General features: G+C 64.9%; 105 protein-coding genes and 8 pseudogenes (1 of these 113 running past the window's edge). 59 read left to right on the plus strand and 54 right to left on the minus strand.

Translation table 11 applies throughout. The features are described 5' to 3' along the window. Positions 1-76: 76 nt before the first annotated feature. The 3 genes from ACSQ89_RS39150 to ACSQ89_RS39160 all read left to right on the plus strand — a co-directional run bounded on the left by ACSQ89_RS39150 (position 77) and on the right by ACSQ89_RS39160 (position 2,524). Positions 77-739 carry a TraX family protein gene (locus tag ACSQ89_RS39150; RefSeq protein ID WP_436297522.1) on the plus strand — a complete coding sequence of 221 codons (663 nt, stop codon included), beginning with the start codon at positions 77-79 and terminating at the stop codon, positions 737-739. A gap of 121 nt (positions 740-860) precedes the next feature. Beyond that, the gene (locus ACSQ89_RS39155; protein ID WP_436297523.1) at positions 861-1,340 is read left to right on the plus strand and encodes a hypothetical protein; all 480 of its coding nucleotides are present in this window, start codon (positions 861-863) and stop codon (positions 1,338-1,340) included. A gap of 41 nt (positions 1,341-1,381) precedes the next feature. Then, a complete protein-coding gene (locus ACSQ89_RS39160) occupies positions 1,382-2,524 on the plus strand; it encodes a zeta toxin family protein (protein ID WP_436297524.1) in 1,143 nt (380 codons plus the stop codon). Between the two features lie 98 nt (positions 2,525-2,622). Here ACSQ89_RS39160 and ACSQ89_RS39165 read toward each other — a convergent pair. The 3 genes and pseudogenes from ACSQ89_RS39165 to ACSQ89_RS39175 form a co-directional block, all read right to left on the minus strand. Then, positions 2,623-2,823, minus strand: a pseudogene (locus ACSQ89_RS39165) (IS5/IS1182 family transposase); the annotation flags it as partial. A gap of 131 nt (positions 2,824-2,954) precedes the next feature. Continuing rightward, a complete protein-coding gene (locus ACSQ89_RS39170) occupies positions 2,955-3,923 on the minus strand; it encodes a PLP-dependent aminotransferase family protein (protein WP_436297525.1) in 969 nt (322 codons plus the stop codon). A gap of 392 nt (positions 3,924-4,315) precedes the next feature. Beyond that, positions 4,316-4,480: pseudogene (locus ACSQ89_RS39175) on the minus strand (GntR family transcriptional regulator); the annotation flags it as partial. Positions 4,481-4,596: 116 nt separating this feature from the next. On the opposite strand from ACSQ89_RS39175, the gene ACSQ89_RS39180 reads away from it, so the two are divergent. The 5 genes and pseudogenes from ACSQ89_RS39180 (at position 4,597) to ACSQ89_RS39200 (ending at position 7,756) form a co-directional block, all read left to right on the plus strand. After that, complete coding sequence (locus tag ACSQ89_RS39180) at positions 4,597-5,232, plus strand: FMN-binding negative transcriptional regulator (RefSeq protein ID WP_436297526.1); 636 nt, start codon at positions 4,597-4,599, stop codon at positions 5,230-5,232. Then, positions 5,229-5,849 carry a glutathione S-transferase family protein gene (locus ACSQ89_RS39185; RefSeq protein ID WP_436297527.1) on the plus strand — a complete coding sequence of 207 codons (621 nt, stop codon included), beginning with the start codon at positions 5,229-5,231 and terminating at the stop codon, positions 5,847-5,849. The genes ACSQ89_RS39180 and ACSQ89_RS39185 overlap by 4 nt, the downstream gene beginning before the upstream one ends. Before the next feature lie 16 nt (positions 5,850-5,865). Continuing rightward, entirely contained in the window at positions 5,866-6,249 is a 384-nt protein-coding gene (locus tag ACSQ89_RS39190) for an antibiotic biosynthesis monooxygenase family protein (RefSeq protein WP_436297528.1), read from the plus strand. A 24-nt stretch (positions 6,250-6,273) separates the two neighbouring features. Next, positions 6,274-6,585, plus strand: a pseudogene (gene sugE / locus ACSQ89_RS39195) (quaternary ammonium compound efflux SMR transporter SugE); the annotation flags it as partial. A 49-nt stretch (positions 6,586-6,634) separates the two neighbouring features. Beyond that, positions 6,635-7,756, plus strand: a complete 1,122-nt coding sequence (locus ACSQ89_RS39200) for a trans-sulfuration enzyme family protein (RefSeq protein ID WP_436297529.1) — start codon at positions 6,635-6,637, stop codon at positions 7,754-7,756. Between the two features lie 236 nt (positions 7,757-7,992). Here the strand turns inward: ACSQ89_RS39200 and ACSQ89_RS39205 are convergent, their stop codons facing one another. The 6 genes from ACSQ89_RS39205 to ACSQ89_RS39230 form a co-directional block, all read right to left on the minus strand. Next, entirely contained in the window at positions 7,993-8,970 is a 978-nt protein-coding gene (locus ACSQ89_RS39205; protein ID WP_436297530.1) for a Bug family tripartite tricarboxylate transporter substrate binding protein, read from the minus strand. Between the two features lie 105 nt (positions 8,971-9,075). Continuing rightward, on the minus strand, positions 9,076-10,359 hold the full coding sequence (gene eno / locus ACSQ89_RS39210) for a phosphopyruvate hydratase (RefSeq protein ID WP_436297531.1): 1,284 nt from the start codon (positions 10,357-10,359) through the stop codon (positions 9,076-9,078). Positions 10,360-10,371: 12 nt separating this feature from the next. After that, complete coding sequence (pyk, locus tag ACSQ89_RS39215; protein WP_436297532.1) at positions 10,372-11,787, minus strand: pyruvate kinase; 1,416 nt, start codon at positions 11,785-11,787, stop codon at positions 10,372-10,374. 1 nt (position 11,788) lies between these two features. Then, positions 11,789-13,093, minus strand: coding sequence for a glycerate kinase type-2 family protein (locus tag ACSQ89_RS39220; RefSeq protein ID WP_436297533.1), 1,305 nt, complete (start codon positions 13,091-13,093; stop codon positions 11,789-11,791). 17 nt (positions 13,094-13,110) lie between these two features. Further along, the gene (locus tag ACSQ89_RS39225; RefSeq protein ID WP_436297534.1) at positions 13,111-14,466 is read right to left on the minus strand and encodes a dicarboxylate/amino acid:cation symporter; all 1,356 of its coding nucleotides are present in this window, start codon (positions 14,464-14,466) and stop codon (positions 13,111-13,113) included. A 142-nt stretch (positions 14,467-14,608) separates the two neighbouring features. Then, positions 14,609-15,697 (minus strand): tartrate dehydrogenase, encoded by a 1,089-nt coding sequence (locus ACSQ89_RS39230; protein ID WP_436297535.1) that lies wholly within the window; start codon positions 15,695-15,697, stop codon positions 14,609-14,611. Between the two features lie 117 nt (positions 15,698-15,814). Between ACSQ89_RS39230 and ACSQ89_RS39235 the strand changes: the two genes are divergently transcribed. Then, on the plus strand, positions 15,815-16,744 hold the full coding sequence (locus ACSQ89_RS39235) for a LysR substrate-binding domain-containing protein (RefSeq protein ID WP_436297536.1): 930 nt from the start codon (positions 15,815-15,817) through the stop codon (positions 16,742-16,744). A 288-nt stretch (positions 16,745-17,032) separates the two neighbouring features. On the opposite strand, the gene ACSQ89_RS39240 is transcribed toward ACSQ89_RS39235, so the two are convergent. From ACSQ89_RS39240 to ACSQ89_RS39260, 5 genes are all read right to left on the minus strand, one after another. After that, positions 17,033-18,076, minus strand: coding sequence for a relaxase/mobilization nuclease domain-containing protein (locus ACSQ89_RS39240; RefSeq protein ID WP_436297537.1), 1,044 nt, complete (start codon positions 18,074-18,076; stop codon positions 17,033-17,035). 55 nt (positions 18,077-18,131) lie between these two features. Next, positions 18,132-18,710 carry a hypothetical protein gene (locus ACSQ89_RS39245; RefSeq protein WP_436297538.1) on the minus strand — a complete coding sequence of 193 codons (579 nt, stop codon included), beginning with the start codon at positions 18,708-18,710 and terminating at the stop codon, positions 18,132-18,134. 458 nt (positions 18,711-19,168) lie between these two features. Further along, positions 19,169-19,426 carry a hypothetical protein gene (locus tag ACSQ89_RS39250; protein WP_436297539.1) on the minus strand — a complete coding sequence of 86 codons (258 nt, stop codon included), beginning with the start codon at positions 19,424-19,426 and terminating at the stop codon, positions 19,169-19,171. After that, a complete protein-coding gene (locus ACSQ89_RS39255) occupies positions 19,401-19,676 on the minus strand; it encodes a hypothetical protein (RefSeq protein ID WP_436297540.1) in 276 nt (91 codons plus the stop codon). The genes ACSQ89_RS39250 and ACSQ89_RS39255 overlap by 26 nt, the downstream gene beginning before the upstream one ends. 93 nt (positions 19,677-19,769) lie before the next feature. Next, positions 19,770-21,500 carry a ParB/RepB/Spo0J family partition protein gene (locus ACSQ89_RS39260; RefSeq protein WP_436297541.1) on the minus strand — a complete coding sequence of 577 codons (1,731 nt, stop codon included), beginning with the start codon at positions 21,498-21,500 and terminating at the stop codon, positions 19,770-19,772. A 135-nt stretch (positions 21,501-21,635) separates the two neighbouring features. Between ACSQ89_RS39260 and ACSQ89_RS39265 the strand changes: the two genes are divergently transcribed. The 5 genes from ACSQ89_RS39265 to ACSQ89_RS39285 all read left to right on the plus strand — a co-directional run bounded on the left by ACSQ89_RS39265 (position 21,636) and on the right by ACSQ89_RS39285 (position 25,651). Next, entirely contained in the window at positions 21,636-21,854 is a 219-nt protein-coding gene (locus ACSQ89_RS39265; RefSeq protein ID WP_436297542.1) for a hypothetical protein, read from the plus strand. A gap of 625 nt (positions 21,855-22,479) precedes the next feature. Next, the gene (locus tag ACSQ89_RS39270; protein ID WP_436297543.1) at positions 22,480-22,779 is read left to right on the plus strand and encodes a hypothetical protein; all 300 of its coding nucleotides are present in this window, start codon (positions 22,480-22,482) and stop codon (positions 22,777-22,779) included. An 85-nt stretch (positions 22,780-22,864) separates the two neighbouring features. Next, positions 22,865-23,227, plus strand: a complete 363-nt coding sequence (locus ACSQ89_RS39275; RefSeq protein ID WP_436297544.1) for a hypothetical protein — start codon at positions 22,865-22,867, stop codon at positions 23,225-23,227. Between the two features lie 378 nt (positions 23,228-23,605). Further along, positions 23,606-24,550 (plus strand): helix-turn-helix domain-containing protein, encoded by a 945-nt coding sequence (locus ACSQ89_RS39280; protein ID WP_436297545.1) that lies wholly within the window; start codon positions 23,606-23,608, stop codon positions 24,548-24,550. A 219-nt stretch (positions 24,551-24,769) separates the two neighbouring features. Then, positions 24,770-25,651, plus strand: coding sequence for an alpha/beta fold hydrolase (locus tag ACSQ89_RS39285; protein WP_436297845.1), 882 nt, complete (start codon positions 24,770-24,772; stop codon positions 25,649-25,651). Positions 25,652-25,739: 88 nt separating this feature from the next. Here the strand turns inward: ACSQ89_RS39285 and ACSQ89_RS39290 are convergent, their stop codons facing one another. After that, positions 25,740-26,339: a hypothetical protein gene (locus ACSQ89_RS39290; protein ID WP_436297546.1), complete on the minus strand. Its 600-nt coding sequence runs from the start codon at positions 26,337-26,339 to the stop codon at positions 25,740-25,742. A 259-nt stretch (positions 26,340-26,598) separates the two neighbouring features. Between ACSQ89_RS39290 and ACSQ89_RS39295 the strand changes: the two genes are divergently transcribed. The 3 genes and pseudogenes from ACSQ89_RS39295 (at position 26,599) to ACSQ89_RS39305 (ending at position 30,637) form a co-directional block, all read left to right on the plus strand. Continuing rightward, on the plus strand, positions 26,599-28,971 hold the full coding sequence (locus tag ACSQ89_RS39295) for a DNA polymerase II (protein WP_436297547.1): 2,373 nt from the start codon (positions 26,599-26,601) through the stop codon (positions 28,969-28,971). An 89-nt stretch (positions 28,972-29,060) separates the two neighbouring features. Beyond that, a pseudogene (locus ACSQ89_RS39300) lies at positions 29,061-29,225 on the plus strand (IS110 family transposase); the annotation flags it as partial. Between the two features lie 1,061 nt (positions 29,226-30,286). Next, the gene (locus ACSQ89_RS39305) at positions 30,287-30,637 is read left to right on the plus strand and encodes a hypothetical protein (RefSeq protein WP_436297548.1); all 351 of its coding nucleotides are present in this window, start codon (positions 30,287-30,289) and stop codon (positions 30,635-30,637) included. A 157-nt stretch (positions 30,638-30,794) separates the two neighbouring features. On the opposite strand, the gene ACSQ89_RS39310 is transcribed toward ACSQ89_RS39305, so the two are convergent. Together ACSQ89_RS39310 and ACSQ89_RS39315 are read right to left on the minus strand one after the other, a co-directional pair. Beyond that, positions 30,795-31,103: a DUF2917 domain-containing protein gene (locus ACSQ89_RS39310; RefSeq protein ID WP_436297549.1), complete on the minus strand. Its 309-nt coding sequence runs from the start codon at positions 31,101-31,103 to the stop codon at positions 30,795-30,797. Positions 31,104-31,233: 130 nt separating this feature from the next. Beyond that, positions 31,234-32,328, minus strand: a complete 1,095-nt coding sequence (locus ACSQ89_RS39315; protein WP_436297550.1) for an alpha/beta fold hydrolase — start codon at positions 32,326-32,328, stop codon at positions 31,234-31,236. Positions 32,329-32,647: 319 nt separating this feature from the next. Between ACSQ89_RS39315 and ACSQ89_RS39320 the strand changes: the two genes are divergently transcribed. Further along, complete coding sequence (locus tag ACSQ89_RS39320; RefSeq protein ID WP_436297551.1) at positions 32,648-32,977, plus strand: hypothetical protein; 330 nt, start codon at positions 32,648-32,650, stop codon at positions 32,975-32,977. Between the two features lie 89 nt (positions 32,978-33,066). Here the strand turns inward: ACSQ89_RS39320 and ACSQ89_RS39325 are convergent, their stop codons facing one another. Beyond that, on the minus strand, positions 33,067-34,050 hold the full coding sequence (locus ACSQ89_RS39325) for a lysophospholipase (RefSeq protein ID WP_436297552.1): 984 nt from the start codon (positions 34,048-34,050) through the stop codon (positions 33,067-33,069). Positions 34,051-34,623: 573 nt separating this feature from the next. Between ACSQ89_RS39325 and ACSQ89_RS39330 the strand changes: the two genes are divergently transcribed. Together ACSQ89_RS39330 and ACSQ89_RS39335 are read left to right on the plus strand one after the other, a co-directional pair. After that, positions 34,624-34,824 carry a hypothetical protein gene (locus ACSQ89_RS39330; RefSeq protein ID WP_436297553.1) on the plus strand — a complete coding sequence of 67 codons (201 nt, stop codon included), beginning with the start codon at positions 34,624-34,626 and terminating at the stop codon, positions 34,822-34,824. 117 nt (positions 34,825-34,941) lie between these two features. Further along, on the plus strand, positions 34,942-35,196 hold the full coding sequence (locus tag ACSQ89_RS39335) for a hypothetical protein (protein WP_436297554.1): 255 nt from the start codon (positions 34,942-34,944) through the stop codon (positions 35,194-35,196). A 278-nt stretch (positions 35,197-35,474) separates the two neighbouring features. On the opposite strand, the gene ACSQ89_RS39340 is transcribed toward ACSQ89_RS39335, so the two are convergent. Together ACSQ89_RS39340 and ACSQ89_RS39345 are read right to left on the minus strand one after the other, a co-directional pair. Next, complete coding sequence (locus ACSQ89_RS39340) at positions 35,475-35,810, minus strand: hypothetical protein (protein WP_436297555.1); 336 nt, start codon at positions 35,808-35,810, stop codon at positions 35,475-35,477. Between the two features lie 294 nt (positions 35,811-36,104). Beyond that, the gene (locus ACSQ89_RS39345) at positions 36,105-37,298 is read right to left on the minus strand and encodes a GlxA family transcriptional regulator (protein WP_436297556.1); all 1,194 of its coding nucleotides are present in this window, start codon (positions 37,296-37,298) and stop codon (positions 36,105-36,107) included. On the opposite strand from ACSQ89_RS39345, the gene ACSQ89_RS39350 reads away from it, so the two are divergent. The 3 genes from ACSQ89_RS39350 to ACSQ89_RS39360 are packed head-to-tail and all read left to right on the plus strand — an operon-like array spanning position 37,255 to position 39,983. Continuing rightward, positions 37,255-38,232, plus strand: a complete 978-nt coding sequence (locus tag ACSQ89_RS39350; RefSeq protein ID WP_436297557.1) for a Bug family tripartite tricarboxylate transporter substrate binding protein — start codon at positions 37,255-37,257, stop codon at positions 38,230-38,232. The two genes, ACSQ89_RS39345 and ACSQ89_RS39350, sit on opposite strands and share 44 nt — an antisense overlap. A gap of 15 nt (positions 38,233-38,247) precedes the next feature. Further along, positions 38,248-39,072 (plus strand): alpha/beta fold hydrolase, encoded by an 825-nt coding sequence (locus ACSQ89_RS39355; RefSeq protein WP_436297558.1) that lies wholly within the window; start codon positions 38,248-38,250, stop codon positions 39,070-39,072. Then, entirely contained in the window at positions 39,069-39,983 is a 915-nt protein-coding gene (locus tag ACSQ89_RS39360; RefSeq protein WP_436297559.1) for an aminotransferase class IV, read from the plus strand. The genes ACSQ89_RS39355 and ACSQ89_RS39360 overlap by 4 nt, the downstream gene beginning before the upstream one ends. Positions 39,984-40,408: 425 nt before the next feature. Here ACSQ89_RS39360 and ACSQ89_RS39365 read toward each other — a convergent pair whose 3' ends face one another. Beyond that, positions 40,409-40,765 (minus strand): DUF2958 domain-containing protein, encoded by a 357-nt coding sequence (locus tag ACSQ89_RS39365; protein ID WP_436297560.1) that lies wholly within the window; start codon positions 40,763-40,765, stop codon positions 40,409-40,411. A 399-nt stretch (positions 40,766-41,164) separates the two neighbouring features. After that, positions 41,165-41,317: a hypothetical protein gene (locus ACSQ89_RS39370; protein WP_436297561.1), complete on the minus strand. Its 153-nt coding sequence runs from the start codon at positions 41,315-41,317 to the stop codon at positions 41,165-41,167. Between the two features lie 40 nt (positions 41,318-41,357). Between ACSQ89_RS39370 and ACSQ89_RS39375 the strand changes: the two genes are divergently transcribed. Next, positions 41,358-41,507 (plus strand): DUF1016 N-terminal domain-containing protein, encoded by a 150-nt coding sequence (locus ACSQ89_RS39375; protein ID WP_436297562.1) that lies wholly within the window; start codon positions 41,358-41,360, stop codon positions 41,505-41,507. 9 nt (positions 41,508-41,516) lie between these two features. After that, positions 41,517-41,657 carry a hypothetical protein gene (locus ACSQ89_RS39380; RefSeq protein ID WP_436297563.1) on the plus strand — a complete coding sequence of 47 codons (141 nt, stop codon included), beginning with the start codon at positions 41,517-41,519 and terminating at the stop codon, positions 41,655-41,657. A gap of 71 nt (positions 41,658-41,728) precedes the next feature. On the opposite strand, the gene ACSQ89_RS39385 is transcribed toward ACSQ89_RS39380, so the two are convergent. From ACSQ89_RS39385 to ACSQ89_RS39395, 3 genes are all read right to left on the minus strand, one after another. Then, positions 41,729-42,190 carry a hypothetical protein gene (locus ACSQ89_RS39385; RefSeq protein ID WP_436297564.1) on the minus strand — a complete coding sequence of 154 codons (462 nt, stop codon included), beginning with the start codon at positions 42,188-42,190 and terminating at the stop codon, positions 41,729-41,731. 1,044 nt (positions 42,191-43,234) lie between these two features. Next, positions 43,235-44,092, minus strand: coding sequence for an H-NS family nucleoid-associated regulatory protein (locus ACSQ89_RS39390; RefSeq protein WP_436297565.1), 858 nt, complete (start codon positions 44,090-44,092; stop codon positions 43,235-43,237). A gap of 128 nt (positions 44,093-44,220) precedes the next feature. After that, on the minus strand, positions 44,221-45,174 hold the full coding sequence (locus ACSQ89_RS39395) for an ArdC family protein (protein WP_436297846.1): 954 nt from the start codon (positions 45,172-45,174) through the stop codon (positions 44,221-44,223). A gap of 473 nt (positions 45,175-45,647) precedes the next feature. Between ACSQ89_RS39395 and ACSQ89_RS39400 the strand changes: the two genes are divergently transcribed. Next, the gene (locus ACSQ89_RS39400; RefSeq protein ID WP_436297566.1) at positions 45,648-46,808 is read left to right on the plus strand and encodes a hypothetical protein; all 1,161 of its coding nucleotides are present in this window, start codon (positions 45,648-45,650) and stop codon (positions 46,806-46,808) included. 209 nt (positions 46,809-47,017) lie between these two features. After that, positions 47,018-47,902, plus strand: coding sequence for a hypothetical protein (locus ACSQ89_RS39405; protein WP_436297567.1), 885 nt, complete (start codon positions 47,018-47,020; stop codon positions 47,900-47,902). A gap of 150 nt (positions 47,903-48,052) precedes the next feature. Here the strand turns inward: ACSQ89_RS39405 and ACSQ89_RS39410 are convergent. The 3 genes and pseudogenes from ACSQ89_RS39410 to ACSQ89_RS39420 all read right to left on the minus strand — a co-directional run. Further along, positions 48,053-48,204, minus strand: a pseudogene (locus tag ACSQ89_RS39410) (PDDEXK nuclease domain-containing protein); the annotation flags it as partial. 3 nt (positions 48,205-48,207) lie between these two features. Then, the gene (locus ACSQ89_RS39415) at positions 48,208-49,665 is read right to left on the minus strand and encodes an ATP-binding protein (protein ID WP_436297568.1); all 1,458 of its coding nucleotides are present in this window, start codon (positions 49,663-49,665) and stop codon (positions 48,208-48,210) included. A gap of 269 nt (positions 49,666-49,934) precedes the next feature. After that, positions 49,935-51,311 carry a replication initiation protein gene (locus tag ACSQ89_RS39420; RefSeq protein ID WP_436297569.1) on the minus strand — a complete coding sequence of 459 codons (1,377 nt, stop codon included), beginning with the start codon at positions 51,309-51,311 and terminating at the stop codon, positions 49,935-49,937. 492 nt (positions 51,312-51,803) lie between these two features. Here ACSQ89_RS39420 and ACSQ89_RS39425 point away from each other — a divergent pair, with 492 nt between their 5' ends. From ACSQ89_RS39425 to ACSQ89_RS39460, 8 genes are all read left to right on the plus strand, one after another. Further along, a complete protein-coding gene (locus tag ACSQ89_RS39425) occupies positions 51,804-53,045 on the plus strand; it encodes an AAA family ATPase (RefSeq protein WP_436297570.1) in 1,242 nt (413 codons plus the stop codon). 216 nt (positions 53,046-53,261) lie between these two features. Continuing rightward, on the plus strand, positions 53,262-54,365 hold the full coding sequence (locus ACSQ89_RS39430) for a ParB/RepB/Spo0J family partition protein (RefSeq protein ID WP_436297571.1): 1,104 nt from the start codon (positions 53,262-53,264) through the stop codon (positions 54,363-54,365). A 278-nt stretch (positions 54,366-54,643) separates the two neighbouring features. Further along, the gene (locus ACSQ89_RS39435; protein WP_436297572.1) at positions 54,644-54,931 is read left to right on the plus strand and encodes a FitA-like ribbon-helix-helix domain-containing protein; all 288 of its coding nucleotides are present in this window, start codon (positions 54,644-54,646) and stop codon (positions 54,929-54,931) included. Next, positions 54,928-55,341: a type II toxin-antitoxin system VapC family toxin gene (locus ACSQ89_RS39440; protein ID WP_436297573.1), complete on the plus strand. Its 414-nt coding sequence runs from the start codon at positions 54,928-54,930 to the stop codon at positions 55,339-55,341. Before ACSQ89_RS39435 ends, ACSQ89_RS39440 begins: the two co-directional genes overlap by 4 nt. A 331-nt stretch (positions 55,342-55,672) precedes the next feature. Then, positions 55,673-55,939 carry a hypothetical protein gene (locus ACSQ89_RS39445; RefSeq protein WP_436297574.1) on the plus strand — a complete coding sequence of 89 codons (267 nt, stop codon included), beginning with the start codon at positions 55,673-55,675 and terminating at the stop codon, positions 55,937-55,939. After that, the gene (locus tag ACSQ89_RS39450) at positions 55,876-57,873 is read left to right on the plus strand and encodes a phage integrase family protein (RefSeq protein WP_436297575.1); all 1,998 of its coding nucleotides are present in this window, start codon (positions 55,876-55,878) and stop codon (positions 57,871-57,873) included. Before ACSQ89_RS39445 ends, ACSQ89_RS39450 begins: the two co-directional genes overlap by 64 nt. Before the next feature lie 165 nt (positions 57,874-58,038). Continuing rightward, complete coding sequence (locus ACSQ89_RS39455; RefSeq protein WP_436297576.1) at positions 58,039-59,151, plus strand: PDDEXK nuclease domain-containing protein; 1,113 nt, start codon at positions 58,039-58,041, stop codon at positions 59,149-59,151. Positions 59,152-59,262: 111 nt separating this feature from the next. After that, positions 59,263-60,234 (plus strand): hypothetical protein, encoded by a 972-nt coding sequence (locus tag ACSQ89_RS39460; protein WP_436297577.1) that lies wholly within the window; start codon positions 59,263-59,265, stop codon positions 60,232-60,234. Between the two features lie 127 nt (positions 60,235-60,361). Here ACSQ89_RS39460 and ACSQ89_RS39465 read toward each other — a convergent pair whose 3' ends face one another. Further along, the gene (locus ACSQ89_RS39465) at positions 60,362-61,264 is read right to left on the minus strand and encodes a LysR family transcriptional regulator (protein ID WP_436297578.1); all 903 of its coding nucleotides are present in this window, start codon (positions 61,262-61,264) and stop codon (positions 60,362-60,364) included. A 118-nt stretch (positions 61,265-61,382) separates the two neighbouring features. On the opposite strand from ACSQ89_RS39465, the gene ACSQ89_RS39470 reads away from it, so the two are divergent. The 12 genes and pseudogenes from ACSQ89_RS39470 to ACSQ89_RS39525 all read left to right on the plus strand — a co-directional run. Beyond that, complete coding sequence (locus ACSQ89_RS39470) at positions 61,383-62,270, plus strand: cysteine hydrolase family protein (RefSeq protein WP_436297579.1); 888 nt, start codon at positions 61,383-61,385, stop codon at positions 62,268-62,270. A 2-nt stretch (positions 62,271-62,272) separates the two neighbouring features. Beyond that, entirely contained in the window at positions 62,273-63,307 is a 1,035-nt protein-coding gene (locus ACSQ89_RS39475) for an ABC transporter substrate-binding protein (RefSeq protein WP_436297580.1), read from the plus strand. A 22-nt stretch (positions 63,308-63,329) separates the two neighbouring features. Next, entirely contained in the window at positions 63,330-64,121 is a 792-nt protein-coding gene (locus ACSQ89_RS39480; protein ID WP_436297581.1) for an SDR family NAD(P)-dependent oxidoreductase, read from the plus strand. Between the two features lie 17 nt (positions 64,122-64,138). Then, positions 64,139-65,599 (plus strand): dihydroorotase, encoded by a 1,461-nt coding sequence (locus ACSQ89_RS39485; RefSeq protein ID WP_436297582.1) that lies wholly within the window; start codon positions 64,139-64,141, stop codon positions 65,597-65,599. Then, complete coding sequence (locus tag ACSQ89_RS39490; RefSeq protein ID WP_436297583.1) at positions 65,596-66,711, plus strand: ring-opening amidohydrolase; 1,116 nt, start codon at positions 65,596-65,598, stop codon at positions 66,709-66,711. The genes ACSQ89_RS39485 and ACSQ89_RS39490 overlap by 4 nt, the downstream gene beginning before the upstream one ends. 8 nt (positions 66,712-66,719) lie before the next feature. Then, positions 66,720-67,601 carry an ABC transporter ATP-binding protein gene (locus tag ACSQ89_RS39495; RefSeq protein WP_436297584.1) on the plus strand — a complete coding sequence of 294 codons (882 nt, stop codon included), beginning with the start codon at positions 66,720-66,722 and terminating at the stop codon, positions 67,599-67,601. Continuing rightward, positions 67,598-68,380 carry an ABC transporter permease gene (locus ACSQ89_RS39500; protein ID WP_436297585.1) on the plus strand — a complete coding sequence of 261 codons (783 nt, stop codon included), beginning with the start codon at positions 67,598-67,600 and terminating at the stop codon, positions 68,378-68,380. The genes ACSQ89_RS39495 and ACSQ89_RS39500 overlap by 4 nt, the downstream gene beginning before the upstream one ends. Before the next feature lie 89 nt (positions 68,381-68,469). After that, a pseudogene (locus tag ACSQ89_RS39505) lies at positions 68,470-68,957 on the plus strand (dienelactone hydrolase family protein); the annotation flags it as partial. Between the two features lie 145 nt (positions 68,958-69,102). Then, positions 69,103-70,155, plus strand: a complete 1,053-nt coding sequence (locus ACSQ89_RS39510; RefSeq protein WP_436297586.1) for an ABC transporter substrate-binding protein — start codon at positions 69,103-69,105, stop codon at positions 70,153-70,155. Then, positions 70,152-71,660, plus strand: a complete 1,509-nt coding sequence (locus ACSQ89_RS39515) for an amidohydrolase family protein (RefSeq protein WP_436297587.1) — start codon at positions 70,152-70,154, stop codon at positions 71,658-71,660. The genes ACSQ89_RS39510 and ACSQ89_RS39515 overlap by 4 nt, the downstream gene beginning before the upstream one ends. 20 nt (positions 71,661-71,680) lie before the next feature. Next, entirely contained in the window at positions 71,681-72,091 is a 411-nt protein-coding gene (locus ACSQ89_RS39520; RefSeq protein WP_436297588.1) for a DUF3830 family protein, read from the plus strand. 89 nt (positions 72,092-72,180) lie between these two features. Further along, positions 72,181-72,422, plus strand: a pseudogene (locus ACSQ89_RS39525) (DDE-type integrase/transposase/recombinase); the annotation flags it as partial. A 36-nt stretch (positions 72,423-72,458) separates the two neighbouring features. On the opposite strand, the gene ACSQ89_RS39530 reads toward ACSQ89_RS39525, so the two are convergent. The 20 genes from ACSQ89_RS39530 to ACSQ89_RS39625 all read right to left on the minus strand — a co-directional run bounded on the left by ACSQ89_RS39530 (position 72,459) and on the right by ACSQ89_RS39625 (position 93,003). Next, positions 72,459-73,253: a hydroxyacylglutathione hydrolase gene (locus ACSQ89_RS39530; RefSeq protein WP_436297589.1), complete on the minus strand. Its 795-nt coding sequence runs from the start codon at positions 73,251-73,253 to the stop codon at positions 72,459-72,461. A gap of 224 nt (positions 73,254-73,477) precedes the next feature. Next, positions 73,478-74,134: an adenylate kinase gene (gene adk, locus ACSQ89_RS39535; protein WP_436297590.1), complete on the minus strand. Its 657-nt coding sequence runs from the start codon at positions 74,132-74,134 to the stop codon at positions 73,478-73,480. After that, positions 74,131-74,676, minus strand: a complete 546-nt coding sequence (ppa, locus tag ACSQ89_RS39540; protein WP_436297591.1) for an inorganic diphosphatase — start codon at positions 74,674-74,676, stop codon at positions 74,131-74,133. Before ppa ends, adk begins: the two co-directional genes overlap by 4 nt. 104 nt (positions 74,677-74,780) lie before the next feature. Further along, entirely contained in the window at positions 74,781-76,703 is a 1,923-nt protein-coding gene (gene acs / locus ACSQ89_RS39545; protein ID WP_436297847.1) for an acetate--CoA ligase, read from the minus strand. 97 nt (positions 76,704-76,800) lie between these two features. After that, positions 76,801-77,709 carry an ACP S-malonyltransferase gene (locus tag ACSQ89_RS39550; protein ID WP_436297592.1) on the minus strand — a complete coding sequence of 303 codons (909 nt, stop codon included), beginning with the start codon at positions 77,707-77,709 and terminating at the stop codon, positions 76,801-76,803. Further along, the gene (mdcB, locus tag ACSQ89_RS39555) at positions 77,706-78,569 is read right to left on the minus strand and encodes a triphosphoribosyl-dephospho-CoA synthase MdcB (protein WP_436297593.1); all 864 of its coding nucleotides are present in this window, start codon (positions 78,567-78,569) and stop codon (positions 77,706-77,708) included. Before mdcB ends, ACSQ89_RS39550 begins: the two co-directional genes overlap by 4 nt. Further along, positions 78,566-79,249, minus strand: a complete 684-nt coding sequence (gene mdcG, locus ACSQ89_RS39560; protein WP_436297594.1) for a malonate decarboxylase holo-[acyl-carrier-protein] synthase — start codon at positions 79,247-79,249, stop codon at positions 78,566-78,568. Before mdcG ends, mdcB begins: the two co-directional genes overlap by 4 nt. Positions 79,250-79,263: 14 nt before the next feature. Then, positions 79,264-79,965: a biotin-independent malonate decarboxylase subunit gamma gene (gene mdcE, locus ACSQ89_RS39565; protein ID WP_436297595.1), complete on the minus strand. Its 702-nt coding sequence runs from the start codon at positions 79,963-79,965 to the stop codon at positions 79,264-79,266. A gap of 14 nt (positions 79,966-79,979) precedes the next feature. Next, positions 79,980-80,867 (minus strand): biotin-independent malonate decarboxylase subunit beta, encoded by an 888-nt coding sequence (locus ACSQ89_RS39570; RefSeq protein WP_436297596.1) that lies wholly within the window; start codon positions 80,865-80,867, stop codon positions 79,980-79,982. Further along, the gene (gene mdcC, locus ACSQ89_RS39575) at positions 80,864-81,196 is read right to left on the minus strand and encodes a malonate decarboxylase acyl carrier protein (RefSeq protein ID WP_436296923.1); all 333 of its coding nucleotides are present in this window, start codon (positions 81,194-81,196) and stop codon (positions 80,864-80,866) included. Before mdcC ends, ACSQ89_RS39570 begins: the two co-directional genes overlap by 4 nt. A gap of 14 nt (positions 81,197-81,210) precedes the next feature. Continuing rightward, a complete protein-coding gene (gene mdcA, locus ACSQ89_RS39580) occupies positions 81,211-82,893 on the minus strand; it encodes a malonate decarboxylase subunit alpha (protein WP_436297597.1) in 1,683 nt (560 codons plus the stop codon). A 53-nt stretch (positions 82,894-82,946) separates the two neighbouring features. Further along, positions 82,947-84,320, minus strand: coding sequence for an SLC13 family permease (locus ACSQ89_RS39585; protein WP_436297598.1), 1,374 nt, complete (start codon positions 84,318-84,320; stop codon positions 82,947-82,949). Between the two features lie 160 nt (positions 84,321-84,480). Then, positions 84,481-85,395, minus strand: a complete 915-nt coding sequence (locus tag ACSQ89_RS39590; RefSeq protein WP_436297599.1) for a LysR family transcriptional regulator — start codon at positions 85,393-85,395, stop codon at positions 84,481-84,483. An 827-nt stretch (positions 85,396-86,222) separates the two neighbouring features. Next, positions 86,223-87,158: a transporter substrate-binding domain-containing protein gene (locus ACSQ89_RS39595; protein ID WP_436297600.1), complete on the minus strand. Its 936-nt coding sequence runs from the start codon at positions 87,156-87,158 to the stop codon at positions 86,223-86,225. A gap of 37 nt (positions 87,159-87,195) precedes the next feature. Beyond that, complete coding sequence (locus ACSQ89_RS39600; RefSeq protein ID WP_436297601.1) at positions 87,196-88,185, minus strand: molybdopterin-dependent oxidoreductase; 990 nt, start codon at positions 88,183-88,185, stop codon at positions 87,196-87,198. Between the two features lie 762 nt (positions 88,186-88,947). Next, positions 88,948-89,700 carry an amino acid ABC transporter ATP-binding protein gene (locus ACSQ89_RS39605; protein ID WP_436297602.1) on the minus strand — a complete coding sequence of 251 codons (753 nt, stop codon included), beginning with the start codon at positions 89,698-89,700 and terminating at the stop codon, positions 88,948-88,950. Positions 89,701-89,707: 7 nt separating this feature from the next. Next, positions 89,708-90,442, minus strand: a complete 735-nt coding sequence (locus ACSQ89_RS39610; RefSeq protein ID WP_436297603.1) for an amino acid ABC transporter permease — start codon at positions 90,440-90,442, stop codon at positions 89,708-89,710. Positions 90,443-90,450: 8 nt separating this feature from the next. Then, the gene (locus ACSQ89_RS39615; RefSeq protein WP_436297604.1) at positions 90,451-91,260 is read right to left on the minus strand and encodes an ABC transporter substrate-binding protein; all 810 of its coding nucleotides are present in this window, start codon (positions 91,258-91,260) and stop codon (positions 90,451-90,453) included. Positions 91,261-91,273: 13 nt separating this feature from the next. Then, positions 91,274-91,981: a cyclase family protein gene (locus ACSQ89_RS39620; protein ID WP_436297605.1), complete on the minus strand. Its 708-nt coding sequence runs from the start codon at positions 91,979-91,981 to the stop codon at positions 91,274-91,276. 122 nt (positions 91,982-92,103) lie between these two features. Continuing rightward, positions 92,104-93,003: a LysR family transcriptional regulator gene (locus tag ACSQ89_RS39625; RefSeq protein ID WP_436297606.1), complete on the minus strand. Its 900-nt coding sequence runs from the start codon at positions 93,001-93,003 to the stop codon at positions 92,104-92,106. A 107-nt stretch (positions 93,004-93,110) separates the two neighbouring features. On the opposite strand from ACSQ89_RS39625, the gene ACSQ89_RS39630 reads away from it, so the two are divergent. After that, positions 93,111-94,430, plus strand: a complete 1,320-nt coding sequence (locus ACSQ89_RS39630) for an amidase (protein ID WP_436297607.1) — start codon at positions 93,111-93,113, stop codon at positions 94,428-94,430. A 111-nt stretch (positions 94,431-94,541) separates the two neighbouring features. Next, complete coding sequence (locus tag ACSQ89_RS39635) at positions 94,542-95,669, plus strand: RidA family protein (protein WP_436297608.1); 1,128 nt, start codon at positions 94,542-94,544, stop codon at positions 95,667-95,669. A gap of 78 nt (positions 95,670-95,747) precedes the next feature. Here ACSQ89_RS39635 and ACSQ89_RS39640 read toward each other — a convergent pair whose 3' ends face one another. Then, the gene (locus ACSQ89_RS39640; RefSeq protein WP_436297609.1) at positions 95,748-97,025 is read right to left on the minus strand and encodes a hypothetical protein; all 1,278 of its coding nucleotides are present in this window, start codon (positions 97,023-97,025) and stop codon (positions 95,748-95,750) included. A 1,253-nt stretch (positions 97,026-98,278) separates the two neighbouring features. Here ACSQ89_RS39640 and ACSQ89_RS39645 point away from each other — a divergent pair. The 5 genes from ACSQ89_RS39645 to ACSQ89_RS39665 are packed head-to-tail and all read left to right on the plus strand — an operon-like array spanning position 98,279 to position 102,904. Continuing rightward, on the plus strand, positions 98,279-99,472 hold the full coding sequence (locus tag ACSQ89_RS39645) for an ABC transporter substrate-binding protein (RefSeq protein WP_436297610.1): 1,194 nt from the start codon (positions 98,279-98,281) through the stop codon (positions 99,470-99,472). Positions 99,473-99,496: 24 nt separating this feature from the next. After that, complete coding sequence (locus ACSQ89_RS39650) at positions 99,497-100,378, plus strand: branched-chain amino acid ABC transporter permease (protein ID WP_436297611.1); 882 nt, start codon at positions 99,497-99,499, stop codon at positions 100,376-100,378. Between the two features lie 22 nt (positions 100,379-100,400). Next, entirely contained in the window at positions 100,401-101,405 is a 1,005-nt protein-coding gene (locus tag ACSQ89_RS39655; protein ID WP_436297612.1) for a branched-chain amino acid ABC transporter permease, read from the plus strand. Next, a complete protein-coding gene (locus ACSQ89_RS39660) occupies positions 101,402-102,172 on the plus strand; it encodes an ABC transporter ATP-binding protein (RefSeq protein ID WP_436297613.1) in 771 nt (256 codons plus the stop codon). The genes ACSQ89_RS39655 and ACSQ89_RS39660 overlap by 4 nt, the downstream gene beginning before the upstream one ends. Positions 102,173-102,202: 30 nt before the next feature. Then, positions 102,203-102,904: an ABC transporter ATP-binding protein gene (locus ACSQ89_RS39665; protein ID WP_436297614.1), complete on the plus strand. Its 702-nt coding sequence runs from the start codon at positions 102,203-102,205 to the stop codon at positions 102,902-102,904. 19 nt (positions 102,905-102,923) lie between these two features. On the opposite strand, the gene ACSQ89_RS39670 is transcribed toward ACSQ89_RS39665, so the two are convergent. Continuing rightward, positions 102,924-104,150: an IS110 family transposase gene (locus ACSQ89_RS39670; protein ID WP_436297615.1), complete on the minus strand. Its 1,227-nt coding sequence runs from the start codon at positions 104,148-104,150 to the stop codon at positions 102,924-102,926. Positions 104,151-104,427: 277 nt separating this feature from the next. Here ACSQ89_RS39670 and ACSQ89_RS39675 point away from each other — a divergent pair, with 277 nt between their 5' ends. After that, the gene (locus ACSQ89_RS39675) at positions 104,428-105,516 is read left to right on the plus strand and encodes a phenylacetaldoxime dehydratase family protein (protein ID WP_436297616.1); all 1,089 of its coding nucleotides are present in this window, start codon (positions 104,428-104,430) and stop codon (positions 105,514-105,516) included. Positions 105,517-105,694: 178 nt separating this feature from the next. Here the strand turns inward: ACSQ89_RS39675 and ACSQ89_RS39680 are convergent, their stop codons facing one another. The 3 genes and pseudogenes from ACSQ89_RS39680 to ACSQ89_RS39690 form a co-directional block, all read right to left on the minus strand. Next, the gene (locus ACSQ89_RS39680; RefSeq protein WP_436297617.1) at positions 105,695-106,636 is read right to left on the minus strand and encodes a LysR family transcriptional regulator; all 942 of its coding nucleotides are present in this window, start codon (positions 106,634-106,636) and stop codon (positions 105,695-105,697) included. A gap of 283 nt (positions 106,637-106,919) precedes the next feature. Next, positions 106,920-107,558, minus strand: a pseudogene (locus tag ACSQ89_RS39685) (ABC transporter ATP-binding protein); the annotation flags it as partial. Between the two features lie 57 nt (positions 107,559-107,615). Further along, positions 107,616-107,840: a hypothetical protein gene (locus ACSQ89_RS39690; RefSeq protein ID WP_436297618.1), complete on the minus strand. Its 225-nt coding sequence runs from the start codon at positions 107,838-107,840 to the stop codon at positions 107,616-107,618. 117 nt (positions 107,841-107,957) lie between these two features. Here ACSQ89_RS39690 and ACSQ89_RS39695 point away from each other — a divergent pair, with 117 nt between their 5' ends. From ACSQ89_RS39695 to ACSQ89_RS39710, 4 genes are all read left to right on the plus strand, one after another. Beyond that, positions 107,958-108,923 carry a LysR family transcriptional regulator gene (locus tag ACSQ89_RS39695; RefSeq protein WP_436297619.1) on the plus strand — a complete coding sequence of 322 codons (966 nt, stop codon included), beginning with the start codon at positions 107,958-107,960 and terminating at the stop codon, positions 108,921-108,923. Positions 108,924-109,036: 113 nt separating this feature from the next. Continuing rightward, on the plus strand, positions 109,037-110,047 hold the full coding sequence (locus ACSQ89_RS39700; protein WP_436297620.1) for an ornithine cyclodeaminase family protein: 1,011 nt from the start codon (positions 109,037-109,039) through the stop codon (positions 110,045-110,047). Between the two features lie 17 nt (positions 110,048-110,064). After that, a complete protein-coding gene (locus ACSQ89_RS39705) occupies positions 110,065-111,084 on the plus strand; it encodes a dihydrodipicolinate synthase family protein (RefSeq protein ID WP_436297621.1) in 1,020 nt (339 codons plus the stop codon). A gap of 13 nt (positions 111,085-111,097) precedes the next feature. Further along, on the plus strand, positions 111,098-112,009 hold the 5' portion of the coding sequence (locus ACSQ89_RS39710) for an NAD-dependent succinate-semialdehyde dehydrogenase (protein WP_436297622.1). The gene runs 558 nt beyond the window's last position; the window shows 912 of its 1,470 coding nt (coding positions 1-912); it begins with the start codon at positions 111,098-111,100; its stop codon lies beyond the right edge, outside the window.

Here is a 112,009-nt window from a genome sequence, read left to right on the forward strand (position 1 = left end):
CATGAAAGGTCCACGCGCCCCCACTGCCAAGGCTCCAAGGCTGCAGCCGCCCGCGCGCGGGAAACCCCAGGCGTCGATGAATGCCTGGTCGATCTCGAACGGCTCGCTGGAAGCGCTCAAATGGGTCGGCCTGGTGCTCATGACGGGCGACCACGTCAACAAGTACCTGCTGCATGAGGCGAGTCCGGCCCTCTACGCGCTGGGACGCATGGTGGTGCCGCTCTTCGGCTTCGTGCTCATGGCCAACCTGGCGCGGCCCGGGGCGCTCAAGGCCGGCGTCCACCTGCGCGTCATGCAGCGTCTGGCAATCTTTGCACTGCTGGCCACACCGGCCTTCGTCCAGCTGGTGGGCTGGTGGCCGTTGAACATCCTGGCCACGCTCTTGCTGGCGACGCTGATCGTCTGGCTGCTGGAGCGGGGCGGGAGGATCCACCGCTGCGCGGCGCTGATCGCCTTCGTCTTCGGTGGCGCGATGGTGGAGTTCTGGTGGCCGGCGCTGCTCTGCTGCCTGGGCGCCTGGGCATTCCTGCGCAGCCCCAGCGCGCTTCGGCTGCTGCTATGGGCCTCGGCGACAGCGTCACTCGCCGTCATCAACGGCAACTTCGCCGCCTTGGCCGCCCTGCCCTTGATCTGGGGCGCGAGTCAGGTCGACATTCCAATGGCGCGCAAGCGCTGGGTCTTCTACGCCTTCTATCCAGCGCACCTCACGCTGATCGCACTCGTGCAGCAGCTGATGTGAACGCCCCGGATGGTGGGCGCGACGAGCCGGTGGCGGGCTGAGCTCCGTAGCGGCCCCGGCTTCAAGCTAGGGAATCGATCTCGCGGGTGCGGCATGGGGGGCTGCTATAACTCGCGGTCGAATGGACAGCCTGAACCTTCACCTCCGCATCGACCGTGCCATCGCGGAAAAAGCCATGAAGATGGCCCACGCACGCGGCTTGGAGCTGCCGGACGCGATCCGCATGATGCTCGCCAAGGCGGTGCGCATCGGGGACTTTTCCATCGACGAGGAGTGGCCGCAGGTCCACCAGGTGGCGGAGTCCACCCGGCCCTACTTCACCTACGACGAGCGGCAATGGAACTCGATGAAGACCGTGCTGGACGCCGAACTCGCGCTGGCACTGGTGGACCAGTACATCGCCGCGCACACGCTGCTGATCGAGGACCTGGCGGCAGCCGCCGATCCCGACGCCGGGGAGATCGCGCGCCTGAAGCAGGAGCGTGAGGATGCGCGCAAGATCCTTGCGGTCCTGGATCCCAGCGATGCGAATGCGATCCGTGACATCCTTTCCCGCTTCGGTGGCCCCAGCGATGCTGACTCGCCAGAGGCTCAGGCATGACGCGGGCGCCCTCCCCTGCTCCGGCGTCGGGGCCCTGCGCCGTGTCCGAACGAGAGCTTCGCCGGCTGTACGAGCGTTGCGTCGCGCCCAACCTGCTCGCCGGCGCTCAAACTGCCGATCGGCCGGTCGCCATGATCGTCGCCGGGCAGCCCGGCGCAGGCGTTAGCTACGCCGCGGTGCAACTCAGAAAACAATTGATCGAGACCGTGGCGACCTCCGTCCATGTCTCCATGAACCGGCTGCGCGCCTACCACCCCGCCTGGGCGGCCGGAGGCGACATCCCGCCGATGGCTGCTGCCCGCATCGCCAGCGACTGCAAGACCTGGTTCGACAACCTCGTCGAGGAGGTTCAGAAGAAGCGCTTGAACCTCGTCGCCGAAATCGAGACCGTGGACGTCAAGGCGGTACCGAAGCTTGCTTCCGAACTCCGGCACAACGGCTATATCGTCCAGGCCGTCTTTGTGGCGGCGTCCCGTGAAGAGAGCCGCTTGGCCATGGTGGCAGGGTACGAGATGCGCCGCCGGGCTGGCTTGGCGGTCGAACAACCGTCCGTGCAGAACCACGAACTGGCATTCGGGAACGTCAGGGCCTTGATGGGCGCGATGGAGCACCGTCTTGCGGTGGACGGCCTGCGCGTGATTGGCCACGACGGTGCGCAGATCTACGAGAGCCGGGTCATCGGCGGCGACATCAACCGCGCGCCCCGCGCGCAGGAGACGCTGGATGTGCTGCTGGACAAGCCTCGATCACCCAGGGAACTGGTCCAGTTCGCGATGCGCTGGGAGACGCTGGTCCAGCGCCTGGCCAACGACCCGGGGGTGCCGCGCGATGTGGCCAGCCAGACGCTGACCTGGCGCAACGAGGCCGTGGCGCGCTGCGAGCGCGATCCGGCCGCTGCCCAGATGCTGCAGTGGGCACGCGAGGCAGGCGCCTTCCGGGCGATGAACCGCTTCGAATTCGAAAAGGAGTTCCCGCACCACGCCCGCGCCGTCGCTTCCCTGGGCCTGGCGGTCATCGAGGCCGAGAAGTACGGCGGCGAGGAAGCCAAACGGCTGCTTTTTCACGCGCGCGAGAACATCGCGCAGCGCATCGAGCGCGGCGACATGGCGCGGATCGCGGCGCGCGAGAAGGCGCAGGAGCAGAAATCGAGGGAGCTGCTGCCGAAGGAACCGCCCACGCGCTGAAATTTGCGGAGCCCGCGTCAGGAGTAAGGCTGGTTACGCCAGGCCCGTCGACGAGAAACACAAGGTACTTCCTGCAACTGAACATGCCGTAATGTGGACCGCAGCAGGACCGAGGGGTGGTAGGAAGGCCGGCCGGTTGCTGCCGGATCGACGCCTTCGAAGCCCAGTGCCTAGAGGTCCAACTCCTCGACGAACGCATCGACGACCCGCACCGGGTTGTCTTCGCCGATATAGTCGTCAAGGCACTCTCGCAGCAGAGTGACCTGATGACGGTCCTCGCCTTCGATGAATCGCTTCATGTGGCTGCCCTTCAGTAGCGTTGCCACAATCTAGGCGAGCACCTTCACCTATTCAACCAGTTTTCACACGGCCTCGGCCAGGAGGAGACAGCCGAGCGAGCAGCGGAAAGCAGACCTTGCAGCCTCGGTCGTCATGACCAGAACGGGTCGCGCAGCTTGAGTGTCGTCCGTTGTTGGAGGCCAGAGACCGCTGCTGCGAGGCGGCTGACCCCTTCTTCGATTGCAGCAAGTTCCAGCAGCGCATAGCCCATGACCAGCCCAGCCGACCTGTGCGGCTGTCTCGTGCGAGCACCCGGGTGAAAGAGCGGGCCGAGGGGATAGACGCGCACGCCACGTTCGCGCGCTGCCTGGATCAATGCTGGCTCTGCCTTCGCTGGTAAGCCAGGAAACCAGGCCACCAGATGCAAGCCACTGGCAGTGCCTTCGACCTTGACGTTCTCGCCGATGTGTCTCATCAGCGCATCGACGAGTGCATGCTGGCGCGCCTGCTGGAGCCGGCGCATGCGTCGGACATGGCGGTCGTAGCTGCCGTCTTCCAGCAGCCGGGCCAGTGCTCTCTGAACCCCCGTCGCCGCATGCCTGTCGGCCACCCGCTTCGCCGCCGTGAACGTGTCCACCAAGCCAAGTGGCAGCACCATGTAGCCCAGCCGAAGCTGAGGCGACAACGTCTTCGAAAACGTGCCAACGTGAATCACGCAGCCGCGGCTGTCCAGCGACTGCAGCGTGGCTTCTGGCCGGACGGAGTAGCGGTACTCGCTGTCGTAGTCGTCCTCGATGATCCACGCGTGTCGTTCGGCAGCCCAGGCCAGAAGCGCGCGCCGTCGCGCGATCGGCAGGAACGACCCCAGCGGGAACTGGTGGGTGGGCGTCACATAGGCCAGTTGAGCCGGTCCCAGCTTGTCGAGTCGATCGGTCCGCAGGCCGTGCTCGTCCACATCCACGCACAGCAGCTTCGCCCCGCAGGCCTCGAACGCGTTGTGCGCCATCCGGTAGCCGGGGTTCTCGACGACCACACCGTCACCCGGGTCGACCAGCAGGCGCGCGCAGAGATCCAGTGCCTGCTGCGAGCGTTCACGATCATGATCTGCTCCACCGCGCACGACAGGCCTCGCGTCTGGCTCAGATGGCCCTGGAGCGCTCGGCGCAATTCGAGGTTGCCGCGGGGGTCTTCGTACTCCAGGCGCTTGATGCGCTGTCGCTCCACGGCGCGCAGCGCCTTCATCCAGGTCAGCGTCGGGAAGTCGCCGCCGGCCAGCGGTCCGTACACGAAATCGATCTCGGAAGCGGCCGTCGGTCCCGCATCGCCGATTCCCAGGGCCGCGATGCGGCGGCCAACGGCGGAGAGCCGGCCCGCTTGTTGGCCAGCGGCTCCGCGGTCCATGCGTGGATGACGGCCGCGGCCGATGGCGGACGGAGTCGCAGCCCCTGCGGACACCCGGCTGGCTGCGCCGGGACGGGTCTCGATGAAGCCGTCGGCGGCCAACTGCTCGTAGACCAGCGACACGGTGCCTCTGGACAGGCCGCGTTCAGCGGCGAACGAGCGCGTCGAAGGCAACGGGGCGCCAGCGGCATAAGTGCCGTCTGCGATTCGGGTGCGGATCTCCTCGTACAGAGCCCGGCTCAGCCCGCGCCGGCCCTCTTCGTCGATCGACTTCATACCGAACTGGTCCAGTGAGATTGGCAGGAACTGGCTATTTTCTCAAAGCCGGCCAGGATGCACAGTGTTGTCCTGAGCCACGCCCATCAGCCCATCGCATTCCTCTCAGGCGCAACATGTACCTACCGCAGCAGTTTGCCGAGCCACGAGTCGAAGAACTCCACCGCATCGTCCGGGACAACTCGCTGGGCATGCTGGTCCGAAACACCGGTGCAGGCCTGGAAGCCGACCACCTGCCGTTCCTGCTCGACGCCGATCGCGGCGCCAGCGGAACATTGATCGCTCACGTTGCGCGTTCGAACCAGGTCTGGCGCTACATCAAGGACGGCGACGAGGTGCTCGTCGTCTTCCGAGGGGTGCAAGGCTACATCTCGCCGAACTGGTATCCCGGCAAGCACGAGACACACCGCCGAGTGCCCACCTGGAACTACGAGGTGGTCCACGCGCACGGAACGATCCATGTGCGCGACGACGAAAAGTTCGTCCGCGGCATCGTGGCCCGCCTGACGCGCGAGCATGAAGCCGACCAACCCGTGCCGTGGAAGATGGGCGACGCACCGGCCGACTACTTGTCCGAGCAGCTCAGGCACATCGTCGGCATCGAGATCCACCTGACTCGCCTGGACTGCAAACGCAAGCTCAACCAGCACCACGAGCGGCGTGACCGGGAGGGCGCCATCCAAGGCCTCGAATCGCGCGGAAACAACGGTCTGGCGCAAGCCATGCGCGACACGGCGAAGCCCTCGCCATGACGACGTACAGGCTCCACTGCTTCAAGGAATCGGGGAACTCGTACAAGGTCGCCCTGGCGCTGGCCATTGCCGGCGTCACTTGGGAGAAGGTGGCGGTCGACTACTTCGACGGCCAGACGCGGCAACCCGGCTGGCGGTCCGAGACCAACGAGATGGGTGAGGTCCCGGTCCTGGAGATCGACGGCCGCAGGATGACCCAGTCCGGCGTCATCCTCCTGCACATTGCCGAGCAGTTCGACGGCCTACATGTCGAGGCGAGCGAGCGCAACGAGGTTCTTCGCTGGTTGCTGTTCGACAACCACAAGTTCACCGCCAACCTGGCCAGCTACCGCTGGCTGCGCACCTTCGCCAAGCCTGCGCCGCACGAGGCCGTGCTCGCCTACATGCGGCAGTGCACCGTGGCGGCACTCGACATCGTCGACCGCCACTTGGCGGACAGCACCTTTATCGTCGGCAACCGGCTGACGGTTGCCGACCTCTCGATGGTCGGCTACGTTTACTACCCAGCGGACGAACTGGGCTTCGATTTGCGTGCCGAGTACCCTCGCGTCGGCGCGTGGATGGACCGGGTGGCCCAGACGACCGGCTGGCGCGGGCCCTACGAACTGCTGGCCTGACTCAGGAGCCGACACCATGTACAGCGCGACGTTCACGTTCGCCAAGGGCGAGTACGACGACGAATTCCATCAGCGAGACCAGGCCATCGCAGAGATCGCCAAGTCGATTCCGGGCTACCTGGGCGAAGAGGCCTGGGAGAACACGGCCTCGGGGCTGATCTCGACGGTGTATTACTGGGAAACGCTGGAAGCGCTGCACCAGCTCATCGAGCATCCCAAGCACCAGGCCGCGAAGCAGCTGCAAGGCAGGTGGTTGCAGGGCTACCACGTCACCGTCGCGCAGGTGCTGAGGAGCTATGGCGATGGCGGCATTTCGCATCCTCTGGCCGGGGCACGGCCCGGACACCAGGGTGCCCAGTCGAGCGGCCCGCTGCGCTCGAATCCAGCCAGCGAAGGCTGACCACAGAAGGAACGGGATATCCGCATGGCATGGGTGTTGTTGATCATCGCCGGCCTCCTAGAGGTCGGCTGGGCCATCGGTTTGAAGTACACGGAGGGGTTCACACGGTTGTGGCCCAGTGTCTGCACGATCGCAGCCATGGTCCTCAGCGTCGTGCTGCTCGGGATCGCAATGAAGTCGCTGCCAGTCGGGACGTCCTATGCGGTCTGAGTTGGCGTCGGCGCGGTCGGCACGGCGATCCTGGGCATGGTGCTGTTCGGCGAGCCCGCCAGCGCGGGGTGTCTGGCGAGCCTGGGTCTCATCGTCGCGGGCATCGTCGGGCTCAAGCTGGCCAGCACCTGCGCCGCCAGGTCTCCATGCAGTTGCACATCACGAACACACGAACATGAATCAGCATCCCAAAGACCTGAAGCTCGAATCCTGGCTGGTCACCGCGGGTCGTTCCTCTGAGCTGGGCGCACCTCTGAATGTGCCGCTCGTTCCCGCGTCGAACTTCATCATCGGGCGAGGGCGCGAATACTCGCGCGACGATGGCACGCCGACGTGGGAAGCGCTGGAGGAGGTCGTCGGCGGCCTGGAATCTGGCAGGGCCGTCGCGTTTGCGTCCGGCATGGCGGCAATTGCCGCCGTGTTCGATCAGCTCCCGGCTGGCTCGACCGTGGTTCTGCCCGACGACTGCTATCAAGGCGTTGCCGGCCTGGCCTCCGCCGGGGCGGAGCGGGGACGGTGGACTGTACGGCGCGTGGCGCTGCACGACACGGCCGGCTGGATCGATGCGTGCAAGACGGCCGACCTGGTGTGGCTTGAATCACCGTCGAATCCGCTGCTTGGCGTGGCCGACCTGGAGGCGATCTGCGCCGCGCCGCGCAAGGCCGGTGCCGTCGTGGCTGTAGACAACACCTTCGCAACGCCCTTGAACCAGCGACCGCTGGAGTTTGGCGCGACGGTGTCACTGCAGTCAGCGACCAAGTTCATCGGGGGCCACTCCGATCTGCTCGCTGGCGTGGCGACAACGAAGGATGAAGCGTTCTGGCACGCACTCAAGAAGTCGCGCGAGCTGACCGGGGCGACACCGGGCACGCTGGAGTGCTTCCTGGCAGTTCGAGGTGCCAGGACCATGGCTTTGCGGCTGCAGCGCGCCCAAGCGTCAGCCATGGCGCTGGCAGACCGGTTGCAGGCGCACCCCGCGGTCGAACTGGCGCGCTATCCGGGCCTGGCCTCGCACCCGACGCACGCCACGGCCAAGCGTGTGCTCAAAGGCTACGGCACGATCATCTCTTTCGATGTGCGTGGTGGCGCCGAGGCCGCCGACGCGGTCTGTCGCAACGTCGGGCTCATTCGACATGCCACCAGTCTGGGCGCGGTCGAATCGACAATGGAGCGCCGCGCGGCGATCGCCGGTCAAGACCACCTGCCGCCGTCGCTGCTGCGGCTGAGTGTCGGGATCGAGGATGTCGAGGACCTGTGGAAGGACCTCGACGCGGCGCTCCGCAGCGCTCGCGCTTGAGAAACCTCGCCGGTGGCGCCGACTCGCCGTCGAAGGTCTGCTTCCTGCGTCGGCGTCTGTCTGCAACGGTCTAGGGTTGTCCAAAACCTGCCCTCAAGCCGTTGTCGTGCCGCCGCCTGTGCGCCCGAAGGGCAGGTGTCGGACAACCCTTCACCTCAGCGGCTCTTTCTTCGACGGGTCAACTGTGCCTTTCTGTCTGGCCTCAACCGGACACTTCCAGATGGACCGGCTTCATCTCACTCGATCGCGACCTTGGCATCCTTGACGAGCTTGGAGTACTTGGTCGTGTCGTCCTTGATCTGAGTTGCCATCTGAGCGGGCGTGTCGCCCACAGACTCGGCGCCGATCTCTTCCATGCGCTTCTTGAACTCGGGCGACCGGATGATCTTCACCATCTCGGCGTTGAGCTTCGCGACTACTTCCTTGGGCGTCGCGGCCGGTGCCAGGATGCCGAACCAGGTGCCCTGATTGAAGTCTTTGATGCCGGCTTCTGCCAGCGTTGGCACGTCGGGCAATGTGCTCGACCGCTTGGCGGTGGTCACCGCCAATGCACGCAGCTTGCCGGCCTTGATGTGCTGCACCAGAGGCGTCAGCGTGTCGAACGACATGTCGACCTGGCCACCGAGCAGGTCGGTGGTCAGCGGCGCACTGCCCTTGTAGGGCACGTGGAGCAGTTCCACGCCTGCGATACTTGAGAATTGCGTGCCGATCAGGTGCTGCACCGTGCCGTTGCCGTTCGAGCCATACGACAGCTTGCCGGGCGAAGCCTTTGCCAGCGCAACCAGGCTCTTGACGTCGGTGGCCTGAGACTTGGCATTGACCACCAGCACGTTGGGCACCAGAGCCACCGTGATGATGGGCGCGAAGCTCTTCTCGAAGTCATAGGGCAGCTTCTTGTAGACGCTGGTGGCGATCGTGTGGTGCACCGCGCCCATGAGCAACGTATAGCCGTCCGGCTTGGCCTTGGACACGTAGTCCGCACCGACAGTCGCGCCGGCACCCGGTTTGCTCTCGACAACCACCGGCTGGCCGAGGCTTTGTGACAGCGGCGTGGTGATGGCGCGCGCCAGTGCATCGGAACTGCCGCCGGGTGGAAACGGCACGATCAGGGTGATGGGCTTCACGGGCCAGGCCTGCGCAGCGGCGAGTGATGCGGCGAAGCCGAAGGCGATCGCCGTCAAGGCGGTGCGGGGGCGGAATGTCGAAGTCTTCATGATTGTCTCCTTATGGGTGTGATGCGACTGTAGGCAGCCGCGGGGTGTTCAATGCAGGCCGGAAGTGAATCCGGCGTTAACTTGAATTCAACGATGCAAGCGAGGTCAGGGAAGGCAATGGATGGCCGCACGACCGGCGAACACGGCATCGCGGCCCAGCTCTGCCTCGATAAGGAGCAGCCGGTTGTACTTGGCCATCCGATCCGAGCGGCACAGCGAGCCGGTCTTGATCTGCGTTGCGGCGGTGCACACGCTCAGGTCGGCGATGGTGGTGTCTTCCGTTTCGCCCGAGCGGTGCGAGACCACCGAGGAATATCCGGCCTTGTCGGCCATGGCGATGGCGGCGAGCGTCTCGGTCAGCGTGCCGATCTGGTTCGGCTTGATCAGGATCGAGTTGGCCGCGCCGCGCGCGATGCCTTGCTGCAGGATCTCGGTGTTGGTGACGAACAGGTCGTCCCCGACCAGTTGCACGCGGCGGCCCAGCTTCGCCGTCAGCAGCTCCCAACCGTCCCAATCGTCTTCTGCCATGCCGTCTTCGATGGTCACGATGGGATAGGCATCGACCCAGCGCGCCAGGTAATCGACGAAGCGGGCCGAGTCGAAGCGCCTGGACTCCGACGCCAGTTCGTACTGCCCACCCTTGTGGAACTCGGAACTCGCAACGTCCAGGCCCAGGGCGATGTCCGCTCCGGCCTTGAACCCTGCCTGTTCGATCGCAGCCAGGATGATCTCGATGGCCGCCTCGTTCGACGGCAGGTCGGGCGCGAAGCCGCCTTCGTCCCCCACCGCAGTCGACATGCCGCGGCTCCTGAGCAGGCTCTTCAGCGAGTGGAAGACCTCGACGCCCCAGCGCATCGCTTCGGAGAAGCTGGGCGCGCCCACCGGCACGATCATGAATTCCTGCATGTCGACGTTGTTGTCTGCGTGGGCGCCACCGTTGATGATGTTCATCATCGGCAGTGGGAGCACCGGCTTGCGGGCGCCGCCGATGTGGCGATAGAGCGCCGCGCCGCTGGATGCCGCCGCGGCCTTGGCCGCTGCGAGCGACACCGCGAGGATCGCGTTCGCGCCCAGTCGCGACTTGGTCGAGGTTCCGTCGAGATCGATCATCAGGCGGTCGAGCGCGGCCTGGTCTTCGGCGGCGCGGCCGACCAGCGCCTTGCTCAGCTCGCCGTTGACGTGGCCGACTGCCTTGATGACGCCCTTGCCGAAGTAGCGCTTCGGGTCGCCGTCGCGCAGCTCGATGGCTTCCCGGGCGCCCGTGGAAGCGCCCGAGGGTGACGCAGCGAAGCCCTTGGCGCCGTCCGAGAGCGCCACCTCCGCTGCCACGGTGGGATTGCCACGGGAGTCCAGGATCTCGAAGCCGCGGATGTGTTGGATCGATGGCATGTCTGCTCCCGTTCAGATCTGCGCGATGCGCAGAAGGTTGGTGGTGCCGGAGGTGCCGAAGGGCATGCCGGCCGAGATCACGATGGTTTGCCCGGCGGCGCCGAAGCCTTCCTTCTGCGCGGTCCGGCAGGCGAGTTCGCTCATCTCGGGCACGTCCACCACTTCATGGCAAAGCACGGCGTGGACGCCCCACGCGAGCGCCAGGCGGCGCGCCGTGGCGAGCCGGGGCGTCATGCCGATGATGGGCGCGCGCGGCCGCTCGCGCGCCATGCGCAGCGCCGAGTAGCCCGAGCTGGTGTAGGCGACGGTGGCCGCTGCGTTGAGCAGGCCCGTGATGTCGCGCATCGCGGAGCCGATGGCATCGGCCGTGCGCGCCAGCGGTTCGGCGCGCGAGGAATCGATCGCGGTGCGGTAGTTGGGATCGCTCTCGGTGTGCGCGATGATGCTGCTCATCATCTTCACCGCCTCGACCGGATAGCGCCCGCTGGCCGATTCCGCCGACAGCATGACCGCGTCGGCGCCTTCGTAGATCGCCGTCGCCACGTCCGAGGCCTCGGCCCGCGTGGGCACCGGTGCAGCCACCATCGACTCGAGCATCTGGGTGGCGACGATCACCGGTTTGCCGGCCCGCCGGCAGGCGCGGATGATCCGCTTCTGGATCGAGGGCACCTGCTCAGCGGGCATCTCGACGCCGAGGTCGCCGCGGGCGACCATCACCGCATCCGTCTCGGCCACGATGGCATCGAGCGACGCGATGGCTGCCGGCTTCTCGAGCTTGGCCACGATCCCGGCGCGCCCGCCGATGATGGCGCGCGCTTCGGTAATGTCTTCGGCACGCTGCACGAACGACAGCGCGACCCAGTCGATGCCGAGCGTGAGCCCGTAGTCCAGGTCGGCCCGGTCCTTGGCGGTCATGGCGGAAAGCGGCAGCACCACGCCGGGGACGTTCACGCCCTTGCGGTCCGACAGCTTGCCGCCGTTGATCACGCGCGTTTCGGCGAAATCGCGGCCGAACTTCTGTACCCGCAGCCGCAGACGGCCGTCGTCCAGCAGCAGGTCGGTGCCCGTTTCGAGCGCCGCGAAGATCTCGGGGTGCGGCAGTGCGACGCGCGCCGCGCTGCCGGGCGTCTTCGTGTCCAGGTCGAGCCGGAAGGCCTTGCCTTCGACCAGGTCGACGGGACCATCGGGGAAGGTGCCGATGCGCAGCTTGGGCCCTTGCAGGTCGAGCAGCACGCCGATGGGCCGTCCGCTCTCGCGCTCGACTTCGCGGATCAGGTCGAGGCGTCGCTTGTGATCTTCGTGCGTCCCGTGGCTGAAGTTGAGCCGGAACACATCGGCGCCGGCGTCGAACAGCGCCTGGATGGTCTGCCGCTCGTCGCTTGCCGGGCCGAGGGTCGCGACGATCTTCGCGTGCTTTTCTCTTCGCATCTCAGTTTCTCCTGGGGGCACGCTCGGTGCTGCCGGGACCGGCAGCGATCACGATCGCGCGAAAGTCGTTCACGTTGGTCAGCGTCGGACCGGTCAGCACCGAGTCGCCGAGCGCCTCGAAGAAGCCGTGGCCGTCGTTGTCGTCGAGGCGCTCGCGCGGCCTCAGGCCCTGCGCGCGTGCGCGGGCCAGCGTGTCGGGCGCGAGCAGCGCGCCGGCGATCTCTTCCTGGCCGTCGACCCCGTCGGTATCGCCGGCGAGCGCGTGGATGCCGGGCTCGCCGTTCAACGCAATGCCCAGGGCCAGCAGGAACTCGACGTTGCGCCCGCCGCGGCCGCCTCCGCGCAGGGTGACCGTCGTCTCGCCGCCGGACAGCAGCACGCACGGCGCCGCCACCGGCTGGCCGTGCCGTGCCACCTGCAGCGCGATGCCGGCCAGCGTCCGCGCCACCTCGCGCGCCTCGCCTTCGATCGCATCGCCGAGGATGCAGGCCTCGAGACCCGCGTCGCGGGCGACAGCCGCCGCGGCCTCCAGCGCCATCTGCGGGGTCGCGATGAAGCGGTTTTCGATGGAAGGCAGGCGCGGATCGTCCGCCTTCAGCGTTTCGCCCTCGCCGGTTTCGAGCAGCGCAAGGGCCCGTGACGGCACATCGATCTCGTATCGACGAAGGATTTCCAGTGCGTTAGCGCAGCGCGTGCGGTCGGGCACGGTCGGCCCGGAGGCGATGTCGATGGGATCGTCGCCCGGCACGTCGGACAGCAGCAGATTGACCACGTGTGCCGGATGGCATGCCGCGGCCAGTCGTCCGCCCTTGATGGCCGACAGATGGCGCCGCACGCAGTTCATCTCGCCGATGCTGGCTCCGCTGGCGAGCAAGGCCCGGTTGAGCGTCTGCTTGTCTTCCAGCGTGAGGCCCGGCAACGCCAGCGGCAGCAGCGAGGAGCCGCCGCCGGAGATCAGGCACAGCACCAGGTCGTCGCTGGTGAGACCCCGGACTGTCTCCAGCATGCGAGCTGCGGCGAGCTCGCCGGCCGCATCGGGCACCGGATGCGCAGCTTCGACGATCTCGATGCGCTCACAGGGCACGGCGTAGCCGTAGCGCGTCACGACCAGGCCGCTCAGCGGCCCGTGCCAGTGCACTTCCACGGCTCGGGCCATCGCGGCCGAGGCCTTGCCGGCGCCGATCACCACCAGCCGGCCCTTGGGCGGCGCCGGCAGGTGGCGCGGCACGCACAGCGCGGGCTGGGCAGCGGCGATTGCGGCGTCGAACATGACGCGCAGCATGTTGCGGATGTCTGCGGGATTCATTGCAGCAGCCATCCGATTCAGGCCGCGATCCGCGTGCCGCCGAGCTCGACGCGGATCGGCTTGACGTTGCTTGCCTCGTCGTCGTCGCCTTCGTACAGCTCGTCCAGGTTCTCGGGATCGCTCTTGCCGTCGAGCACCTGCGTCAGTCGATCGCGGTCCACCGCGCCAACCCAGCGGGCGATCGCAATGGTGCCGACCGCGTTGCCGATGGTGTTGGTGATGGCCCGCGCTTCCGACATGAAGCGGTCGACGCCGAGCAGCAGCACCATGCCGGCGACCGGGATCTTGCCCATCGAGGCGAGCGTGGCGGCGAGCGTGATGAAGCCGGAGCCCGTGACCCCTGCGGAGCCCTTGGAGGTCAGCAGCAGCACGCCCAGCACCACCAGCTGATCGGTCATCGTCAAGGGCGTGTTGGTGGCCTGGGCGATGAAGATCGCGGCCATCGTGTAGTAGATGCACTGGCCATCCGGGTTGAAGGTCAGTCCGGCCGGAACGACCAGCCCGACCACCGGCTTCGAGACGCCGGCATGCTCCAGCTTGCGCATCAGCTGCGGCACCACGGATTCGGATGAGCTCGTGCCCAGCACCGTGAAGAGTTCGTCCTTGATGTACTTGAGGAACTTCCACAGGCTGAAGCCCGACATCCGCGCGATGATGCCGAGCACGATCGCGACGAACAGGAAGCAGGTGATGTACATCGTGCCCATCAGCTTGCCCAGCGAGACGACCGAGCCCAGGCCGTACTTGCCGACGGTGAATGCCATCGCGCCGAAGGCCGCCAGCGGCGCCAGCCGCATGATCATTCCGACCACCGAGAACACGCCGTGCGTGAACGAGTCGAGGAAGTCCACCACCGGTTTGGCGCGCGGGCCGATGTGGGACAGCGCGACGCCGAACATGGTGGCGAAGACCAGGATCTGCAGGATGTCGTTGCGGGCCAGCGCATCGACGACGCTCGTCGGCACCAGGTGCATGAGGAAGTCGATGAAGCCTTCGGGCTTGGCACTCGCGGCGGTGTAGCCGGCGATCGCCTTGGTATCGAGCTGCGTGGGGTCGATGTTCATGCCGTTGCCGGGGCCGACGACATTGACCACCACCAGCCCGAGCGCCAGCGCGAAGGTCGACAGGATCTCGAAATAGATCAGGGCCCGGACGCCGACGCGACCGAGCTCCTTCATGTTCTCCATCCGGGCGATGCCGAGCACCACGGTGGCGAAGATGATCGGTGCGAACACCATCTTGATCAGCTTGATGAAGATGTCGCCCAGCGGTTTGAAGTCGCTGCCGATGTGGGGGACGAAGAAGCCGAGGGCTGCGCCGGCGAATACGCCGATGAGCACCTGGACGTACAGCTTTCCGAAGAAGCGGCGCATGGTTTGTCTCCTGGTGGATGTGTGGGCACGGTTCGCCCCTGCGGCGCTTGGCGGCCGCTTCGGGTTCGGAGGCGGCGCGTGCCGCGCGGCCCCTTGGTTCAGGAAGGAAATCCCGGCCGCCGTCGGCCGGGGTGAGGGGCCGTCAGGCCGCCTTGCGCTGCGTGCTGCCGGCCACCTGGTCGCACACGGCCTGGGTGACCTGAGCGGTCGTCGCCGTGCCGCCCAGGTCGCGCGTGTGCAGCGACTTGTCGGCAGTGACCTTCTCGATGGCCTGCATGACGCGCTTCGCGGCATCGGTCTCGCCGAGGTGCTCCAGCAGCATCACGACCGACCAGAATGTGCCGACCGGGTTGGCGAGGCCCTTGCCCATGATGTCGAAGGCCGAACCGTGGATCGGCTCGAACATCGACGGATAGCGGTGCTCCGGATCGATGTTGCCGGTCGGCGCGATGCCCAGGCTGCCGGCCAGCGCCGCGGCGAGGTCGCTCAGGATGTCGGCGTGCAGATTGGTCGCGACGATGGTGTCGAGCGATGCCGGGTTGTTGATCATCCGGGCCGTCGATGCATCGACGAGTTCCTTGTCCCACTTGACGTCCGGGAACTCCTTGGAGATCTGCAGCGCGATCTCGTCCCACATCACCATCGCGTGGCGCTGGGCGTTGCTCTTGGTAATGACGGTCAGCAGCTTGCGGGGCCGCGACTGCGCCAGCTTGAAGGCGAAGCGCATGATGCGCTCGACGCCGGCGCGGGTCATCATCGACACGTCGGTGGCGGCTTCGATCGGATGGCCCTGGTGCACGCGGCCGCCGACGCCGGAATATTCGCCTTCGGAGTTCTCGCGCACGATGACCCAGTTGAGATCGTCCGGGCCGCAGCGCTTGAGCGGGCCGTCGATGCCGGGAAGGATGCGCGTCGGGCGCACGTTGGCGTACTGGTCGAAGCCCTGGCAGATCTTCAGGCGCAGGCCCCAGAGCGTGATGTGGTCGGGGATGTGCGGGTCGCCGGCCGAGCCGAACAGGATCGCATCCTTGTCGCGAATGGCGTTCAGGCCGTCGTCCGGCATCATCACGCCGTGCTCGCGGAAGTAGTCGCCGCCCCAGTCGAAGTTCTCGAACTCGAACTTGAAGCTGCTGCCGGCCGAGGCCAGGGCTTCCAGCACTTGCTGGCCGGCGGGCACGACTTCCTTGCCGATGCCGTCGCCGGGAATGGTTGCGATCTTGTACGTCTTCATGGGTTTGTCTCCGAGGGGTGGTGTTGAAGGGGTATGCGTACTGTAGGAATTCGACACCCCCTCGGCGCGGCGCTAAAGTGAATCCATTGTTAACTTGAGTTCAACAGTGGAGCGACCATGACCTCTGCAATCCTGCCGGCGGACCTGGGCTTCTTTTCCACCCTCGCCAGTGCCGGAAGTCTCAGCGCCGCAGCGCGGGAACTCGGTGTCACCACGCCCGCGGTGAGCAAGCACCTCGCGCTGATGGAGTCACGCGTCGGGGTGTCGCTGGTGAACCGCTCGACGCGCCGCATGAGCCTGACGCCCGAAGGCGAGGTCTACCTCGAGCACGCGCGCCGGATCCTTGGCGACATCGACGGCATGGAGGAGCTTCTTGGAGTTTCCAAAGCGACGCCGAAAGGCCTGTTGCGGGTGAACGCCACGCTGGGCTTCGGGCGCAGCCACGTAGCGCCGCTGATTTCGAGGTTCGTTCGCAAGTACCGGGAAGTCGAGGTGCAACTGCAGTTGTCGGTCAACCCTCCGGCACCGACCGAAGACCTCTTCGACGTCTGCGTGCGCTTTGGCGCACCGCCGGACAGTCGCGTCATCGCAAGGCGCATCGCGGCCAACCGCCGCCTGCTGTGCGCGGCGCCAGCCTACCTGGCCAAGCATGGCATCCCGAAGGTCCCGAACGACCTGACGAAGCACAACTGCATCGGCATCCGGCAGGGCGAGGAAGCCTACGGCGTCTGGCGGCTGGCGAGCGGGAGAGGCCGCAGCGCAAACACCGAAGCAGTCAAGACGCGCGGAAACCTGGCGACCAACGATGGCGAGATCGCGGTCAACTGGGCGCTCGACGGCCATGGCATCCTGATGCGGGCCGAGTGGGACATCGAACGCTATCTCCGCAACGGCCGGCTGGTGCCGGTCCTGCCGCAGTACTTCACGCCCGATGCGGACATCTACGCGGTGTACCCACAGCGGCACCAGCTGGCCGCCCGGGTCCGGGCCTTCGTGGATTTCCTGGCGCTTTCGTTCACGCAGCAGGCGGCGGCTGCGAAAACGTAGTGCAGCCCGTGTTGAACAATCCTTTGGCCCGGATTTGCAGGGTCGGAATTAACCCCCCCGACACGATGTCGGCTTCCGGGGGCTAAGCGGGCCTGACGATCGGGCGATGGCTGCCTGGACCGCGGAGGTTCTTGGGACTACGACCATTCCCGGTGCATCATGGCGGCACCGTAGGCCCGCAAAGATAGACCGGTCGTTCGCGAAGAAATTTGCCAAGGTCTGCAGTCGGTAGGCGCCGACATCCGACTGGCCGAAGCCGAACGGCAGCAGCCAGTCTTGAAGAGACCTTCACCGCGTCTGCTGCCTTGGCGGCTCTTGAGAAGAGTGCTCCAGCGCTCGGCTTCTGGCCTGCTCTCTCCAGCGCTCAGCCATTCGCTGCGCATCAGTCTGCACTGCGGGCATGCGTACAAGGAAGCGATCAACCTGTGCGGCAAGATCACCTTCGCCCTGTTTTCGAAGTATGTCCGCCGTTGCGCGCCAGTCCGCCACTGCTTCCTGCCGGGTACCCTCCATCGCCTTCTGGCCGGCATCCAGTGCTCTCGATCCCGACCTGAGGGCCTGGAGCACGCTGTCCAGCTTGCCGCGCATGAAGGTCGAGGTCTTCGGCGGCTGACGCTTGGCCCGCTCGCCGGTCGACAACTCGCCGAACGTGCGAAGTGTGCGGAGCCGATGATGAATCGCGTCTCGATACGGCTTGCGGATCTGCCCTCGCACCCGCCGAGGCGTCGCATTGGCCGCCACGCCCTGTTCGCGCATCACCGCCGCGAACTGTTCTCGCCATTGCCGCAGCGTGGCCTTGCGGATGTAGAGACGCTTGCCGGGCTCGAACTCGTGCTCGCACTTGACCACCAAGTGCACGTGCGGATGCGCCTGGTCGGTGTGCAACACCATCGCATAGCGGTACTGCAGCGCGAAGTTCTCGCGCGCGAACACACGCGCCGCGGCCGCCACCTTCTCCGGCGGCGTGCCAGCCGGCATCGATAGGACGAGGTTGTGGACGAGCTTCGCACGGGTGTCCTTCTGGCCCTCGACCGGCCTCGGCTTGTACTGGCTTTTGCAAAGGTCCAGCTGCCAGTCGGCCACGATCTCCTTGGCCGCGCCTCGGCCCTGCAGCGTCAGCCCCTCGTCGGTTTCCATCGGCAGCTTGCCGTGCCGGCCGATGTAGCGCAGGTGCGCGTCGACCCCACCGACATCCCGCCCGCCACCGGAGACCTTCACCATCACCTCGGGCGCGCGACCCACCGTGCGCTGGATCTGCGCGATCTGCGCGGCTCCGAAGCGCAGTGTGCCGCTCGGTCCTCGCCGACCGTAGCTCACGATGTCCAGCGCCATGTCGCGCACCCCGCCGGCCGGCGAGCGACTGCTGCGCCCCAACCTCACCGTCTGCTTAGGCATCGCCCAGCTCGCTGCGAGTTTCCCAGCTGATCAGGTTCCGGCGCACGACGGCGGCCGTGGCCTCGCGTGCCGCGTCGATCTCCCGCCGGGCCAGCGCGATCGCATCGCGCAGTTCCGACGCCGCCGGCTCCGCCAAGGTGTTGGGCATGCCGAACACTCGAAGCTGCCGCCCGAGCGCAGCCAGTTGCGCGCCGTTTGCCTTGATCAGGTCCAGCTCGTTCGGCGGCAGCACCGCCGAGCCGCGGACATGGTTGTGAATCAGCAGGGCTAGGTAGCTGCCAATCTTCATCCCGCGGGCGCCGGCCCGCTGTGCCGCCAACGTTCGATCGCCGTTGCGAAGCCGCAGCGTGATGCGTTCCTCCGCAACACCCTCGACAGTCGAATCACGCGCGATCCGTTGCTCGCTCGATCCGCGCGGCACAGAGCTGTTGTCCTTAAGCACTTCGTCGACCAGCTTCGCGAGCAGACCCGACTCGCTGAGCTGGTGGCGCGCGGCCAGCGCGGCAAACCGCGCCCTCGTATCGGACGACACCCGGGTCCCAATCACGCTCGATCGAGAAGTCTTGGTCATCGCAACGCCATGGCTGTTAACAATGTCTGACGGCAGTCTATCCTGCCCTCAACACCGCACAAGGCCTTGGGTGTCGGCATGCCGACACCTTTCGATCCGCACAGCACCGACAGTCCAAACTTGACGCGCTTCTCTGATCGCCGAGCTCGCGCTGGGCTGGCTCAAAGAGACAGAGGTCCACCATCACCGATGACAGGTCTCCGACGACTTCATGGCCTGCCCTCGAGGCCTCATATCGGACAGGGTGTCGGCATGCCGACACCTTTGATCCACACGACACCGAGAGACCAAGCTCCATGCGCTCCTCTTCCCAGCGCGAGCTCGACGACCAGGCTGACGATGAAAGCACCCGCCTGGCTCAAAGAGAGAGGCCCGTCATCCCCGATGACGGACCTCGAACGCCTTCATTGACTGCCCTGGATGCCAACATCGGGCAGGGTGTCGGCATGCCGACACTTTCAGTCTTGCCATCGTTGCGCCAGCCGTCGCGCCTGCTGCACGGCGTACTCCGCATCGCGCAGGAACTCGGCGATCAGGCTGAGCGTCGGATCGTCGCCATGGCGCTCCTGCGTGTGCTCCACGCCGAGCACGGCCAGTTGCAGCACCTCGTCGCACTCGCAGGTGCGGCGGTACAGGCACCGGCCCTCGAACCGGGACAGCGGCCCGGGCCGGTCGGCGGATGACGCGGCGTTAGCGCCGTCGGCTGTGCGGTTCATGGCGATCAGTCCTGGCGGTCTTGCCATCGGATGGCGAGGACTCTGCCTCATCGGCTTTCCCCAGCGGGACCGGCGTCAGGTCGCGCGTGCTGCCAATGCCCTCCAGGACGGGCTGGAACCGGGCAGCAAAGACGCCGTGGATCGGGGCGGCGGCACGCTCTGGCGCTGCAGGCCGGGCGGCGAGGGTGAGGATGGCCAGCAGCGCTGCCATACCGCAGGTGACGACCAGGACGGGGATTCGTGCGTTCATGTGTGCCTCCATGGGATCGAAATCGTCGAAGGGTGGGCTGATAGGAAAGAGAGTCGGCGCGCCGCGCGAGACGTCGCTGGCGCGCCGTCCCTGCTATGCGTCGTCTTCGCGTGTGCGCGGCTGCGCGCTCAGGGACCGCAGCGGTACGGGCAGCCAGCGCGCGCCTTCCAGCTTGCTGGCGCAGTGCGCCACCGCATCGGGCTTCTTCATCCCGGCCACGGCCCGGGTGGCATCGCTGCCGGTGGCTTCCTTCACGGCCTCCAGTGCCTTGGCCTTGCTCACGTGGCGCAGGTAGTTCGCGACGGTCGGCACCCACCAGTCGGCCATGTCCACGCCCAAGGCTTCGGCGAGGGTATCGCTGTGGTTGCAGGAGCGCGGGCGGCCAGCCACGGCGTTGACGCTGCGCGCCGTGCAGTAGGAGAGCAATTCGAGCAGCGTCTCTTGGGGTTGGGCCAACAACCATCGGAACAATGCATCAGGATTTCCCGGCAGGCGGTCACCCCACTCGGTCTCTGCGCCGCCAAGCACCGTCGCTGCAGGACTCTCCGAATACTCGCTCGCCTCCTGCGCCAATGTGCTGTCGCCCGTCACGCGAACCGACACCTTCACGATGTCGTCGCCCGACCCGTAGAGACCGAACACCGTCTCTGCCATCCGGTGCACCAGCGTCACCAGCGCGATGTCGGGGTTCTGCACCAGCGCGGCCTGGATCGCCGCCGTCCGGTGCGAGGTGAGATCGCGCATGAGCTTCTCGCTGAACTCCGGACGTGAGGTCGAAGACAGGTCGCGAGGTGCCGATTCATCCTCCCCGCCCTCCCCTGCGCCTGCCCCGGCGGCCGCCGCCTTGCGGTCGCTCGGACGAAGGAGGCCACGGTCGATCACGACATCGCCACGGCTGTCGAGCCGGATCAGTGCCCCCGCGATCGCGAGCCGTTCGGCTGGCCATTGCCAGAGTCCCTCGCTGGCGGCTTCGAGCTTTTGCTCGGCCGTGTCGAGCGCTTCGCACAATTGCTGCTCGACGAGCTCGAAGTCCTCGGCGTCGGGATCGCCCTTCTCCTGATGCCGGTCGTAGGCTTGCGCGTGGGCGCGTTGCTCGGCCGTGAGTTGCTCGATCAGCGCAGCCTCTTCGGCGGTTGGTTCCCGCCGCTCCTTGTCCGCGCGGCCATAGCCGCGCCACGACGTCGTGTCGGCGTCGAGCGAGCATTCCACCCATGACCAGCCCTCCTCCTTGATCCCCGCGGCGACACCGCGCAGCTTGTCGATGGCAAGCGTCTGCAGCAGTGGCGGGTTGTCCAGGTAGATGCCGCTGAGGTCATCCAGGGAAGCGAACAGGTCGCGGCGCACCGTGCCGCCCTCGGCTTCGTAGGCGTCGAGCCCGACGAAACGCGCCAGCCGGCTGTCCGCGCTGCAGGCCTCGGCCGTCACGGCGTTGCGGATGCGCCAGGCGCTGCGGTCGTAGGGGCTCAGGCCCTCCCACACCGCCTCCTGCGTCGCGTGGCTCTCAAGCAGCGCCAGGGCGTGCAGTTGATCGGGCTCGATCTCGCCGGCGCGGTACATGTCGAGGAAGCGCGGTGACAGGCGCGCGAGCTTGAGGCGTCGCTCCACGGTCAATGGGGAGACACCGAAGCGTCCCGCCACCTGCGCTACGGTGAGCCCTTCCCCTTCGATCAGCCGCTTGAAGGCTTCCATCTGGTCGGCCGGATGCATGGCCTCGCGGCCCGAGTTCTCGGCCAGCGAAACCTGCAGCGCTTGCGCCTGCTCGTACAGCTTGCACTCGACCGGCTGCGAGCCCGACCAGCGCCCGCTTTGCGCGAGCACCTGCATGGCACGCAGACGTCGGCCGCCCGCCACACCACGGCAAACCGGCCATCGGGCACGGCGACCACACTGAGGCGCTGCAGCAGCCCCTGCGCCTCGATCAACGCGGCGAGTTCGACGAGCCCTTCCTCGTGGTGCACCTTGCGCACATTCGCTTCGCTGATGAAAAGCCGGTCCAGCGGCACCAGCACATCGCGCCCTGCGGGTTCCACAGCCACAGGCGTCTCGATCTTCCCGGCCGCTGCCTTGTTCCCCGTCTTCTGGGCACGCGATGCAGCAGCCTTCCTCGGCTTGGCAATGACAGTCATTTCGCTTTCCTTTGCAGTTGAAGTTGAAGTTGAGGAGATGCCGGGTTCCTAGATTCAGAGCCCTTCGATGAAGGGTTCCGGTACGCATCGGCCTCCTACCCGGAGCTGGCCGCCGTTTTCCTGAGTTCTTCGCCCGGTGAACGACAGCGACCGCGATGACGGGGGAGCAAGGGGGAAGCATTCGTAACGCGCCAGCGTTATGAACACCCCCTTGCAGGCGAAGCCGGTCCCCCGGCAGCGCGGGCGCAGAGTCACCGGACAAGGCGAAGGACTCAGGCAAACGGCAGCACTGCAGGAGGTCGACGCGCACCGGAACCGCCGCGCGGCGAGCGCCTCTACCTGCCGCAGGCAGGTCTGATCAATGGATGTTCAAGGGGCGCAGCACCTGCGCCAGGGATGCGCAAGGCTGGCCACCAGGCCAGTCCCCGCGAGGGGATGAGCGCGCATGCGCGAACCTGGAGCAGCCCGACAGCGGCGCAGCCGCTGGGGCGCCCGCCTCGAGCACCGCAGTGCGCATCGCCGCGGCCCTTGCGTTCCACCGACCGGCCCTCACTTTTTCAGCATCAGGCCGACCAGCGCACAGTTGAGCCGGCCGGCCGACCACGCGAATCAGAAATCACCGACGGCGCCGTTTTTCCGATAGGGCAAAGCTGGAACGGCACTTGCTGGAGACCGCCATGCTCACCACGGACCAGAAAGAGACCATCCTTCGCCGGGCCGGCGTCGCCGTTCCAGCCTTTCCAGCCTTTCCCTCCCGCCGCCCTTCCGATCAGCAGCACCAGTCAGACGCCGAGCCGATCCTCAAGGGCCGCATGCTGGCAGACGGCCGACAGAAAGCAGTCGAGCAGTGGGCCCGGACCATCGACGCCCTCTTCGTCGAGTATTCGGCCGCCCGCGCCGCCAGGAGCCTGCGCGACGCCGAGGAAGCTCGGCAGTTGGGCGCGCTGCGCCACGCGGCGGGCGGCTCGACCGCGTGACTGAGCCGTCGAGCGACAAACCCGCCATGGCGGAGCCACACCCGGTCAACGCCCCGCTCACGCCCGACGGGCGCTACTCATCATCGTGCGCGGGCGCCTGTGGCGCGCCGTCAATCCTGGTCTGACTCGCGAGGAGCGCCAGCACCTGATCGACCGGTTGATGGACGCCCGCCGCGCGGTGGCAGCAGCCCGGCGCAGCGGCGAAGCCGCGGCGCTGCGCCAGGCCCGAGACCCGGCGAACGCCGCCAAGCTCGCCCTGGGCGAGCGTGGCCCGGTCTGGTGGACCGACGGCGCGCCAGACCTCAACCGCCGTCTGGTGTGCAACACCCCGTACGCCAAAGCGTCGACCGAATTGCCGGTTCAACCGGCTCGCATGTCCCACCCAGTGGACCGCCTCATGCCAACCCATCGAAATCAGTTCGACGTAGGCACCCGTCGCGCCTCGTGATTCACGTGGATGCCTGGCGCTTTGGTCCGAGCCGAACGCGGGATCCGTTGTCGGTTTTCAACTTACTTGGAATTTTTTGCAGCTTGGTTGGAACTCGCGGCCAAGCCGGGAGGCGGCGGCCGGCCGGGGCGGCAGCGCCGCCTGGCAGGCGATCTCGTGCGCCCCTGGGGGCGCCTTGGCCCGCCAGTGCGACGAGGGATCGGCCGGGGGCGGCGCCAAACCCGCTGAGGCCCAGCCACAGTGGGAAGGGCGGACCGGGCAGGGCAGAATGCGGCCGACAGCCGGAAACGGCCCAACTGCAGACCTTCGCCATGAGCCTACATTTGCGCATTGGAATTGCCTTGCTTGCAGCCGGACGGAGCCGCTAGAGGAGCGCACATGCCAATGATCTGGGACACCTGCGACGTTTCCGCCCGTGACAGATTCGCATACTGGCGCGACTGCGTGACCCAAGCGTACTTGCCGCTGGAGCCCGAGGCTCCTTCACGGGCAGCGTTTCATGGACGCATCGTGCGAAACGGTGGCGAACGCCTCAAGGTTTCCCGCGTCGTCAGCGCAGGAAGTCTCGTCTTCCGTACCGCGCCGGGCATTGCAAAGCGGCAGAACGGAAGCTTCTTCGCCAATCTGATCTTGTCAGGGGAAGCCGGCGTGAAGCAAGGCGGTCGAAGCGGACGGGCTCGCGCTGGCGAAGTGATGGTCGTCGACACGAATCAACCTTTCGAGCTGAGTTTCGAAATGGGTGTCGACGTCATTTGCATTGCTTTCGACGGCACCACCTTGCGCCGGCTCGAGGAGCGTGCCAAGGAATCTGCTTCGCTCGTCATCGGACCGGCGGGCGCGGGCGCACTCGTGGCCGGCTATATCTCCGGCTTGGCCGCAGATCTCGACCAGGTGCATCTGATTGCCGAACTGGCGGCCGATCAGTTTCCCGCATTGATGACGCGAGCTTGCCTGCCTGCCGTTTCGTGCACGTCAAGTCTGGCGACGCTGGCCGCGCGGATCAACCAGTTGATCGATGCCGAGATTGACAATCCGGACCTGGGCGCAAAGCGGATTGCTTCTGTCGTCGGCGTTTCGCGCACCATGGTTTACGAAGCGATGGCCGAACTTGGCCAGACACTCGCGGGAAGCATCCGGGAGTGCCGCCTGCGCGGGTGCATGGCCGACCTTGCGGCCTCCGATCCGAAGCGCACCTCGATTTCCGAGATTTCGGCCCGCTGGGGATTTCGCGATGCAGCTGCCTTCTCGCGTACCTTCAAACGGATCAACGGCTTGACGCCTGCCGAGTTTCGACGGCGGTACGCGGCGATTTTGACGTCGTAGCCGGCCCCCGCGCGTAGCCGAACACGCGCGAACGAATTGCCAAGTCCGGCGGACATCCGGCCAACGACTTGTGCAGCGTTTCGGCGCAACCTGACGCGGTTTCCACTGCAAAGGCGCGCGATGTCGTTCAACCCCAACATGCAACGCAGGCGATGGCGCTTGTCGTCCATCTTTCGAAGCAGCCGTGCCGTGCAAGGGCTGCTGGGCGCGTTGACCTTGATGCTGCTGTTCCTGTCGAACCAGGTTCAAGCCCAGGTGAAGCCCTTTCCTTCGAACTTTCGGACGGAACGCATTGCCACCGAGGGCGCCGTGCTGAACGTCCGGGTCGGTGGTACCGGGCCCGCAGTCCTTCTGATCCACGGTTTCGGCGATACCGGAGACATGTGGGCGCCACTGGCTGCAGTCCTCTCCAGGAATCACACGGTGGTCGTGCCCGATCTGAGGGGCATGGGCCTCTCCTCCATACCTATCGAAGGCTATGATAAGAGAACCCAGGCGGCCGACATGCGCAGCGTGCTCGAACGGCTCAAGATCGATCGGTCCGATGTGGTCGGGCACGACATAGGGACCATGGTCGCCTATGCGTACGCCGCTCGATATCCGGACAGGACCACCAGCCTCGTCGTGATGGATGCGCCTGTCCCCGGCATTCCGCCGTGGGATCAGATGGTCCGCTCGCCGCAGCTCTGGCACTTTTCGTTCGGCGGGCCTGACGCGTTGCGGCTGGTGAAGGGTCGCGAGCGGATCTACCTCGACCGCTTCTGGAACGAGTTCGCAGGCGATCCTTCGAAGGTCGACGAGGCGACACGACGGCACTACGCCAGGATCTACGCGCGCCCCGGTGCGATGCGCGCTGCGTTCGCTCAGTTCCTGGCGATCCCCAAGGATGCGGAAGACAACCTCCAGTCCATGGCCACCAAGCTTTCGATGCCGGTGCTGGCCATCGGCGGGGCGAAGTCCTTCGGGGCGATGGAGGCCGTCGTCATGCGCAACGCCGCGCTGAACGTCACCGAACTGGTGGTGCCGGATGCCGGGCACTGGCTGATGGAGGAGCAACCCGAGGCCACGGTGCGCGCCGTCAAGGACTTCCTCGACAACTGACGCTCCAACGTCAGCAATGGGCCGACGTGAACTTCAGCTGCGGGCCCGTTCGGGTCGCCGGCGCGAACACCGCCCAGTGAGACCGTTGCTACCTAGCCAGGGCCACCAGCTTCTCTTTGGCACTCTGCAGGAAGCCTCCGCGCTCAACGCCACGCCTCGCGTTGGTTTCACCTTCTGCAATGATTTCGAACGCAGTGGGAGCAGCCAGTTTCCGGCCAAGGTCGTCGCGCATGGCGAGGGCGGCGTGACGCTTGCTAGAAATGACGTGGACCTGGAGGTGCCGGCCAATAGCTGCCGAGACCTTCTGGCAAGCCGCTGACATTGCCACTTCATCAGGGACCTGCTGGCCGTGCACCACAAGCAGTTCAATCGTGGCCTCCTTGCCTTCTCCGAGGATGTAGGCACGCAGAACAGAATCCTTGAACTTTGAACGCAGCATCGTACGGAGGGGTTCCGCGGCAGCGAACGACTTGAGAGCGATAGACCGAAGCTCGTTGTAGAAAACGAACGACATGTTCGCCTCGACCGTCCCAGGTTCGTCGACCTCCGACTTGTGCCTGGTCAGGATGCCGCTCTTGATGAGATGCTCCTGTGTCCGCTCAACATCGTCTGCATCCAACTTGGCCTTCTTGGCGAGCTCTGAGACGGAAAACTTATCGGTCGGTGCTGCGAAAACGACCTTCAGCAACTTCTGGACTTCTGGAGCGAGGAGGAAATCTGCGGCACTCATTATGGCTGGGGACAACTGCTACTACGTCATGACCACTGTCCCTTGCCGCATGCGAACACAGGGAGGTCGAGTTTAGTTTTAACATGAAGCGCGTCACGAGCGGCTTACGGCCACAACGCGCCGCTCGCCTGCCTGCCTGCGGAATGCGGCCCCAACTGGGCGAAAATCGGTCATGCGCAAGCCCGCCTTTCTTTGCCACCCGATTCTTTAAGCTCTCGTGCTCCCCACCGAACTCAAGGGCTTCATCCTCACTCGCCGCTGGCGTGATGTCACGGCCGGCACCGAAATCGAGTACTGGCTGGCAACAGATGCGGGGCCGATGAAGGTAGTCCTGACCTCCCAGACCTCCGTCGCATTCGTCGAAACACAGCACAGGGCGTCGGTTGAAGCGCACCTCGCCGCCATGCCAGGGATGCAACTGCGTGAGCTCGAGCTGAAGACATTCCATCAGGAACCTGTTGTCGGTGTCTATGCGAAGCACTTCCGCCAACTAGGTCAACTGGCACGTACCCTCCGGACACAGAGCATTCCCCTGCTCGAAGCCGACGTGCGCCCGCACGACCGCTACCTGATGGAGCGATTCATCACGGCTGGCGTGCTGGTGGAGGGAGGGAGGGCAGACCGCTCCACCATCGTCGACTGCAAGCTCAAGCCTGCGCCCCATTTCCGGCCGGTGCTGAAAGTGGTGTCGCTGGACATCGAGACGAGTCAAGACGAGGAGCTCTATTCCATTGCGCTGGACGGTAAGGAAGACCGTGTTGTCTTCATGCTGGGCGAGCCGCCACCTGAGCCGGGGGAGCCCATGAATTTCTCGCTCATCTATTGCCCAACCCGCAAGGCCATGCTTGAGAGGCTCAATGACTGGTTCGAGAGGAACGACCCGGACGTCATCATCGGGTGGAGCGTCATTCAGTTCGACCTGCGAGTCCTTCAGAAGGCAGCCGACGCGTGTGGGGCGAAGTTCCTTCTCGGGCGAGAGCGTCGGCCCATCGATTGGCGGACCCATCCGGGAAAGCAGGGCTATCTGTTCGCGGCCATGCCTGGCCGGGTGGTCATCGACGGCATCGACGCACTCAAAGCCGCGTCGTGGAGCTTTCCTTCCTTCAGCCTTGAGGCCGTTTCACAAGAACTGCTGGGCGAGGGCAAGGCCATCGGCGATGAGTACGACAAGATGGCCGAGATTGAGCGGCGATACCAGGAGGACAAGACCGCGCTCGCGCTCTACAACATTCGAGACTGCGAGCTGGTTCTGCGCATCTTCGACAAGGCGAAGCTGCTGCAATTCGTGATGGAACGTGCCCACACCACGGGCCTGCAGGCGGACCACTTCGGTGGCTCCATTGCCGCGTTCAGCCACCACTATCTGCCGCGGATGCATCGCCTGGGCTACGTGGCGCCAAACGTGGGCGAGATTCCGAGCAAGGCCTTTCCTGGTGGGTACGTGATGGACTCGAAGCCAGGGTTCTACGATTCCGTCGTGGTCCTGGACTACAAGAGCCTCTACCCCTCGATTATTCGAACGTTCCTGGTCGACCCTGTGGGCTTTGTGGAAGGCTCGAACGCCAGCGACCCGGCAATGGTCATCAAGGGCCCGCGAGGGACCTCGTTCTCGCGCGAGAAGCATTGCCTGCCAGAAATCGTGACCACCCTCTGGCGGGCTCGGGACGAGGCCAAGCTGGCCAAGAACGAGTCGCTGTCGCAAGCCTTGAAGCTGCTCATGAACTCCTTCGCCGGAGTGCTGGGTGCGGCCGACTGCCGCTTCTTCAATCCCCAGGTCGTCTCCGCCGTAACGTTACGTGGGCACGAGTTGATGAAGCTCACGCGCGAATTCGTGGAGAACCGGGGTTACGAGGCCATCTATGGTGACACCGACTCCATCTTCATTTGGCTCAGGCGCACCCACACAATCGAGCAAGCGCACGCCATCGCGGCGAACCTGGTGAGAGATATCAACGACTGGTGGACGCGCACCCTCCGCGAGGAGCACGGGCTGGAGAACTTCCTCGAAATCGAGTTCGACACCCACTACAAGAAGTTCTTTATGCCCACCATTCGTGGCTCGGACGTGGGCAGCAAGAAGCGCTACGCAGGCCTGAGCGTGGACGCTACGGGCAAGGAGGAGATGGTCTACCGCGGCTTGGAGATGGCCCGCAGCGACTGGACCCCGTTGGCGCGCCAGTTTCAGGAGGGTCTGCTTTCGCGCATCTTCCACGGCGACCCTTACAAGAAGTTCGTGACCGACTATGCGCAGTCGATGCTGACTGGCCGGAAGGATGACCTTCTCATCTACAGGAAGCGCTTGCGTCATCACCTCGATGCCTACTTGGTCAACGTGCCGCCGCAGGTCCGCGCAGCTCGCATCGCCGACGAGCACAACGGTCGGGTCAAGCGACCTAAGCAGTATCAGAAAGGTGGTTGGATTCGATACGTCATGACTCAAAATGGGCCGGAGCCGCTGGAGACGCGCCATTCCCGCATCGACTACGAACACTACCTGACCAAGCAGCTGCAGCCGATTGCCGACGCCATCCTCCAGCCGATGGGGGAGAATTTCATGGCCCTGGCAACCTCACAGCAAGGTCTTTTCTGAACGTCTCCCCAGGTCTTGAAACTTCCGGCGGGAGGACAAGTCTCAGTGGCCAATCGTGGGCCGGTATGCTGAGATGGCACACGGCCAAAAGCGCCTTGACCCAGTGGTTCAACCGGCGCTTCGCTGGTGGGGGCAAGCGCATGCGCAGAGTGGGCATCGCGGCCTTGGCGAGGAGACTGGCGATCGCGCTGTGGCGCTATCTGCAGAACGGCGAGATTCCGGCCGGGGCGACTCTCAAGCCAGCCATCGCTTGAGGCACTGCCAGCCCTCACATTGAAGCACGGCTTGCCAAGGAACGAATCATCATGATCAAAGGTCGACGCGCCCGAACCGGCTGCGGGTCACTGCACAGAAGTGACCGACCCAAAAGAAGGGGCGCGTCGGTAACCGGGGTTGCCAGTGCGCTCGCGCGCATGCAGCATGAGGTGCAGGGCTTGCACGCCCTGCACGGATAGAAGTTCGTCCGAGCACTGGCTCGAACGCTCGCCATACCCCGGCCTCGGATCAGGATGCATCACCCATGCCACGCCACTGCCTCACCCGCTCAGCAACACGCAGGTGCCGCCATGAACGACCGCCCATCGATTCGTTGATCAAAAAGGCTTGACAGACGAGTCCTCATAGAAGCAGCCGGTCGGCCTTGCCGCAGAATTCGCTCGATAGCGGACGATCGCGGTGCGCGACGAGTTGGTTCGGGTCGAGGAGGCCCATCCTGAAGCGCGTGCACACCAACCGAAAAGGCATCAACAATCGCCTACCAGCCCCTCGAATCTAGCTTCTCAACTTTGAACCGTATGGAACCACAACGCGCATCGGTCTACAGGTTCCCGACTCGGTTCGTCGTCTGTCCCCTGCGCAAAACCAGCAGCGGAATGGAGGTGGCGTCGGAGCCCTATCGGGCGTTGCCTTCCGTGGCTCCGTCACCTGAGCTTGAACAAGCTGTGTGGCATGCGCTCAGCGAGTCGACCAAACGCATTCCGCATCCAAGCGATTGGAAGGAGCACGCAGCGCCAAGGCTGGCCGTCGCCGGAGTCAAAACCGAAACTGCGTTTCAGAAGACGGCCGCGTTGGTCACTGTGGATTTTGATGGAGAGGTTCTCCGTCTCACACCGCATCGAAACGGCGGGGCGACTGGCGATGAAAGAGGCTTTCATCCGCTGGACCATGACGCACTGCACGTCGGTCGAACAGATAGCCGGCTCATGGCCGATGCGGTTCTTCGAGCATTTGAGCGTTGCAGTTCGGGGGACAGCTCGGTACGTCTTTAGTCGGCCAAGACCGGACCTTCCCATCGACCTCCCAATCGAACATCGCGATGCCCGATTTGCTGACCGAATCCGAGCGCCCATCATGGTTCAAGTACCCGCGTCATTTCATGCGGGCGGTCGAGCTGGGCGTCCTCGACCTAGACCCTTGGCAACTGCTGGAGGGCAAGTGGCTGCGCGTCCGCCTAGACGGTTTGGCCAAACGCTACCCGGACAGGCAGCTGGTTCCCTTTTTCCGTGACATGGGCAGCGACGATGTAGCCTGCTGGGAGGCTGGCAAGGGCGAGCGAGTGGTCATCGTCCACGACTTTGCCGGGCCGGGCTGGGAGGACTCTGGTGAGTTCCCTGACTTCATCACCTGGTTCAAGGATGCTGCAGGCCGAGCACTGGATTTCGAGTGACCCTGCGGAGGGCAGAATTCGGGCCACTAACGGACATTCGAGATCTGCTGCAAGCAAGTCTGTCGCTGAGCTTGCGACATGGGATGCTCCTCAATATCGAGCATCCGCCGTGTTGGGCCGGACTGGGCCGTGCGCTCGAAATCGACGCGCCGTCGCCTCATCCCCCGCGCGCCAAGCGCACCTGCGCCTCATCCAGTGCATGCACGAGCATGCGCGCAACGCGGTCGGGTCGGTACGTCTCGCCGGCCACGAGGATCACGTCGCGGGGATCGCCGTCCTGCGTGATCCACACGATGCCGACGAGGCATTCGACCCGGAAGGGTCGCGGATCGTCGATAGTCCAGGTGGCGTGTCGCGCGAGCGCCCGGGTAGTCGGCGGCTGTGCGGACGCGACGCGCCCGGACGCCCGCGATGGGCGATGCATGGTGCGATCGAAGAAAAACCAGGCGTCGAGGGCGATGCTCATGTCGGCTGCTCCATCCGTTGAAGACGCCGCCAGTCTCACCGACGCGCGCTCGTCGCGAAAGACGGTCCACTACGGGCCCGGGATCGCAGGCCCCCCCGTAGAACTACGGTAGGGTCCTTGCAGACCCGGCTCATTCCAGCATGCCGCGTTGCAGGGCCTGCCGCACGGCTTCAGCGCGCGAGCGGCATCCAAGCGACTGCATTGCGTGCGCGGCATGCATCTCGACCGTGCGCGGACTCAGGCCGAGCGCCTTGGCGACCTGCTTGTCGGTGTGGCCATGGCTGACCAGACGCAGCACCTCGATCTGGCGCGCCGTCAGCGTCGCGGTCGGCGCGGTGCGCAGCGGCGAGCCCGGGTGTACGCCCTCCGTTCCGCCCCAGCCGAAGAACGCGCTGAGTTCGGCCGCGACCGCAGGCCAGTTGGCGTCGGTTTCGAGCGGTAGATGATGATCACTTTCGAAGGGAACGAAGCGCGCCTGCGGCGCCACGGCGGCGAGTCGGCTGCCCTGCTCGAAAGGCACGACGAGATCGTTGCGTGCGTGCATCACCAACACCGGACAGCGAAGGTCGTGCGCGGGCTGTTCGACGTCGGCGTCGAAGCTCATGCGCGTGTAGGCCGTCGCGGCTGCGCGGGCGATGCGATCGATGACCGAGGCGTCCACCAGGTCCATCTGCTGCGCTGTGGCATGGGGATAGATGCGCGAGGTCATAGCGCGAAGGAAAGCCGTGCTGTAGGGCACCCGTTCGCCGAAGACGACCTCGATCGCGTCGAGCACGGCCTGTGTTTCCTTGAGGTGCGCGGCATCTTCATTGCGCCGCAGACGGCCGTGGAGGTAGCCGCCGTAGACGAACAGCCGGCTGACGCGCTCCGGGTGACGTGCCGCATAGGCGATCGCCAGCGGCGCACCGTGCGTCAGTGCACACAGTGACACCGGTGCAGAGGGCTGCGCAGCGACCACAGCTTCGAGGTCCTCGATGCAGGCATCGAAGCTCAATCGCTCGGGTTCGCGCGCCGACAGGCCGCACCCACGCACGTCGTAGCGAACGAAACGGCCGTGCTGTGCGAACAGGCGGATCCAATGCTCGGTGCCGACGGTCGGTGCGTCCATCCAGTCGCCCAAGTGCATCGAGACGCAGACCGTCACCGGCCCGCTGCCCCACGTCGCCATTGCGAGCCGAGTGCCGTCGAGACTGCTGACGTAGCGGATGTCCGGCTGCGTAGGCATGCGAGGCTCTCCTTGATGGCGTGGACAGGGAGATTTTGCACCCTGGGCTATGGAACTTCTCGTAGGGATGAGCACCGCAGCGCGAACCAGGAGCAGCCCGGCCGGCCACGCCGGGGACGCCTGTCATCGAGGTCATCGATCCTCGAAAACGGCCAAGAATTTGACGACGTGGTGACCCGCGGCTAACTTCGGCGCATGACCTCCTCGCGGCTGCAGTCGGCCAAGACCCGGCCAAGACCGGACCTTCGTCGCTGTGGCACGATTCGGCCCGAACTCCCACCTTCAGCAACTCATGCGACCCCTGTGGTCTCCAGAAAGCATGCCCACGCAGCCATCGCCATCGACGCCTGATTCCGATGAGTACCTCGACTGGATGTGCATCAGTCTGCGGCGCCTCTCAGACGACGAGCGTGAATGTGTCTACCAGTTCAGCAGCAATCTCTACCGTGCGGTCGGGCCAAACCGCAATGAGAAGGTCGAAGCGGTCTCCGGGCGGCTGAAGCTCGTCAAGAAAACTGGAAAGTTTGAGCTACTTGAGCCGATGCCCGGTGATGGCCAGCGTCGCGTCGCTGACCGTGCGGCTCAAAAGGTCTTCGCGCACTGGTCGGCGGGCGAACTGCCAGAAACCACGATGTATGTCGCTGGGTAGTTCCACATTCGGCCAGGACCCGACGGTCGCGACCGACAGCTTCAAGGCGGTTGAGTCGCCCTCGGACGGCCTGCAACCGCCTGAGTCCCTTACATCGTCTTCGCAAGCCAGGCGAGAACGTCGCGCTGCACCTCGTCGCGGTTGGTTTCGTTCAGCACTTCGTGACGGGCGCCGGGGTAGTAGTGCGTCTCGATGCGAGTCAGGCCGAGCGCGTTGTAGCGCTCCACCAGCCGCCGAGTGCCGACCAGGTTCTCGCCGACCGGGTCGAGCTCGCCCTGAATGACGAGCACCGGCAGGGTCTTCGGGATGCGCGCCTCGAGGGCCGGGTCGCGCATGCGTGCGAAGCCAACAAAGATGTCGCGCGCAAGCTCATTCGTGAACGCGAAGCCACAGAGCGGATCTGTCGTGTACTTCTTGACCTCGTCGGCATCGCGGCTTAGCCACTCGAAGCCGGTCGTTCCGTTGAATGGCTTGTTGAAGTCCCTGAACAGGCCGGCCCAGATAGCGGAATCGCCCAGCGCATCTCTTTGCACGGCCTCATTCAGCGCGTCGATCAATCCCGCAGGTGGCCCTGGCCGGTATGACGTGCCGCTGAGAATCAGCCCGTCCAGCAGGTCGGCGCGGCGCTCGATGTAGTCCTGCGCCATGAACGAGCCGAGGCTGTGGCCGAAAAGTACAAGCTTGGCGCCCGGGTGGGCAGTCCGCAGCCGTTGACTGAACGCGATCTCGTCTTCAACCATGCGGTTCCAGGCGTCGGGGCCGGCGTCGCCGGTTTTGCCAGAGTGCAGCCGCGTGCGGCCGTGACCGCGATGATCGGTGGCGTAGACCGCGTAGCCGCTGGCCACGGCAAGCTTCGCGAAGCGGTCGTAGCGGCTGCTGTGCTCGGCTGCCCCGTGCACCACCTGCAATACCGTCTTGGGCGTACCAGCGGGCAGCCATCGGCGGTAGGAGACGCGCGTGCCGTCGCCGGCGCTGAACTGCTGCCAGTCGGCTGCGTCGCCGATCGGCGTGGCGCATCCGGCGAGCACGGCTGAGCCGGCCGCCATCACCATTTGACGTCGAGTTGCGTTCATGGGGACTCCTGGAGTTGTGCGTGCAAACGCCGCCCGCCATGTCAGTTTAGTTTGACGCAGCACCGTTGCGCGCCTGACGTTTGCGTACACCCGGACCCGGCCAATAGCGGAAGTTCGCTCCAGCCTCGAAAATCAGCTTTATGACCTTGCAACAAGTCAAACTTTGGGGGCCGTTCGCCTGTGCGTCTTGCCTCACCATCCTGGCTTCTAAGACTCTTTGGAGCACCAGCTCGTATTACACGTACCTGTCTTTGCTGGGGGGCGTGAGTGCTTTGCTCGCAGCCCGACTTCTCTTTCAGACCGGCACGAAGGTCTGGCCTATGGCAGGAGTAATCATCGGCTTGCTGGTAGGCCAATGGTGGTTTGTGCAAAGTCTCATCAACCGGCTGTTCTTTCGCTTTTCGGGCTTTGCCCCCTAGTTCACCAGATCGAGCTGCGAGCTGACTGGCTACAGTCGGCCAACAACAGACCTTCGAGCCAACGGTCCAGCGTCTCCACCGCGCTCAACCAATTTATCGCCGGGCGTCCACTTTTTCACGGTACGAGCTGGACTCAGAGAGGCAAACTGATGCCATGCTGAGGGCGCTCTTTTTCCTCCTTGCTGTTCTCGTTCCGATTGGACTGGTCTACGCCTTCGGCGTGTGGATACTGCTTGCGTTGTTCGGGCTGGCGGCCGCAACCTTGCTCTTCTCAACCCGGAAGGGGCGCGGCGCTGAGGAGACGCAGGGCGGCAGACTCACCGGATACCACACCACCACGACGGCAAGCCTTTAGGACCAGCCAACTTGGAACAGTGAGCGAATCGCGACTCGAGGACGCAAGCAACGGGGCGGCCTTCGGCCAACTCCGGACGTTCAATCCCAGGTCAGAATTTTTCATGGACCCTCGAGCTTGCTGCCGCATCTTGAGACGCCGCTTTCCGCGTATACGGCCGATATCCCGGTCGTTCAGATCTTGCTGGCCGGACTAAATTCGCCGACTGACTACTGGCCAAGTCTGGCCATTGGGTGGTTGGAACAAGGCGCCCCAATCGATGCTGAGGTCCTGGCCGCGCTGGGGCGCATCTCGGAAAATGAGCACTTCTCTCAATCCGTTCGTCATCGCGGCGGCGCCGTCCTGCGCCGCCTCATGCGGGCCAAGAGGTAGGCCCGCAGTCGGCCACTACCGGATCTTGATCGGATCGCATAGCTCAGACGCATCGCGCCGACTGAAGCGCTCGGCTTGTCCAGCAGCAAAGCGCTACAGAACGCGACTTCCCGCTTGGACAGCGGAGAGCGCATCGCTTACCGACCTGGCCGAGCTGAGCGCCGCAATTGCAGCAGCCTCTCTGCGCTTTGATCTTGGCACTCGCCCCAGCTGGAGAAACACAGGTGCTGGCCGCAAGGCGTGCCGGTTCGATCCCGGCCCCGGACATTCAGCACGTCTCAGTACCGATAGTCCCGGTCGCCGCGGTCATCCCAGTCGCGATGGTGATGGCGATGGTGATGGCGCCAACGTTCGCCCCGCCAGTAGCCCGGGGCTGGCTGCACGTCGTACACGGGCGCCGGACGGTAGTAGACCGGCGGCGGCGGGCGGTAGTACGCGCGCGGAGCCGGCTCGTAATACACGGGCGCCGGCGCCGAATAGACCGGTGCGGGTTGGTAGTAGTGCACGGGGCCCGGTTCGGCAACGCCGATTGCAACGCCCGGCAGGTCGATGCCGACAGACCAACTCGCGCCGGCATTGGCCGAGGCTGCGGCGAAGAGCGCACTGGCTGCCACAGCACCAACTGCGGCCAGTTTGAGAAAGAGAGAACGATTGAGGCTCACTGTGGGGACTCCTTGTCGGGGCGAACACCGCCCTTGCCTACCTACAACGCCCTGCGCCCATCGTATGTCGCGTCGCTAGCATGAAGGATGTTGCGAAACGTAACGAGAGGTGCCCCAGCGAAAATGCACTCCGCTTCCACTTTGCAAGCCCCAGCCGCATCCCAGGTGTCCCACGATCCGACCAGCCGATGTCGGCCAGAAGCGGACATCTCGACATGCCCTACGTATTTATCGGCGTGGTCGTTGTCAAGTCAGCACGTCGTCGAATCTTTCGAGCTGCCAGACTGCTCGGGGCGTTCGCATCGTGAACCGGCGTCGATATTCCGCCGGAGTCATTCCCGTGACTTGATGGAACATGCGCCGAAATGCTGCCGGCTCGCCGTAGCCCGAAGCCTGCGCGATTTCATGCACGGACCGCCACGTCACCTGAAGCCACATCTGCGCTCGTTTGACTCTGATTTCGTTGAGAAACCGCAAGGGCGGCTTTCCCAAGTGGCGCTGGAACAATCTCACCAATGTCCTCTCACTCACTGCTGCAGCCTTCGCCACATCGCCCATGGCGACCGACTCGCCGGCATGGGCTTCCATCCAAGCAATTGCACGGTGAAGCGGCGCGTCGCGGGAAACACCTACAACCTGCTCAGGGATCGTTTGCACCAGGTGCTGCCGTTCCGGGTTGGCGCAGAACTTGTCGCGCGCGGCCCCTGCCAGGTCCGAAAGTCCCAAGGCCTCAAGCACCTTGAGCGTCATCTCGTGTATGTGCGAAGGCGAACTGGCCAGCACCATTTGCCTGCCCACTGCGATCGGATGTTCGCTTTCGACCGGCACTTGCGGGAAGTCCGCGATAAAGCCAGATTGGTAAAGCCATGAAAGGGGTGTCGGCTGATGCGCCAACAACCCTGACTTGCCGAGAATCCACAGTCCGAGGCCGCAACCGGCGATCCACTGCTGTTGTGCGCAGGCTTCACGCAACAGCTTCCCCGCGCCGGCATTTTGCTGGACGAGGCGCCGCAGCCCCGGGATCGTGATCATCATGAGCGGAGGCACGACCACCACTTGCTCATCCGGCCTCGCGCGCGCCGCCGCGCGCTCCTGGTGCGAGGCGTAGCAGACATAGCGGGCGGACACGCTCTGCCCAGAACAGTCGATTAGCTGCCACGACAGGGGCATGGCGACGCGTCGCCCTGCACGCGCGGCAGCGAGCGAATTCACCTCGCGCAGCACATCGATGACCGAATACACCGAGCCGAGCAGGCAACCTTTGGGTACGAGGATGCGGAAGCGAACCATTGCCGACTTGTTGTCCGAATTGGCGCCGCGGATGGCGGAAATCTGCCTATCTTCGATGAGGCCTGCGTTTGTACCATGCGCCTCATTAACGAAGTGAGAGATGCCCATGATTAGAAATTTGCTGCGTTTCGCGGCTTGCGCCGCGTTCATGCTTACGCACGCCACCGGCGGCGCGCAGTCTTACCCCACCAAGCCCGTTACCTGGGTGGTGCCGTATCCGGCGGGAGGCCCTGCCGACGTGATCGCCCGCAACATCGCGCCGCGGCTGTCGAGCGAACTCGGCCAACCCGTGGTGATCGAGAACCTCGGCGGCGTGGGTGGCGCCCTAGCTGCGAACAAGGTGCTCGCCGCAAATGCCGACGGTTACACAGTTTTCCAGGGGTCGCCCAACGAGGTGATCCTCGCAGGCTTGGCCAATGCGGCCGTGAAAATTAAGACGGATGACTTCACGCTGCTCACGCCCTTCACCGTGAACCCTCTTGTGCTGCTAGTGCGCAAGGACTTTCCCGCCAACTCCATCGACGAATTTCTTGCGGCGGCGAAGTCCGCGCAGGATCCGCTCAACTACGGAAGCGTCGGCGCCGGTTCGATGTTCCACCTCGCGGCGGAGGACTTGGGCGCGCGCGTCGGCGGCAAGCTGGCGCACATCCCGTACAAAGGCGGCGCGCCCTTGCTGCAGGATCTGGGTGTCGGCTCCATCGACTTCGCGCTCTTGCCGTTCACCACGAGCTATGTGGGGCTCGCCCACACTGGCCGGCTCAAGATCCTGGGCATTGCAGCGCCGCAACGCATCTCGGCGATCAAGGACATCCCCTCCTTCGACGAGAGCCGCAGCGCGAGCGGCTTTCACTATGGAGCATGGGCCGGACTGATGGTCAGACGGGGCACGCCTCAGGCCATCCTGGCGCGACTGCACGCAGGGTTGGCCGCGGCCATGGCCGATGCCCAGTTGCGCGAGTCACTGACTGCCACAGGCTCGCAGGTCCACAAGGTGCTCTCACTGTCGGAGTCGGCCGAGTTCCTGCAATCCGAGGCGCGGCGCTACACCGGCTTGGCCCAACAGGCCGGCATCAAGCCGCAATGATCGAAAGCTTTACCGATGAGCTTCGTCACTTCGCACGGCGTGCCGATCTACTATGAACGGCACGGCCAAGGCCCGGCGGTCGTCTTCTGTCATGGCGCGGGCTCCAATGCAGCCACATGGTGGCAGCAGATCCCAGTGTTCAAGGAGCATTTCACCTGCATTGCCTATGACCACCGCGGCTTCGGGCGTTCGCCGGCCGATCCTGAAGACTTCCTCCCCCAACTGTTCGTAGACGACCTGCAGGCCGTGCTCGACGCCGAGGGGATCGCCTCTGCAGCGCTCGTCTGCCAATCCCTTGGCGGAATAAGCGGTCTCCGCTTCGCGCTACGCGCCGCCGATCGCGTAGACGCCTTTGTGTGCTGCGACTCGCCTCTGGCGATCGCTCATCCGGAAATGCTGGTCAACGTGAAGCGCTTCCTTCAGCAGGTGCAGGCCACCGAATTGGAAGACCGGGCGCTCAGCCCGGGCTTCGCCGCCTCGCAGACGCAGCTGGCGTTTCTTTATACGCAGATCAACCAGTTCAACCCGGCGGTGTACTCCGCCGCGGAGACGGCGGGCTGGGGCGCACGCATAGCTGGTTTGTTCAACCCGTCGTTTCTGTTGCCGCTGTCTAGCCTGAACGAACTTCGTGTTCCGACCCTCTTCGTGGTGGGCGCGGAAGATCGCGTGGTAACTCCGGGGGTAGTGCGCGACCTGGCGGCCCGAGTGGACGGCGCAAAGGTGGTCGAGATTGCGGGGGCGGGGCACTCACCCTACTTCGAGCAGCCTGGCACCTTCAACCAGGCGGTGCTCGGCTTCATTCAGCAGCAGATTCGCACTTCCAGGAGACAGGACACATGACTTCCTACCCGCAAGCTCGCCGCGCACTGCTGGGATCCGCTCTTGCCGCCGGTACATTGCCGTTGCAATCATTCGGGCAGACCCAACCAATTGCTGGCCATACTTCGGCGCCGCGTGCGATCGGCTGGATCGATGGCAGCCCGGCAACGGCCGAGCAACTGCGCTCGGTGGCCTTGGTTAATTACGGCCACTTCTCTACCCTGCAAGTGCAGGGACAATCGGTGCGAGGGCTTGATTTCCAGATCGCCCGGCTACAGCGCAGCACCCGGGAGCTTTTCAACGAAGAGCTTCCCGCCGAGCGCATCATCCGCAACCTGCGCAGTGCATTGGATGGGAACACGGGTCGGGTGCTGGCACGGGTCAATGTCTTTCCGGCCAGCTTGGACTGGATGAACCTGAGCAAGCGCACTCCGGTCGCTTTACTGGTCACGCAGTCGCCACTCGCGCTGCCCGCTCACCGACCGCAGCGGGTCAAGACGTTGTTCCACGAACGCGTGCAGCCTCACGTCAAACATGTCGGCACCTACGGGCTCTTTCAAGCGCGCCGTGAAGCGCAGAGGCTCGGCTTTGATGACGCGCTCTTTTTCGATCGCGCCGCCAGCATTTCGGAAGGCTCGACTTGGAATGTGGCGTTTCACGACGGAGAACGATTTGTGCTGCCGACGGCTGCAGCGCTGCCTGGAGGGGCAATCCACCTCTTGCGCAACGGCATGCGCAAGCTCGGCATCCAGTTCATCGAGGCCGACGTCAAGGTCGCTGAAGTTCCACGGTTCCGCTCGGCTTTTCTCACGAACATTCCGGCGGTGTACCAGCCCATTACGCAGATCGACGGGCATCGCTTCGAATTTCCGGAGGACCTGCACACCACATTGGAGGCGTGCTACGCCGCAAATCCAATTGAAACGATCTAGCTGCGAAGGCAAGCCAGGGTCCCATCGCAAAGCACTTGGGCTCGAACGGCGAATTCGAGGTCACATGATGGATTGCTTCCGATTGTTGTCGAACGACAGCTTTCGAACTCGCGCTATGTCCGCCTAGGGCCCAGAACGGCTGTTCACAGCCCGATCACGGCCGACGCCAGATCCCCTCGCAGGTCCACCGGCAGAGTCGACGGGAGTGGTGGGTTATGGACGGAACAGACCGGAAAATTCAATGTATGGTGAAAACTCCACCGGGAAATTCAAACTATGTTGAACGTCCGGTTCAACGTAGCGCGGTGAATCTGCGCGCAAGGCGTTGATTTTGTATGGCACCCGTGTGCAGCCCTTGTCGCACGTCGACATCTGTCGCTGCTACTGGAAGGAAAGGCCGCCGGCCGGGCCGACGGCCGGGGCCCTCAGGCCTGGATGCGGCCCGCCATCCGGGCCTCCTTCGCGTAGGCGCTCAGGCACCTGTCGGGCCAGAAGTGCAGATCCTGCTCGATCGGCAGCTTCATCATGCCGCGCACCTGGGCCAGCTCGGCCAGGCTCACGCGGCCCAGCTCGGGGAAGCCCAGTCCGAGGTCGCACAGGCCGAAGGCAATGTCGTGGTCCTCGGGTTCGATCTCGGTCAGCAGCCAGGTCGCGCCGGCGTCTGGCGTGAACAGCTTGAGCACGGGCAGCGGATCGAAGTCCTCCTGCGCCTGCGACTTCAGGCCGTTGGCCAACAGCAGTTCGAATTGCGCATCGGTGATGAAGGGAAACCTGGAAGCCATGGCGTTCTCCTTGAACGGTTGCGGGCGGTATTGCCCGGGACCGTCGCCGGCAGGCCGCAGCGCAGCGGTCAAGGTTCGAAGACGGCCGCAGGCCGCCAGCGCACCACCCCTGGCGCGCGCAGACCTTGACGGCGAGAACGGTGTGCCACCCTTGAGGTCACAGCAAGCCGGCCCCACCCCCCCTCTCTTCTGTCTCTCACTCTCTCTCTCTCTCTCTCTCTCCTCTCTCTTCGTGCCTGCACGAGGCGAAGCGAGGCGGGCCAGTAGTCTTGAGGGTCGCCCGCGACCGGCCGCGTGCCCGGAGGAAGGATTCGACACGCTCAGCGCCGGGCGTTGGCGCCCCTTCGTCGACGACGCGCTGCACCCTGGCGGCACAGGCCGGCAGGCGCTGGCCGGTCCTCATGACCTCAGCACCACGCCGCGCACGAAGTCGCCGGCGGCCACCGCGACCACCATCGCGTCCTCGCGCAGCAGCGCGACTGCGTCGCGTTCCGGCGGCCCGCAAGGGCGCCGAAACTCCCGGCAACTCGCATCGGCGCAACGGACGACCACGAGGCACTACATTTCCCGGGTGTCTATCACCACTCCCACCTTGCTTGACTACGCTCGCTTCGCCGAGGATCTGAAACGCCGCATCGACGGTGCGCGGCAGTCGGCCGTGCGCGCCGTCAACCGCGAGCTGGTGGCCCTGTACTGGGACATCGGGCAAGCCATCCGCGAACAGCAGGCACGCCAGGGATGAGGCGACGCGGTGATCGATCGGCTGGCGCGCGATCTCAAGGCGTCCTTTCCCGGGACCACTGGCTTTTCAGCGGCGAGCCTCTGCCGCATGCGTCAGTTTCACGAGACCTACGCCGCGGATCGCCTGAGGATCTGGGTCCACGACGAATGACGTCGCGGCACACAAGATCACCCAGTTCTGCAACGCACCGACTGGACCTTCGATGCTGGCTTCTCGGCAAGTCAGCCCAGGTAGTCGAGAAACATCGGAGTCACGTGCTGGAGAAAGGCGATCTCCTCCGCATCGATGGTGCGGGGCTCCAGATCGAAATGGATGAACGTGCCGTAGGGCGTTCCGCAATCGCGTGTCAGCAGCCGCCCGTGGTACGACTCGACAAGACCGACGTAGGGTCGGTAGCTCACCAGGGACGTGTCCTTGGAGACGTGGCTGGTCGTGAACTCGCCCTGTTCGATCGCGTGCCGGCAAAAGCTCTTGTCCAGCGGAACAGCTTTCAGCCAGGTGCGGTATTCAGAGGAGCGGTCGAAGACATGCTCTGCGCGCAACGCATCGCCGCTCAGCTTGTAAATGGCCGTGTATCGGTACTGCGTCCTGTCATTGAGCAGCGCCAACGCGGGACGAATTCCGCTGGAGGCAAGAACATTGCGAACCGCCGCTTTCTGTGCGGACAAATCAATCTCAGGCATTGGGAATCAGGTGAGGCGAGTGCGCCGGTCCAGGCCTTGGATCGTCGACGCGGAATTTGTTGACGCCCGGGATCCTGGGCATCGAGGGGGACGAATTTCACTGGTTGAGCAAGGCGACTGACCGTCCAGGCGCCAAGCCCGGGCGTTCGCGCCTATTGCTGTCCTCGGCTTGCTTCAATCCTGCGCACGGCGCCCACGCCGGCAAACCACGCCTGCAACGAGGTCGGGTGGCCCTTCTCGTCGATCTCCTTCGGCCGATAGCAAAGGAGTTCGCCCGGGCCTGTCACAGCCTCCAGGAGAACGTAGTGATGCTCGCCTGTCTCCAATTCGTTGACGCTGAGTGCGAGTCTTCCCCGACCTGACATCGTTGCTCCTGTAGTTGACGGAGCGTGTTGTATCTCGTTATGAGCAAAACGATTGGAAGTATTTGGCAAGAGCTTGCCCCGGCTGGGTCAAGCCGATCCCAAAACGGCTGGAGCGTGGAATATGTCCCGCGTCACGCAGGCGTCATCTGTTCCGGCCGCCGAAAAACTGGCGCTGCGTTGCCAGTCGCAACGCGCAGACCATCAGAACGGCGCGTTCTCGGGGGGCGGCGGACTGCCCCATGGGCGACAGCAATGGTGCCGTGTGCGGCGACACGCCGGGCCGGGGCAACCGATCGAACTAAAAAAGCGTGGCTCTGCGCTCCGCCTGACCCCCGGCGTGCAGCGCCCGGGCCGAAGGACTCAAGTCCGACTGCTAGAGCTAGAGAAGCCTGACCTGTACCGGGACGATTCGCGCACGATGCCCAGATCACAGAGAGATAGCGCTGCTGACCAACGGGCTCGATCAGGAAAGTGGGCGCCGCCGAACGACAGCCGACCGCCACCCTGAAGAGGGCAATCGCGTGGCACATCGGGGGGAAGATCGCACCCACTTCGGCTTGAGCATTTACTCCGGAGAAGTCGCAGTAACGGCGGACACCTGCAGCGCCCGCAGGAGAACCGACGGCCAGAGCCGCCCAGGCCTGCCGCCGCCCTTGTGACGGCAGTGCTGCAACGAGGATTACGCCGCCGTCGCGGTGACCGCTCCAGACGCCGAAGGCGCCTGGCTCTCCACCAAGGCCGCCTTGCGCGCAGCAGGTTTCGGGTTCGCCTTCTTGCGGCTGGGCAGGGCCTTGGACACCGCCGCCTTCTTCGCCGTCACGGCAGACTCCGACCCCGCCACCGGCGTCGTCGGGCTGGTGGCCTTCTTCGCTGCGTTCAAAGCGCGCGCCGGCTTAGCCGCGCGCCCCTTCCTCGCCGGCGACTTCTGCACCGGCGGCGTGAGCGCTTGGGTGGACGCCGAACCGACCGCAGATCCGGCACCAGCCTTCACAGCCAACTTCTTCCGCGAGGCCTTCACCGGATGCGTCGCCGGGTCGGCGGGTGCTGCAACCGCAGCGGCTGGAGACGCCGTCGCGGCCGCCGACGTCTTCCTTGATTTGCCTTTCGCCGAGCCTGCGCGCGATTGGATCCGCTTGGACGCAGCCGGCCTCGCCGGCACTTTCGTCGCGGGCGACGCGGCGACCGGTGCGACGGCTGCCGGTGCCGCCGCACCGACCGCGAAACTCTCGAGCGTCCGACCGGCAGCGACGGCTTCGCGCAGCCACGCCGGCCTCGGCCCGCGCCCGCCCCACTGGTTGCCCTGTCCATCGCTGAACTTCGCGCCCTTGGCCACAGCGCGACCCTTGCCATTCGTCGCTTTGGTCTTCTTCGAGGCCGAAGGCGACACGGCAGTTGCGGAGGTCGAGGCGAACTTGAGATCGCCAGCCGTGAGGCCGTACGTCGCGATCATGTCATTGATCTTCGCGATGGCGCCTTTGGCTTCGATCGCCAGTTGCTTTTGAGCGGAGGCCTGGAGAGTCGCAATCTGGCGTGCCAATTGGGCGTAGGTTTGAGTCATGAAGAGATTAAAAGTGGAAAGGCTGGAGTCTAATTAGTTCGCGACGCAAATCAGCCTGCGCCGCGAACAATTGCAATCCAACCGAAGGTGTGCCGATCGACCGAGACTCATGCTTCCGAAGGCAGTAGCGCTGCGCCGTCCAGCAGCGGCATCTCCCTGGCCAGGATGTACTCGAAGGCTTCGCCCGCGTGCCGCGCGGCCGTGAAGATCGCAGTCCGGTCGTTCTTCAGCACTTGCAGCCAGCTGTCCAGGTAGGCAGCGTGGCCCTCGATGGTGGCATCGACGAGACCACAGTGCCCCAGCACGAACGCAGATCCGAGTTCGGCCACCAGCTCCTCGAATGCATAGGCCGCATCTCCAAAGCGTCGACCGAATTGCCGGTTCAACCGGCTCGCATGTCCCGCCGAGTGGACTGCCTCATGAAGCGACGTTGCGCAATAGGCTTCCGCGCTCGTGAAGCGCCTGGGCCAAGGCAAGCGGATCTCGTCCAGCTCCGGCAGGTACATCGCCCGCTCATAGCCATGCCGGATGGTCGCATTGCAGCCGCCCAGCAGGCGCAAGGCGCTTTCCACCGGACCACTCTGCGACCTCACCGGATCGACGCACAGGTCGATGACCTCGCACGGCAATCCATCGATCTGAGCGACGTTGAAAACCCAGAATGGCATGCACAGCAGAACACCACCGCTCAACCCCGCGTCCCTGCCCGCTTCCGCCCTGCCCTCCTCCTCGCCATCCTGAACGTCCGCCGCGTGAACTGCATCTTCAGCCCTGCGCGCTCTGCGCTCGAAGTGCGCGCACATCACGCCACGCTCTCCCTTGCGCACCTGGGCGCCCATGCTCGCTGCCTGCTTGTAGGTCAGCCAGACGTTGGACGCATAGCCCTGCTCGATCGCCGCATCCCACAACAGCAGCACGTTGGCCCCGTGGTACGGCGCAGCAGTCTTGCCGTTGCGCGGCATGCCGCGCGAAGCGGCCCGCGTCCAGCGCTCCCGGAACACGTTGCCACCCTTCTCCAGCATCGCGATGATCCGGTCGGTGATGACCTGCCGCACATCCATTCGTGCGCCAGTTCGGACCGCTGATGCCTTGTCTTCGACAGTGCCTGCTTTTGGTGAGTCCTCGGGGGGTACGGGGGGAACGCCCGTGGCTGTTGGGTTGTCCGCATGGCGCTGACGGGTGGAAGAAGCTGCATGCATGGCTGGGCCTTTCTGCGGGGTGTGCCGCGGTGGTTGAACATCTGCTTTCGGAGCCGCCTCGACGCATGAAGAGCGAGCCCAAGGGCCGGTGTCCAGGGACCGCCCGGAGGCCGCAGCCGAGGCGCTGGCCGAGGACCGGGTGAGGACGGTGGCGCAGCCCGAAGCCCTGGACAGCGGCCCCGTGCGAGCTATGCGTCGGTCAAGAGGCGGCTCCGAAGGCAGATCCACCACGGCACACCACCCCGGCACAGCCCATCCACGAGCCGTCCGCGCCCTCCAGCGGCCAGCAGGCCGTGCCCTCCCCTGCGCACACGCGCACAAGCTCGAGGGAAAACGTGCAGGACACCGGAGGAGCCCGGCCCCGCGCCCGCGTCAGGGATACGCAAGGCGGCGCAGCCCATGCCCGCAAGGGAATGAGCGCGACGGCGCGAACCTGGAGCAGCCCGGCACCGGCGTGCAGCCGGTGGACGCCCAGCCTTCAATCCATGCACTGCCGCCCAGCCAGTGCATCTCCAGATGCATGCCAGTTGACGAAGCCATGTCCGCACGGATACCTTCCGACGAACGAACCAGCCGCCATGCACCTCACCGATCCAACAGAAGTAGCCGCCAAGAAACAGCCGCCACACACGGCGCCACCCATCGCCACGACGACCCAGGAGCAGCGCAGCGAAATCCATCGCAAGCTCGGCCGGTGCATGTGCCGGCTCCAGCAGTACGAGCGCCTGATGAAAGCGGTGCTGGTCGAGCACGATCTGAGCGGCACCCCGCACGATTGGCAATCGCGACGGCAGGCGCGTAGCGAATTCTTCGCAGTCATGACCCTCGGCACGCTGGTCAAGCACTTGAAGCGCAGCTACCTCTCCACCCATCTGCCCGGTCAGGAAATCGCTGACGAAGGGACCGAGCCTGAGGTCACGGACCAGATCTGGTTCAGTGTGCGAGCCGGGATGCGGCTCGAACCCGACGCCTTCGCGCAGACAGTCAGCGGCCTGGAAGAACTCGTGGCGCTTCGCAACGAACTGGTGCACCACCTGATGGAGCGGTTCGACCTCTGGAATCCCGGAAGTTGCGCCGATGCCGATGCCTACCTTGAGCGCAGCTACGAGCGGGTCGACCGCCATCTGCTCGAACTACTGGAATGGGCGCGTCACTCCGACAAGGCGCGCGAGCTCATGGCGAGCGCCCTGGCGAGCGACACCATCCAGGAGCACATCGCTCGGGCGATGCCCTCCCCTCCCCTTGTCTTGAATGCCGACTCGAACATCGTGCAATGCCTGCGCGAAGCGCAGGCATTCCTGGCCGTCGACGGCTGGACTCTTCTCGAGGACGCCATCGATTTCATCCGGATCACTTCCGAAGAGGAGTCGCCTTCACGATACAACTGCCTCAACTGGCGACAGGTTCTGCGCGACAGCGGCGTCTTCGAATACGAACGGCAAGCCTTGCCCGACCGCGAAGGTCTCCGCGTCGCGTACAGAACGCGGCGCGGATGACGCGACTGCCTTCCTTCAACTCGAGCGTTCTGCCGATACGCCGCATGTCGACCCGTCAAGACCTGTGTTCCGGGCCTGGCCTAACCGTCAGCTCGAGAGACCACGCGGGCGCCTATCGGCCTTGGGCCTTGCGATCGCCCCTGTTGAGGCGCCCGCACGACCCTCTTTCACAAACCATTGGCGTGTCGCCTTGATGCGCGGGTGATGGAATGCAACTCGACATCTTCGAACACAGCCGCGAGGTGATGCTGAGGAACGACGCTGCGCATGCGCTCGAGTTGCGCGACGCGTCAGCCGCTCTGCAAGCTTGCGAGCGCCTTGCCCTGGAATATCCGGCCGACGAGTCCCTGCCGGCGCTGCGCGTTCTCAGCGGGTACATCGAGGCGGCCGAAGTCGGCCGACAGGACGCGTTTGGCGACCACGAATCCTTGCGCGAGGCGCGGCAGATGTTGCAGGAGACCATCCGTTTCGCAGCGCAGCGCACCTTCGGGGACCTGGGTGCCGCCGCGTGGCTCACCGTGAGCTGGCGGGAACTCGCACGGCGCGCCGGGTCGCTCGCTTTCGACGCGCGGTATCCGCACGACCATGCCGCGGCCCTCTGGCTGCGCGCAGGCGCTTGGGAGAACGCCGCCCAGGCTGTCGCCGCCATCGAATCGTGGCGCCGGATACCGGCGCCGCTGGCCTGGATGGCCGAGGCTCGATTGCACCTGGTCGGTCTGCGGGCGACTTGGCCGCTGCTCGCGGAATTGGGGTGGCTGTCGCCTGCGCTGCTGGAGGAGGTCGCGCAACGCTCGCCCGACCCGCTCTTGCCGCAGCTGGTACGCAGCTTCGAGGCGAATTTTGAGGCGATCCCCACGAGCGCAGGCGAGATGAGCTGGTTTGCGGCATGGGTGCTCATTGAGCGCCCCGGTCTTCGTGAGCAACTGGCGCTCGCACAGGCCTCGCAGCACAGTGCGCCGGAGCAGGCAATGCGTCTCTTGGTGGAACTGTTGGGCTTGGAGCGGCAGGGCCGCCACGCTGACATCGTTGCTCGACGCAAGGTGCTGCGCGACCTTCAGCCCTCGCTGTATGCGGCGTACATGAAGAGTCGCTGACGACTGCGCTGGACGCCTGGACTCGGGCGAACTACCCGCGGCCGACCCCGCTTGCTTCGGCTGCCGCCGCTGCTTGCGCTACACCCGCCGTCATCGTCAGCCAGGTCTGGTAGTCGAACAGCAGAAGCTGCCTCCGGGACGTCCGCGCACGTCATCGAACGGATACCACATCTTGATGTGAGTCCAGCTCAATTGTCTCCGCAGCGCGGAGAGAATTGCTTCATCCGGAAAGCCTCCGCGACGCGGAGACAATGTCGCAGCTGCTTTTCTCCCCAGCCGCGGCCATAGGCCGCCGTCAGCCGTACTCAAGCCCAATAGGGAACGTATTCCGCGAATTTCTTGCCCGCGCCGAGGTCCTTGCGCTTGATTCGCCCTGCCCCCACCGCGTCACTGATCAGATTCGTGACCTGGTTGCGCTGCTTCTCGTTGAGCTTGAATCGTCCCCTCAAGGTCGTATTGGTCAGCGTTTGGCTGGAGAGGTATTGAAGCGCGGCGTGTTGATAGCAAGCTTCGATACGTTCGGTCATCGACATGTCCGTGAACTTGCGCGGCGCACCGATCGTGACCCTAAAGGCGTTTTCCTGCGGTGCCAGCACGAGAGGCGGCAGGCCGAACAACTCAATGGTGCGAACGATTTTCTGGAACCCCGTGCCCCGCTCTTCGCAGATCCGGTAGCGCCGAAAAGACGAGGCCAGCTTTTCGTTCCTAGACTCGGGAGTCGTCCCGATCAGGCGATCGGGCTTCTTGCCGGGCAGCAGCGTGCCCGGGCTCGTCACCTCGATGCGGTCGTCGTAGATCTCGACCATCGGGCCTGCGCCGGTCACCGTGAAGTCCTGGTGAATCAGGGCGTTGGCGATCAACTCGCGCAGTGCCAGTTCGGGGTACATCGACACTTCGGTGCGAAGCGATTGCTGGATGACCTCGGAGTGCGGCAGCACTTTGCGCAGGTGGCCGATCAATCCCTCGAAGCCGACGGCATAGCCGCGCCGGCCAGGCAACTCGTCGATGGTCTCGACCTTGTTGGTTCCGCGGTACCGTATGACGCGGATGCGCTTTCTCTCGAGGTCGGGAAAGTCCTCCAGCTTCCGTGCGGCAGCCACGGCACCGAAGTTCGTGATGTAGTGGCCTCGTCCGTCCGGGACGGTGACGCCCTCTGCGGCGAGCCAATGGGACAGGTCCTCTGGATCGCCTGGCAGCGGACGCTGCAAGAGACCAGCGATCGCATCAAGGTCGAGCAGGCGTTGCACCTCTTCCAGGTCGATCAGAGGCGACGCGCGCAGCTCCTCCCACCGCGGCGCCGAGCTGTTCATGAGCATGCCACCGACTTCTTGGCGCGAGGCCTTGCGGGTTGTGCCACCCGAGCGGATCCAGGCTTCCTCTATGGACTTGCCACGTCGGTGAACCGGCTTCGTGGGCTGCTCCGGCACGTGGACCAGAAGGACCGCGACACCGCGGTAGTCGACGACCCCATGGTCGATCGCCAACGGCGGCTCCAGCGCGTCGCGTCCTAGATTGGCGAGCGTGTTGGTGACTCGGGCAATCGTGTCGGCATCGACGCCGACGGGCGCGCCATCGTCATCGATGCCGAAGACCAGCGTGCCGCCGTTCGGATGGTTTCCGAACGCCATGAGGTGCTCAGCCAGTCGGTCCTTGTGCACCGAGAGCTGCGTCTTCCAGTCGAGCTCGTTGATCTCATGGGGCAACGGGGTCAGGGTCTCGTCCAGGTTTCGCAAGGCGGCAGTGACCCAGTGCTTTGTCGCCATGTATAAGTAACCCGTTGATTTGATTGGAGTTTTGCCGATCGTCCGGATTCGGATGTGATAAGGCCGAACCCGTTTTTCCCTACGACGGAGCCCAGGGCATCATGATTCAGATGTGAAAGCAAGCCATTGATTTTATTGAGCTTTCCGTGCTCCTTCCGGTTTCGCGGAGGAAACCGCGAGAACCCTGAGCCGTCTCTTCAATGGATGAAAGTTGGCAGTCACTCCCGTTCATTTCCTTCGTGCGATCAAGCCGCAGGCGTCGGGCGATTTCACGCGTTCGGCGCGGCCGCAATAGTAAGCAGCTCCTTGTCCGTGGGCTTGTTCCAATTCGGACCATAGGCGCCAGCGGCGTAGAAGCTGACCATCTCATGGCGCACCATGGGGTGGGTCCAGCCCTTCCCGACCAATCGCTGAATCACGGCCGGGTGCGCATTTCGACGCACCAGATCCTCCTGGAGTCCTTGCACCAGCTCGGCCTGACGTTCCGAAGGCAGTGCAGCCAGTTCGGCCGCCAACAGCTCGATGCGTTCCGCAAGCCATTTCTTTTCCCATTGGGCCAGCCTGTCGCTCGGTGCCACGCGCACGACTTCCGGCTCCTTTGCCGCCACGGCCTTCTCGCTCGCCTCTTCCTGCGCCGCCAGATGGCCGGGCAGCACGCTTTTCAAGTAGCGCAGCGGATCGCGCAGCGGCTCCGGAAAGGCGGTGGCCGCGCGTTTCTCGACCGCCTCGATCGCGGTGGCGACGGCCGCGTCGCCGAACTCCTCGATCAGTCGCTCGATCCGGGTGTGGTCAATGCCCAGCCGCTCCGCGCTCGCCAGGACAGCGACATCGACCGGCTCGGCGGCCGAGCGTTGCTGCAGCGCCAGAACCCGCTGAGGCTTCTTGCGTACGGTGAACTGAAGATCAGAAACGAACCGCCCCGCCTTGAACTCGAGCATCTCGATCTCGATGTCCGCCAGGGCATTGATTTCGGCGAGCGCGGGCCGCAGGGTATCGCGCTTGAAGATGCGGTACTCGAGGCGCTGCAGACGTTCATCGTCGGGCCGCCCCAGCAACACGGGCCGCCACCAGGTCCATGCCTTGCGTGCCGTCTGCCCGACACCCAGGTAACGGGAACAGATCTCGTAGAGCGCCACCGCGGGATGAGAGCCCAGTTGCGAGATGACTTCCAGCGACAGCTTCGCAAAGATTTCCGGATCCAGCAGTTCGTTGCGCATGTTCACCGCATACGACCATTCGACCCAGACCTGTCCGCGTTCCTTGGTGAGCCTCGCGTGCGAGAGCATGCCGCACACATCCCACGTTTGCCACTCGCCTGCAGTGGGTGACTGCCACTCCACCAGCGTGGTGATCATTGAACGCAGGTGCGTCTTGATGATCTTCATGTCCCCGCTGTTGTAGTCGAGGCCTTTGACGATGTCAGTCAATGCGGCGCGAAACGTTTCTCGCTCCAGTCCCTGGTTCTGTGCGATGTGAAGCAATACATTCCATGTCCTGCGACCCAACGCGGTGATCTTGTTGTTCTGGGGCACCAGCGCCAGCGAGAACACGGGCTTGAGCAATGGCACCGGCCCGCGCGCGGGCGTCGAAACTTCTCGGCTTGCTCCTGTGATCATGGCGCGACTGTAGCGCAGCGGGGCCTTCATGTGAAACGTCGATTCACTTGTCGCAATCGCGCTTTCCGCATGCCGGTCACCGTAAAAGCTCCGCTTTCAGCGCCGGCACTCCTGAGCCTCAGGCGACCTGGCTCACTGTAAAAGCTCCGGTTTGGCGGCTTCACAGGACAAGATTTGGTTGGGAGGCCGGGTCGACGACCGGGATTTCAGCTTTACCGTATCCACTCTCCCTGCGGCCTGAATGGGCTCCGCATCCCACCGTATCCACTCTGACATCGACTGGAAAACCTCCACAGTTCACCGAGAGGTCTCCAAAAATACGCCTAAGTCGTTGATTTTATTGAATATATTTCTCGTAAAGGATTAAAGGGCTTAAAGGTATTTGACCTCTGAAAAGTCCAGCGCCGGGCTTCTGGAGCTTTTTCAGGAAAGAGGATTGAGGGATTGGACGAAACTTCGTCCGTTTGCGCAAAACACGTCTAACACGCACAATCGCGCCGTCAATCACCAACTCGTTCAATGATGGAAATTCGACCCCAAATCACGCTGGCCAGCGTGCACCAGCAGGCCGAGGATGCGGCAGCGATGTTGTCGAGCATTCGCTCGGCGATGCTGGCGCCGATGGTTCGCAAGGCCGCGCCGTCCTTCAGCGCCGACCAGGTGGCCACCCTGTGCGAGGCAACTTCGCGAGGCTCGTTCGCCCACCGTGTCGCGAGCCGCAAGGATATGCCTTCGGGGACATTGGTGTCCAACGGTCGCAAGAGGCTGTTCACCTTGGCCGAGACGCGCCAGTGGGTCCGGGATTACCGCAAGGAGATGCTGCGCCCCGAAGGTGCAGAGGCGATCACGATCTCCATCGCGAACTTCAAAGGGGGCACCACGAAGACCACGACAGCCATGACGCTGGCCCAGGGGCTCACACTGCTGGGCCACAAGGTGCTCGTGATCGACACCGATCCTCAGGCCTCGCTGACCACCCTCTTCGGCATCCTCCCCGATGTCGAGATCAGCGCCAAGGACACGATCATGTCGCTGGCCGATGGCTCATCCATGACCGTGCGGCCGATGATCCGAAGCACGTACTGGGACGGACTGGACCTGGTGCCAGCCGCAAGCTCGCTGTTCGACGCCGAGTTCATGCTGCCCTCCCGGCAAGGCAAGGAGGGGTTGTCGGGCTTCGAGTTCTACAGGGTCCTGGATCTCGGGATCGATGACGTGCGGGCGGATTACGACGCGATCATCATCGACAGCCCCCCTGCCCTGTCCTACCTGACGATCAACGCGCTGATGGCGGCCAACGGCATCATCATGCCGCTACCTCCTGAGACGCTGGACTTCGCCTCTTCCACCCAGTTCTGGTCCCTGTTCTCCGACCTGACCCAGACCATGCTGGAAGGCCGCGGACAAACCAAGAACTTCGATTTCATCAATATCCTCCTGTCTCGCGTACCGCCCAAGGCTGGGCGCGGCGCATCGACGACAGCGGATGCCGTGCGGGAATGGATTGGCGCCACCTACAAGGAGAAGGTGTTGCCATTGGAGATCCCGCGCACGTCGATCGCCTCCCAAAAGTCTTCCGGGTTCGGGACCGTCTACGACAGCGAGGCGGGGGATGCCAAGGACAAGACGTACAAGCGTGCCCGGGACGCCTATGACCTCTTTGTACAACACATCGAGGTCTCGATTCGAAATGCCTGGGCAAGGCAGTTGCCGGCCCTGGCAGGGGGTTTGTACGGTACAAACCCCCTGCGGGTGGAGGCGTAGGAGTCCAGGATGTGGATGAATCGGGCCCGATCAGCTTCTCAAGCGCGAGCCGCCTCGAGGGGTTTGTACGGTACAAACCCTCTGGTTCCCGGTGTCGCACCGGGAACCAGATATTCGTTCGTGCAGAGGTTGGTACCGCGCAAAAAGACCACAAGGCATGTACGCCCTGGCACCGCGGCGCAACGCGCTGGATAGAACAGAACAAGGAAATCGGCAATGGCGAACAAAGACTTGGTAAAACGCGCGTTCAGCGTCACGGCAAATCTCCCCATCCCCAGCCAGCATCGGCGGGACGGCACATCAGCGTCGGACGCAGCGGAGGAGGGCACAAGGGTTTCCGAAGCCCCCGCCACCATCGCGCCATCCATGCCCAACGAACAGGTTGCGGCTTCCGCGGCGCCCAAGACCGGGCCCGGCTCCATGTTGGCCTTCATGACCGAACAGTCCGAAGTGCATCGTGAGGTAGTGCGCCTTCGCGAGCGCCTGAGCGAATTCGACGGCGCGCAGGCGACGCGCCATATCGATCCCAAGCTGATCAAGGCATCCGGTTGGGCCAACCGGGATCTGTCGCACTTCAAGACGGAAGCCTTCACCCGTTTGAAAGAGGAGATTGCGAGTGCAGGCGGCAACGTCCAGCCGATCAAGGTGCGCCCGATAGGGGGTGCGGCCGCAGGATCGCCGAGCTTCGAGATCGTGTTCGGCCATCGTCGGCATCAGGCGTGCCTGGAACTGGGCCTCCCGGTGCTGGCGCTGGTACAGCAAGATATGAAGGACGCCGAGCTCTTCGTCGAGATGGAGCGCGAGAATCGGGAGCGCGAGGATCTCTCGGCGTGGGAGCAAGGGGTCATGTACATGCGTGCGCTGGAGCAGGGCCTTTTCCCGTCCGCCAAGCAACTGGCCGCCGCGATCGATCGGGATATGGGCAACATCAGCAAGGCGATGGCTTTGGCCAAACTGCCGGGTGAGGTCGTCCGTGCGTTCGGCTCGCCCTTGAATCTCCAGTTCCGTTGGGCCACGCCACTCAAGGATGCGCATCAGCGCGATCCCGAGGGTTTGCTTGCCGCATCGCGTGAGCTCGCGACTCGGGTGCCTCCGCCTTCGCCGGCGGAGGTCTTCGCCGAGCTCACCGCGCAGGGCGGCGCCCAGCGGCAAGCGCCAGGATCCACAACGGAATGGAAAGACGACGACGGCAAGCGCATCGCCTCGCTCGTCGTCGACCGCAAGGGGAGACCGGCCCTGGCCTTTGATCAGCCGATGGCCGAGGCCCAGCGCCGAAAGCTGGTCAAGCTGATTGATGGTTTCGTGGGCAGCAAGGCCTGAGAACCGATCCGCAGAAAAAGGTGGCGCCTCACACACTTTCGTGGGCAAGCGAAAGGCGCGGGATCGGCCATGTCCCGGACCTCCTGAATCAGCGCGAAAGCGTACGCGCGCCCCGTGGCAGGCTGACCCGGAGGGCCTCGTTGCTCATTTCCGAAAGCGGCTCGCGGCGTCGGCAAACCTCGTGGGCAGGACATAGCTGGGCACCCAACTTGACGCAGCGACTTGTAGGGGACGGGAGCGCGCGCTATCATTGCTAGCAAACTAAAGGAATGACAGCAATGTCGACGATCACCATCCGCGATATCCCCGAGGACACACACGCGGCCCTCAAGGTCATGGCAGCCGACGCGCACAAAGGCGGTCGGCGCAGCGTGGAAGGCCTCGCCCGGACGCTTCTGGTCGATGCGACGCGCAGAAGGGGGCCGGGCCTGGGCAGTCAGCTCGCCGCCATTGGCCGTCAGTTCCAGGCCAGCCTCGCTGGCGCTGGGGAAGGCATGGGCAACGAGGAGATCGATGCCCTGTTCAGGCGCTCGGGTGAGCAGAACGAACCGGCGACGTTCGAATGATCCTGCTCGATACGAACGTCCTGTCAGAACCTCTGAAGCCTCACCCCGCCCCCGCCGTGATCGCCTGGCTGGACGACCAGGTGGTCGACCAACTGTGCATCAGCGCCGTCACCGTCATGGAGATGCTCGACGGCGCGGCGCGCCTGGACGTCGGCGCCCGCAGGTTGCGTCTCGAGGAAGCCATTAACAGCCTGATTGCGCGATTCAGATGCTTGCCGTTCGACGAGTTCGCCGCCCGGTCCTATGCGCAGATGGCGGAAAGGGCGCGTCGGGCAGGGCACACCATTTCCATGGGTGACGCCCAGATCGCGGCCGTTGCGCACGCCAATGGCATTGAGGCGGTGGCGACCCGCGACGCCGGGCCGTTCGAGGCGATGGGCCTGCAAGTGCTCAACCCATGGACTGCGTAGTTGGCCGAGTGCCCACGGTGCTCACTGGACGGGCCGGCAGAGCATCGTCGACTACTACCGGCGCAACCGGACTTAATCTCGCTTTCAGAGCAACGTGCTACGACTCACCGAGATAAAAACCCAACGCCATCAATGACTTAGGAAGATGACCTCAGAAAAGTGGCGGCGCGTCGGCTAAAAATCGCATTGATGATTATGTGAATACCTCGCAGAATAGATCGCTCGTAGGCCGACCTTGCTCGCCCGGAAGCGGCGAGGGCCGTGCCGGTTCGAACCCCCGCGGCTTGCGTTGCAAACCGTCCAGCTTTAAATCGGCTATCTTCGTCACGCCATGACCGCCGTCCCCACGCCATCGCAGCTCGCCCAAATTGACGACGAGCAACTCGCGCACCTTGCCATGAGCTGGCGCACGCGCGCTGGCTATGGCGACCGGGACGCCTTCGGCGTCGCGCATGCACTCGAAGTCGAGCGGCGCCGTCGTCTGCGTCAGAGCCAGTTGCAGCAGCTGCCTGCCGAACCGATGGCGCCTCGCCCGTGGTGGAAGTTCTGGTCGACCTCGCCGTCGGGCTCCAGCGACGGGCCGATGTCCACCACGTGAAAAAGCCACCACCCCGCAAGCTGCATCGCGGGCACTTCGCCTTCATGCGGGCGCTGGCCCAGGGGCTGGACGAGCGGGCCAGTTGGGACCGGTACCTGCGGCTCGAAGGCGAGCACACCGACCTGCGCACGGTGCGCCGGACCATCGCCTGGATCCGCGACGCATTTGCGGCGGCGGCGCGGCGCGAGCAGAAGCCGGGCACGGCGCGGCTGATTCTGCTCGACCCGGACCGCTTCACCGCGGCGCCGGCCCTGCCGAGCCTGGCCGAGTTCGCGGCCGCGCAGGGCCTGGAGGACTTCTCCGAGGCCGAGCAGATCGAGGCCTACGAAGCCGCCTACCCGGCTGGGGGTGGGGGAGGGCAGGACGGTAACAAAAGCGCTGGGTCGGCCCGGCCTTCGCGCCGCGCCCGCGTCATCGATCACCAGTTGCAGGCGCTGCGCTGGCTCGAGGGCCTGGTGGTCCAGGACCCGCGCCCAAGCGACAGCGTCATGGCCTGGTTGCACCCGTCCCTGGCCGCCCGGCTCGCGCGCGCCGGCTTGCCGACCCTCGTCGCGGTGGTCGAGCGCATCAACGGGATCGGTGCCCGCTGGTGGGCCCAGGTGCCCGGGGTGGGTGAGCGCAAGGCGGCCCGGATCCTGGACTGGCTCCATGCCAACGAACAGATACTCGGCCTGCGTATCGGCGTGCACGTCGCCACGCCGCGGGCGCAGCTGACAGCGACGGCCTTGGCCTCGGTGGTGCCTGCGGCGACGGCGCTCGTACCCTATGAAAAATTCGTGCTGCCTGCCGAGCTCGATGGCAGCGAGGGGCGCTACCGCGCGCCACAGGCGAAGTGCCTGGTCCTGGCGGTCAACGACCATGAAGCCATCGGCGCCTGGCTGGCCGCCCAGCGGCCGGGTGAGGGGAACAGGGAACTTTCGTCGACCCAGCGCTCCTATCGCAAGGAAGCGGAGCGACTGCTGCTCTGGTCGATCCTCAAGCGGAAGAAGGCGTTGTCTTCGTTGTCGGTGGAGGATGCGAGCGCCTACTGCGGCTTTCTTGCCGACCCGCCGTCAACCTGGTGCGGGCCGCGGCACCATCAACGCTGGTCGCCGATGTGGCGGCCGCTCGAAGGGCCGCTGACGCCGACGGCGCTGCGGCAGGCCCTGATCATCCTGCGCAGCCTGTTCGCCTTCCTCGTGAGCCAGGGCTACGTGGTGGCCAATCCGTTTGCGGCGGTGACGCTTCCGCAGAATCCGCAGCGGCCGTTGGGCTCGGGTCGGACCCTGAGCTTTGCGCAGTGGGACTACATCGATGCATTGCTGCAGGACCATGGCGACACGGAAGCCGGGCGACGTCTGCGACGCGGCATGCGCTGGGTCTATGCCACCGGGCTGCGCCTGGCCGAAATCACGACCATCAAGTGCGAGGACCTCGAGCAGGTCGAGTACAAGGCGGCCAATGGAGCGACGACCACCGGCTGGCTGCTGTCGGTGACCGGCAAGGGCGGCCGCAGGCGGCAGGTGCCGGTGCCGGTGGAACTGGTCGAGGAGCTCGGCGACGAGCTGGCGCGGCACGGCTTCGAGCGACAGGTGGGGGCGGTCAGCAACCAGGGCATCCATGTGATGGCGCGCTTCGACATGGAGCTCGAGCGGCCGGTAGGATGGTCGGCTTCAGGGCTCTACCAGGCGCTCAAGGCGTTCCTCGCGCAGGCTGCAGCCAGTGCCGAAGGCGTTGACGCGCAGCAACTGAGAAAAGCCAGCACGCACTGGCTGCGACCTACCCACGGGTCCCACGCGCTGCAGGGCAGGGAAGGGCAGTCGCCCGCACCGATTCAGGTGGCGCACAACAACCTGGGGCAGGCATCGCTAGGGACAACGTCGATGCATCTGACGACCGAAAAGGCGACCCGCCTGACGGCGATGCGGGGGTTTTGGAAGTCAGATCAGGACTGACTCAGGATTTTTCACCCGATGATTTGCACATTCAAGCAGCGGTTCGCCACTGATGGCCATAAGAGGATTCGGGCAGCATATTCCGGCAGCGCGCAGCTCGCCTGTGCTCGCCGTCGAACGCGAGGCCGGTGACCTGGTGGGCGAATTGCGCAAAGGAACATCAGCGTGAACTCCCGCAAAGCGACGTCGAAGGCACGTGCGCCCGTCGCTCAGGTCATGGTCCAGTCTGGCGCTGCAGAGCCCATCGAAACCTCGTTCGCTGAGGTGGTCGGCCTCATTGAGCAGGCCAGGCGACGGGCGTACCAGGCGGTCAACACCGAACTCGTCGACCTGTACTGGCAGATCGGCCAGTACATCAGCGGCAAGCTGGCCGCAGCCGTTTGGGGTGAAGGCGTGGTGGACCGCCTGGCGCAGCATCTGGCGCGCACGATGCCAGGGCAACGCGGCTTCACACGCAGAAACCTGTTCAGAATGCGGCAGTTTTTCGAGGCGTACGACGGCGACGAGAAAGTGACACCGCTGGTGACACAACTGCCGTGGACGCACAACTTGATCATCCTGACGCAGTCCAAACGCCCCGAAGAGCGCGAGTTCTATCTGCGCATGGCCGTGCAGGAACGTTGGGGCAAACGTGAGCTGGAGCGGCAGTTTCGGCTGGCCGCCTTCGAGCACGCGGTACTCGCTCCGCCGAGAATGTCACCGGCGGTGGCACAAACTCATGGCGATGCCGCAGCCGGCGTCTTCAAGGATGCATACGCGGTCGAATTTCTGGGCCTGCCGGCTGACCACACCGAGGCCGACCTGCACCGGGGCCTACTGGGCCAGCTGCGTGCCTTCCTCACCGAACTGGGCCGTGATTTCTGCTTCGTCGGCTCGGAGTTCCCGGTGCAGGTCGGCGGACGTGATTTCGCACTCGACCTGCTGTTCTTTCACCGCGGCTTGAACTGCCTGGTCGCGATCGAGCTGATGGTGGACCGTTTCGAACCCGAGCACCTGGGCAAGCTCAACTTCTACCTCGAAGCCTTGGACCGGGATGTGCGCAAGCCACACGAAAACCCGGCCATGGGCGTGTTGCTGTGCGCGTCGAAGGATAGCGAGGTGGTCGAGTACACACTGAGCCGGACACTGTCGCCGGCACTCGTGGCGCAGTACCAGACGCAGTTGCCGGACAAGCAGATGCTGGCGGCCAAGCTGCATGAGTTCTATGTCTTGAACGCGCCAGAGCCCGCTCCGGCGGTGCAAACACCCAGCCGGGGGACTAAGGACGAGGGCAAGTGACGGCACTGCTACGTGTTTGACATTGGCCAACACCCACCCCCCACAGGCCTGCGCATCGCATGCGCGGGCCCTTGCGTCGGCCGGTGACGGTTTGCGCCAGAAAATCTTCCCATGGCTGGTCTCGATTGCGCTATGCCTGCCCCCCAGGGCGATCTCGTTGGCTTGGCCCTTGACCTTGCCATCTCGCCTGCCGGCCGGGTCTACCTGGAGATTGCGCGCGGCGTTACCGACGCCCCGGCGTCGCCCGCGGCAACGCGCATTCGCAAGGCCTTCGAGCGCAGCGGCGCGCATGCCTTGCTGCAGCTAGGCGCGGTGGAATTGGGCGGCGCCCTGACACCCGCGCTTGCCTTCGGCCGCGAGTTCGCGCATCTGTTCATGGTGCGGCTGACCGCCCTTGCCACATTGGCCGAAGACTGGGCGAGCGTCGCACGCCCCCCGCGCAGCGCTGGAACAACTGGCCGCCGCAGCGCCTCCAATGACGGGTGCGGAATACCTCGACGGCGCGGTGCTCGATGCATGGTGGGTATCTCCATCAAGCGGAGCCCGCCTATGAGCGAGAACAGCAAGATCGAATGTTGCAGCGCTGGCCAGAGAGCGGCCAAAAGCAGGGGGGCATTTTTGGCAGAAAGTAGGAGCATTGCGACCCCACTCCGACGGAGAAGCGCGATGCGAATCTCAATCCAGGCCTGCATTGAAGGGGAGGGGAGCCAGCCCTCGAAAGTCATCACGGTAGGTGTCATCGAACGTGAAGACCGGTTCGCGCCGGGATCCGGCTTGGGACTGTTCATGCGCGAAACTCACGCACTGCTGAAACAGCTTCAGACCGTCGTCCTTGACGAACAGGTCGATCAGTTTGTTCGCCGATCTGCGCGCTGTTTCGCCTGTGGTGCGCCGCTTGGGATCAAGGACACAAAGCGCTTGGTCTACCGCACGACATTCGGCAATGCGAGCCTGCGCAGTCCGCGGTTCTACTCGCGTTGCAGTGGGTGCGGCTTCTGCTCGAGTGACAAGGCAACGGTCTCGTCGCTCGCGCATGCGCTACCGCAGCGCGTGCATCCCCAGTGGAGCTGGCTCCAGTGTTGATACGCCAGCGTCATGTCGTACCGCCTCGCGCAAATCTTTCTGCGAGATGCGTTTCCGGGCGGAAGTCAGCTTCCCAGTTGTCGTTCTTCACGACTGGGCGCACTCTGTCTCAGCAGCTTTGCGCTACCTAACCCCCCAGATCCCCCAACCTCTTCCTCAAGAACTCCGCAAACGCATAAGCAATCACCGGCAGTTGCCTCCCCCGCAAGCTCGCCAGCACCATCTCCCCTTTGGGAAACCCGCGGTCCTCGATGTCGCGCGCTACGATGTTGCGGTCGTCCCATGCCGCGCCGATGGCCATCTGGAACGAGATGGACTGGCGGTCTTCCAGGCAGCCGCGCAGGAACTCGAAGCTGTTGCTCTCCACCATCGCGTGCATTTTTGTCGAGCTGCGCGCCAGAAAGCGCTCCAGCAGCTGGCGGCCGCCGGTGTCGCGGTTGGGCAGCACCACTGGGTACTCGGCGCAGTCACGCAAGCGCAGGGCCGCGGCGCCGCTACGTGCCAGCGGGTGCTTGGCATGCATGATGGCCATGAGCTTCTGTTCGACGATGCTCGCACGGTCGATGTCGACCTCGGGCGCGAGGTTGAACACCAGCGCCAGGTCGGTCTCGAAGTTGCGCAGCGCCCGTGCGGCTTGCACGTGGTCGCCGATGCGGATGTCGAAGCCGACCAGGGGATGTGTTCGCCGAAACTCGCCGATCACGCCGGGCAGAAAGTGCGGCGCCAGCGCCTGGCTAGCCACCAGGCGGACGCTGCCGCGGCGCAGGCCTTGCAGTTCCTCAATCTCCGAGCGCACACGCTCGAGATCAGCGGCGCGGCCGCGGATATAGCGCACGAACAGCTCGCCGGCCGCGGTCAGGCGCATGCCGCGCGGTAGGCGCTCGAATATCGGCGTGCCGAGCTCGTCCTCGATGTCCTGAATCCGGCGGTTCACGGCCGAGGGCGCCACGTGCAGCCGCTCGGCCGCCTGGCGTATCGAGCCCACGCGGGCCACTTCGTCGACGTAGCGCAGAAGGCGCAGATGGTTCATGTGGCGCATCTTGCAACGATCGTGCCTCGAAAGAACGTTGCCGTTTCGGCAACGCAGTAAGCGCGATAAAGCGGCAAACCGGCGCGACGTTGGGCACGTCGCGTGCATGGCATGGGGCATGAAAGCTCCATCGCGTCCCCCACGCCCCAAGTTGGCGCCGAAGCTGCCTGAATCGGAGGCATCATTCGGCCCGGCCGTGCACAACGCCTGGCACTTGCAGGGGGGCAACCGCGTGAGCTTCGTGCGCAAGGCACGCAAGCCGCGGCCGCTGCTGATCGCCGATGCCGCGCCGCAGGCCGTCGAGATCGACCTGGGGCGCACCGCCGTGGTCGTGGTCGACATGCAGAACGACTTCTGCCACTCCGAAGGCTGGTTCGCGCAGAAGGGCCTGGGGACCAAGGCCGCGCGCAAGCCGATCCCGGTGTTGCAAGCGCTGTTGCCGGCCTGGCGCAGGGCGGGCGGCGCGGTGGTGTGGCTCAACTGGGGCATTCGCGCCGACATACGCAACCTCGGCCCCACGGTTCAGTTCAAGGGCAAGCGCACAGCCGATGGCGTGGGCTATGCCGAGCATTCGCCGCTCGACCATGGCCCCTCGCTGGTGCAGGGCTCGTGGGGTGCGCAGGTGGTCGACGAGCTTACCGTGGCGCCATCCGACGTCACCGTGCACAAGCACCGCCTCAGCGGCTTCTGGGACAACGAGCTTGACACGCTGCTGCGCCAGCAGGGCATCACCACGCTGCTGTTCACCGGCATCAACACCGACCGCTGTGTGTTCTCGACGCTGCAGGACGCCAACTTCCTCGGCTACGACTGCGTGCTGCTGCAGGACGCCTGCAGCACGCCGTCGCCGGCCTACGTCACCAAGGGTGTGCTCTACATCGTGCAGTTGTTGCACGGCTTCGTCGCGAGTGCCGCGTCGCTGATGCGGGCACTTCCGACTTCTTCTTCTTCTTCTTCTTCTTCTTCTTCTTCTTCCACGTCGTCTTCCAAACCCCAGGAGTCCTGAACATGAAATTTCTCTTTTCCTCCAGCCTGTTGTCTGCCTGCGGTCTCGTGCTGGCGCTGGCCGCGGCGCCGGCCGCGGCGCAGGTTCCGATCAAGGTGGTGCTCAACTGGAAGTACGAGGGCCCGCAGTCGTGGTTCTTCCTCGCGCAGGACAAGGGCTACTTCAAGGAAGAAGGGCTCGACGTCACCTTCGACCAGGGCGAGGGCTCGGCCGCGTCGATCCCGAAGGTGGCGGCGGGCGCCTACCAGGCCGGCTTTGGCGACCTGAACGCGCTGGTCGACCTAGCCTCCAAGCGCCCGGCCGACGCGCCGGTGGCCGTCTACATGCTCTACAACACGCCGCCGTTCACGCTCGTGGTGAAGAGTGACAGCCCGATCAAGACGCCGAAGGACCTCGAAGGCAAGACGGTGGGCGGCCCGGCCAACGACGGCGCGCTGAAGCTGTTCCCGGCCTTCGCCAAGATCGTCAAAATCGACGCGAGCAAGGTGAACATCACCAACATGGCGCCCAACCTGCGCGAGCAGATGCTCACGCGTGGCCAGATCGATGCCGGCTTCGGCTACGTGACCACCGTCACCTTCAGCGCCAAGGGCATGGGGCTTGACCCTGCGAAGGACTTGCGCTTCATCCGCTACGGCGACTACGGCATGGACCTCTATTCCAACGCGGTGTTCTTCTCGAAGAGCTTCGTGAAGGAGAACCCGAAGGCCGTGGCTGGCTTCGTGAAGGCGCTCAACCGCGCGGTGAAGGAAGTCATCGCGAATCCGGATGCCGGCGTCGACTACGCGATCAAGCGCGAGCCCCTGCTCAAGCGCGAAGTCGAAAAGGAGAAGCTGCTCGCTACGCTGAAGAACGACATGAGCCACCCCGAGATCGCGCGCATCGGCCTCGGCGACGTGGACGACGCGCGCCTGAAGGGCGACATCGCGATCGTGGTCGAAGCCAACGCGCTGCCGCGCACGCCCGAGCCGGGCGAGATCTTCGACCGCAGCTTTTTGCCGCCGCGCGCCGACCGTCCTTCCAAGACCTCAAACTGAAAAATCAAAGGAGACCCTGCACATGAACTTGCAACTCAAAGACAAGGTGACGCTGATCACCGGCCCGGCCAAGGGCATGGGCGCCGCCGTGACGCTGGCTTTCGCGCGCGAAGGCGCCAAACTGGTGCTGGCCGGCCGCGACACCGCCGCCATCGAACCCGTGGCCGCCGAGGCGCGTGCGCTCGGCGTGGAGGCAATCGTGGTGCCCTGCGACCTGACCGTGGCCGCGCAGACCGAGGCGCTGGCCGCGGAGGCCGTCGAGGCATTCGGGCATGTCGACGTGCTGGTTAACGTGGCCGGAGGCTCGGGCCCGATCGGCAAGACCGGCTGGGAAACCACGGCCGAGGAATTCAACGAGATCGTGCAGCTCAACATGACCGGCTGCTTCAACACCATCCACGCAGTGCTGCCGTCGATGATCGCGCGGCGCAGCGGCAAGATCGTCAACGTCGGCGGCACCTTCGGCCTGCGCGGCCGCGCGGGCCGCATGGCGTACTCGGCTTCCAAGTGGGGCCTGCGCGGCATCACCAAGAGCTTTGCGCTCGAAGCCGGTCCCTACAACATCAACGTGAACAACGTGGCACCCGGCATGGTCGACGGCCCGCGCTTTCGCGAGAAGGTGTGCGCCAACATGGCCGAGAAGCTCGGCATCACGCTAGAAGAAGCCATGACGCGCCACGCCGCCGACTACGCGTTGAAGCGCGTCTCCACCGATGCCGACATCGCCAACGCCTGCCTGTTCATGGCGAGCGAGATGTCACGCCAGATCACCGGCGTCGACCTGCCCGTCGATGGCGGCTGGGCTGCACTCTGAACCGACAAGGAAATCCCATGACCAAAGAAGTCGACCTCGTGATCCGTGGCGCCCGCGTGGTGTCGCCGGACCAGATCATCGAAGCCTCGGTGGCCGTTGCCGGCGAGCACATTGTCGCCGTCGGCCACGATGACACCATGCCGCCCGCGCGCGCCGAGATGCGCGCCGATGGCCTGTACCTGCTGCCCGGCGCCATCGACAGCCATGTGCACTTTCGCGACCCAGGCTATCCGAACAAGGAAACCTGGAAGACCGGCTCGGCGGCGGCGGCGCTCGGCGGCGTAACCACGGTGTTCGAGATGCCCAACACCAACCCGCCGACCGGCACCGTCGAGGCGCTCAGAATCAAGCTGAAGGCGGCCGAGTCGTCGTACTGCGACTTCGGCATCCATGGCCTGCTCGGCGACGACAGCATCGAAAAGCTCGAAGAGCTGGTCGACGGGGGCGTGACGAGCTTCAAGGCCTTCGTCGGCAACACCTTCGGAAACCTGCCGGCGCCGACCGACGGCGCGCTGCTCGAAGGATTCGAGATCCTCGCGCCGCTGGGCATCCGCACAGTGGTGCATGCGGAGAACTCGTCGATCCTGTTCCGTCGCCAGAAGCACCTGCAGAACGCGGGCCGCATCGACTCGATGGCGCACCTGGCCGCTCGGCCGGCGGTGGCCGAGATCGAGGCGATCAACCGCGTGCTCACGCTGGCCGAGTGGACCGGCGCGCGCGTGCATATCGCGCACCACAGCGCGGCCGATTCGCTCTACCTGCTGCGCGAGTTCAAGCGCCGCGGTGTCGACGTCACGGCCGAAACCTGCCCGCAGTATCTGCTGCTCAACACCGACCACATGCTCAAGCTCGGCGGCGTGATGCGCGTGAACCCGCCGATCCGCGAGGCCCGCCACAACCAGCCGCTGTGGGACGCGCTGATGGACGGCACGCTGGACATGATCGCGACCGACCACGCGCCGCACACGCCCGAGGAAAAGACGCGCGCCAACATCTGGGAATGTGACTGCGGTTTTCCGGGCGTCGAAACGCAGATGCCGCTGATGCTGACTGAAGTGAATCGCGGCCGCGCCTCACTGATGGACTACGTCAAGTGGAGTTCGGTGGCGCCGGCCAAGGCCTGGGGCCTGTACGGCACCAAGGGCGTGATCGCGCCCGGTGCGCATGCCGACATCGCCTTCGTCGACATGGCGCGCGCCGGCACGCTGTCGCAGAACAAGCTGCAGAGCATCAGCAAGATCTCGCCGTGGAACGGCCGTTCGGTGCAGGGCTACCCGCTGCACACGCTGCTGCGCGGCCGCTTCGTGATGCGCGACGGCAAGCTCGTGACCGACGCGTTGGGCTGGGGCCGCTCCGTCAAGGGCATCCAGAAGATGTCGACCCCGAAGCCACGCAACATGGAGCACTACAGCAGCGCCATCGTCGCCGCGCCCGCAGGCATACCCTTGAACGCCGTGCCACTGGTGGAGGCGCTGTGAGCGCTGCGCAGAAGGTCGACGTGTTCCGCGTCCCGTGCAGCGGGCCGGCGGACCTGTCGGGTGTGCAGGCGCTGGTCGATGCAGAGCGCCTCGACCCCAAGCAGATCGTCGCCGTGATGGGCAAGACCGAAGGCAACGGCTGCGTCAACGACCACACGCGCGATTTCGCGGTCACGGCCTGGTGCCACTTCCTGGCGCCTTATCTCGGCTGCACGGTCCCGCAGGTGCATGGCCGCGTGGCGCTTGTGATGTCGGGCGGCACCGAAGGTGTGCTGTCGCCGCACTTCACGGTGTTCGCGCGCGTGGCCGGCACGGCCGATGCGTCGGGCGAGAAGCGCCTCGTGGTCGGTACCGCGCACACGCGCGACATCGCACCCGAGGAGATCGGCCGCATGGCGCAGGTGGAGGCCACCGCCGAGGCGGTGAAAGCCGCGATGAGCGACGCCGGCATCGAGGACGCGGCCGACGTCCACTTCGTGCAGGTCAAGTGCCCGCTGCTCACGTCGGCCAAGGTCAACGCGGCGCAGCAGCGCGGCGCGATGACCGTCACGCGCGACACCTACGAGTCGATGGGCTGGTCGCGCGGTGCCTCGGCGCTCGGCGTCGGGCTCGCACTTGGCGAGCTTGCGGCCTTCGACGACGCGGCGATCCTGCGCGACGGCGCGCTGTACTCGGCGCGCGCCTCGGCCTCGGCCGGCATTGAGCTCGAAGGCAACGTGGTCATCGTGCTCGGAGAGGCGGCCGGCAGTGCCTCCAGCTACCGCATCGCGCACACGGTGATGCAGGACGCGGTCGACGGCAACAGCGTGCGTCGCATGCTGCGCGAGCGCTTCGGGCTCGACCCCGAGGGCGATGCCGACGCCATCGCGGCACGGCTGGTCAACCTGATGGCCAAGGCCGAGGCCAGCCCGAACGGACTGGTGCGCGAGGCGCGCCACACCATGCTGAACGACTCCGACATCAACTCCACGCGGCACGCGCGTGCGGCCGTGGGCGGCGTGCTGGCATCGGTGGTGGGGCGCACCGCGCTCTACGTGTCGGGCGGTGCCGAGCACCAGGGCCCGCCCGGTGGTGGCCCGGTCGCGGCCATCTTCGCAATCCCTCCCGTCTGAAAGAAGCCATGAGCAACGCCTTCATCCAACTCTTCGACGTGATGCTGCGCTATGGCGGCGGCACCATCGCGCTGGACCACACCACGCTGGGCATCGACGAGGGCGACTTCGTGGCGCTCGTAGGCCCGAGCGGCTGCGGCAAGTCGACCATCCTGAAGCTGGTGGCTGGCCTGTTGCGGCCCAGCGCGGGCGCGGTGATAGCGGGCGGCCGCGAGGTTGGCGCGACCGGCACCGTGCCCGGGGCGGGCGCGCATGCGTCACAGGCGCCGCGGCTGCGCATCGGCCTGGCGTTTCAGAACCCGACCATGCTGCCGTGGCTCACGATCCGTGACAACGTGATGATCCCGCTCAAGATCGTCGGGCCGTTCCGCCAGGACTTCGGCAAGAAGAAGCACGGCGAGTACAAGGACCGCGTCGAGGCGCTGCTCGCGCAGGTCGGCCTCAAGGGCTTCGGCGACAAGCGGCCCTGGCAACTGTCCGGGGGCATGCTGCAGCGCGCGTCGCTGTGCCGCGCGCTGGTGCACGATCCGGAACTGCTGCTGCTCGACGAGCCCTTCGGAGCGCTCGACCAGTTCACGCGCGAGGAGCTGTGGGACATCATGCAGAAGCTTTGGATGGACCGGCGCCCGACCGTGCTGCTGGTGACTCACGACCTGCGCGAGTCGGCGTATCTCGCCAACCGCATCTGCGTGATGAGCTCGCGGCCCGGCCGCATCCTCGAGACGCGCGTCGTTGGCTTTGCCCGGCCGCGCACGCTGGAGAGCAGCTACGCGCCCGAGTTCACGACGCTGGTGCAGCAGCTGCGCATGCGCATCGCCGATGCGCGACGCGACGGCGATGCGACGCTGCCGGCCGCGCAGGTGACCAGAATGAAAGAGGTGGCGGCATGAACGCGTTTTCCGCTCAAACCCGCCAGCGCCTGCTGTCCGCCGGTACCCTGATCGGCTTCTTCGTGCTGTGGGAGCTGGTCTGCCTGGCCTTCAACGTGTCGGACCTTATCCTGCCGCGACCGAGCCAGATCGCGCAGGTGCTGATCGAGAAGATGCCGCTCCTGTGGCCGCACGCGGTGCAGACGCTCTACACCACCTTCGCCGGCTTCGTGCTCGGCGTGCTGGCGGGCATCGTGATCGGCGTGGGCATCGGGTCGTCCAAGCTCGCCTACGACGTGACCTATCCATTGCTGGTCGGGTTCTCGAGCATCCCCAAGGTGGCGGTGGTGCCGCTCTTCGTGGTGTGGTTCGGCGCAGGCACGGTGCCGGCGATCCTGACCTCGATGGTGATCAGCATCTTCCCGGTGGTGGTCAACGTGGCGACCGGGCTCGCGAGCACCGAGCCCGAGCTCGAGGATGTGCTTCGCGTGCTCGGCGCACACAAGCGCGACATCCTCTGGAATGTCGGCCTGCCGCGCGCGCTGCCATACCTGTTCGCGTCGCTCAAGATCGCGATCACGCTGTCGTTCGTCGGCACCGTGCTGGCCGAGACGGTGGCGTCGAACAAGGGCATCGGCACCGTGATGATGATCGCGAGCGGCAACTTCGACGTGCCGATGGTGTTCGCCGGCCTGTTCCTGCTGGCCGCGATGGGCGTGGCACTCTACGCCCTGTCGTCGCTGGTCGAACAGCGCATGACCGGCTGGGCGCAGCGCAAGACCGACATGGCGATGGCATGAGCACGAACGTCGATATTCCCTTGCCCGACGGCACGACGATGCGCGGCCGTATCGCCCGGTCCGCCATCCTGCCAGTCCCTGGCATCGTGATGGTGCACGCGTGGTTCGGTCTCAACGCGCAGATCATCGAGACCTGCGAGCAACTGGCCGAAGCCGGCTTTTTGGTGCTCGGCGCCGACCTCTACCACGGCGACGTCGCGAAGGACGTGGCGGGCGCACGCACGCTGATCCAGACCATCCGCGATGACGAGGCGCTGGCCACGCTGTGCGCCTGCGCCGCGTTCCTGCGCGCCTCGCCCGACTGCAACGGCAAGGTCACCTCGATGGGTTACTGCCTCGGCGGTGGCTGGGCGCTCAACATGGCGATCGCGGGCAGCGTGGACGCCGCGGTCGTCTTCTACGGCAACGTCGAGCGCAGTGCCGACAGGTGGCGCAGATCCGCTGTCCGCTGCTCGGCCACTTCGGCGAGCGCGACGAGGTCTTCACGCCGCCGACCGTGCATGTGCTGGCCGCCCAACTCGAAGCCGCGGGCGTGGCCGATTGCGAGTTGCACTGGTACCCGGCCCGCCACGCCTTCGCCAATCCGTACCGACTACTGCACGACGCGCTAAGCGCCGCGCTCGCGTGGCAACGCACGCCGATTTCTTGCGGCGTATCGGCCGCAACGCCTGAAGCTGCAACCGCATCTCCCCTCTTCTTTTCCATTCATCTCAGGAGCCTTCATGCACCATCGTCTTTCCCGCCGCACCGCGGTCATCGCATTCGCGGCCCTGGCCTCGCTGGCCGCATTGCTGCCGGTTCGCCCGGCCGCGGCGCAGGCGGTCACCCCGATCAAGTTCGTGCTCGACTGGAAGTTGCAGGGCATCCATGCCTGGTACTACTTGGCCGAGGACAAGGGCTACTTCGCGCAGGAAAAGCTGGCCGTGACCATCGACCAGGGCGATGGCTCCGCAGCCGCCGTGACCAAGGTGATGGCTGGTGCCTACCAGGCCGGCTTCGGAGACGTCAACGCGATCGTGCAGAACGCCTCGGCCAAGCCGGGCACGGCGCCGGTGATGGTCTACATGATCTACAACCGCGCACCGTTCGCGCTGATCGTGAAGTCGAGCAGCCCGATCAAGACGCTGAAGGATCTGGAAGGCAAGACGCTCGGCACCGTCGCCGGCGGCGCGGCCTCGCGCATGTTCCCGGTGGTGGCGAGCAAGGGCGGCGTCGATGCGAGCAACGTCAAGTGGACCAACGTGGCGCCCAACCTGCAAGAGCAGCTGATGCTGAAGGACCACGTCGACGGCTCGGCGGTGTTCTCGGTCACGAGCTACATGAACCTCGTGGCGCAGGGCATCGACCCCGACAAGGACATCCGCTGGTTCCACTACGGCGACTACGGCGTCGAGCTGTACGGCAACGGCGTGCTGGTGTCGCAGCAGCTCATCAAGGACAACCCGCTGGCCGTCGCCGGCCTGGTGCGTGCCATCAACAAGGGCCTGCGCGACACCATCGCCGACCCCGACGCCGCCATCGTCGCGCTGATGAAGCGCGAGCCGCTGCTGAACAAGGACCTGGAGAAGCGCCGCCTCATGTACACGCTGAAGGCCGTGATGCTGACGCCCGAAGTCGCCACCATCGGCATGGGCGACGTGAGTGATGCGCGATTTGCGCGATCCTTCATTCAGGTAAAGGAAGCCTTCGACCTGTCGCGCGTGCCGACCGCTGCCGAGGTGTTCGACCGCCGCTTCCTGCCGCCGCTGGCCGAGCGCAAGATCGCGGTCAAATGACGACGACAGCGACCGACACCACGTTCTTCGACTGCGCCTGGCTGCTGGCGGACCCCGGCGCGGAGCCCGCGCAGCGCGATGTGCGCATCGGCGTCGCCGGCGGGCGCGTGGCTTCCGTCGAGGCGCGGCAAGGCATGGGCACCGGCCCTCGCAGGCTGGCACTGCCGGCGCTCGCCAACGCGCACGACCACGCACGCACCTTTCGCAGCGCCACGCTGGGGGCGTTCAACCAGCCGCTGGAAAGCTGGCTCCCGTTTCTCGGCGCGGTGCCGGGCATGGACCCGTACCTCTGCGCCGCTACTTCGTTCGCGCGCTCGGTGCGCAACGGTGTCGCACACCTCGTGGTGCACTACACGCGCGTGCAGGGCGGCATGCCCTATGTCGACGAGGCGCGCGCCGTGGCACACGCCGCACAGGATGTCGGCGTGCGCATCGGCTTCGCCGTGTCGATGCGCGACCGCAACGGCATCGCCTACTGCGACGACACCACGGTGCTGACCGCGCTGCGGCCCGGTATCCGCGATGCGGTCGCGCAGCGCCTGGCCGTGAAACCGGCCGCGCCCGCGCAGCAGATCGCGCTGGTCGACGAGGTCGCAGCGATGGTGCAAGAGGGCGGCTACGGCGATCACGTCACCGTGCAGTACGGCCCGACGGCCGTGCAGTGGTGCAGCACGGCGCTCCTCGAAGCCATCGCGCAGGCTTCAGCCGACACGGGCCGCCCCGTGCACATGCACATGCTGGAGACGAAATACCAGCGCGACTGGGCCGACCACGCGCACCCCGGCGGCATCGTGAAATTTCTCGACAGCATTGGACTGCTGACCCCGCGACTCACGCTGGCGCATTGCACCTGGGCGCGACCCGAGGAGCTTGCGCTGATCGCCGAACGCGGCGCGAGCATCGCGGTCAACACGAGTTCGAACCTGGGCCTGAAGTCCGGCATCGCTCCACTGACCGACATGCTGAAGCAGGGCTGCCGTGTCGCAATGGGCCTCGACGGCATGGCCTTCGACGAAGACGACGACGCGCTGCGCGAGGCACGCCTCGCCTATGCGCTGCACCGCGGCTGGGGTTTCGACACGACGATGACGCCGGAACAGCTCTGGGGCTTCGCGTCACGCCACGGGCCGCGCAGCGTTTCTGGTGCCGCCGTGCCATCGAGCGGGCGCCTCGTGGTCGGCGCGCCGGCCGACATCGTGCTGCTGGACTGGGACGCACTCGACGACGATGCGCTGTTCGCCGACATTGATCCGCTCGACCTTCTGCTCGCGCGCGGCAACGGCACGCACATCGCGGAAGTGTGCATCGGTGGGCGCACCGTGGTTGAGGCGGGCCGCGTGATCGGCATCGACGAAGCTGTGATGCGCGCCGAACTGCTGGCGCGCATGCGCGCCGCATTGGCCGCCGACGCGGGGCACGGCGGTTGGCGAGCCACCGTGCAGGCGCTGGCCCAGGACCTCGCCCCTTTTTACCGTGACGGCCGCTTCGGCGGTTGTTGCGGCTGACCTCGAAGATCACACACAACATGACCCGTATCAAGATCACCGCCGGCGGCTTCGACTTCGTCGCCGAAACCCATCCCGATGCACCGCTCACCGTGGCCGCGTTTTCCAAGTTGCTACCGTACCGGCAAAAGCTCATCCATGTTCGCTGGAGCGGCGAAGGCTGCTGGGTGCCGCTGGGCGACCTCCAGCTCGGCGTCGCCTTCGAGAACCACACGAGCCACCCGTCGGTCGGCGACATCCTGTTCTACCCGGGCGGCTACAGCGAGACCGAGATCATCTTGGCGTACGGCGCCTGCAGCTTCGCGAGCAAGATGGGCCAACTGGCCGGCAACCACTTCCTGACCATCGTCGAAGGCAAGGAGAACCTGCGCGCGCTCGGCACCAAGGTGCTGTGGGAAGGCGCGCAGGAGGTGCTGTTCGAACTGGCCTGAGCCGACTTCCCTTCGACGGAATGGGGCGACACAATCACGTTCCTGAATTGGACCACCTAGCCGAACGCCCTGCGTTCGGCTTCGGCCACCTGCGAGGCGTGATGCGCGGCGCGGTGGTGAAGACCACGATCAGCGATGCCGAAACCATGCCCTGGATCCGGTCAACCGGCAGTTCCGCGCGCAGCGCCCGAATCAGCTGTGGGTCATCGATTTCACGTACGTGTCACGTGTCACGTGGCAGGGCTGGCTAACGTGGCCTTCGTGAATCGATGTGTTCGCCCGTCGCCTTGTGGGCTGGCGGGTCAGCAGCTCGATGCACACGGACTTCGTGGATGCCGAAGCGCAGACGCAGGCGCAGTAGAGTTAGCTAGCGCCATGTATTGCGCAGCTCGCGAAGTTTGACGAACACGGTCTTCGGATCCGGCTTCTCGGGCAGGTCGGGAAAGGCCTCGCGAAGCGCCGCAATGACACTCGGGCTCGACAGGCGCAGGAAGGTGTTGATCTGCTTTTCTTCCGCCAGCGTGGTGACGCGCACAGTCGCCGGATCGTGGCCGGCCACTTCGGGCAGCAGCGTCTTGGCGACCGCGTTGTCGGCTTCGCGCGCGAGCGTGAAGCGCAGGTTGTTCTCGATGTAGTCGTGCCCGGGGTAGACGCGGGTGTCGTCGGGCAGCTTGGCGAGCTGCTCGACGAAGGTGGTGTACAGGTCTTCCGGATTGCCGCCGTTGTGGCAGTTGCCCGCGCCGGCGTTGAACAGCGTGTCGCCGGAGAACAGCGCCGGCTGCTCGGTGTGGGAGCGCAGGCAGATGTGGCACATGGTGTGGCCGGGCGTGTCCATGCATTCGAGCTCGACGGTCTTGCCGACCTTGATCACGTCGCCGGCCTTGACGCCGCGATCCACGCCTTCGATGCGAGAACCTGCCCGATGGTGCGCAATCACCTTGGCGCGGGTCGCAGCGACGACGGCTGCATTGCCGCCCGTGTGATCGTGATGCTCGTGCGTGTTGAGGATCTGGGTGATCTGCCAACCCTTCTCCTTGGCGGCGGCCAGGCATTTCTGGTGGTCCAGGGGATCGATGGCGAGAGCCTCGCCGCTCTCGGGGCAAACGATCAGGTAGTTGTAGTTGCGATAGGCATTGCCGGTCCAGATGCGCTCGACGATCATGCGTTGCTCCAGGTGTCAGATACGAATGGCACTTACTTAAGGCCCATGGTGTTGAAGGCAGGGGCGTAAGTCGCTAAATTTGAAGAGAAGGGGAGGTCGCTGGCAAAGGGATTGATCGGTGGTTGTTACAAAGCTCCCAAACCATCTTTCGAAAAAAAAGGGCCAGCCACCAAGAATCGTAACGTCCGAAGCGCTGTGCAAGTTCGGACAGAGCTGCTGAGTAATCAGTCATTGAGCGCCGCCCGAACTAAGGACATGGTCCGGTCGATCGTGCCGACACCGCTGATGGCGCGGTACTTCGGCGCTGCGGCCGGGTCCGCCTTGGCCCAGGCCGAGTAGTAGTCGACCAACGGCCGGGTCTGCTGGCTGTAGACCTCGAGCCGCTTGCGCACGGTTTCTTCCTTGTCGTCCTCGCGCTGGATCAGGTCTTCGCCCGTGAGGTCGTCCTTGCCTTCGGTCTTCGGCGGGTTGAACTTGACGTGGTAGATGCGCCCCGACGCCGGATGCGAGCGGCGCCCGCTCATGCGTTCGATGATGTCGGCAAAAGGCACGTCGATCTCGAGCACGTAGTCGATCTTGACGCCCGCCGATCGCATGGCCTCGGCTTGCGGAATGGTGCGCGGGAAGCCGTCGAACAGAAAGCCCTGGGTGCAGTCCGGCAACGCGATGCGTTCCTTGACGAGGTTGATGATCAGGTCGTCGCTCACCAGGGCGCCGGCATCCATCACGGCCTTGGCCTGGAGCCCGAGCGGTGTGCCGGCCTTGACGGCGGCGCGCAGCATGTCGCCGGTCGAGATTTGAGGAATGCCGTATTTCTGGCAAATGAAGGCTGCCTGCGTGCCTTTGCCTGCCCCGGGGGCGCCCAACAGCATCAGTCTCATGGCGTCTCCGGCATGCGTTGGACGTTTCGGGAAATGCCGTCCATGATTTCCTTCTTGGCGGCATCGATGCCTTCCCAGCCCAGCACCTTGACCCACTTGCCGGCTTCCAGGTCCTTGTAGTGCTCGAAGAAGTGCGTGATGGCCTTCAGGCGCATCGGGTTCACGTCTTCGACCTTCTTCCAGTGGCTGTAGATCGGCAGCACCTTGTCGGTGGGCACGGCGAGCACCTTGCCGTCGACGCCGGCCTCGTCTTCCATCATCAGGATGCCGATCGGGCGGCACGGCACGACCACGCCCGGCACCAGCGCCCAGGGGGTGATGACCAGCACGTCGACCGGATCGCCGTCGCCCGAAAGCGTCTGCGGCACGTAGCCGTAGTTGGTCGGGTAGTGCATCGCGGTCGTCATGAAGCGGTCGACGAAGATCGCACCCGATTCCTTGTCGACTTCGTATTTGATCGGGTCGGCGTTCATCGGGATTTCGATGATGACGTTGAAGGCTTCAGGAGCGTCTTTGCCGGGGGAGACTTTGTCGAAGGGCATGGGATGTTGATTGATGGTTGGCGAACTTCCACGCAGGGTCGAAGTGAAGTCGCGGCATATGGTCGAGAGGTACATCGGTCGGGCCGAAGGCCGCATCGACCGTCCTAGTTCCTCTGGGCCAATTGCTCCAGAATCGCCGGGTTCTCCAGCGTCGACGTGTCCTGCGTGATGGTTTCGCCCTTGGCGACGGAGCGCAGCAGCCTGCGCATGATCTTGCCGCTGCGCGTCTTGGGCAGGTTGTCGCCGAAGCGGATGTCCTTGGGCTTGGCGATCGGGCCAATCTCCCTGGCGACCCAGTTGCGCAGTTCATTGGCGATCTTCTTCGCCTCCTCGCCGCTCGGGCGGGGACCCTTCAGCACGACGAAGGCACAGATCGCCTCGCCCGTGGTTTCGTCGGGGCGGCCGACCACCGCGGCTTCCGCCACCAGATCGGTGCAAGACACCAGTGCCGATTCGATCTCCATCGTGCCCATCCGATGGCCCGAGACGTTCAGCACATCGTCGATGCGCCCGGTGATGGTGAAGTAACCGGTCTGCGCATCGCGAATCGCGCCGTCGCCCGCAAGGTAGTAGCCCTTGAGCTCGGGCGGGTAGTAGCTCGCCTTGAAGCGCTCCGGGTCGCCCCAGATCGTGCGGATCATGCTCGGCCAGGGCTTCTTGACGACCAGGATGCCGCCCTGGCCGTTGGGCACGTCGGTGCCGGTCTCGTCGACGATGGCAGCGGCGATGCCCGGGAAGGGCAGGGTGCAGGAACCCGGAACCAGCGGCGTAGCGCCCGGCAGCGGCGTGATCATGTGGCCGCCAGTCTCGGTCTGCCAGAAGGTGTCGACGATCGGGCAGCGGCCGCCGCCGATGTGCTGGTGGAACCACTCCCAGGCTGCGGGATTGATCGGCTCACCGACAGAACCCAGGATGCGCAGGCTCGACAGGTCGTAGCGCTTCGGATGCACTGCCTCGTCGGCCTCCGCCGCCTTGATCAGCGAGCGGATGGCAGTGGGCGCGGTGTAGAACACGCTGACCTTGTGGTCCTGGATCATCTTCCAGAAGCGGCCCGCGTCCGGATAGGTCGGCACCCCCTCGAACACGACCTCGGTCGCGCCGAGCGCCAACGGGCCGTAGCTGATGTAGGTGTGGCCGGTGACCCAGCCGATGTCGGCGGTGCACCAGAACACATCGTCGTCCTTCAAGTCGAAGGTCCACTTCGTGGTCAAAGCCGCATGCAGCAGGTACCCGCCGCTGGAATGCTGCACGCCCTTGGGTTTGCCGGTCGAGCCCGAGGTGTACAGCACGAACAGGGGATGCTCGGCACTCACCCATTCGGGCTCGCAGGACTCGGCCTGGTTCTGCATCTCCTCGTGCAGCCAGCGGTCACGCGACGGATCCCAGGCGATCTTGCCGCCTGTGCGCCGGTAGACGATGACGTCTTTCACCGCCTCGCAGCCGCCCAACGCGATGGCATCGTCGACGATGGCCTTGAGCGGCAGTTGTTTGCCGCCGCGCAGCTGCTCGTCGGCGGTGATGACCATCACTGCGCCGACATCCTGGATGCGGTCGCGCAGGCTCTGCGCCGAGAAGCCGCCGAAGACCACCGAATGCGTGGCCCCGATGCGCGCGCAGGCCTGCATCGCCACCACCCCCTCGATGCTCATCGACATGTAAATGACCGCGCGGTCGCCCTTCTTGACGCCGCGCGCCTTCAACGCATTGGCCATGCGGCAGGTGCGCGCCAGCAGCTCGCGGTAGCTGACGCGCGTCACCTGCCCGTCGTCGGCCTCGAAGATGATCGCCGTCTTTTCGCCCAGGCCGCGCTCGACCTGGCGGTCGAGGCAGTTGTACGAGACGTTCAGCGTGCCATCCTCGAACCATTCGAAGAACGGCGCCCGGCTGTCGTCGAGCCCCTTCGTGAACGGCGTCTTCCAGATCAGGAACTCGCGCGCGAGGCGCGACCAGTAGGCGCTGTGATCGGCATCGGCCTCGGCCACCAGCTTGTCATAGGCCGCTATGCCGGGCACATGGGCGTCCTTCATATCTGGGACTGGAATCGGATGGGTCTTTGTTTCGTTCTCGTTCACGGTAGATCTCCTGTGCAGCCTTGAGCTAAGACATCCAATGGACGGGGTTGATTCATCGGTCCGCGTGGCTGCTCAGCCACGCTGCAATCGCTGCGGGACTGCGAAAGTCGTCGCAGGCGCGAGCCGGAACGGTGGGGCAGCGCTGATTCCACATGCGCGCCAGCGCCTGGCCCGGGCCGATCTCCAGCACGCAGCGTATGTGTCGTGCCATGACGTTTTCCATGCATTCGTCCCAACGGACAGTGGTCGCGATCTGCGCGGCCAGCGCGTTCCGGCCGGCCGAGGCGTCGCGGATGCGGTCCGCTGCATTGCTGAACAGGGCGACTCGTGGCGCATGGAACGAAGCGTTCTCAAGCGTGCGCGCAAAGCTGTCAGCCGCCTCGCGCATCCACGGCGTATGGGATGCCACATTGACGCGCAACCGCGTGCACTGTGCACCTTCGAGCAGGACCATTCGCTCCGCCTGTACCAATGCAGCCATCGGTCCGCCGAGGATCACGCTGTCCTCGCCGTTGCGGATGGCGAGCGCGAGGCCGGTTGCCGCGCGAAGTCTTTCCACTGCGGAAATGGAAAGACTGGTGACGGCCAGCAGTCCGCCGGGGGCACTCGCCGCACATTCATCCATGGCCTGGGCCCGCCGCTGTGCAAGCTCGATGGTTGAATCGGGAGCGAGCACGCCGGCCGCGCTGAAGGCTGCCAGTTCTCCTACGCTGTAGCCCGCTATCGCAGCGGGCGGCGCCACGAGGGGCGCCAGTTGATTCCACGCTGCCAGTTCGAGGCCGGTCAGCAGAGTCTGCGCGTTGTCGTTGCGTTCGGCCCAGCCAGGATCGGCCAGCGCTGCGCGCCAGTCCTTGACACCGAGGCGCGCTCGCATGTCGCGCACGATTGGATCGTCGGCAATCCACGGCAGCATCGCCGGGTGCTGATTGCCTTGGCCGGAGAACAGCAGCGCGAAGCTCATGGACCTCCACACACACGCGTGATCCAGCATGCTGCGGCGAGCGTGTCTGCCGCGCCTCCGGGCGACAGGCGCCGCGCCACGAATTCGTCGGCAATTGCATGCGCCTCCTGAAGTCCGGCGGGCCGGGCGACACCCCCGCGATCCAGAAACTCTCGCGCAACGCGCTGTGCGTAGCGCAATCCGGCGAGGCCGCCGCGATGCGCGAGATTGCTGTCGTCCAGAACGGCCATGATGTGGAACAACGTGTCGAGCCGAGCCTGGCAGGGCGTCAGGCCCCGGGCCAGGCCCGCCGTCAGCGCGGGCAGCGCTGTTTCGAACAGCACCGGAAATGCGAGCGCCGCCTCTTCGGAGGCGCTGCGCAGGCCGTGGCGCCGCGCGGCGATGCCGCCGGGCAGGGTGGGCGGGCGTTCGCTGCGCCTGGCCAGCGCGTCGCCCCAATGCCGGCGCAACGCATCACGCAGTGGGTCTGGATGCGATGCGCCGCCGCGCTCGCGCAGGGCGGCGCCCGCCGCGGCGCACAACAGACCAAGCATGAAGATCGCGCCGCGGTGCGTGTTGACGCCGCCGGTGGCGGCGAGCATGCGTGCCTCCGCCGCGATGCCGCACCGCTCCAGCACGGTGAAACCCGCGCCGCAAGCGCCCGCTTCGGTGATCTGCACGAAGTAGCGACGCAGCGAGAACAGGCTGCGCATGAAGGTGTGCGCGTCCATGTCGTCGTGGCTGCCACGATCGATCAATGTCACCAGGCCCGGCTTGGGCGCCAGCGACAGCTCGTCGTAAAGCGCGAGGGTGGCCGCGCGCCCGATCGCCGCGGACGTGAGCCGTGGATGCTGATGCACATGGAGCGCAGAGGTGCTCATTCGGCCCACTCCACCAACTCGCTACGCTTGCACCACGCCGCTTCGCGCTGCAGGGACACGCTGTCCAGCCGCTTGACCATTACGGCGCGCGTGCGTCCAGCGCGCCACTCGATCCATTCGCGCCACGCGACTGCCGCCCCATCGCTGAAGACGAGTTCGCCATCCAGCCTAGGCTGCGTTGAGCCGAAGGACTGAAGCACATGCGCAACCGCATCCGCGTGTGCCGCCCCACCGACGCTGACCGCCAGATCGAGGTCGGAGTCCGGGCGTACGTGATAGAGGCCGCTGATCGCTTGCCAGCCGTAGCTTCCGAATACGCGCGTTGTCGCATGGCAGGCGTCGAGGGCGCCAAGCAGATCGCGCACCGGGCCGCGCATTGACGGCGCCAGCAGCCCTTGCACCTCGGCAAGGCGCGGGAACTCGTCAAGGCCAAGCACCGCAGCGCGCGGCACCTGCAGCGCCAGCCGACGCTTTTCCCAACGCGCAGGCGACGGCAGACCCAGTGCGATCCATCCGTTGGCGGCGGCGTCGATTGACTGACGTGTCACCACCAGCGGCAGTCGATGCGTCGCCCAATGCGTCAGGCAGTCGCGCGCATGCCTGTCCCAGGGCCGGGCGAGGACGGCGGTCCACCCAGCCTCCGAGAGCCGGGCGAGTTGGTGGCGGCGCAGGAAGACCATGGCGCTTGCGACGGTCAGGCGGCGTCCAGCACCCGCTTAACGACGGCGGCGGCAAGCTGGCGTCCACCGCGCTCGGCGCCGTCCTGCGCGCGCCGATCTTGCGTCGGCGTATGGGCCAGCGCATCGTGCAGCGCGGCCTGCAAGTCTCCCTCCCACAGCGCACGCACGCCCCCCATCGCCACGTAGTTCCGCACGCCGGGTGCGAACACCGGGTTGGATTGAGACAGCGCCGTAAGCTTGTCCTCCGGCAGCTTGGTCACGCGTGCCATGGCGGGAATGCGCATCACCCGGATCTCGGCATCCGGCAGCGCGTAGCAGGCGTCGGCAATCAACCCCGAGGTGATGAAGCCGCCGGAGAGGGCCTGGTCGTACACCAGGCCGATCACGCGGTGGCCGCGGCGCCGCGCCAGGTCGATGCTCGCGCCGAGGTGCGCCATCGCACGGTTGATGCCGAGCAATTCATCGCGTCGGCGCAGTTGCTGACCCTGGGTGTCGATCAGCAGCAGGATCGGCCGACCTGCGTGCTGCGTGATGGTGTCGAGCACCACTCGGGCCTGCGCAAGCGCGAGACGGACCCCGATCGGCGCATGATTTGTGGTGCCGATCACTGTGAGCGGTTCGCCTTCGAATATCACCTCGCCCTGTAGAAAGTCGCCGTCCGCGCGCATGCCGTGGTATGAGCCGAAGAGCTGGGTGACAAGGGAATTCCATTGCATGTGATGCTCCTCGGTTAGTAGGCACGCAGCGCGCGCACGGCTTCCACCGGAAGCTCCGGGACCCGCTGCGCGTCGGCGATGCCGAGTGCGCTCCAGAGCAGCGTCGCTTCATCGTGGTGGGCGTGCTCGGCGTTGTCGCCAGGGAGGGCGTGCAGGCGCGCTGTGAGTAGCGCGTGCTCCTGCTCCAGGGCCTCCACGGTCAATGGCCTGGACGCATGGATCGCCGCGACAGCCGCTGCACGAAAAGCGTCCACATCGTCTTCGACCAGCGCATCACAGTCGCCCGTCAGCCAGCGGTGCTTGCCGCCGGTCGTGCGCCAGACCAGCGCACGGTCGCGCGAGTCGAACTCCTCCACGCCGTGGGACGCTTCGATCACCTCGGGCCCCGACATCGCCAGCCGCCCGACATCGCTCATCACGATGTGGTCGGCACAGCGCGCCACGATGCCCATGCCGCCGAAGCAGCCGTTGGCGCCGCCGATCAGCACGATCACCGGGATTCCGGCGGCGCGCACGTCGAGCACTGCGCGCATCACTTCCGACACTGCAATGAGTCCCGCGTTGGCCTCATGCAAGCGCACGCCGCCCGATTCGGCCAGCAACAGCACGGCGGTTGGCCGGTCGCGCAGCGCGCGCTGCAGCAGGCCGACCAGCTTGGCGCCGTGCACCTCGCCGACGCCGCCGCCCATGAATGCGCCTTCCTGCGCCGCCACGAAGACCTCGCGGCCGTCGAGCATCGCGCGGCCGATCGCCACGCCGTCGTCGAAAGCCGAGGGCACGCCGAGCTGCGCCAGGTGCGGGCTGGTGACCCGCTCGGCGGGTGGCAGCCATTCGTGGAAACTGCCGGGATCGAGCAGCAGCGCCAGCCGCTCGCGCGCCGAGCATTCGGCATAGCTGATCATGGCTTGCCTCCGGTGATCTCGGCTACGGCCTGGTCGAGCCGCAGGCTCACCACCGCGGGCGTGGCGCCCATGTCGTTGATCGAGACGCGCACGCCGGCCAGCGGATGGCGCGCGTGGAAGTCGTTCATCACGGCCTGCCAGATCGGGCCGAAGCCACGCGCCGAGGTCTCGACGCGCACCGCGCAGTCATTGCCGGCGGCGGGCTCGAGCATCACCTCGAGGTTGCCGGAGCCGACGACGCCGACCAGCACCGTCGGGAAAGCACCGGCCGGCCGGCCGCCGGAAAAGAAAAAGTCCAGGGTTTCGAGCCCTGCGGGAACGTCGCTCATCGTTGAATCTCCTGCTACCAGTTTCTGAAGCGCTTGGGTGGCTGGTACAACCCGCCCGAGGCGCGCACCAGGTCGCGCATGCTGCGTGCGGCCAGCAGGTTGCGCGTGGCCTGGCGGGGGTCGATGCCCAGATCCTGCGGCCGGCGGATCACGCCGCGGTCGCGCAGGTTCTCGACTGCGCGCCGGTCGCGCGCCAGGCCCACTGCGGTGTAGCCGGCCACGCCGCGGATGGCTTGCTCGCGCTCCGCGTCGCTGCGGCACAGCAGCAGGTTGGCGATGCCTTCCTCGGTGAGGATGTGCGAGACGTCGTCGCCGTAGATCATGATCGGCGGCAGCGCCATGCCGGCCTGCTCCTGCAGCGTCCAGGCGTCGAGCTTTTCAACGAAGGCCGGCTGCATGTGCTCGCGAAAGGTCTCGACCATCTGCACGACCAGCTTCTGGCCGCGCGGCGTGCCGGCCGCGCCGCTGCGCCCGGCACGCGCCTCGCGCCCGGCCTTGAGCCAGGCGGGGCTCGCATGGCGCCGACCGCGCGCATCGGCGCCCATGTTGGGCGCACCGCCGAAGCCGGCGATGCGGCCCAGCGTCGCGGTGGAGCTGTTGCCGTCGAGATCGATCTGCAAGGTCGAGCCGATGAACATGTCGCAGGCATAGTGGCCGGCCGCCTGGCAGAACGCCCGGTTGCTGCGCAGGCTGCCGTCGGGCCCGGTGAAGAACACATCGGAGCGCGCTCGAATGTAGTCCTCCATGCCCAGCTCGGAGCCGAAGGAATGCACCGACTCGACCCAGCCCGCCTCGATCGCCGGGATCAGTGCCGGATGCGGGTTCAGTGCCCAGTGCTTGCCGATCTTGCCCTTGAGGCCGAGCGACTCGGCATAGGTCGGCAGCAGCAGCTCGATGGCCGCGGTGTCGAAGCCGATGCCGTGGTTCAGGCGCTGCACGCCGTACTCGGCATAGATGCCCTTGATCGCCATCATCGCCATCAGGATCTGGACCTCGCTGATCTGCGCGGGGTCGCGCGTGAACAGCGGCTCGATGAAATTGGGGCGAGGCGCCTTCACGACGAAGCTCACCCAGTCGGCCGGGATGTCGATGCGTGGCAGCGTTGTGCTCTTGCCGTCGACCAGTTCGTTGACCTGGGCGATCACGATGCCGCCCGAGAACGCCGTGGCCTCGACGATGGCCGGCGTGTCTTCGGTGTTGGGGCCGGTGTAGAGATTGCCTTCGGCGTCGGCCGCCTGCGCCGCGACCAGCGCGACCTTGGGCGTCAGGTCGACGAAGTAGCGCGCGAAGAGCTCGAGGTAGGTGTGGATCGCGCCGATCTCGATCCGGCCGGCCGACACCAGCTTGGCCAGGCGCGCGCCCTGCGGCCCCGAGAAGCTGAAGTCCAGCCGGGCGGCCACGCCGTTCTCGAAGATGTCCAGGTGCTCGGGCAGCGCCAGCACCGACTGCACCATGTGCAAGCCATGCACCTTCGCCGGATCGATCTGGACCAGCGCGCGCGCCAGGAAGTCGGCTTGCTTCTGGTTGTTGCCTTCGAGGCAGACACGGTCCCTGGGCGAGAGCACCGACTCGAGCAGGATGGCGATGGCCTCGGTATCGACGCGCTTGCCGGCGAGCCGATTCCCGAGGGCGTTGGCTGCGCGCGCCAGGCGGGCGTTGCGGTCGTCGGCCTTGGAGGTCCAGGAACTGGAATTCATGGGAGGTTGAGGAGGATGAAGGGGATGAAGTTCAGTCGAAACAAGGCGGCGCCTCACAGCACCACGAAGAGCAGCCACACCACCACGGGGGCCACGAGAGTCACGATGGCGCCGTACACCATCAGCTGCCGGAAGAACACGTCGCGGTCCACGCCCTTGGCGTTGGCGAGTACCAGCGCGCCATTGGTCGAGAACGGACTGACGTCGACGATGGTCGAGGACACGGCCATCGCCGCGATGAAGCCGATTGCGCTGACGCCAGTGTCGCCCTGCAGGAACGGCACCGCCAGCGGGATCAGCGAGCCGAGCACCGCGGTCGACGAGGCGAAGGCCGAGACCACGGCACCGACGAAGCACAACAGCAACGCGGCCACCATGGGGGAGGTGAGACCCGCCACGCTATGGCCCACGAAATCGATGGTGCCCATCTTGTCCATCACGCCCACGTAGGTGCTGACACCCACGATCAGCATGATCTCGGGCCATGACACCTGGCCCAGGGCACGCTTCTGCAGGTTGGGCGCCATCAGCGTCAGCAAGAGGCCGATGGTGATCGAGACGAAGCCGATGTCCTGCTTGAAGAACAGGGTCAGCACGGCCAGCGCCAGCAGGCCCAGCACGGTGACGATCTGGTAGAGGCGTGAACCCTGGTCGGCCGGGACCGCCGGCGCCGCGTCCATGAGCGACTCGCCAGCCGCAGTCGCGACGCGCCGCTCTTCCGCGAACGATTCGGCCTCCGCGCCGCCGAACACTTGCGCTCCGCCCTGTGCATGCGCCGTGCGGCGCGTTGCCGGCACTGCGCCGGTCACGTCGGCCTTCTGGCGCAGCAGTTTCATGCCGCCCATGAGGAAGAACAGCAGCAGCGACACGCACAGGTTGACGCCGAGGCTCGCCAGCATCGTCGCGATCTCGTTGAGCGGCAGGCCGGCCTTGGCAACGATCTTGTTGGTGATGCCGCCGTAGATGCTGATCGGCGAAAAGCCGCCGCCTTGCGCGCCGTGCACGACCATCAACCCCATCAGCAGGGGATTGATGCCGTACTTGGCGGCAAAGCCCAGCGCGATCGGCGCGATGATGGCCACCGCCGCGGGGCTGACCGCTCCCACCGCCGTGAGCAGCGCGGCGATGAAGAACATGATCCACGGAATGGCGGCGATGCGCCCGCGCACCGCGCGCACCGCCAGCTTGACCAGCCAGTCGATGGTGCCGTTGTTCTGCGCCAGCGCGAACAGGTAGGTGATGCCGACCAGGGTGAGAAACAGGTCGGCGGGAAAGCCGCCCATGATCGCCTTGGCGTTCATGCCGGCCACCAGCGTGCCGACCAGGAACGCGCCGACGAAGGCGATCACGCCCATGTTGATCGGCAGCACAGTGGCGAGCACGAACATGCCCACCAGTGCGTAGATCGAGATCCAATGAGAAGTCATCAATGCGTCTCCGGGGGTTTTGGGGTTCGACGCATCGGGCTGTGCATCTGGGTGCGTAAGGTACGCACCCCCTCCAGGACGATCAATGAAGCTGTCGCGTCGATCCTTACGCGAATTGAAACGATCGAGGGTTAACCCGAGCCCAGTCGATGGCTCCCGTTCAGCCGAGTTCCGCTTTCGCCAGGCGGCACACTGACAGCAACGCGAGCAGGTTGGGATCGCGTTCGCGCGTGCGCAGGAAGTTGAGCGCGATGGTCTGGCGCATCAGGTACCTGGGCTGCAACGGGATCAACTGCACCTTCTGGGGCATGGCGCCGCGCACACGGCCTGGCAACAGCGTGTAGCCGACGCCACCGCTGACCAGGTTCATCAGGGAGAAGATGTCGCCGGTCTTCATCACCACGTTCGGTGTGAAGCCGGCCACACGAAACGACTCCATAAAACCGCTGTAGGTGACGAAGCCTTCACTCAGGCTCACGAAGCGCTCGCCGGCGCAGGCGCTCAGGTCGATCTCCTTCTGCGATGAATAAGGAGAGTCCACTGGTGCGGCGAACTGGATGTCATCCTGGAACAGCGGCTCCGATTCGACGTCGGAAGCATCTTCGGGGATCGCCATGAGTGCGGCATCGATCGCGCCTTCCCGAAGCTTCTGCAGCAGGTCGGCATTGGACCCGAGGACGAGCTCGGTGTGCAGTTCCGGCTTGCGCAGTTTCATTCCCATGATCAGCTGCGGCACCGTGCGACTCGTCAGAGAATAAAGAGAGCCGATGCGGATCCGATCGGCCGAGTAGCCGGCGACTTCTCGCGTAGCGCGGATGCCCGCGGACATCGTGCGAAGCACCTCGCGTGCCACCTCCGCCAGCGCATGAGCGGCTTCAGTCGGGTGCAGGTTGCGGCCTTCGTGCCGGAACAGCGCGCAGCGCAGCCCAGTTTCCAGCGAATGCAAGGCGCGGTGCACGCTGACGGCGCTGATCTCGAGCTTTTCTGCCGCGCGGGCGAGATTGCCGGTCTCCATGAAGGCTAGGAGGATCTCGAGCTTGCGGAAGGTGATCTCTTCGTCGACGCGGAGGAGCATGGGCGGCCTGCGGGTGGAAGCCAATCGTAACTCTGAGGTCGGTTTTCAACTTACCTTGGAGCTTGTGCAGCTAGTTTGAACTCGTCTTGACAGGGCGGAGCCAGCCGCGAGCCTCACGACGGCGCGGCGAGACTGACCCAGAGCCTCCTCCACCGCCATCCGTGCCGCAGGGGACCTTGAGCCATACGCCAGGAGGAGAGAGCGATAGGCGGGGGCATAGTCCACCGGCAGCGCAAAGCAGGGCGCTGGCAAGAGCGGCGAGCAGGGCAGAATGCGGCGGACCGCCGGGCTAGCAAGGCCTCCTTGGGCCTCATGCCAATGGAGTCGACAAAGTACTGCAGGGCGTTGGCGTTGGTGCCGTGCGGCATCCACGCATAGCCAAAGTCGCCGCCCGGGAGGATGCGGATCCCGCGCTCGTGCGTTTCGCGCAGCAAGGCCGACGCAATATCCGCGCTTGTAGCCCAGCCGCGTGGCCGCAGCCTCGATGATTCCGTATTCGGCGGCATTGTCGGTAGTGCGGATCAACCAACCGATGCCGGGGTGCGACGAAATGCCTGTCCTTGTAGCTTCGAGCATGTCCAAGGCCCTCGGCACGGCAAAACTGGCGTGGGAGACCATTTCGATGTCGTGGCGCACGCACTGCACCGATTCGCGGGACAGGGCGTGCGCAGCCATGCGCTTGCCGTAGCGCGTGGCCTTCTGCACCAGCATCGCCACTTCGGCATCGGCGAACAGGGACATCTTGGCGGGCAGGCCGGCGATCTATTCGCCGGAAGGGCGACTTCTCAGTCTTAGCGCTTCACTGCATAAGCGCAGACGCCGCGGAGTCACCGGCCTGGCGCTGGCGGCAGGCACGAAGGCGGGTTGCACACATACGATTCCAGCGGCTTGTCGTTGGGATCGGCCCATGCGGCCTTTGTTGCTGCACTGGCAGGGACGTTCAGCTTGATGTTTTTCGGTGGAATGGGCTGCACGAACCAGCGGTCATACATCTTGGCCAGCTCTCCTGTCTTGATCAGTTCGCGAATGGTGTCATCGACCACCTTCTTGAATGCTGGATCGTCCTTGCGTAGCATGATCGCGATCGGCTCGATGCTGATCGGCTCGCCGACGATCCGGTAGTCGGCCGGACTTCTCGAGGTGGCAATATTGCCGGCCAGCACCTGGCTGTCCATCACGAAGGCATCCGCACGGCCTGACTCCAGCAGCAGGAAGCTGTCCGCCATATCTTTGCCGGATAACACGTCCTTGAACTTGAGTTCCGCTGTGCGGTTGTGCTTGCGAAGTAGTTGAACGGACGTCGTGCCTGTTGTGGTGACGATCACCTTGCCCGCCAGTTGCGTGAGCGAGTCAATGCCGGAGTTGGCCTTGACTGCGACGCGCACCTCTTCGACATAGGTGGTGAGCGCAAAGGCGACGTCCTTCTGGCGTGCGAGATTGTTGGTGGTCGAGCCGCACTCAATGTCTACCGTGCCGTTCAGCACGAGCGGGATGCGATTCTGCGAGGTCACTGGCTGATAACGAACATCGACCTTCGTGCCAAGCGTGCGCTCCAGGTTCGAGATGACGCGCTGGCAAACGTCCACATGAAAGCCTGCGTACTTGCCGTCGCCGATCATGTACGAAAGGGCGCCCGACGACTCGCGCACGCCCAGGGTAATGGTGCCCGAAGCTTTGACTTTGGCGACTGTGTTGTCTGTCTGTGCAAACACGCAGGCCGTTGTCATCGCGGCGAGTGCGACGGCCAATAGTTGTTTCTTCATTCTGAAATCCTCGGGGATGGAGCGCGGTAAATGTCGACTATTCGACGGTGACGGAGATGGAGAAAACTGCATTGCGCACACCATGTTCGGGCTGACCGAGGCCGGTACTGTCAAACGCACGGCAACGCAGCTGGTAGGTACCCGAAGATGGCGGCGACCACTCGAACTCGAATCGCTGCCATGCATGGTCATTGCGCGCGTCAAGTTGTGCGTCTGCCCACCTTGTGCCTTCGTCGGTGCTGACCTCGACGCGCGTGATTGCATCAGCGCCCCATGCCCAACCGACGATCTTCTGACTGCCGGAGGTTAGTCGTGCGTGCTCAGATGGCTGAACCATCACCGCGTGAGGTGCCACCCTCCAGACGGGAGAAAGCTGCTCAATGCCGTCTTTGACGACGCGGTCGTTGTACATGACTGTCGTGAAATAACCCGGAGATCTCGTGTCGCTTAACGCGAGTCGTACCAGCCATTTGGTTGAGTTCGTTCCGTAGAAGCCAGGCACGACCAGGCGCACCGGTCCACCATGTTTGTCACTGAGTGGCTCTGAGTTCATGTGCGTGGCGAGCATCGCCTCGCCGCCATGCAGCTCCGAAACTGGCATGTCTTTGACATAGGCGGGAATATCGATGCCGTGGTAGTCGCCTCCATCTGCGCCGTAGGACCAGACGAAACGCGCGGCAGGCGATACGCACGCCTGCTTCAGCACTTCGGACAAACGCACACCGCGCCAGACAACGTTCGCCACACGGCGCACCGGCACCGTAGGGTGCAACGGGTGCCCCGCGCACTCATGAACTGCACAGACCTCGGTCTGCGGCATGGCTTCGAGATCGGCAAGCGAGAGCGACAACTCATACTGGACCAGCCCGCCGACGGCAAGTCGCCAGGTCGCCCTGTCGATCTCCGGCATAGCCATGTGGCGTAAGAAGAAGACGTGCGCTAGCGGCGTGACAAAGTCGGTCAACCGGGCGAGGGCAGGTTGCTGTAGGTTCGGCAGGTCGACGCCGGTGGACCAGTAGGCGCTCATGACAACATCGCGCTGGCGATCGCGGCGTAGTCGCGTGACGGCTGCGGAAGGGTTGTGCCTGGAGGCTGACGACGCTGGAGCATCTGCAAAGTCTATGTTCTCCAGGTTGTGAACAACAATAGAACGTCGGCACATCTCTATCCCATATTGATATAGGTCGGCTGGGCAATGCCAGCTCATCCCGATAGCCCAGCTACCCAGGCATGTCGACACCGTGCTTCGTCGGTCAGTCCTCTGTCAGGGCGGCGGGACCGGGCGTATAGATATCCAGCGGCAGCGATTTCCATTGGAAGGACTCTGGCACGTTGGGAGCTGGCGTTCAGCTGGTGGTGTCGAGCGATGAGGTTCCTCGAGCATCATGTTCCGACGCTGAACCTGCGCAGGCGCTCGCGAGGAAGATGGGGTGCAAAAGCTTTGCTCATCTGAGATGACCGGCAGGGGCGAACCGCTCGATCACACCGCCGGAGCAGCCTGATGATGTGCCCAGCCTTGCTGGCTTCGGGTACAGGTTCTCCGGCCAGCAGGACCTACCGCTAACAGCGGCTCGGCGAACATCGTCTGATTCAAGCCGCCGCAATGAATGAGGCGGACGACCTCGGTGCCAACGCCTCCAGCGCGAACAGCGGGGCGCTGTCGTGGCAGAGCCCGCTGGAGAGTTCCCTTTTTGGCAGCTGGAAGATGGCAGCCCGATGGAAGGTCAAACGACCTAAGGCGCCCATCGGGCGTTCCCTGAACGCGTGCTCCCGAGGACCGCGGACCTCGTCAATGAACGATCTGCTGCAGAAAGCGTTGGGCTCGCGGCGTGATATCGCCCGAAAAGAAAACGTCCACCGCGGTGTTCTCGACGATCTCTCCAGCGTCCATGAAGATGATCTGGTCTGCGACTCGTTTTGCGAATCCCATCTCGTGCGTGACAACGACGCTCGTCATGCCGCCTTCGCTGAGGTCCGCCATGACATCGAGCACTTCCTTGATCATCTCTGGATCAAGCGCGGATGTCGGCTCGTCGTACAGCATGAGGCGGGGTTTCATGGCCAGCGCACGAGCAATGGCCACGCGCTGTTGCTGGCCGCCGGACAAATCGTCGGGGTACGCATGCGCCTTGTCAGGAATGCGGACCTTCTCCAGCAGCTCGAACGCTTCGCGGCGGGTCCGGCTTGCATCCGCGCGAAGGATGCGCACCGGCGCGAGCATGATGTTTTCCAGTACGCTCAGGTGTGGGAACAACTCGAAGTTCTGGAACACCATGCCCATCTGTCTGCGGGTCAGGTACGCCTTTGAGCGATCACGGCCGACCTCCTGGCCGTTGAAGATGATTGAGCCTTCGTTGATGGTTTCCAGCAGGTTGATGCAACGCAGGAGCGTGGATTTTCCGGAGCCCGAGGGGCCGACGATCACGACCGTCTTGCCAGGGGCGACTGTCAAGGAGCAGTTCCGCACCGCATGGTGTTCACCATAGTATTTCTGGATGCCCGTCATGCAGAGTAGATCGTCGCGACTGAGGGATGAAGACATGATGCTCTTACCGGATGGGGGTACGGGTCGCGGTGATACCGAGCAGGCGTTGCGTCAGCGAAGAGGAGGCCGCGGTGCGTCGCGCACGAGGATTGACGGCACGTTCGGTCAGGGCCTGTATGCCCATAAAGACGGTTGTCATCGCGAGGTAATAGATGCCTGCGGCGGTCAGCGCCTCGAAGTACTTGAAGTTGGCGCTTGCGGTTTGATTGGCAATCAACAGCAGCTCTTCGACAGCAATCACCGACACTAACGCACTGAGCTTCAGCATGCCGATCATCTGGTTGCCCAGCGGCGGCAGGATCACCTTCAGGGCCTGCGGAATCACGACGTGACGCATCACTTCCCAATCGCGCATGCCGAGCGAAAGTCCCGCAGTGCGCTGGCCACTCTTCACTGCGAGAAGGCCGGAGCGCACCACCTCGGCCATGTAGGCACCCTCATTGAGCGAGAGTGCTAGCACGGCGCTGGCAAAGCCGGTCAGCGTGACGCCTAAGGTCGGCAGCACGTTGAAGATAAAAATGATCTGGAACAGCACCGGTGTGCCGCGAAACAGCCATAGGTAGACGATGGTGCTGCCGCGGAAGAGTCGAAGGCGTGAGTCCTGCGCCAGCGCCAGCATCATCCCGATGACCAAACCGCAGATGAGCGACGCCACGGTGAGTAACAGTGTCACCCCGGCGCCCTTGGCGAAGGGAATCGAGAAGACATACTGGAGGACAAGCTCGGGCGACAGCGTCATCGCGTTGCCTATTCGAAGATGGACATCGTTGCGGGGAAGCCCCACTTCACGACAAGGCGCTTGTAGGTGCCGTCTTGCACCCCGGCTTTGAGTGCGTCCTCCACCGCCTGCCGCATGGCCTGATCGCCCTTGCGCACTGCATACCCAAGGCGCGTGTTCGCTTCGAAGGTGCTGCCGACGCGAACGTACACGTCGGGCAGTTCGCTCATGGCCTTGATCGCACCGGGGGTCGAGTCGAACAGTGCGTCTGCCCGGCCTTGCCGCACCGTCAAGAGCGAGTCCTGCGCCGTGGGAAAGGTCATGACGATGACGCCATCCTTGCCCGCGGCCCTGCAGCGAGCGTCATCGCCGCGCGCATACGTCTCCTGGATGCCGCCGAGCGTGACTGCCACCCGCTTGCCGCACAACGAGTCGTCGCGGCCGGTGATCTTCTTCACGTTCTCTTTCGCAACGACGACCTCGGTGCCTATGCGCAAGTAGGGAATGAAGTCCACCTCTTTGGCGCGCGCCTCGTTCATGTACATCGCGGCGTTGATGAAGTCCACGCGGCCGCCTTGCAGTGCGGGAATGACGCCCTTGAACTCGATGCTCAGGGGTTGGACGGCAAGACCCATGCGCTTCGCGATCTCGGCGCCCATGTCGATGTCAAAGCCGGTGAGGGTCCCGTCTTTCATGAACGCGAAGGGCGCGAAAGTGCCGGCCACCGCATAGGTCAGCCGGCCCGGCGTGACGAGCTGCGCCGGCGGTTTGATCTCCTGCGCGTGGACACTTCCGAGAGATCCGGCCCACAGGCAAAGCGATACAAATAACTTGGACATGCGACTATTCCTTTTATCGAGGATCGGACGCGAGCTCCATCGGCGGATGCAGCTGCGCGAAAGCCCGGACCGGGAAGGCGGCCGCATCGCGCGCCTTCAGCGGAATGGAGAAGAAGTCAAACGACCTGCCGTGCAGGCTTTCGAGGCGGGTCAGGTTCTCCACGATAAGGATCTCTTTTTTGAGGAACCAAGTGTGCGCCGGGCGCTCCGGATCCTTGGTCGAGTCGGCGTTCGAGCAGTCCACCCCGAACAATGCGATGTTTGCGTCGCAAAGTCGTGTCAGCACCTCGCGTGAGACGAACGGGTGCGCGCGGTATGTTTCGCTTCCCCAATGACGGTCCCAGCCGAAGTTGAACAGCACCGCCTTGCCCGCGATATCGCTGGGAATCCGAAGGTCGCCCAGGCCTAGCTCCTGTTCCGGTCCTGCATGGCGGGCGTCGATGACGATGCCGTCGAGGATCAATCGGTCGAGTGCGATGGAGGCGATGTCTGCGGCGCCCTCGAAGCGATGGCGCGGCGCGTCCATCTTGGTTCCCACTGAGGTCTGGAACGCAACGTCGGTAATCTCGAAGGACGCCTTTCCTTCGTAGTGCGCGCACGACTGCGAATGGGTCATGAAAGGCCGCATTCGGGCGGTCAGCTCCATCGGCTCGCCAGCGTCGTTCTTGAAGCGAACGCCGGGCATTCGGTCGTGAAACACATGCGAAAGATCAACAACCATGCGTCGGGGCTCCTATTTCGGCGAAAGTGTAGGAGTGGAAACGAATGCGCACAAATGATCTATCGCGGGGTGCCTATGTGAATTTGGTATGAGCCAGATCAAGCCGCTCCGCCTCGTGCGCCTCAGCTCTTCAGGGTCTTGAAATAGGCCTCCAGGCGCGCCACGAATTCCGTCGTGAGCTTCGACGGCGCCAAGTTGGGTGCGTAAGCCATGTGCGTCTGGACCACGATTCCCGGCGTGAAGGGGACGGCATGCACCAGGTCCGCGAAGACCGATGCCGCGTAGGTGCTCACAAGGCCGATGCCCACGCCTTCGGCCGCGAGCCTGCAGATCGTGGCCGAATAGTTGGTCTCGACGATCGACGGGGGTACGACCCCGTGCCTTGTCATGGCCTGCTGGAGCATCTGGTGTTGCGCGTCATCCGCATGGTGGGCTAGCAAAGGGTAGTGCTGCAGATCGCGCACGTGCACGCTGGGCTTGCCTGCCAGCGGATGCTTCCTGTGCATGACGCACACCGACCGGTCCTGGTGCATCAGCACGGGATCCAGGCCGATCGTGCTGATGTCGCTGGTCGACAGCGCAATGTCGTACATGCCGCTTAGCAGGCCGTCGCGCATGAGGTGCGTGCCGATGGTGTGCAGCGTGATGTGCGTGCCGGGGTAGTCGAGCTTGAAGCCGTGCACCACGGAAGGCAGTACGGCGAGGCCCAGAACTGGCGTGCATGCAATACGCAGCAGCCCGACGCCCGTGTGCTTCAACGACGCGATCGTTTGCTCCACCTTTTCGAGGCCGAGAAAGTGCCGCTGCACTGCGTCGAACAGCTCCTTCGCTTCTGGCGTCGGCAACAACCGGCCGCGCTGGATCTCGAACAGCCGGATGCCACTGGCCGACTGCAGTTGGGCCAGCGTGCGGCTGATCGCTGGCTGTGTGGTGTGCAAGATCTGCGCGGCGGCCGTGGTGGTGCCGCTGAGCATGACGGCGCGAAAGGCTTCGATCTGGCGGGAATTCAAGGGGCGGCCCATGGCAACTCCGGTGGGATGGTGATGCGCCCGAATGTATGTGAAAGCTGAATAGAGGTGTGGCAATAAATCATTTGTGGATATATGTCTGAATTTCTAGACTTGTCCGCATGCCCAACGCCTCAGCCGCCGACGCCTTTGCCTCCACTGCCACGGACTGCGTGCGCGGCATCACGTCCGGCCGATGGACTTCCGAGCAGATGGTGCGTGCCAGCCTTGAAAGAGCGATGGCGCGAGAAGAGGACCTCCATGCATGGGCCTGCCTCGGTGTGGACGAAGCAATGAAGGAAGCGCGCCAGCGTGATCGCCAGACTCGCTGCGGGCTGTTGCATGGTCTTCCGATCGGCATCAAGGATTTGTCGGACACACAGGCGCTGCCAACTGCGTATGGGTCGCCCGCCTATGCGGGTCATCGTCCGTTCATGGACGCCGCATGCGTGGCCTTGGCGCGTGCGGCGGGCGCAGTAATTCTCGGCAAGACGGCCACCGTGGAGTTCGGTGCGACGCGCCCCTGTGCGACGACGAATCCGCACAACAAACTGCACACGCCCGGAGGTTCTTCGGCCGGTTCGGCGGCCGCTGTTGCTGACGGCCAGATTCTGCTGGCCACAGGCACCCAGACCGGCGGGTCGATCATTCGTCCGGCCGCATTCTGTGGCGTGGTCGGCTTCAAACCGACATTTGGTGCCCTCTCTCCCGCGGGGACCAAAGGCTATTCGTGGTCGCTCGACACTGTCGGCGCCTTCGCGACCTGCGTGTCTGATGTCGCGCTGTTCTTCGACGTGCTGCGAGGACGTGACGAATCGACCCCGCTGTCATCTGCGGGGCCCGCGCCCCGCATCGGCGTTTTCCACGGTCCGTTCGCGGACCGGGCCGACCCCGCTGCGATGGCGGTGCTGGACCAGGTGGCCGCTCGATGCAGCCGCGCTGGGGCCATGGTCCGCAGCCCCGGATGGCCGGGTGGATTCGAGCTGTCCCTCGACTGGCATCGCACTGTTTCCCGCTACGAAATGGGCCGATCGCTGCTGCCCGAGCAATGCAGCGCCCAAGCCGGCGAGCTCGGCCCGACGCTGCTGTCGGAGATCGAGCGCGGTCGGCATGTTGACGACGAAAGCTACGTGCGCGCAAAGGCCGCCAGCCTCGACTTGGCCGTCACGATCGAGGCCTTGATGGCCGATCACGATGTGCTGCTGACGCTTGCCACTCCAGGTGAGGCGCCAGCCGGACTCGCATCGACCGGCGACGCGACTTTCAATCTGAGTTGGTCGTTGCTCGGGCTACCTTGTCTTTCGCTTCCCGTAGCCCGGGGGCCATTGGGACTGCCCCTGTCCGTCCAACTCGTCGGTGCGCGGCATGGCGACCGGCAGCTGCTTGAAGCCGCGCACTGGATCGAACGAATTGCCTCTCTCCCTCAACTCAAGGAATCCTGAATGAACTTCCCTCAAAGCCGCAACTTTGCGCACACCCGCAGCCACGAATCTCCGGCCCCCATCTGGCAAACCGAAGCCGTGCGGGCCGGCGCTTTCGTTTTCACCTCGGCCGTGCTGGCCACCGACTGGGTTCATGCGATCGCACCCGAAGCCGGCATCGATGCGCAGTTTCCGTATTTCGATTCGGCGGCCGAACTCCAGACCGACTACATCTTGCGCACGCTCTCGAAAACGTTACAGCAAGCCGGCAGCTCGCTGGACCGTGTGATCAAGGCCCATGTGTTCCTGCTCGACAGCACGGACTTTCCCGGTTTCGATCGCGTGTGGAAGCGCTATTTTCCCAATCCGCCGACACGCACCACCGTCGGCGCCGCTGGGCTGCTGATTCCCGGCGCGCGACTGGAGATCGCGCTGATCGCCGTCGCATCTGATGCCGACCTTCCGATGCGGCCCGCAGTCTCCGATGCGCCCCGTCCGCTGACCAAGAAAGTCGAAGCGATGCGAGCGGGCGACTTTGTGTTCACCTCGGGTCAACTGGCACACAATGCCGTGGCCGGTGTGCCACCCGAGGCCGCAGGACCGGATGGGCAGGTCGACCTCGCCAAACAGACCATCTATACCCTGCAGAACATGGCGCGCTCGCTGGCCGCCGCCGGCGCCAAGCCCACGGAAGTCGTCAAGGGGCAGGCGCTCTTGCTCGACACCAGCAACGAACACGACTTCCTTCGCGCCTGGCGCGAGACCTTCCCGCGTAAACCCGCGCTCGCGGTGACGGGGATCGGCTCACTGCTTGTGACAGGGACGATCATTGAGATCGACCTCACCGCGTATACCGGCGATGCACTGCGACTGCCGCCGGAGATTGGCTCGCGAGGCCCCGAGGCCATCGGCTGCGGCGAGTTGGTGTTTTCTGCCGGCATCTTCCCGGGCTTCGACAGCGGCGAGATGCCACCGGAGTGCGTGGTGCATGCCGCATACCCGCACTATGCATCGTCCATCCAGCTGCAGACCGAATGGGTACTGGCCCGCCTGGACGCAGCGCTGCGCAAGGTCGGCAGCGACCTCGCACGCGTTGCCAAGGCGCAGGTCTTCCTGACCGACCTTAACGACTTTGCCATCTTCGATGACGTGTGGCGCGCGCACTTCCAAACGGCGCCGGCGCGCTCGGTAGTCAAGGCATCGCCACTGCCCGTGCAGGGTGCAAGAATCGCGGTCGAAGTGATTGCCTTGGCAGCGTAAGAAACGAGACCTCCGGCTCGCCGTCGCGCGCCGGAGGTCTTGTCTCAGCGGGACGGCGTAAACCGTCTCGCGCCTGCTTTAGCGGGGTAGTCCGGGGTCGAGGATGTAGATCCGGCGTTCGCCATCGTGTATCGAGTCGATGCACACCTGACGGCCGTCCCGGCTCCAGCGCGGATGCAAATCGCAGCGGTTCTCCTTGCTCAGATCGGGGCTGGTGTAGAAGCGCCCAATATCGACCCGCTGGCCGGTCTGCATATCGTAGACAAATAGATCGCGCTGGTGGGTGCGGGCGTCCGGGTATGTGTCGCTCAGCAGCCATCGCGTGCTCACCGGCGAGAAGCTCATGTGGCCATTCTCGGTCAGCACGTCCTTGCCGATCACCTGCACGTCGCCGTCGGGCGCGTCGGTGTATAGGTGGTAGTGAATTTCGCCCAGGTGCGGACCCCACACGACGATGTGCGTGTTGTCCTGCCAAAGCGGATGCGAGATCTGGTACTCCGATTTTTCATAGTCGAAGGTGCCGACGGCGCTCGGGTCGAAGTCATCGGCCAGTTGGGGCAGTGGATGGTCCGAACACTCGAGCAGCCGCAGGTCGGAGCCGTCCGGATTCATGGTAATGAGCCGGTGCAGGAAGCAGGTTTCATCGGCCACGCGTTCGGTCCACCGATGCAAAAACAGGATGCGGCTTGACGCTGGATTGATCTCGATATGGCTTACCCAGTGCAGTGCTTTCTCCATTGACTGGCGTGCGTGAAAGTCACGAAGTGCTTGATAGCTCACAACGAGTTCGGCAGCGCCGGTGGCCAAATCCATGCGGTAGATGCCGTCGTCGGTCGGATGCTTCGCCAGATCGTCCTCCGGAGGGGCGTCTTGATCGGCGCTATAGCCGATTGTCTGGTGCGTGACCCAAAGGCGCCGATAGTTGACGCACAGGGCCCACTTGCTGTTGGGCGCTGTGACGTACACAGGCATGGGCAGGCTGCGTTTTTCACCGGTCAGGATGTCGCAGATTTCGCTGCCGAAACCGGGGTAGCGAGTCCCTGTCGCGGCGGTGCGCACGTTGTAGATGATTTTCTGCCCCGGGGCGTTGTCGAGCCACTGGAGCTGCGCGCCCATCTGCCAGTTCCAAGCGCCTGTTTCGGCGACGCGCACGAAACGGTCCCCGTCTTGCGTGTTGAAGTAGCCAACGCCGGCCACCAGATCGGGCGTGAGCTCGCGGTCGGCCCACGGGACTTGAAGCGCGAGCACTAGTTTGTTTTCGCGGTCCCAGTTGGACTTGTTGTAGTACCCGAAGAAGTAGTGCTGGTCGTCGCTGCCGACACGCCGGCAGGAAGGCGGGTTGAAGATGGTGGTCATGCGCGCAGGGAAGTGGGGATGTGCTGTCGCTGCGAGTCTAGGAGCCGACGCCCAATAGCGCCAATGGCGATTCATGGCAGAGCTATACAGCGGCGGTATAGGCCGACACGCAGGCTCCGCCCCTTTAACCGGGCAACATCCAAGTTTGACGAACTTCCCTCAGCCTGCCCGACAAGAACCGCGGCGGCACCCTCACCGCAGCGCCGCGGCTAGCGGTCCCATTTCGAAGATTGCAGGCCGTCCTGCGTGGTGGAGGGAACGGCCTTTGCGGACCTGTCGCCAACAACGTGCTGCTTGAGAGCACCTGGCTTGCCGGCGCGCCTCCAACGACTGCCGTTTCGCGCAACCTCGCTGAACTTGCCTCCAAATGCAACGAGCCAGCGATCGGCACTGGTGTCAGGGCCACAGGGCGTCGCCTTGCGCTTACCAGTCGCCGCCGTTGCAGGGAGGGGGCTTCAGATGCTGCGCACCATCGAAGAGCTTGAGCAGGCCGGACGTTCCATGGTGCAGGGCTCCCTGTCTGAAGTCACCCGGCGATGGGGCGATCCGTCGTGCGCCTTAGTGCTACGGCGCCCATCATCGGGACCTATCTTCCAGGCACGACAGGTAGCTGGCATTCGATCGCGATCATGGCCGGAGTGTCGGCGATCTCTGCGGTGGCTGGCATGATGCTGCCTGCGACGAACATGCAGGTGGTCGGTCGACCTCAGCTCGGCTGACGTCGAATTCTTGAACGTGACGTTCACATACCCGCGCTGAGGAACTTGCCTCCAGAGCGCCGCAAGTGCTGCGGGGAGGGCGCGCCTATCAATCCCCCGGGCGCGAGACGAGCAATTGACAAGGACTCCGCCGCACCTTCGATCTGCCGGCCACCCTCGGGTCCGAGTAGATAGTCCGCCTCGCTTCCCTTGGGGAGCGCTTGCGAATGATCGATCTGACGTCTTGCCGGGCGCGAAACAACCGGAGGTGAAAGCGGGTGGCGGGACTCGCCCGTGAGTGTGTCGAGGTCCTGATTGACCTCGATCGTCGGGCGTCATCAGATCGGGCCCGGACCGAAGCGCAAGGTCCAAGTAGGCGCACTCGCGCTCTGAACTGGCGCTGTATCGCTTGGCCGTTTGCTGCAAGTGTCATTGCGCAGATTCACATTGCGTGCAGCCTGTGCGGGCCAACATACTGCGACGCCGCGCTCGATTGCTGATGCGGAGAGGATGGGCCTCTCCATTGTGGCATTCGGCGAAGACGCTGGAGAAGACATGCTCGCGAAATCTGTGAGGTTTCTGTTCTTGGTAGCAGGCGTGCTGTTCGCTGCTACAGCGCAAGTCTCGGCCCAACCTATCAAGATCGGCGTCCCAATGATCCTTTCCGGGGCGGGCGCCCAGTTCGGCGCCCCGATTCTGGATGGCGCGCGCCTGTATGCAGATCAGGTGAACGCCAGTGGCGGCGTGCTTGGCCGCAAGATTGAACTGGTGCCGCGCGACACGAAGTCCCGCCCGGAAGAAGCCGTGCGGGTGGCCCGGGAGCTGATCCTGCGCGACAAGGTGGATTTTCTCGTCGGCACCTTCACTTCGGCCGAGGGAACGGCGATCTCGCAGGTCGCAAAAGAGAACGAGATCGTCACGATCGTTCCGGGGCCCAAGACCGACCGCCTGACCGCGCCAGATCAACTGCATCCCTACATCTTCCGCACTTCCGGAAACACGACCACCGAGGGCCGGGTGGCGGCGGAGATCGTCGCCTCGATGAAGGTCAAGCGAATCGCGACAATCGCGCCGGACTTTGCCTATGGCCGTGACGCGGTGACGGCCTTTGCCACGCATCTGCGCAAGCTGGTGCCCGATGTGCAAATCGTGGACCAACAATGGCCCAAGCTCAATGAGTCCGACTACACGGCCTTCGTCACCGCACAGCTTGCGGCGAAGCCGGAGGCAGTGTTCTCGGTAATCTGTTGCGGCAACTTCGACGCTTTCGTCAAGCAGGCCAGCGCGCTTGGCTACTTCAAGCAGCTCGGGCCGCGTCTGGTAGCCGTCGGTGAGGCGGGCTCCGTGGAGATGTTGAAAGCGCTGCGCGACGAATATCCGCTGGGGATCTGGGGTAACACCTACGACGCCGACAACTGGGAGTCATCGCCGGCGCACAAGGCGTACCTCTCGCGCGTGCGCGAAGTCACCAAGCAGGCCGTTCCTTCTTCATGGGTCATCCAGGGCTATATCTCCATGCAGTTCTTGGTCGAGGCGATCAAGAAGGCCAACTCGGTCGATGCCGTGAAGGTTTCAGCGGCGATGAAGGGATTGACCATCGCTTCGCCGCAAGGGCCGATCACGATGCGCGCCAAGGATCAGCAGGCCGATCGGGCGCATCTATGGGGCCAAGCGGCCAAGGTCGCCGGCTCGGAGACCCCGGTTCTCACCAACATCCGCAGCATCGCCGTCGGCGGCCTGATGGACTAGTCAGTCGGATTCGGGAGCGCGGCCATGGACCTCTCTTTTGTTCCGGCACAGCTGGTCAGTGGACTGACGACGGCCATGACGCTGTTCGTCACGGCCTCAGGCCTGTCGCTCATCTTCGGTGTGATGGGGATTCTCAACTTCGCTCATGGCAGTCTGTTCATGCTGGGCGCTTTCCTGCTCGCCTCGCTGGCGCGGCTGCTTGGCGCGTCGGGCGTCGGCTTCGTGGCCGCGCTGTTCATCGCATCAGTCGCGGTGGGGGTGATCGGTGCAGCTCTGGAACGCTGGCTCATCTCACGTCTGTACGGCAAGGAGGAGCTGTTTCAGCTGCTCTTCACCTATTCGCTGGTCCTGGTGCTGGCCGACTGCGTCCGGATGGTGTGGGGAGTCAACCAGCAATCCGTGATGCGACCGGCGATGCTGTCCGGATCCTTCGAACTCGCTGGTGCGACGCTTTCCCACTACAACCTGCTGCTCATTGGCGTGGGATTCGCCATTGTGCTCGGTCTGTGGTTCCTGCTGCACCGCACCCGCATCGGGGAGCTGATCCGCGCTGCGTCGCAGGATCGAGAAATGCTGCTGATGCTCGGCAAGAACGTGCGCTGGATTCAGACCGGCGTCTTCGCGCTGGGGGCCTTCCTCGCCGGCTTGTCGGGTGCGCTGATGGCGCCGCTGGTGTCGGTGGTTCCAGGCATGGACTCCGAGATCATCATCGTACTGTTCATCATCGTGGTGATCGGCGGGCTTGGCTCACTGGCCGGCACGCTTGTGGGTTCGCTCGTCTACGGCGTCGTCTACTCATTCACCGTGTACTTCTTCCCTCAGCTTGCTTTGTTCGTTGTCGCAGCCCTCATGGTGATCACCCTCACCTTGCGCCCGCAGGGCCTGCTCGGTCGGCGGATTGGCTAGTGCTCCCGCAGATAGGTGCATCATGAAGAGTCATACTGAAGCCACGCTCGCGCTGATCCTGTTTCCTTTGGCGCTCGGTATCGGCATCTTCGGCTCCCGCCTCTGGTTGAACTTTGGTGCCGAGGTGGCGATCTGGGCATTGTTCGCCGTCAGTCTGAATCTCCTGGTCGGCTTTGGCGGCATGGTGTCGTTCGGCCATGCCGCCTACTTCGGCCTCGGCGCCTATGGCGCGGGGCTCGCCGCCATGCGCTGGGGCATCGGGCTCGTTCCGGCCACCTTGATCGGCATGGGCTTGGCGGCACTCTTCGCGTTGCTGTTCGGCATGCTGTGCGTGCGGCGATCGAAGGTCTATTTTGCGATGTTGACACTCGCATTCAGTCAGCTGGTGTGGGCGGTGGCCTTCCGATGGAACGACCTCACTGGCGGTGATCAGGGGATCAATGGCTTGCCGATGCCGCAGTTCGAGAACCTGCTGGGGTGGACCAATCAGCGCTGGTTCTACTGGATCTGCCTCGTGCTGCTGTGCGCCGTCCTGTACTTGTTGTATCGCCTGGCGCGCTCTCCATTTGGCACCCTGCTCAATGCGGCGAAGCTCAACCCGGAGCGGGTGCAGTTCCTGGGTACCTCGGTGCCGAGGGTGCAGCTGGTGGCCTTCGTGATCGCCGGTGCGCTGGCGGGACTCGCTGGCGCGCTGTTCGCTTTCCATACCCGGGGACTGTTTCCCGACTATCTGTTCTGGACCAAGGGTGCCGAGGCGCTGAACATGGTCGTTCTGGGCGGCATGAATCAGTTGCTCGGACCGGTGCTCGGAGCCGCCACGCTGCTGTTCATCAATCAGGAGGCTACCGCCGTCACCGAGTACTGGTCCGCAGTGACCGGTGTGATGCTTGGTGCGCTGATCCTCTTCGCGCCCGGCGGGCTTGCGGGCGGTCTGCAGCGATTGTTCGAGCTAACCAAGCGCAAGGGTGCACGCAAAGCCGGCCAATCCGTGACCGATCTTGAAGCCGATCTCCGGAGGCCTCAATGAGCGTGCTGATCGAGATCGAGGGCCTGAGCAAGACCTTCAGCGGATTCAAGGCACTGAGCGATGTGGGTTTTGCCATCCCCGAAGGCAAGATCACGGCGGTCATTGGCCCGAACGGTGCTGGGAAGTCGACCTTGTTCAACCTCATCACGGGCAAGCTTGTGCCCAGCAGCGGGGCAATCCGACTTCGGGGCCGCGATATCACCACGCTGTCACCGGAGGCGCGGGTACGAAGCGGGTTCGGCAGGACTTTCCAGCGCACCAGTGTGTTCGGTGAAATGAGCGTGCGGGAGAACCTTCGGACCGCGCTGTTGTGCCAGGGACGTCACGTCTGGTCGTTCTGGCGCGCGGCAACTGCTTTCTTCGAGTCGGACGTCCAGGCGCTCGCGTCGCGCTTCGAGCTCGGCGACGCGTTGGATCTGCAGGCCAAGACCATGTCGCACGGCGATCAGAAGCAGCTCGAGCTGGCCATGGCCGTCGCCCAGACGCCCAAGGTGCTGTTGCTGGACGAGCCTTTGGCAGGAATGTCGCCGGTGGAGACACGGACAGCCGTCGCAGCCATCGTCGACGAGGTTCGCCAGCGCGGCATCACGCTCCTGTTCACTGAGCATGACATCGATGTGGTGTTCGAGATTGCCGACGTGATCGTGGTGCTGGACAAGGGGCGCTTGATCGCCAGTGGGCCAGCGGCGCAGATCCGTACCGATGCGAGGGTGCAGGCTGTCTATCTCGGCCAGAGCGATGCGCTCGAGGCGTCGGCACTGCAGTGACCACCAGGCCTCCTCCGAACCTATCCGACCATGGAACCAATCCTCGAAGTTCTTGCGCTGAAGGCTGGCTATGGCTCTAGCCAAATTCTCTTTGACATTGCATTCAATGTCTTTGACGGTGAATGCGTCTGCCTGCTCGGCCGTAACGGGATGGGCAAGACGACCACGATGCGCAGCGTGCTCGGCCTGACACGCCGCCTCGGTGGCAGCGTGCGCTTCCGCGGTCGCGACCTTGGCCGAGCATCGGGCTTCGAGGTTGCCAGGCTGGGCATCAGCCTCGTCCCAGAGGACCGACGCATCTTTGCTGATCTGACCGTCGAGGAGAATCTGCGAGTTGCGGACGCGCGCGGAGAATGGACGCTGTCACGCGTATATGCGCTCTTTCCCGAGCTTCAGGAGTTCGCGACTCGCAAGGGTGGGCTGCTGTCGGGTGGACAGCAGCAGATGCTGACCATTGCACGATCGCTAATGACATCCCCCCGCCTCCTGCTGCTCGACGAGCCGTCGGAAGGAATCGCCCCGATCGTCGTGCAGCGGCTGCGCGACCAGATCCGGGAACTCAAGCGGTCTGGGCTGACCCTGGTGCTGGCCGAGCAGAGCCTCGCATTCTGCCTGGCAGTGTCTGACCGGGTCGTTGTGCTTGAGAAAGGACACGTGCGCTACAGCGGAACAACCTCCGCATTCTCGAGCGATGCTGCATTGCAGAAGAGGCTGCTTGGCGTAGGGCACTGATTCACACTACTAAGAAGCGCTACCCCGTATGAGCCAGCACAGGAACATCGCAGCCGAGGTCTTGAAGTCGTTTCATGAGGCGACGGATGGTCTTGGTTCGATCCTGGCGGTCGAAGTGTTCGCTGCCCAAGTCGTTGTACTCGGTGCCGTCGCGAAGCATGTGGTACGCGGCGGTGAGCATCGAGGCGGCCACAGCGAGGATGGCCTTCTTGGCTCCGCGGCGTGCCTTGATACGCAGGAACTGCGCTCGCAGGTAGCTGGTCTTCACGCGCACCGCGGCCCAGGCGGCGGTCACCAGGGTGGTCTTGATCCAGGTGCCGCTCTTGCGCACGCGGGTGGAGCGACGCTTGCCGGCGCTCTCGTCGCTGCGCGGACACAGGCCTGCCCAGGAGATCAGATGGCCGGCACTGGGGAAGCGCGACATGTCTACGCCGATCTCCGCCACTACGACGCTGGCCGTCAGGTCACTGACCCCCGGCATCGTCGTGAGCAGGCGGGCGCGCTGCCGGATCGGCGCCAGCGCTTTTCCCACGGCCGCATCCAGTTCGGCCAACGTGCGTTGCAGGGCATCGATCACCTGCAGGTGCAGCCGCAGCATCGTGCGATGGTGCTCGGTGATGCGTCCGCGCAGCGCCTCGCGCAGCTCAGCGCTCTTGTTGCGCGCGCTGCCCTGGGCCAGCGCGGCCAGATGCGCCGGATCGCTCTGGCCGGCGACGATGGCATCGAGCATGGCGCGCCCGCTCTTGCCCAGCACATCCGACAGGACACTGCCCAGCTTGAGATTGGCGTCCTCCAACACCTTTTGAATGCGCAGCGAGTGCTGAGAGACCTCGCGCACGAGTTGCTTGCGGGTGCGGGTGAGGTCGCGCAGCTGCTGGATGGCCTGCGGCGGCACGAAGCTGGAGCGGATCAAGCCGTGCGCGAGCAGATCGGCAATCCACATCGCGTCGTTGACGTCGGTCTTGCGACCAGGCACGTTTCGAATATGCGCCGCATTGGCCAGCACCAACTCGAACTCAGCCTCCAGCACGTGCCACACCGGCTTCCAGTACACGCCGGTGGCCTCCATCGCCACGTGGGTGCAGTCGTGCTCGGCCAGCCAATCGGCCAGTTCGAGCAACTGGGCAGTCGTGGTGCCGAAGCTGCGCACCTCCTGATGCATGGGCGGCGAGACGCATCGCACGCAGGCCACGATGGTGTCCTTGTGCACGTCCAGGCCCGCACAGCGCGTGTAAAGCACTTGCATGAGAACCTCCTGGCGGTTGATGGGCACCGCAGGCAGTCCTCGTCATCGAACTCTACTAAGCGTGCTTCGGGGCGTCGCCGCCCTCTGCCACATTCCGGGGTGCTCGCAGGACTGCGGGTCCAACTACTGAACGGGCTTGTCGCACCAAGGGAAAGCCGACCTCGTCAGCAGCGCCCAAATTCATCCTACAACCACGCGCCATCTGTCGCCAGCCACGTCCCCCGCTTCATGCCCCGGGGTCGGGCCCGACCGATGGCGAACTACTGAAGAAGACCATATGACAGCAAGGATCACCGAGAAAGCACCGGCAGAAGCCTACGGGCCCTCAGATCGCCGATTTCCCTTGCGCAAGCGCGAGGGCTTCGTTCCCCAAGTGCAGCGCTGGTCCTTCCAGCTGCCGCCCGACTGCATGCAGATGCGCGTGGGCTTCCTGGCGGTGCAAGGTATGGATGATGCAGCGCTCGAGCAAAGCGCCTTCTTTCGATGGGCACAGAGTGCGCTGTCGCATGCTGCCGGTCCGACGACCTTCGATCACGCTCGATTCACCGACGAGCAGGGATTGCGTAATCACGTGATCGCGGCCTACTGGGTTGACGAGCGTCGGTTCGAACGCTGGCGCTCCGACGACGTGCTGCAGTCGTGGTGGGCCTCGAATGAACGTCTGCACGACAAGACGGGCGTGTGGCGCGAGATACTGCGCGTGCCGCGTGAACGCCAGGAGAGCATCTACTGGCGGGACTATCCGGCAGGGCTGATGTCGAGCGACGAGGTGGCGATCTATCCGACCCCTTACTGTGGCTACTACGGTGCGATGCGCGACCGCATTCCGCTGGCCGCGCGTGATCCGCTGGATGCGCCGGAAGACTCCGGGCTTGTTGAGCCGACCGGGCGTGCTGGATACGGCGAACGCTGGCGTATCACCCCGCCTCACAATCTGGCCGTGATCCGCTCAGCCAATACGTGGGGACGCATGGACGAGGAGCAACTGGCCGACTACGAGAAGAATCTTAGGCAGCCGCTGGAGAACGGCATGGGCTACTTGCGCGAATCACCGTTGCCTACCGGCTGCGCCTCGTTGCGCATGCAACGCAAGTTCGACGCGCAGGGGCGCCCACTGCCCGAGGAGCATGCGCTCGGGCATTTTCTTTCGCTACGCCACATGGAGGCTTGGGCGGAGAACCACGCGACGCATGCGGCAATCTTCAAAGCCGCGATATCTCGCTACAAGCGCTACGGCACTGACAATCAGCTGCGTACCTGGCATGAGGTCTATGTGCTTCCGGCCGGCGATCAGCTCTTCGAGTACATCCATTGCGGCCCGAAAACCGGTCTGCTGCGATGGTTCGACGGCGAGCGTGTGGGCTGAGAAAGCCTGTTTCGCGGCGCCGGGGCTTCCGCCACGCGAGGGGGCTAGCCCGCACTGGCTAAGTCCATGCACGTGAGGGAAAGTCCGCGGGCAACGAACCGGGCGCGGTCCTGAGGATCCCGTTGCCGGTGCTGCATTCTGCATGCCCGCAGACGAGGCCACGATGCGGGCGCGTCGGCTAGCCGCGCGGCTCCACGTCTGGGGGGCCGTTGAGCCATTCTTGCTTAGACTCGAAGAGCCGCTGCAGGTATTCAGTGACGGCTCGGATCCGGGACGAGTATTGGAGGTCATGGTGCACGCTCACCCAGAGCGTTCGCATCACCCTTGCCGTATCGGCGAGCACCGGCACCAGCGTGTCCTCTTTCACTACGGAGAACTTGGGAAGCAACACCAGGCCCAGCCCAGAGGCTGCGGCGGCCATCTGCGCCAGCATGCTGTTGGATTGGAAGCTCATGTTCGGTCTTGTGATCACCTCGTCGAGCCAGCGTACGGCGTCGAGCTGGATCAGGTCGTCCAGATATCCCACGAACTGATGTTTCGGAAGGTCGGACAGATCCGCGGGCTTTCCGTGGTTCTCGAGATAGCTCGGCGAGGCATACAGGTACAGCGCGAACGAGCCCGCTGTCTCGCATGCCAATCCTTGTCCGATCGGTTTGAAAAAGCTGACGAAGACGTCGGCTTCTCTGCGGCTCACATTGACGATCGAAGAGGAAGTCACCAGTTCCACCCGCAGCTTGGCGTACTTGCGCAGCAGTGAGGCGAGGTGGCGAGCCACGAATGTGGTACCGATCCCCTCCATCATCGCGATGCGCACGCTGCCCGACGGCTCTCTGTCGGTTCCGCCGAGTTCCTCCTGCAGCGACAGGATCGCGCGCTCCATGTTCTCGGCCTGGAGGGCGAGACGATGCGCCAGCTCGGTGGGCTTGAGTCCGGCGCGGCGACGTTCGAACAGGGGACCGCCCAAACACAGCTCCAACTGTGACAGCCGGCGGCTGACCGTGGAGTGATCGATGTGGAGCTGTCTAGCCGCCTGGGACAGGCTGCCGGTGCGGTTGATATGCAGGAACAGGCGCACATCGTCCCAATTGAGATTGGTGAGAGGTAACTTCTTGGTCGTCATGCGGCCTTCTTGTGCGTGGTCGTGTGCAATGTTGCTCCTCGTGGCTTAGATATCAGTTTGTATGGTGATGCGCAATACAGAAGAACACTGCGCTTGAACGACAACGATGGGAGCGGGAAAGCAATTTGCGTTCCGTCGCCAGCGGCGGTGTGCCATGGCCGTCGCTAGGCCGTGGCGTTTGACACATGGGCTGGCGCCTGCGGGGCAAGCGGCCGTTTTCCTGGCGAAGAGGGTTCTCCACCCGAAGTTGAAGGTTCGGGCTGGAGAACGGGGCCGGAAGAACTCAGCCGGTGGGCTGCTCGACGTGCGCCTGGCGTCTGTACAGGAAGTCCATCAGTGCGCGCCTGCACTCCGCATAGGTGGGGTCGGTTGCCAGGCTGACGCGGTCGCGCGGGCGTTCGATCGGGACGTCCAGGATCTCCCCGATGCGTGCCGCGGGACCGTTGGTCATCATGACGATGCGGTCCGCAAGGAGTACCGCTTCGTCCACGTCGTGCGTGACCATGACGACGGTGCTTTCGGTTTTCTCGACGATGCCGAGCAGTTCGTCTTGCAACTTGGCGCGCGTGAGCGCGTCGAGCGCGCCGAATGGCTCGTCCATCAGCAGGACCTGAGGTTCCATGGACAGCGCTCTGGCGATGCCGACGCGCTGCTTCATGCCGCCGGAGATCTCGCTAGGCTTCTTGTGCGCGGCATGAGCCAGGCCGACCATCGCAAGCGCCGCTTCGGTGCGGTGATCGACCGCGGAAGCAGACTCGGCACGAAACACGCTGCACACGGCCATGTGCACGTTGTCGAAGCAGCTAAGCCACGGCAAGAGAGAATGGTTCTGGAATACCATCGCCCGCCGAGGTCCCGGCCCACGGATGACCTCCCCATCGCACGAGACGGTGCCTGCGGTCGGGGATGCCAGGCCGGCGACCGGCCATGCGGAAATGGACAAGCAATGACTGGAGCGACCTTCGATATGTGGTGGCGATCACCGGCGGCGGCACGCATGCTGGGTGTCTCTGATCCCACGGCCTTGCGCATCCAGGCACTGGAGCAGGCCATCGGCGCACCACTGTTCTACCGCTTGCACCACGAGCTCACTGAGGGGGCCGGCAACCGGCTGATGCCGGGCTTCGATCGAGATCGTTGTCGCGAGCGCGCGGCGGTCCATCGACGTGAGGGCCACTGAGTTGACTGGCACGATCAGGTTCACCACGACCGATTCCCTGGTCCATCCTCACCTGGGTCGAACGCACTGCGTCGGCGTGTTCATGCAGCATGTTGGAGGCTCGGTACGCGACGTGCTGCGTGGCGATGCGGAGGTGCTGCGGTGAGCGCCGACAGGCCCGATCTGGCCGCGCCGCTTCCGCACACCCAAGACGGTGACGCGGCACCCGCCTGGGCAGTGATCGACTCTCGCTGGCGGGTGTTTCTGCGCGTCGTCGAGGCCGGCAGTCTGAACAAGGCGGCCGCCGCGTTGGCAATGCCGCAGTCGGCGATCAGCCGAGCGATCGCGCACCTGGAGCGGCAATGCGGTGAGCGGCTATTCGTGCGCACGGGCCGCGGCGTTGTGCTCACCGAGTTCGGCGCACAGTTATTGCCGCGCGTGGTTCGGTTGGCGGCGGACGCCGACGCGCTAGTCGAAGACATCCGGGCTGCGCGGGGTCAGCCGATGGGCGACGTGCTGATCGGGCTGCTGCCATCAGCGGTGCCGCGCTACGCGGGGCCGCTGGCGTCGACGGTGCGTGAGTGCATGCCCGGTGTGCGGCTGCACCTGGTCGAAGGGGCAAGCGCGCAGCTCGAGGAACAGTTGCGCGAAGGCCGGCTCGACATGGCAGTGGTGCTGCGTGAGGACGCAACAAGCGTTGGCGACGAGCGCATCCTTGCGCGGGTGCCATTGCACTTGATCGGCCGTCTCGGTGACGCGGTGCTGGCGGGAGGGGAGGTGCCACTGATCAGGATCTCCGAGTTGCCGCTAATCCTGCCTGCCCGACCGCACCTATTGCGCACGCGCCTGGATCGATTGGCGGCTGAACACGGACTGCGCCTGCACGTCGTGATCGAGGCCGACTCGGTGCACCTGCAGTACGAGGTCGCGGCGGCGGGAGGTGGCTATGCGATTGCGGCGGTCCCTGACGGTGCGGGCGACGCGCGGCTCGCTTCCGCGTGCATCGTGCAGCCCCAGCTCGAGCGCTTCGTCGTGCTCGCCGAATCGCCGCGCCGGCCTCACACGCGCGCCTCACGAGAGGTGCATCGGCTAGTCTGCGCGCTCGCGGACAAGATCACCGCCCGCTGACGAGGGCGCTACGCTCCATCCGTTTTTCGCAAGTCTGCCTTGCGCTGGCAGCAGTGCCCGGACCGCGGCTAAGTCGTTAATGTTCCGGTCCATCCCAACACTGCCGCCGTCCTGTGTCCGACACCACTACCCTGGCGCCGCCCGCGCCCACCCTGTTCCTCGGTGACGCCGACGTCGCTGCGCTCGCCGACTGGCCTTCGACCGTCAACGCCCTGGCCCGCGCCTACGGCCTGCCGGTCTCGGCTGCCATGGTGCCGCCGCGCTCGATGGCGCGCGGCGAAGGCTTCTGGTTGCGCAGCCTGACGGCCATCTCTCCCAGCGGCGCGACCATGGGCTGCAAGCTCATCGCGGCCTCACCGCGCGCGCGCCGCGCCAGCTACCTCATCTCGCTGTTCGACCAGCGGACCATGGCGCTCACGGCGCTGATCGACGGCAACCGCGTCACCGGCCTGCGCACCGCAGCCACCGCAGCGTTGGCTGTCGACCGGCTGGCACCGCAGCAGCCGCTGACCGTGGGCGTCGTTGGCTCGGGTTTTGAGGCGCGCGGTGCGCTCGAATGCCTAGCGGCCGTGCGCACACTGAAGTCGGTGCGAGTCTTCAGCCCAACGCCGACCAGCCGCGAACGCTTCGCGCAGGGCTTCCGCCGCGCGCTGGACATCACGGCCGTCGACTCCCCCGAGGCCGCGGTCCGCGCGGCCGATGTCGTGCTGTGTGCGGCGCGCAGCCGCGACGAATCGCCGGTGCTTCGCGGCGCCTGGTTGCCTGCCGGCACCACCGTAGTTTCGCTTGGCTCGACTCTGCCCGAGCAGCGCGAGGTCGACGAAGAGACGATGGCGCGCGCCGCCTGCATCGTCGCCGACATGCCCGAGGAAGTGATGCACGACACGGGTGACGGCATTGCTGCCACAAATGCGGGCGTCGATCTGTCTGGCAAGCTGGTGCCGCTTTCCGATCTGGTGGCCGGCCGCATTGCGCCACGGCGCAGCGCCGCCGACATCGTGCTCTACAAGTCGGTCGGCTCGGCGTTGCAGGACATCGTCGTGGCCGAGATTCTGTTTGCCCGTGCGCGCCAGTTAGGCCGCGGTGTAGACATGCCCGCCAGCATCGTGCCCATTGCCAAGTGAAGTTCAAGGAGAATCGAATGCCCAACTACAAGAAGACCGACGTCCGCGCATGGGCGCGCCAGCACCTCGTCGGCTGCTCGGCAGTCACCATCCCCAGCTACAGCGCCGACCTCAAGCGCTTGAACGAGCTCGGGATCCGCCACGACATCGAGCGCGTCGTGAAGCTGGGCTTCACCTACACACTGCTGTGTTCCGAGGTGGCGATCACCGCCGAGGAGAACGCCCAGTTCACCGCCTGGGCCCGCGACACCGCGGGCAGCAAGCTTGGCCTGTTCTTCCACGCGGCATTCGGCACGCTGGCCGACAACATCGAGGCCGTCAAGCTGGCCGAGAAGGCCGGTGCAGACCTGGTGCTGCTGTCGTACCCGTCGAACTTCTGGCCCACCAGCGAGCAGGAGATCTACGACTACACCAAGGCCTTCTGCGACGCGACCGACTTGGGCGTGATGCTGTTCCCGATCCCGACCTGGGGCTTCGAGCGCGTGCACCCGGCCGGCATGTCGCTGGAGTTGATGCGCCGACTGCTGAAGGACTGCCCCAACGTCGTTGCGATCAAGTCCGAGCAGGGCTTCCCATTGCCTGCCGGTATCTGCGAGATGTACCACCACTTCCGCGACGAGGTGGTGATCAGCTGTCCGATCGAGGCCGACGCGATCCCGCTGATGAGCCTGATGAAGCTGCAGTTCTCCGGCACCAGCAACACGCAGTGGATGGGGGACTACTATCCGCGCGCCTTCGAACTGGCCCGTACCGGCCGTTTCGAGGAGGCGATGAAGCTCTACTGGAAGGTCAACCCCGCCCGCCAGGCCAACACAGCCGCGTCGGCGGCCTCGGCGCCCGCCATTGGCGCGCTCAACCGCACGCAGTGGAAGTATCAGGACTGGCTGGCCGGCTTCAACGGCGGGCCGCTGCGCGCGCCGTCGCTGCGCATCCCCGACCGCTGGATGAAGTCGCTGCGCCAGGGGCTGGTGGCCTCGGGCTGCGAAGTCACGCCCGATCCCGATTCGGCCTTCATCGTCGGCCGTTACCCGTGCTGAGCGAGAGTCCACGATGAAACACCTGCTCAAAGACGCCACGCTCTGGCGCGAAGCCGCCTTCATCAGCGGCGAATGGGTGGCCGCGACGCCGCATGGCCGCTATGCGCTGCACAACCCGGCCGACGGCTCGCGCCTGGTCGAGCTTCCGCGCTGCCGGGAGGACGAGACGCGTCGCGCCATCGATGCCGCGCAGGCCGCCTTCGGCCCCTGGCGGCGCACCACCGCCAAGGCGCGCGGCGAGGTGCTGCGTCGCTGGTACGAGCTGATCGTTCAGCACAAGGAAGACCTGGCCACGCTGATCACGCTCGAGGAGGGCAAGCCGTTGGCCGAGGCGCGCGGGGAGATCGACTACGCCGCCGGATTCGTGCGCTGGTTCTCGGAAGAGGCCACACGCGTGCGCGGCGACATGATTCCGGGCGTCAAGGAGACGCAACGCATCGTCGCGCTGCGCGAGCCCGTCGGCGTATGCGCCGCGATCACGCCGTGGAATTTCCCTGCCGCGATGATCACGCGCAAGGCCGGCCCGGCGCTGGCCGCCGGCTGCACGATGGTGGTCAAGCCCGCCAGCCAGACGCCGATGACGGCGCTCGCGCTGGCCGAGTTGGCCCACCGCGCCGGCGTGCCAGCGGGCGTGTTCAGCGTACTCACCGGCAACGACACGCGTGCCATCGGCGGCGAGCTCACTTCCAACCCTGCAGTGCGCAAGATCACGTTCACCGGCTCCACCGAAGTCGGGCGCGTATTGCTGACGCAGGCCGCGCAGACCATCAAGAAGTGCTCGATGGAACTGGGTGGCAATGCGCCCTTCATCGTCTTCGACGACGCCGACCTCGATGCCGCCGCCGACGGCGTGATGTCGGCCAAGTTCCGCAACACCGGCGAGTCGTGCATCGGCGCCAACCGCGTGTTGGTGCAGTCCGGCGTC

The sequence above is a fragment of the Variovorax sp. LjRoot175 genome (assembly GCF_964253805.1).
Classification (GTDB): Bacteria; Pseudomonadota; Gammaproteobacteria; order Burkholderiales; family Burkholderiaceae_C; genus Variovorax.

Excerpts from the sequence above, each read along its gene's own strand:
- ACSQ89_RS39150 (WP_436297522.1), top strand. The coding sequence starts at position 77 with ATGAATGCCTGGTCGATCTCGAACGGCTCGCTGGAAGCGCTCAAATGG.
- ACSQ89_RS39155 (WP_436297523.1), top strand. The coding sequence starts at position 861 with ATGGACAGCCTGAACCTTCACCTCCGCATCGACCGTGCCATCGCGGAA.
- ACSQ89_RS39180 (WP_436297526.1), top strand. The coding sequence starts at position 4,597 with ATGTACCTACCGCAGCAGTTTGCCGAGCCACGAGTCGAAGAACTCCAC.
- ACSQ89_RS39185 (WP_436297527.1), top strand. The coding sequence starts at position 5,229 with ATGACGACGTACAGGCTCCACTGCTTCAAGGAATCGGGGAACTCGTAC.
- ACSQ89_RS39190 (WP_436297528.1), top strand. The coding sequence starts at position 5,866 with ATGTACAGCGCGACGTTCACGTTCGCCAAGGGCGAGTACGACGACGAA.
- ACSQ89_RS39200 (WP_436297529.1), top strand. The coding sequence starts at position 6,635 with ATGAATCAGCATCCCAAAGACCTGAAGCTCGAATCCTGGCTGGTCACC.
- ACSQ89_RS39205 (WP_436297530.1), bottom strand. The coding sequence starts at position 8,970 with ATGAAGACTTCGACATTCCGCCCCCGCACCGCCTTGACGGCGATCGCC.
- eno (WP_436297531.1), bottom strand. The coding sequence starts at position 10,359 with ATGCCATCGATCCAACACATCCGCGGCTTCGAGATCCTGGACTCCCGT.
- pyk (WP_436297532.1), bottom strand. The coding sequence starts at position 11,787 with ATGCGAAGAGAAAAGCACGCGAAGATCGTCGCGACCCTCGGCCCGGCA.
- ACSQ89_RS39220 (WP_436297533.1), bottom strand. The coding sequence starts at position 13,093 with ATGAATCCCGCAGACATCCGCAACATGCTGCGCGTCATGTTCGACGCC.
- ACSQ89_RS39225 (WP_436297534.1), bottom strand. The coding sequence starts at position 14,466 with ATGCGCCGCTTCTTCGGAAAGCTGTACGTCCAGGTGCTCATCGGCGTA.
- ACSQ89_RS39230 (WP_436297535.1), bottom strand. The coding sequence starts at position 15,697 with ATGAAGACGTACAAGATCGCAACCATTCCCGGCGACGGCATCGGCAAG.
- ACSQ89_RS39235 (WP_436297536.1), top strand. The coding sequence starts at position 15,815 with ATGACCTCTGCAATCCTGCCGGCGGACCTGGGCTTCTTTTCCACCCTC.
- ACSQ89_RS39240 (WP_436297537.1), bottom strand. The coding sequence starts at position 18,076 with ATGGCGCTGGACATCGTGAGCTACGGTCGGCGAGGACCGAGCGGCACA.
- ACSQ89_RS39245 (WP_436297538.1), bottom strand. The coding sequence starts at position 18,710 with ATGACCAAGACTTCTCGATCGAGCGTGATTGGGACCCGGGTGTCGTCC.
- ACSQ89_RS39250 (WP_436297539.1), bottom strand. The coding sequence starts at position 19,426 with ATGAACCGCACAGCCGACGGCGCTAACGCCGCGTCATCCGCCGACCGG.
- ACSQ89_RS39255 (WP_436297540.1), bottom strand. The coding sequence starts at position 19,676 with ATGAACGCACGAATCCCCGTCCTGGTCGTCACCTGCGGTATGGCAGCG.
- ACSQ89_RS39260 (WP_436297541.1), bottom strand. The coding sequence starts at position 21,500 with ATGCAGGTGCTCGCGCAAAGCGGGCGCTGGTCGGGCTCGCAGCCGGTC.
- ACSQ89_RS39270 (WP_436297543.1), top strand. The coding sequence starts at position 22,480 with ATGCTCACCACGGACCAGAAAGAGACCATCCTTCGCCGGGCCGGCGTC.
- ACSQ89_RS39280 (WP_436297545.1), top strand. The coding sequence starts at position 23,606 with ATGCCAATGATCTGGGACACCTGCGACGTTTCCGCCCGTGACAGATTC.
- ACSQ89_RS39285 (WP_436297845.1), top strand. The coding sequence starts at position 24,770 with ATGCTGCTGTTCCTGTCGAACCAGGTTCAAGCCCAGGTGAAGCCCTTT.
- ACSQ89_RS39305 (WP_436297548.1), top strand. The coding sequence starts at position 30,287 with ATGCCCGATTTGCTGACCGAATCCGAGCGCCCATCATGGTTCAAGTAC.
- ACSQ89_RS39310 (WP_436297549.1), bottom strand. The coding sequence starts at position 31,103 with ATGAGCATCGCCCTCGACGCCTGGTTTTTCTTCGATCGCACCATGCAT.
- ACSQ89_RS39315 (WP_436297550.1), bottom strand. The coding sequence starts at position 32,328 with ATGCCTACGCAGCCGGACATCCGCTACGTCAGCAGTCTCGACGGCACT.
- ACSQ89_RS39320 (WP_436297551.1), top strand. The coding sequence starts at position 32,648 with ATGCCCACGCAGCCATCGCCATCGACGCCTGATTCCGATGAGTACCTC.
- ACSQ89_RS39325 (WP_436297552.1), bottom strand. The coding sequence starts at position 34,050 with ATGAACGCAACTCGACGTCAAATGGTGATGGCGGCCGGCTCAGCCGTG.
- ACSQ89_RS39330 (WP_436297553.1), top strand. The coding sequence starts at position 34,624 with ATGCTGAGGGCGCTCTTTTTCCTCCTTGCTGTTCTCGTTCCGATTGGA.
- ACSQ89_RS39350 (WP_436297557.1), top strand. The coding sequence starts at position 37,255 with ATGATTAGAAATTTGCTGCGTTTCGCGGCTTGCGCCGCGTTCATGCTT.
- ACSQ89_RS39345 (WP_436297556.1), bottom strand. The coding sequence starts at position 37,298 with ATGAACGCGGCGCAAGCCGCGAAACGCAGCAAATTTCTAATCATGGGC.
- ACSQ89_RS39355 (WP_436297558.1), top strand. The coding sequence starts at position 38,248 with ATGAGCTTCGTCACTTCGCACGGCGTGCCGATCTACTATGAACGGCAC.
- ACSQ89_RS39360 (WP_436297559.1), top strand. The coding sequence starts at position 39,069 with ATGACTTCCTACCCGCAAGCTCGCCGCGCACTGCTGGGATCCGCTCTT.
- ACSQ89_RS39365 (WP_436297560.1), bottom strand. The coding sequence starts at position 40,765 with ATGGCTTCCAGGTTTCCCTTCATCACCGATGCGCAATTCGAACTGCTG.
- ACSQ89_RS39385 (WP_436297564.1), bottom strand. The coding sequence starts at position 42,190 with ATGCCTGAGATTGATTTGTCCGCACAGAAAGCGGCGGTTCGCAATGTT.
- ACSQ89_RS39395 (WP_436297846.1), bottom strand. The coding sequence starts at position 45,174 with ATGGATGTGCGGCAGGTCATCACCGACCGGATCATCGCGATGCTGGAG.
- ACSQ89_RS39405 (WP_436297567.1), top strand. The coding sequence starts at position 47,018 with ATGCAACTCGACATCTTCGAACACAGCCGCGAGGTGATGCTGAGGAAC.
- ACSQ89_RS39415 (WP_436297568.1), bottom strand. The coding sequence starts at position 49,665 with ATGGCGACAAAGCACTGGGTCACTGCCGCCTTGCGAAACCTGGACGAG.
- ACSQ89_RS39420 (WP_436297569.1), bottom strand. The coding sequence starts at position 51,311 with ATGAAGGCCCCGCTGCGCTACAGTCGCGCCATGATCACAGGAGCAAGC.
- ACSQ89_RS39425 (WP_436297570.1), top strand. The coding sequence starts at position 51,804 with ATGGAAATTCGACCCCAAATCACGCTGGCCAGCGTGCACCAGCAGGCC.
- ACSQ89_RS39430 (WP_436297571.1), top strand. The coding sequence starts at position 53,262 with ATGGCGAACAAAGACTTGGTAAAACGCGCGTTCAGCGTCACGGCAAAT.
- ACSQ89_RS39435 (WP_436297572.1), top strand. The coding sequence starts at position 54,644 with ATGTCGACGATCACCATCCGCGATATCCCCGAGGACACACACGCGGCC.
- ACSQ89_RS39440 (WP_436297573.1), top strand. The coding sequence starts at position 54,928 with ATGATCCTGCTCGATACGAACGTCCTGTCAGAACCTCTGAAGCCTCAC.
- ACSQ89_RS39445 (WP_436297574.1), top strand. The coding sequence starts at position 55,673 with ATGACCGCCGTCCCCACGCCATCGCAGCTCGCCCAAATTGACGACGAG.
- ACSQ89_RS39460 (WP_436297577.1), top strand. The coding sequence starts at position 59,263 with ATGGCTGGTCTCGATTGCGCTATGCCTGCCCCCCAGGGCGATCTCGTT.
- ACSQ89_RS39465 (WP_436297578.1), bottom strand. The coding sequence starts at position 61,264 with ATGAACCATCTGCGCCTTCTGCGCTACGTCGACGAAGTGGCCCGCGTG.
- ACSQ89_RS39470 (WP_436297579.1), top strand. The coding sequence starts at position 61,383 with ATGAAAGCTCCATCGCGTCCCCCACGCCCCAAGTTGGCGCCGAAGCTG.
- ACSQ89_RS39475 (WP_436297580.1), top strand. The coding sequence starts at position 62,273 with ATGAAATTTCTCTTTTCCTCCAGCCTGTTGTCTGCCTGCGGTCTCGTG.
- ACSQ89_RS39480 (WP_436297581.1), top strand. The coding sequence starts at position 63,330 with ATGAACTTGCAACTCAAAGACAAGGTGACGCTGATCACCGGCCCGGCC.
- ACSQ89_RS39485 (WP_436297582.1), top strand. The coding sequence starts at position 64,139 with ATGACCAAAGAAGTCGACCTCGTGATCCGTGGCGCCCGCGTGGTGTCG.
- ACSQ89_RS39495 (WP_436297584.1), top strand. The coding sequence starts at position 66,720 with ATGAGCAACGCCTTCATCCAACTCTTCGACGTGATGCTGCGCTATGGC.
- ACSQ89_RS39500 (WP_436297585.1), top strand. The coding sequence starts at position 67,598 with ATGAACGCGTTTTCCGCTCAAACCCGCCAGCGCCTGCTGTCCGCCGGT.
- ACSQ89_RS39510 (WP_436297586.1), top strand. The coding sequence starts at position 69,103 with ATGCACCATCGTCTTTCCCGCCGCACCGCGGTCATCGCATTCGCGGCC.
- ACSQ89_RS39515 (WP_436297587.1), top strand. The coding sequence starts at position 70,152 with ATGACGACGACAGCGACCGACACCACGTTCTTCGACTGCGCCTGGCTG.
- ACSQ89_RS39520 (WP_436297588.1), top strand. The coding sequence starts at position 71,681 with ATGACCCGTATCAAGATCACCGCCGGCGGCTTCGACTTCGTCGCCGAA.
- ACSQ89_RS39530 (WP_436297589.1), bottom strand. The coding sequence starts at position 73,253 with ATGATCGTCGAGCGCATCTGGACCGGCAATGCCTATCGCAACTACAAC.
- adk (WP_436297590.1), bottom strand. The coding sequence starts at position 74,134 with ATGAGACTGATGCTGTTGGGCGCCCCCGGGGCAGGCAAAGGCACGCAG.
- ppa (WP_436297591.1), bottom strand. The coding sequence starts at position 74,676 with ATGCCCTTCGACAAAGTCTCCCCCGGCAAAGACGCTCCTGAAGCCTTC.
- acs (WP_436297847.1), bottom strand. The coding sequence starts at position 76,703 with ATGAAGGACGCCCATGTGCCCGGCATAGCGGCCTATGACAAGCTGGTG.
- ACSQ89_RS39550 (WP_436297592.1), bottom strand. The coding sequence starts at position 77,709 with ATGAGCTTCGCGCTGCTGTTCTCCGGCCAAGGCAATCAGCACCCGGCG.
- mdcB (WP_436297593.1), bottom strand. The coding sequence starts at position 78,569 with ATGAGCACCTCTGCGCTCCATGTGCATCAGCATCCACGGCTCACGTCC.
- mdcG (WP_436297594.1), bottom strand. The coding sequence starts at position 79,249 with ATGGTCTTCCTGCGCCGCCACCAACTCGCCCGGCTCTCGGAGGCTGGG.
- mdcE (WP_436297595.1), bottom strand. The coding sequence starts at position 79,965 with ATGCAATGGAATTCCCTTGTCACCCAGCTCTTCGGCTCATACCACGGC.
- ACSQ89_RS39570 (WP_436297596.1), bottom strand. The coding sequence starts at position 80,867 with ATGATCAGCTATGCCGAATGCTCGGCGCGCGAGCGGCTGGCGCTGCTG.
- mdcC (WP_436296923.1), bottom strand. The coding sequence starts at position 81,196 with ATGAGCGACGTTCCCGCAGGGCTCGAAACCCTGGACTTTTTCTTTTCC.
- mdcA (WP_436297597.1), bottom strand. The coding sequence starts at position 82,893 with ATGAATTCCAGTTCCTGGACCTCCAAGGCCGACGACCGCAACGCCCGC.
- ACSQ89_RS39585 (WP_436297598.1), bottom strand. The coding sequence starts at position 84,320 with ATGACTTCTCATTGGATCTCGATCTACGCACTGGTGGGCATGTTCGTG.
- ACSQ89_RS39590 (WP_436297599.1), bottom strand. The coding sequence starts at position 85,395 with ATGCTCCTCCGCGTCGACGAAGAGATCACCTTCCGCAAGCTCGAGATC.
- ACSQ89_RS39595 (WP_436297600.1), bottom strand. The coding sequence starts at position 87,158 with ATGAAGAAACAACTATTGGCCGTCGCACTCGCCGCGATGACAACGGCC.
- ACSQ89_RS39600 (WP_436297601.1), bottom strand. The coding sequence starts at position 88,185 with ATGAGCGCCTACTGGTCCACCGGCGTCGACCTGCCGAACCTACAGCAA.
- ACSQ89_RS39605 (WP_436297602.1), bottom strand. The coding sequence starts at position 89,700 with ATGTCTTCATCCCTCAGTCGCGACGATCTACTCTGCATGACGGGCATC.
- ACSQ89_RS39610 (WP_436297603.1), bottom strand. The coding sequence starts at position 90,442 with ATGACGCTGTCGCCCGAGCTTGTCCTCCAGTATGTCTTCTCGATTCCC.
- ACSQ89_RS39615 (WP_436297604.1), bottom strand. The coding sequence starts at position 91,260 with ATGTCCAAGTTATTTGTATCGCTTTGCCTGTGGGCCGGATCTCTCGGA.
- ACSQ89_RS39620 (WP_436297605.1), bottom strand. The coding sequence starts at position 91,981 with ATGGTTGTTGATCTTTCGCATGTGTTTCACGACCGAATGCCCGGCGTT.
- ACSQ89_RS39625 (WP_436297606.1), bottom strand. The coding sequence starts at position 93,003 with ATGGGCCGCCCCTTGAATTCCCGCCAGATCGAAGCCTTTCGCGCCGTC.
- ACSQ89_RS39630 (WP_436297607.1), top strand. The coding sequence starts at position 93,111 with ATGCCCAACGCCTCAGCCGCCGACGCCTTTGCCTCCACTGCCACGGAC.
- ACSQ89_RS39640 (WP_436297609.1), bottom strand. The coding sequence starts at position 97,025 with ATGACCACCATCTTCAACCCGCCTTCCTGCCGGCGTGTCGGCAGCGAC.
- ACSQ89_RS39645 (WP_436297610.1), top strand. The coding sequence starts at position 98,279 with ATGCTCGCGAAATCTGTGAGGTTTCTGTTCTTGGTAGCAGGCGTGCTG.
- ACSQ89_RS39650 (WP_436297611.1), top strand. The coding sequence starts at position 99,497 with ATGGACCTCTCTTTTGTTCCGGCACAGCTGGTCAGTGGACTGACGACG.
- ACSQ89_RS39655 (WP_436297612.1), top strand. The coding sequence starts at position 100,401 with ATGAAGAGTCATACTGAAGCCACGCTCGCGCTGATCCTGTTTCCTTTG.
- ACSQ89_RS39660 (WP_436297613.1), top strand. The coding sequence starts at position 101,402 with ATGAGCGTGCTGATCGAGATCGAGGGCCTGAGCAAGACCTTCAGCGGA.
- ACSQ89_RS39665 (WP_436297614.1), top strand. The coding sequence starts at position 102,203 with ATGGAACCAATCCTCGAAGTTCTTGCGCTGAAGGCTGGCTATGGCTCT.
- ACSQ89_RS39670 (WP_436297615.1), bottom strand. The coding sequence starts at position 104,150 with ATGCAAGTGCTTTACACGCGCTGTGCGGGCCTGGACGTGCACAAGGAC.
- ACSQ89_RS39675 (WP_436297616.1), top strand. The coding sequence starts at position 104,428 with ATGACAGCAAGGATCACCGAGAAAGCACCGGCAGAAGCCTACGGGCCC.
- ACSQ89_RS39680 (WP_436297617.1), bottom strand. The coding sequence starts at position 106,636 with ATGACGACCAAGAAGTTACCTCTCACCAATCTCAATTGGGACGATGTG.
- ACSQ89_RS39705 (WP_436297621.1), top strand. The coding sequence starts at position 110,065 with ATGCCCAACTACAAGAAGACCGACGTCCGCGCATGGGCGCGCCAGCAC.